The sequence below is a fragment of the Glutamicibacter sp. NPDC127525 genome (genome assembly GCF_042672105.1).
Lineage (GTDB): Bacteria > Actinomycetota > Actinomycetes > Actinomycetales > Micrococcaceae > Glutamicibacter.
In genome coordinates this window covers 1-115,343 of sequence record NZ_JBHXVN010000010.1, presented here as the reverse complement: position 1 = coordinate 115,343, position 115,343 = coordinate 1, and the positions used below count along the sequence as shown (strand labels likewise).

Sequence of the window (115,343 nt, the reverse complement as noted above, 5' to 3'; positions counted from 1 at the left end):
CAGTGCTGCTCAAGAAAATATCCTTGGGTACTAGGCGTCGACCTCGCAGTCGAAAGAACTGAAAAACTCGGCTCCCATAGTGCCAATCCTACGTTGGATAGCTGTGAACTTGCCAGTGCAATAAGTGCCCAAGCGAGGCCCTAGAAATGGGCCGTTAGTTGACCCTGTGCAACTTCCCATCGGGCGTCCAGTCGCACATTCTCCAGCAAGCGCCGATCATGGGTGACCAGCAGCAGTGCTCCGGTGTACGCTTCCAGGGCTTCTTCGAGCTGTTCGATGGCCGGTACGTCCAGGTGGTTGGTCGGCTCATCGAGCACCAGCAGGTTCACCCCGCGGGCCTGGAGCAGCGCCATGGATGCGCGGGTTCGCTCGCCGGGGGAGAGCGAATCCACCAGGGCCGAGGACTGGTCGGCCTTCAAGCCGAACTTGGCAAGCAGGGTGCGCACCTCCGCGGCGGAGTACTCGGGCACTTCCAATTCGAAGGCTTCGCCCAGTGGCAGGTCGCCGGGCAGCTGGGTGCGCGCCTGGTCGATTTCTCCGATATTCACCGAACTGCCCAGGGATGCCGAGCCGCTGTGCGGGGCCAGCTTGCCCAGCAGCAGGTTCAGCAAGGTCGACTTGCCTGCTCCGTTCGGGCCGGTGATGCCAATCCGGTCCCCGGCGTTGACCTGCACCGAAACCGGTCCGAAAGCGTAGTTCCCGTGGGATACCGAGGCCTCCTTGAGCGTGCACATCACCGAGAACCCGCGCTCAGCCGCGGCGATGGAGAACTGCAGGACCCATTCCTTGCGCGGTTCGGCCACTTCGTCGAGCCGGGCGATGCGCGATTCCATCTGGCGCACCTTGGCGGCCTGCTTTTCCGAGGACTCGGAGTTGGCCCGGCGGCGGATCTTGTCGTTGTCCGGCGCCTTGCGCATGGCGTTGCGCACGCCTTGCGAGGACCATTCGCGCTGGGTGCGGGCGCGGGAGACCAGATCCGCTTTCTGGTTCTCGAACTGCTCGTAGGCCTCACGGGCATGGGTGCGGTTGATGGCCCGTTCGGCAAGGTACGAGTCGTAGCCGCCTTCATAGGTGGCTACCTGGTTCTGGGCCAGGTCCAATTCGATGATGCCGGTGGTGCAGCGGGAGAGGAACTCGCGGTCATGCGATACCAGGATCACCGGCGCGCGCAGGGAATTGATGAAATGCTCCAAATGCTCCAGGCCCTCGAGATCGAGATCATTGGTCGGTTCATCGAGCAGCACCACATCGAAGCGGGAGAGCAGCAGGGCTGCCAGAGCCACGCGGGCTACCTGGCCGCCGGACAGGGCAGTCATCTCGGTTTCTACCGGGAGGGTGAAACCGAGCTTGGCCAGCACCTCGGGGATGCGGTCTTCCAGATCCATGGCGCCACAGGCCATCCAGTGGTCGAATGCAACGGTGTAGGCGTCGTCCGCACCGGGCTTGCCGCTGCCAAGTTCTTCGGCGGTGGATTCCATGGCGGTGGTGGCGGCGGCGCAACCGGTGCGGCGGGCCAAATACGCGGTGATGGTTTCACCTGGAATGCGCTCGTGTTCCTGGGGCATCCAGCCGATGAACGCAGAATCCGGGGCGGTGCTCACCGTTCCGGCCTGCGGGGCCGCGGCCCCGGCAAGCAGCGAGAGCAATGTGGACTTGCCAGCGCCGTTGGCACCCACTACGCCGTAGACATCACCGGGTGCGGCGGTGAAGTTCAGATTCGAGAAGAGGGTTCGGTGGGCGTGGCCGCCAGTCAGGTCCTTGGCCACGAGCGTTGCAGTCATGGCTCCAATTCTAGTTCCAGTCGGACGCGGAATATTTCCGGTGTGCCCTAGGCAATACCGGGCGAGAGTATTAGTCTATTAGCATGCATGCAGATAATAAGATTTATGCTCCGAATCCTTCCTCGGATTTCGTGGAGCTGGCCGCGGAAGTCTTCGGCTTGCTGTCCGATGCCACCCGGATCCGGATTGTGCTGCATCTGCGCCGTGCCGGTGAGCTCTCGGTCAACGCGCTCGCAGAGCTGGTCGAGAAGAGCCCTTCGGGGGTATCCCAGCACCTGGCCCGTTTGCGCATGGCGCGCATGGTGACCACGCGCCAGGACGGAACCAAGGTCCTGTACAGCCTCACCGATGAGCACCCGGCGCGTCTGGTCAGCGAAGCGATCAAGCAGGCGGAGCATTCGGTATCCAACGGACAGCTGCCGCTGCACCACGAAGCCCCGCAAGGCTAGCGGCAAAAGATACGGGAGTCGGCAAAGATGCTCGCAGTACTCAGGGACCAGGCGTACGCCAAGCTTTTCAGCGCCCAGATGATTGCGCTGCTGGGCACGGGCCTGCTTACCGTTGCCCTGGGCCTGCTGGCTTTCGATATTGCCGGCAGCAACGCGGGATTAGTGCTTGGGCTGGCTTTGACTGTGAAGATGGTCGCCTATGTGGCCGTTGCTCCTGTGGCCAATGCCCTGGTTTCCCATATTCCGCGCAAACCCGTGCTCATCGGATCCAACATCATTCGTGGACTAGTGGCGCTCTGCCTCCCATTCGCCAGCGAAGCGTGGCAGATCTATGTGCTGATTTTCGTACTGCAATCAGCATCGGCGACCTTCACCCCCGCGTTCCAAGCGGTCATTCCCTCGATCCTGCCCGATGAGCGGGATTACACCCGGGCCTTGTCGCTGTCGCGGCTGGCCTATGACATGGAGTCGTTGGCCAGCCCGATGCTGGCGGCCGCGCTGCTGACCGTCACCAGCTACCACAACCTCTTCGCCGGGACCGTGCTCGGCTTTGCCGCGTCTGCTCTGCTTGTTGCCGCGACGCGCTTCCCGGCGATCCCGCCGCCCCAGAAGTCGCTCTTCTTCCATCGCCTCTCCGGGGGAACCCGGGCATTCTGGGCAGCACGGGAACTGCGCGGCCTGATGGCGCTGAATCTGGTGGTCGCCGCGATCTCCGCCATGGTCATCGTCAACACAGTGGTGCTGGTGAAGGGGGATCTGGGCCGTTCGCAGGTGGATGTGGCGCTACCGCTCGGAGCATACGGTGCAGGTTCGATGGCGGTGGCACTGGGCATGCCGGGGTTGCTGGAGCGATTCGAAGACCGCAGCGTGATGCTCGCCGGCGCCGTGATGATGCCGCTGCTGCTGTTTGTCGGTGCCGTTGTGATCGGCTGGGGCGAGGGTTCTGGCCAATGGGCCGGGCTCCTTGGCCTGTGGCTGGCCCTGGGTACGGCGACCGCAACTATCCTCACGCCCTCGTCGCGGCTGCTGCGCCGCAACAGCACCGAGCGAAACCGCCCCGGTGTTTTTGCCGCGCAATTTTCCTTGTCCCATGCATGCTTCTTGCTGACCTATCCGGTGGCCGGCGCCCTGGGCGCTTCGATCGGCCTGTGGGGTGCGGCTCTGGTCCTGGTCGGCATCGGAGTGGTCGGTACGGTGCTGGCATTTGCCTCGTGGCGCCCGGAAACGGTTTCGGCGCACCAGGGGTGAGATCACCGGGGCAGCAGGACCGGCAGGCGCAATTGGAGCCGGGAGCGGGGAATGACGCTGGATTCCTCCTTGCCGGCCCTTGCCCGTGCGGGGCTGGATGTGTTCGGTCGTGAAGCTGACCGGTGCTATCGGCTAACCCGGAACTTGGACGCAATGTCCCGGGCTGCGGTCCTGGGACCTCACCGTGCGGAGCGCAGCATTTCCAGGACCTGGTCCTGGCCCACTTGCCCGAAGTCCTTGTAGAAGGCTCCGACGGCAGTGAAATTTTCCGGGGTGAGCAGTTGGCAGATGCCATTGACCCGGGGTGCCAATTCGGCAGCCGTTTCAGGCGAAGCCACCGGAACTGCCAGCGTGATGGAGGCGGGCGCCAGACCCTGGATAAGATCCAGCGCGGCCTTCATCGTGGCGCCCGTGGCCATTCCGTCATCGCAGAGCAGCAGGTCGCGCCCGGCCAGATCGGGGCAGTAGTCCTTGAAGGTGCTGGCCAGGGCCAGCAGGTCGGCACCGGTGCCGCGTTCTACTGATTCGAGTTCGTCCTTGCCGAAATACTGCAGAGCCCGGCGGTAGATCGCCTCGTTGATGTGGCGAGCGCTGCCAGTCCCGTACCGGGCCATGGCGCCGAATGCCAGTTCGGGATTGCGGGGCACTCCTAGCTTGCGCACTGCCACCGCGCCCAGGGTGGCCCCGAGGGCCTTGGCCACTTCATGGGCAATGGGCACTCCGCCGCGCAGCAAACCCAGCACGGTGTATTCGCCGGCGGGCAGCAGGGTGGACAGCTTCATGCCCAGCGCGGCGCCGGCATGGCTGCGGTTTTCGAACACTGTTCTTCTGCCTGTTGCCATAGTCCAAGTCTTGCCCAATGGCGCTCGATTGCAAGGGGGCTGCGGGAAATATCCAGCATTCCGAGTTCTACGCGGTGATCAGGTCCCGCCGCCGGAAGCCGGTGGCGCCCAGGGCAATGAGGGCCACGGCCAGCAGGCTAAGGCCGCCCACCGCGGTCCAGTCAATTTCAGCGGCCGGATACTGGCCGATATGCAAGAATACCGAGGAGTCCAGAACCGGCTGGTCCAGCTGCAGCATTTCGCCGAAGAACCCGAGCGCCGAGCAGTAGGCGAACACGGCCCAAGCCAGGGGTGCCAGCCGTGGCAGGAACCCGTAGAGCGCGGTAGCCAGCCCCGCCAGCACCCAGACGGACGGAGTTTGCACCAAGTGGCCGAGGGTTGCCCGGGACAGCAGGGTCCAGTCGCCGGTGGACAGCCCGGCCCCGATGCCGTTGCCGACCCCGCCGAGCAGCATCAGCCACAGCGAGCCCAGGACCGTGACCAGCACCCAGGAAGCGAGCCACCCGGCGCGCGAGACGGACGCGGCCAGGATCGGCTCGGCGCGCACCGCCTGCTCCTCGCCACGCAGGGAAAGGACCGAAAGGATCGCGAACACAGAGACCAGGATCGCCAGGTACAGGCTCATGAAGCCCAGATAGCCTTCGACCATGCCTTGGGCGCCGCCGAAGACCGCCAGCAGCTCTTCGGGCATGCCTGCGGCATTTTCGGCCATCGGCTGCACGAAGGCGCCAAAGACGATGCCCGAGAGCAGCAGCGCGAAGGACCACCAGGCCAGCGCCGAGCGCTGCAGCCTGAAGGCTAGTGCCAGCGGGCTGCACAGCCAGCCCGGGGCGCGTTCGCCGCCGGTCCGGTCCGGCAGGATCCCGGCGGCCAGATCGCGCCGGGACTGCAGCGCGAACCCGGCCAGCGAAAACAGCACGGCGGCGGCCAGCGAAAGCAGCAGCGGCCACCACCGGTCCAGCACCAGCGGTGCGGTGTGCTGGGACCAGCCAAAGGGCGAAAGCCAGGACAGCCAGGAAAGATTCCCGCCTTGCGCAGCGGACATGTCGCCCAGGCCACGGGCCATGAAACTGGCAGCGAGCACAGCCCCGGCCAGCCCGGAAGCCGCCCGGGAATAAGCCGAGAGCTGCACCGCCAGCGCTGCCACCGCGCAGAAGACCAGGCCCGCGGCGGCGACGCCGCAGGAGAACAGGAAGGCGGAAGGTGCCGGTGCCTGGGCCGGGGAGGCCATGAATACCAGGGCCATGAGCACGGCCAGCGCCAGGTTCATCAGGGTCGCCAGCGCCAGGGCGGCGGCCAGCTGCGCGTGCCGGCCCACGGCATTGGCGCGGATCAGCTCGGCGCGCCCGCTCTGCTCTTCGGCGCGCGTGTGCCGGGAGATGGTGGTGATGCCCATCAGCCCTGCGCCGATCATGAGGAACACCCCGTACATCCCCACCAGGAACCGGCCCAGGGTGATCGCCTCGAAGCCGTAGCCCGGCCCGCCGATCAGCGCCATCACCGGATTCGCGGCGAAGACGGCGAAGGTGGCCAGCGACTGCTCGTCGAGCACCAGTCCCAGCGCATTGGCGAAATAGGCCAGCATCAGCGACAGGCCCAGAACCCATGCCGGGAAGCGGATGCGGTCCCGGCGCAGCATGAAGCGCAGCAGTTGGCCGGTTCCGGCCAGCGAACCGCTGCGGGTATTGGCCGTGGTTTGCCGATGTGCCGGGCTCATGATGCGCTCCGGTGCATTTCATCGCCGTAGTGGCGCAGCAGCAATTGCTCCAGGGTTGGCGGGGTAGCGGTCAGCGATTGCACGCCGTGGGCGGCCAACTCGCGCATCACCGCATCGAGCTGCGGGGCATCGACGCTGAAGCGCAGCTGCCCGCCTTCCTCGCGCAGGTCGTGGATTCCCTCCCGGCTGGACAGCGAAGCGGGCGGCAAGCTGGTCTGCACGCTGATGGCGGTGCGCTTCAGGTGGCGCAGCTGTCCCAGCGTGCCGGATTCGACGATCTTCCCCTTGCGGATGATCGAGATGCGGTCCGCCAGCACCTCGACCTGGGCCAGGATATGGCTGGAGAGCAGCACCGTGCGCCCGGCATCCTTGGCCTCGCCAATGAGCTGCTGGAATACCGCTTCCATCAGCGGGTCAAGCCCGGCGGTGGGCTCATCGAGCAGCAGCAGCTCGGCATTCGAGGCCAGCGCAGAGATCAGTGCGACCTTTTGCCGGTTGCCCTTGGAATAGGTGCGGCCCTTCTTGCGCGGGTCCAGGTCGAAACGCTCGATCAGCTCGTTGCGGCGTTTCTTGTCGGCCCCGCCGCGCAGCCGCGCGAACAGGTCGATGGCTTCGCCTCCGGTCAGGTTGGGCCACAGTTCCACATCGCCGGGCACATACGCGATGCGCCGGTGCAGGGGCACCGCGTCCTTCCACGGGTCTCCGCCCAGCAGGCGCACGGTGCCCGCATCGTGGCGCAGGATGCCCAGCAGGATGCGGATGGTGGTGGACTTGCCGGCCCCGTTGGGACCGAGGAAGCCGTGGACTTCGCCCGGGGCGACGTCCAGATCCAGGCCATCCAGGGCCATTGCCGAGCCGAAGTTCTTGGACAGCCCGGCAATGCTGATCGCCGGGGCTGAACCGGTGGGACGAGGAGTAGTTTGCATGCTCAGCCTTCCTTCTTCTCGGGGACGGATTCGATGAATCCGTGCTGGTAGAGCTCGAAGAGGTAGGGCGTGAGCCGTGCCATCGAGCCGGCCAGGTCCGCGGTGCCCAAGGCATGGCGGATGCGCGGTTCAAGTAGCATCGGTGCCAGGGCCAGCATGGCGATGGCGGTGGACTGGGCGCGGCGGTCCTCGGCCTGGCGCAACGTGTAGCCGGCGAAGCCCTTCTCGATGATCTGCTCGATGGATTCCACGTAGTGGTCGAAGAAGCGCTGGCCCTGCTCGGAGGGGTCCAGCAGCGACTTGAGCAGGTAGTCGGCATAGATCCGCATCGGCCCCTCGCCGAGCATTTCGGCAACTACCAGCGGATTGCTGGTGGCGTTCGCCCGCTTCGTTTCGGTCAGCGTGGTGAACACATGCTCATCGCAGGCCGCGCGTAATTCGTGCTTCGAGCCGAAATGGTGGATCACCAGGCCTGCGGAAACCCCGGCACGTGCCGCGATGGCCCGCACGGTGCTCTTGGCGAAGCCGTGGGCGGCGAACTGCGCGATGGCCGCTTCGCGGATGCGCTGCGCAGTTAGCGGGGCGGTATGCGGGGCACGCTTGGTTGAACTCATGTTCAATATTGAACGCTTGTTCAGCCGGAGGGTCAAGAGGTGCAGGAAATTTCCGGAAAACGTTCGGCGGGGAGCTGGGGGGATCTTGGCCAGGAGCTATCTCCGGGCGGCCGCGGGAGCATGAATCCCCGGGACCCGGGGCGCCGCTAGAGACCCAGGAGGGACCGGGTGCGCTGGTATTTCTCGGCCAGCCGCTGCCGGGTAGCCTGATCCAGCTGGCTTGTGCGTTCCGGGTCGGTGTTATCGGCCAGGTCCGCTTCCTTGACCAGCAAGGCCAGCGCATTGCCGCGTACCCCGGCGCAATATTCTTCCAGGCTCTGCCCGGGCCGCTTGCTCAGCAGTTCCACCGCCACGATGACCGTGTCGGGAAGGCCAGCGGCACGCAGGTCCGCCGCGGAGACGTCGCAATCCTCGATCACATCATGCAACCAGGCGGCCGCGATGGCTTCTGGCGAACCGCCGAGGTCGCGCGCGTGCCCGGCCACTCGTGCCGGATGCCCGATATACGCGGCGCCGAGCTTGTCGACCTGTCCTTCGTGGGCGCAGGCCGCGATGTCCTTGGCCGCATCGATCATCGATTTGTGCTCGCGCATATTCCGCCTCACTGGGTAGTTCCTGTCGAGTCCCACCCTACGCGTGGCGGTCGGCATTTGGGCAGGAAGCCCGATCCTTGAACTTCCTCGTGCCTGCAGGGTGCAGCCGGTCGCCCTCCCGCGGCCGGCCCGGCGAGGGCAGCCAAGCCAAGGGCCGGTCCAGCAGCCGTTGCCGGACCGGCCCGGTGTCCCGGCGCGGATCTAGCTGGAGGCTTGTCCCAAGTTCTGGAACTTTCTCTGCCGGCGCTCCAACCGATCTGCCTCGGGAATGGCAAGGGCCAGGGAGATTTCTGCCGCAATAGCCGTTCCGAGTTCCTGGCAGAACTCGCGCGGCCGGGTGGCGGCGTCGTCGACCTCGTCCACCACATGGTCCACCAGGCCAAAGGCGCACAGCGACGCAACGCCGATCTTCTGCTGGCGGGCCATGTCCGGGGCATGGCTGGTACTGCGGTGCATGATGGCGCTGGCGCCCTCGGGCGGCAACGGCGAGAGCCAGGAATTGCGGGCTGCGATGGTCCGGTCCGCCGGCAGCAGCGCCAGTGCGGCGCCGCCGGTACCCTGTCCGAGGAGCACCGACACCGAGGGGGACCGCAAGCCGATCAATTCGCTGAGCGAACGGGCAATCTCTCCGGCCAACCCGCCTTCCTCTGCCTGCACCGAGAGCTCGGCGCCGGTGGTGTCGATGATGGTGACCAGCGGCAGGCCGAGTTCCTGGGCCAGTTGCATCCCGCGGCGGGCCTCGCGCAGCGAGGCGGGCCCGAGGCTGGCCGTGTCCGGGTGCCGCGGCCGCTGCTGGCCGAGCACCACGCAGCGCTGTCCTGCGAACCGCGTCAACGCCAGCATCAGCCCGGGGTCTTTCTCTCCCTGTCCGGTTCCGTTCAAGGGCAGCGCGTCGTCAGCTGAGGCCAGCAGCATCCGGGTGTCCGGTCGGCGCGGGTTCCGGCTGGCTTGCACAGAGTGCCAGGCGTCCTCGTCCGCACTGCACGAGATGCTGCCCACCGGTGCCGGGAAGGCGCGGGAATCTTGTACGGGCTGCAGGATCTGCAGTGCCCGGTCCACTAGCTGCGGAAGGTCCTGCGGCGGGACAACCGCGTCGATCAAGCCCTTGCGGAACAGGTTCTCCGAGACCTGGACGCCCTCCGGGAAGTCCTGTCCGTAGAGTGCCTGGTAGACCCGTGGACCCAGGAAACCCAGCAGCGCCCCTGGCTCGGCAACGGTGATGTGCCCCAAAGAGCCCCAGGAGGCCATGACACCGCCGGTGGTGGGATGGCGCAGGTAGACCAGATAGGGAAGTCCTGCCGCCTTGTGCCGGCGGACCGCATCGGTGATGGCGACCATCCCCAGGAAGGCCAAGGTGCCTTCCTGCATGCGGGTGCCCCCGGAAGCGGGCCCCGCCAGCAGCGGCAGTCCGGCCGCCGTTGCGCGCTCGATGGCCGCGACAATGCGCTTCACGGCAGCCTGCCCGATGGAACCGGCCAGGAAGTTGAATTCCGAGACGATCACCGCCACTTCGCGGCCCTGGATCAGCCCCTTGCCCGTGAGCACCGATTCATCGGTGCCGCTTTTTGCGCGGGCGGCATCGAGGTCGGCCGCATAGGATTCGCTGAGCTCGGGCTGCTGCGGCTGGCTGTCCCAGGACTCGAAGGAGTCTTCATCCAAGACGATGGACAGTAGCGCCGACGCGTCAATCCGTTGGGTTCTGGTGCTCATGACTGGTCTTCCTTCCGCTCTTCGAGCCAGCGGTCCACGTCCGCTGCATCAGCATTGAGCAGGGGCGGAGCGGTATGCGCCTTGCGGGTGGTCTCCTTGCTGGTGGCGGCATCGAAGAAACGCAGGGGAGGGCCGGGCAGGCTGACCCTGCCCAGCACTTCGTGCTCCACCTCCACGACGAGCCCTTGGGAGTGGACCTGGTCCCAGTCATAGACCTCCTCGATGGAGCGCACCTTTCCCGATGGAATGCCGGCTGCGTCAAGGGAGTTGAGCAGCTGCGCCGCATCGTATGCGCTAAAAGCCCGTTCGATCAGCTCATTGAGCGCCGCGCGGTTCTCCACGCGCTGGGAGTTGCTGGCAAAGCGGGGATCCCCGGCGGGCAAACCGAACCGGGAGGCGAAGGCCTGCCAGAGCTTTTCGCTGCCGATGCTGATCTGCACTTTCCCATCGGCACAGGAATACAGGCCGTAGGGTGCAATGGAGGGATGGTGGTTGCCGATGGCTTGGGGATTCTCCCCGGCCACGGTCTGCCGGGTGCCCTGGAAGGCATGGACCCCGATGATCGAGGCCAGCAGGGAGGTGCGGACCACTTGGCCGCGACCGGTCCTTTCGCGTTCCAGCAGCGCTGCCAGCGCCCCGTACGCTCCATACATCCCCGAGAGCAGATCCGCGATGGGCACCCCGACCTTCTGCGGATCCTCCGGGCCGGAGCCGGTAATGGACATCAGCCCGGCCTCGCCCTGCAGGATCTGGTCGTAGCCGCTGCGGTGGGATTCGGGGCCGTCGTGCCCGAAGCCGGTAATGGACAGGATCACCAGCTGCGGATTCAATTCATGGAGCACCTCGACGCTGAAGCCGAGCCGGTCCAGCACGCCGGTGCGGAAGTTCTCCATGAGCACATCAGAGTTCCTGACCAGGTCGGCCAGCTTGGCTTGGTGCGCGGAATCCTTCAGGTTCAGCGCAACAGACTGCTTGTTGCGATTGCATGACAGGAAGTAGGTGGCCTGCCGGTTGTCTTCCGGCCCGACGAAGGGTGGGCCCCAGCCGCGGGTGTCGTCCCCGGTGCCCATCGCTTCGATCTTGATGACCTTGGCACCCAGGTCGCCCATCATCATTCCGGCATGAGGCCCGGCCAGTGCACGGGTCAGGTCAAGGACCACGTAGCCGCTCAGGGGGCCGGTGCCGGTGGCCAGGGTTTCTTCGGGTTGGACTGTAATCGAGCTCAAGAGATACCTCCTAGGAGTGGAAAGATTGGCGGTTCCGCTGGTGCCTACAGCCAGCCGGGCAAGACCAGCAGCGCCCAGGCCAGGACAGGGCCGGCCAGGACGATGATGCCGCCGTAGCCCAGGACCTGCTTGTAGAAGCGGTCCTTGTCGGTGCCTTCCGGGGCGTTGGCAAGGACCAGGGCGCCGTTGGTGGAGAAGGGCGAGACATCCACGATGGTCGAGGCGATGGCCAGCGCGCAGATCAATCCGGTAGCGCTGATCGAGCCCGAGCCCAGGAACGGGATCGCCAGCGGGATGAGCGCGGCCAGGATGGCAGTGGATGATGCGAAAGCCGAGACAACGGCGCCGATGTAGCAGATGAGCAAGCCGGCAAGCAGCGGTGCTCCCAGGGTCGCCACGGCGTTCGAAGCGTATTCGATGGTGCCGGCTTCCTCCAGGACTCCGACGAAAGTGAGCATGCCGCAGATGAGCAGGACCGTGGACCAGCTGATCTTGTTGACCGCCCCCTTCTGGGCAGCGGGGTTGACCAAGGCCAGGACGACCGCGATGGTGACCGAAACGAAGCCGACGTCGACCTTGAAGCCCAAGGCGATCACGGCCAGGGCGACCAGGCCGAGGATGGTCATTGCCTGGCCGAAGCGCTGGCCCGGGGCATGCGGCGCGGCGCCGTCGCCGGCAGGATCGCGGGGACCGTAGGTTCCCGAGCCGCTGCCCTTGAAATCGACATCGGCTGCCTGCGAGCCCACGGAGACCGACAGGCGGGCCTCGGCAACGCGTTCGGCGATGGCGCTGGCGCGCTGGCCCGCCAGTTTGCGCCCGCCCAGGACCAGGAACAGCACGATGGCGATCACCAGGTTGAAGGCGAAGCTGGTGAGGAACAGGGCGGTGGGACTGAAGGCGAACCCGGCTTCCTGGATCAGCCCATTGACGATCACGCCGTAGACGGCGATCGGGGAGAAGCCGCCGGCTTGCGCGCCGTGCACGATCAGCATGCCCATCATGAGCGGGTTGATCTCGTATTTCTGCGCGAAGCGCAGGCCGATCGGGGCGATGATCGCCACCGCTGCCGGGCCCAGGGCGCCGATGGCGGTAATGGCTGCGGTGATGGCGAACATGACCCAGGGGATCAGCGAGATCCGGTTGTCGACAAGTTTCACCGCCCGGTCAACCAGGATGTCGATGGTGCCATTGTTCTGGGCTATGGCGAAGAGGTAGGTGACCCCGACCAGGGTCAAGAACAGTCCTCCGGGGAAGCTGGCGAGAATGTCCTTGGCATCCATGCCGAGGAATATCGTGCCGAGCAGGAAGGCTCCAACGAAGGCCAGGGCTCCCATGTTGATCGGGAACATCGTGGCAATTATGAACATCACCGCCAAGACGATGATGGAGACGAGTGCGACAGACATGGGTAATCCTTTTCGGGAGGCTTTGCACTGAATGGTTTTGATGTGACGGGTGTCACTGGCTCACTGGCCTAGCCTCCTAGACTCTCGGTGTCTTGTCAAGGTAATTTTCGGTGTAAGTTTGAGGAAGAACACATTTTCAGGTGGGGAGTGGTTGTGGCTGAAGCCAAGAAGGCCAGGGCGTTCGCGAAGGTGCAGCGTCCTCGGCTCTATGAGCAGTTGATGCAGCAGATCCTGGCTTTCGTCGAAGCAGAGCAGTTGGGGCCCGGCGACCATCTGCCGGCCGAGCGCGAGCTGGCAGAACAGCTCGGCGTCTCGCGAGCGACCCTGGCCCAGGCCCTGGTGGCGCTGGAAGTACTCGGGGTCATCGACGTGCAGCATGGAACCGGCGCGGTGCTCGTGCACCGTCCGAGCGTCGCCACGGTGCTGCGCGAACTGCGCGAGCACAAGAACCGGTTGCCGGATATCGTCGAGGCGCGCAGTACCTTGGAGGTCAAGCTGGCCGCGCTGGCTGCCGAACGCCGCACCGAGGCTGACCTGCGCAAAATCGATCACGCGCTGGAGGTGATGGCCGCGGAAATTGGCGAGGGCGGCCGTGGCGAGCGCGGTGATGAGCTTTTCCACGAGGCAATTACCGCTGCAGCCAAATCAGCGGTTTTGCAAAAACTCATGACGTTTATCGCCGAGATGGTGCTCGAAACCCGCATCGAATCGTTGGGGCAGCCAGGACGCCCGGAGCGTTCGCTGGAGTCGCACCTGAAAATCGCCGATGCGATTCGCCGCGGCGATGCCACGGGTGCCGCCGCCGCGATGGGCGAGCATATAGAAATGGTCTCCGACGTGGCCCTGCTCAGGGACGGCAGGTAGCCGCAAAGCCGTTCAGCCAATTGCTGCCGGGCGAGGCTGGCCCTTTTCCGCCGGAGCCGTTTTCTTCGATGTCCGGGCGGCTCGAGGTGCTGCCGGCCGCTAGCTTTTGCTATTCTCCCGCGCGCAGTGCGCGGAAGGCCTCCGTGGCCGGAGGTTGGCCTGTTGCGGAAAGTTCGCAGTTATCAAAAGGCGATGGGCGATGGGCTGGAAAAGCGCGGCCACTGCCGATCTATGGACCACGCTGCCGGGCTCGGGGAAGCCGAGGCTGTTGATCTCGTCGCCGCATAAGGCCTTGAGCGCGCAACGTGGAGCACGCTGCGCTGGAATTCAACGGATCTTGGCACTCCAGTCCAGCCGCCAGTCCTGCCGCTACGCGATGCGTTACTTGCTGGTTTGCTTGTCCCGCCTCAGCGCCACCGCTCACTTCCGGCTGCAGCCCCCAGTTCTGCAACGAATAGCATTGAACACCTGTTCTCATCTTGTGACAGTAATGTGTGATTGACGATAGTGTGTGGCGCACGGTAATGTGAGCGGCATGGAAGAGTTCGACACCCAACTGCAAGAGCTGCGACGCGGCACCGTTGTGCTCGCTTGCCTGCAGCTGCTGCGCAGTGCAGGATACGGCTACAGCCTGCTGGAGCAGCTCGACGACCACGGTTTCTCCACCGATGCCAACACCTTGTATCCGCTGCTGCGGCGTCTGGAGAAGCAGGGTTACCTCACCAGCGAGTGGAACACCGAGGAGGCCAGGCCACGCAAGTTCTACCGAACCTCGCCTGACGGTATCCGTCTTGCCGACACGTTGACCACGGAATGGCGATCACTGGCAACGGCGATCGCCTCGCTCACCGAAGAGGAGCACTGACATGACTGCCACATTGACCGAACGCTACATCTCGGCCACGATCCGCAGCCTCGAGCCCGGCATGCGGAACGACATCCGCGCCGAGCTCGAAGCCTCCATTGCCGACGCCATCGAGGCGCGCGTAGCCCAAGGCGAAGCCGCGCAGGAGGCAGAACGCCGCGTCCTGGCCGAACTCGGCGACCCCGGCATCCTCGCCGCCGGCTACGCAGACCGGCCGCTGCACCTGCTCGGGCCGAAGTACTACCTGGCTTGGTGGCGCCTGCTGAAACTGCTGCTGTGGATCGTGCCGCTCTGCGTGGCAGGGGCAATGGCGCTGGGTTTGCTGGTCTCTGGACAGGACGTGGGCGAAAGCATCGTCCAGTCGCTTTCCGTCGGGCTGCAGGTCATCGTGCACGTGGGCTTCTGGACCACGCTCGTGTTCGTCGTGCTCGAGCGCACTGGCGCGGACACTGGCGTGAAGTGGGATGTTGACCAGCTGCCGGAAATTCCCGAGGATGGCGCGGGCCGCAGCGAGTTGACCGCGTCGCTGGTATTCCTGGGCATCGCCGCCGGCGCGGTGGTGTGGGACCTGGTCCGAGGATTCTTCCCCACAGGCGGTGAACCGATCCCGATCCTCAACCCGGGGCTGTGGCCGTGGTGGATCGGCGTCCTGTTCGCACTGATCATCCTCGAGGCCGTCTTCGCCGTCGCGCTGTTCCGCCTGCGTCGTTGGACAACTGCCATGGCGGTGCTGAACACCGTGCTCGCCTTGGCCTTCGCGGCCTGGGCGCTGATCCTGCTGTTGCGCGGCGAGCTCGTCAACCCGGAATTCCTCTCGTTCGTTGCGGTTGCCGGAGGCGACGGGTTCGCCGCCGGAAACGCACAGGCCGCTGGCAATGGCGGCATCTTCCGCATTCTCGCCGTGCTGCTCGGGTGCGGAATCGCGGCCGGCATTGGCTGGGATATCGTTGACGGCTGGCGCAAGGCCGTGCGGGAACGGGGCACAGTCCGGGGGTGAACGCGCTGAATGGCAGGTGGGAGTCCGTGCCACCGTGTCCAGCGCTGAGCTGCCTGCCGGCAATGATACGAGCTCGCGGGTCACTGCCCCCGGCTTGTGTTCCGGCACGGAAGCCCCTCCATCAATTGGGCCGACAGTTGCTCGAAAGGCACCTAGGAAAGCACGTCATCACGATCAGGAAGAGCGCCGTCAACCACGACTGCTCCGAACGCTTCCGGCGCTCGCTCGGCTCCGCCTGCGCAAATACTCGCCGTTCGAATCCCGGGTGCACCCGACGAGCGAAGCCTCCGGCAATCAGCGATCCCTCGGAGGGGCCATCACGGTACATGCGACTGCCTCCGTGCCGCACCGCCACCCATTAGCAAGGGCCGCTGTTCGGCCAGTAGAATCCCATGCCGGCCCCTGCGGCGAGGCCGTCTTCTTCCCGGATCAGTATTCCTGCATCAGGGCCGTGATCTGCTGGATCAGCGCACTGACCAAGGCTGGTTGCCGGCGTCGCGGCATGGTGAGGATCTGTGCGCTGCGTTCGGCCAGAGCCGGATGGTCAATCGGGATGAACCTCAGCCCTTGGCTCAGCCCATCGCGACGAGCGAAGCGGCTGAGCAAGGTCACCCCCGCGCCGGAACGCGCGAACTCCATGGCCGGATTGATGTGATCGGTAGTTAGCGCGATCTTCGGCGTGAGTCCGGCCATGGAGGTGGCGATGTCAAAAAGCTCGCGCTGGGTGATGCCCTTGGCCGGCATGGACATCGGGTACTCGCAGAGCTCGGCCAGCGACAGCTGCGTCCGCTCAGCCAGGGGGTGGTCGGCGCAAACCACGGCATAAGCCGGAGCTGGGCAGGAATGCTCGACGGTTACATGGCGCTGCGGGCCCAGGGCAAAGATCGTCGCGAGATCCGCAGTGCCTTCGATAACCTGCCTGGTGGCCTCGGCCGAGGGCAAGACGCTCAGGTGAACCGTCACCTCGGGATGTTCCTTGCAGAACGCGGAGACGGCGCGAGGAGTCACCGAGGCAGCAAGTCCTTCCGAGCTGGCCACCTCGATGACTCGTGAAGCCCCCGAGGAGAGCTCGCTCAGATCCTGAGCCAGTTGCTCGCCTTCGGAGAGCATGCGGCGGGTATGGGCCAGCAGCAGCACCCCGGCATCGGTCAATTCCATGCCGCGGGCATGGCGGCGGAAAATTGCCGCGCCGACGTGGCGTTCGAGCTGGCTGATCTGCCGGCTGATCGCCGACGCGGAAACATGTTGCGATTCGGCGGCATCGGAAATAGATCCCGTGCTAGCCACCTCATGGAAGTAGCGCAGCGCCGTTGGCAATGTTTGCATTCTCTTGTTCCCGTTCGATTAGCATTTTGCATTTAACTCAAACCTGATGCACGAAACGGCACTGGTTCCCGTCGCGCCCATCTCCTAATGTGATCTACAGTACAACACGCCGAGCGGGGAGAAATCATGCCGAATAGAGAATATTTGCTAGTAGCTGCGGACAAGTATGTCGACTCGGGGGAGCTGTTCGAGGACTTGTCCGAGCTGGTTGCCTGCCCGACGGTCAGCACCGACCCCAGCCAGAGGGTTGCAACGAACTCATATCTGGATAAGAACTTACGATCGAGGCTCGAAGGCATGGGCTTTACTGTGCGGCTTGATCTGGACTGGCGGGGATCGGGCAATTCTTTCCTGCGCGCGGTTCGCACAGAACATCGGGATTACACTACGGTGCTGTGCTACGGGCATGCCGATGTGGTTGACGGCCAAGCGGGGCAATGGGAGCAGGGGCGCGATCCTTTCGTGCTGGATGCCCAAGGCGAGCGCTGGTACGGACGCGGCGCGGCGGATAACAAGGGCCAGCACCTGGTGAACCTCAAGGCCTTCGAGATGCTGCTGGCCCAGCGCGGGGAATTGGGATTCAACGCGGTCTTCCTGTTCGAAGCCGGCGAGGAAATCGGGTCCCCGCAGCTGGATGAATACGCCGCGGCGCACCGCGAAGAACTCGCCGCAGATCTCTTCATCGCCTCCGACGGCCCCAGATTGTCAGCCCAGGAACCCACGATATTCCTTGGCGCACGGGGTGGGGCGACCTTCGAACTCAGCATTCCGCTGCGCGCGGGCGGCTATCATTCAGGGAATTGGGGCGGCCTGCTGCGCAACCCCGCAACCACGCTGGCTGGCGCGATCGGTGCACTGGTCGATGGGCATGGGCGTATCCAAGTACCAGGGCTGCTTCCCGACGAACTGCCCGACTCGGTGCGCCAAGCGCTCCAATCGGTGCAGGTGGGCGGAGGAGCGCAGGACCCGCAATTGGCCGACGGCTGGGGCGACACCAGGCTGAGCGCGGCAGAACGGCTCTACGCCTGGAATACCCTGGAGGTGATCGCCCTGCAATCGGCCGACGTCGCCCGGCCGGTCAATGCCATCCCGGGTGAGGCCCGGGCGGTCCTGCAACTGCGCTTCGTCGTTGGAACGGATCTGGCGGGGCTGGAAGCGGCGATCCGGCGGGCACTGGACGAGGCCGGCTACCCGATGGTGCAGCTGGCCATGGGACAGTGCTTCCCGGCCAGCAGGACCAACCCCGACAACCCTTGGGTGCGCTGGGCCAGCGAGTCCATCCAGCGGAGCACCGGCGTGCCCGCGGTGGTCTTGCCCAATATCGGCGGTTCGCTGCCCAATGCGGTCTTCGAATCGACGCTTGGCCTGCCGACCTTGTGGGTCCCGCATTCCTATCCGGGGTGCCAGCAGCACGGGCCCAACGAGCACGCCCTGGAGCCGGTGCTGCGCCAAGGACTGAAAATGATGTGCGGGCTCTTCCATGACCTGGCAACGAACACGACCTTGCCGCGCACGGTAGCGGCTAGCAGCGAGAAGATCTAGGACTCCAGCATGGAAAATCAGCAATTACCAGTTAAAGACCAGACAGCGCCGGCCCGACGCCAGTCCACCGCTCGCGGTATCGCCGCAGCCACCATTGGCAATGCGCTGGAGTGGTACGACATGGCCATCTATGCGCTGTTGGCAATCTATATCGGCCACAACTTCTTCCCCTCGGAAAATCCGGCAGTAGAGGTCATCCAGGCTTTTGCGGTCTTCGGTATCTCCTACCTGATCCGCCCTCTAGGTGGACTTGTACTCGGATCCTATGCGGACCGCAAGGGCTTGAAAAAGGGGTTGATCCTCACTATCAGGCTGATGGTAGTGGGTACGGCGATCATTGCACTGCTGCCGGGCTACGACACCATCGGCATCTTCGCTCCGCTGGGGCTCATCCTGGGGCGGCTCATCCAGGGCTTCTCCGCCGGTGGCGAGTTCGGTGCCGCCACCTCGTACCTCTTGGCGCAGGACAAGGGGCGCAAGGGATTCCTGGGCAGCTTCCAGTTCGCAAGCCAAGGCTTGGGCGCGATGATGGCTGCCATCACGGTGGTCGCTTTGACCAGTATCTTCACGACGGAGCAGATGAACGACTGGGCCTGGCGCATACCGTTCTTCATCGGTCTGCTGGTGGGCCCTGCCGGCTGGTGGATCCGTCGCCACGTCGATGAAGCGCCGCTGCCCGAAGCGGCCCCGGGGGATCGGCACAGCGCCAAGAACGCGGTGCATGCCCCGGTGCGCGAGCTGTTCCGCTCGAACAAGGCCTCGGTGTTCATCGCCGGCGGAGCGCTGGCTATTTCGACAGCGCTGAACTTCGTGCTGCAGTACATGCCGACTTTCGGCATCAGCCAATTGGGCATGAGCCCTACCGTTTCCTTTTCCTCGCTGATTATCTCCGGGGCGATCTTGACCTTCGCCACGCCAGTGGTGGGCCACCTTTCGGACCGCTTCGGACGATTGCGCATCATGATTCCCGCCGCCCTGGCGATCATGCTGCTGACCATCCCGCTGTTCCTCTGGTTGATTGCGGGCAAGACCTTCCTGGTCCTCGCGGTCGTAATGGTCATCCTGGGATTGCTCAAGGCATTGTACTTCGGTGCGCTGCCGTCGGTGATGGCTGATGTCTTCAGCGATTCCTCGCGGGCCACGGGCCTGTCCTTCAGCTACAACACCTCTGTGGCGATTTTCGGCGGATTCACCCCGATGATTTGCGCCTTCCTGATCGAGGCCACTGGCCAGCCGATTGCCCCGGGCTACTACCTGGCGGTGCTGGCCATCGTGAGCATCGCGGCGCTGGGCTCCGCCTTCCGTTTCCGGGCGGTGCGCTGACCCCGCCACTGGTGAAGCAGCGCAGGAAGCACAAGGCCGGCAACCGCAGCGGTTGCCGGCCTTTGCGCGCTCGCGACGATCACGAACGATCCGGCTCTCGGGGCACCGGTGCGGCGGATGGATCCTGATGGCGCGAAACCAGATCGGTGGCCAGCGCGCGAATCATGTCACGTGCCGCTGGGGGACCAGTTACGTGGATATGGTCGGCAAATTGGAGCAGTTGGCGCACGTCTTGGATTTGCCGGAACACAATAGTGATCGGGTACCACCCTCCTTCGGCTGCGTCCACGTCCCGGAGACGCTCGCCCAAGATTCGCCGGGCCAAATCCAGTCGAGTTGCACGCAGGCGGGCCGTGATCATCACGTCCCCGGGTGCCTCTGTGCGTTCCTTGAGCGAGAGCCACACCGTGCGCAGGGTGGCGTCGACCTGCAAGTTTGCCGGCGCCTGCAGGATTTCGAATGAGTAGAGCCGCTCCAACGAGAACAGCCGCTGCTCACCTTGCTGTTCGGCGACGAGATACCAGCGACCGGACTTGGCCACGAGTCCATAGGGATCCACGAGCAGGAACGCTGGGTGCGCCTCGGTACTGCGCCGATACTTGATGCGCAGCTGGCGCCGAAGCCGCAACGCGGTTGCCAGATCCGCGATATCGACCAGCAGGCTCCGGCCCGACAGCCAGGCAGAACTATCCACCATGACAATATCGGCCAACGTAGCCCGGGGATGGGCCGCTGGAGCTGCGTCCTGCTTCAGCGCGACCTTGCGCGCCGCCGTAGCATGTGCGTCCCGCAAGCCCAGAAGTTCCAAATGCCGTTCATCGAGCCCCGCCACGGACAAGGCTTCCAGCTCCGGCGGCTCCAGATGGGCCAGATTCAATCGGGAGCCCGGCAGCAAGGCGATTCCTCCGTGGCGCCCGCGCTCGGCGTAGACAGGGACGCCAGCCATGGACAGCGCTTCGACATCGCGCAGGATGGTCCGTCGCGAGACCTCCAGCGTCTGGGACAGTTCCGAGGAGCTGATGCGCTGACGAGTCTGCAACAGCAAGAGCAGGTGCAACAGCCTGGAAGCTTTCATGACCTCCAAGTATCCCAGAAAAGAAGACATGTTCTGTCGTGATTTTCTGGTGGACTGCTAATGTCCACTAATTCATTGATCCCAGGAGTCCCCGATGCCCCGCCCGAACCTTTTCCTCGTTTATGTCAAAGATGCCCGGAAAGCTGCCGAATTCTATGGCGATTTGTTCGATATGGATCCTGTCTTCGTCTCGCCGCGCTATGTGGCATTCGCCCTCAGCGAGCAGGTGAGCTTCGCTGTGTGGTCCGGCAAGAATGAAGATGCGGTCCCGGAAACCCCGCGCACCAGCGAGGTGGGTTTGATGGTCCCCGGCTCCGGCGGTGACGTTGACGAAACTTGCCGCCAATGGTCCGCCAAGGGAGTGCGCATCGTGCAAGAACCTTACGACGAAGTCTTTGGCAGGACCTTTGTTGCTGCGGATCCAGATGGCAACCTGATCAGGGTCTCGCCGATGGACTAGGAATTAGCGTGGCCAATAAAAGCAGAATCCCGGGGCATCGGCGAAGAAATTCGCTGATGTCCCGGGATTCTTGTGTTGCAGCTCAGGGAAGCTGCCAAGCTCTGGGTCTAGAAGAGCTTGCCTGGCTTAGAGCTGGTTGCCCAGCTTGAAGCCCTTGGAAGCCTGGCCATGGTACGAGCCGTCTTCGTCACCGGCACGGGTGAAGGAGAAGCCGTCGGCGCCAATGGTGACTTCCAGCTCGGAGTCATCGGTGCGCTCGATGACTTCCTGCACGTTGCCATCCAGGTCCAGGACCTTGGAAGCTTCGGTGTACCACGATGGAACAACCGGGTTGCCCCACCAGTCGCGGCGCTGGTTGTCGTGCACGTTCCAGGTGATGGTCGGGTTGTCCGGATCGCCGGTGTAGTAATCCTGGGTGTAGATCTCGATGCGGTGGTCATCTGGATCCAGGATGTACAGGTAGAACGCGTTGGAGACGCCGTGGCGGCCGGGGCCGCGCTCGATGCGGTCCGAGATGCGCAGTGCGCCCATCTTGTCGCAGATCTGGATGATGTTGTGCTTCTCGTGGGTGGAGAAGGCCACGTGGTGCAGGCGCGGGCCGTTGCCGCCGGTCAAAGCGGTGTCGTGCACGGTGCCCTTGCGGTGCATCCAGGCTGCGTAGGTGGTGCCTTCGTCGTCCTGGATGTCCTCGGTGACGCGGAAGCCCAGGTCCTCGAGGTAGGCGCGGCCGCGCGGCACATCCGGGGTGACCTGGTTGAAGTGGTCCAGGCGGACCAGTTCGCCGGCCGAGTACAGGTCATAGCGCATGTGCAGGCGCTCAACGTGGGTGGTCTCGAAGAAGAACTCGTACGGGAAGCCCAGTGGATCCTCGACGCGCAGTGCATCGCCGATGCCCTTGACGAAGCCTTCCTTGCGGCGCTCGGTGCGGCAGCCCAGTTCCTTGTAGTAGGCCTCGGCCTTGTCGACCTCTTCGGCACTGCGCACACGGAAAGCCATGGCCTTCAGTGCTGCCACCGGGCCCTTGGTCAGCACCAGGTTGTGGTGGATGAATTCCTCGAAGGAACGCAGGTAGATCTGGTTCTCGTCTTCGTAGGATACGTGCAGGCCCAGTACGTCCACGTAGAACTTGCGCGAGCGCTCCAGGTCGGTGACGACCAGTTCAGCGTAGGCGCAGCGCAGGATATCCGGTGCTGGAACCGAAGGGGTTGGGATCGGGTTTGCGATCTCTTTGCTCATGATTTGCTCCTTTGCAAGCAAGAAAAACTAGGGGCGGGAAGCGCGTGCTTCCTAGACGCCGAACTTAGGGGAGTGCGCTTCGTTCAGGGTGATCTGGATGGACTGCTGGGTGGTGTAGAAGTCCACCGAGCGGTAGCCGCCTTCGCGGCCCAGCCCCGAAGCCTTCACGCCGCCGAATGGGGTGCGCAGGTCGCGGACGTTGTTGGAGTTCAGCCACACCATGCCCGAATCGATCTGGTGCGCGAAGTTGTGCGCGCGCTTCAGGTTGGAAGTCCACACGTAGGCTGCCAGGCCGTACTTGGTGTTGTTGGCCAGTTCCAGTGCTTCCTCGTCGGTGTCGAACGGGGTGATGGCAACAACCGGGCCGAAGATCTCGTCCTGGAAGATCTGCGCATCCGGGGCAACGTCGGCGAAGACGGTCGGAGCAACGTAGTTGCCCTCTTCGAAGCCTTCGGCACGGCCGCCGCCGGCCAGCAAGCGGCCTTCGGTCTTGCCGATCTCGATGTAGCCCATGACCTTCTCGAAGTGGTTAGGGTGCACCAGTGCACCGACTTCGGTCTTCGGGTCGCTCGGCAGGCCAACGCGGATGTTCTTGGCGCGTTCTGCGAACTTGGCTACGAAATCATCGTAGATATCGCGCTGGACCAGCACGCGGGAACCGGCGGTGCAACGCTCGCCGTTCAGCGAGAACACGCCGAAGACGGTGGCGTCCAGGGCAGCTTCCAGATCAGCGTCGGCGAAGACCACTGCAGGGGACTTTCCGCCGAGTTCCAGGGACAGGCCCTTGAAGAATGGCGCGGCCGCGGTGGAGATGGTGGCGCCGGTGGAAGAGTCGCCGGTGAAGGACACCAGTGGCACATCCGGGTGCTTGACCAGGTAGTCGCCGGCGACGCCGCCGGAACCGAAGATCAGGTTGAAGACGCCCTCTGGCAGGCCGGCTTCGCGGAAGATTTCTGGCCACAGGCCAGCGGAGAGCGGGGTGTAGCTGGCAGGCTTGAGGACCACCGAGTTGCCGGTGGCGATGGCCGGAGCCAGCTTCCAGGATTCCTGCATGAACGGAACGTTCCACGGGGTGATCAGCGCGGCGACGCCAATGGGCTTGCGGTTCACGTAGTTCATCTGGCGTCCCGGGACGCGGAAGGAGTTATCCACCTGCGCGACGATCAGGTCGGCGAAGAAGCGGAAGTTCTCCGCGGCGCGGCGGGCCTGGCCCTTGGCCTGGGTGATCGGCAGGCCGGAGTCGTAGGACTCGAGCAGCGAGAGCTCTTCGTCGCGGGACTCGACGATGTCAGCGATCTTGTGCAGCACGCGGGAACGCTCGCGTGGCAGCATCTTGGCCCAAGGGCCTTCCTTGAAGGCCTTGTTGGCGGCGGCAACTGCCAGGTCCACGTCTTCAGGCTGTGCCGAAGCCACGGTGGCGTAGTTGGTGTTGCTTACCGGTTCCTGCACGTCGAAGGTTGCTCCGCCGATGGAGTCAACGAATTCGCCGTTGATGTAGTGCTGCAGGTGGGTCGGAAGGTTTTCCGGTACGAAGTGCTTGCTCATGGCAGTTCCTTTCGTGCTGTTCCGGTGTTTTCACCGGATGGGTTGTGGCAAATCTATGAAAGTTCTCGGTGCTGCTGGCTAGATGGCGCTAGGTGCCATGCCGGCCGCTTTCAAATAGGCGTTGAGCGTATTCGAGCGGTGGTCCCGGCAGGCGGCTTCGATCTGCGCCGGGGTGGCATGGTTGCCGATCAGATCCAGCAGCGCCTCATGTTCCTGAACCGAAGCGCGAGCCCGGTTGGGAATGTGGGTGAAGCTGCTGGCCCGCATGGCCGCCAGCCGGCGCCATCCGCGCTGGACCAGGTCCAGGATGTGCGGATTGGGGCACTGGCCGTAGAGCAGCTGGTGGAATTCGGTATTCATCCGGGTGAAGGCCACCGGATCGAAATCCGCCAAGCACTGGCGCATGTTCTCGTTCAGCGCCCGCGCCTTGGCAAGCCAGGCGGCATCCATGGCATCCGCAGCCAGCGCGGTAGCGGCCGGCTCGATGACCATCAGGGTCTGCATGGTGTGCAGGTACAGGGTGGAATCCACGTGGGCCACCGTCGCCCCGACGTTGCGGGTGAAGTGCACCAGGCCCTCGGCCTCCAGCCGGCGGATCGCCTCGCGCACCGGAACCACGGAGCAGCCCAGCTCGTCGGCAATGGTGCCCAGCACCAGCCGGTAGCCGGGGGAGTATGCCCCGTTGACGATGCGCTCGGAAACCAGCTGGTAGGCGGCTTCGGACTTGGAGGCGGTCATTACAGCGACCATGAGTCCAGATCCGGGCTGCCTGCGTCCTTCCAGGCGTTGTACTTGCTCTTCCACGCATCATTCATCGGGAACAGGCCCTCGATGCCGTGGCCGCGCTGGACCATGGCGAAGATGAATTCGTCATTGGATTCGGTCACCGCGGCTTCAGCGGCCACCTCGGCCACCATTGCTGGCGGGATGACCACGATGCCATCGGAGTCGGCCACGATCACATCTCCTGGCTGCACCGATACGCCGCCGCAGGCCACGGTGATGTCCTTGTCCCAGGCCACGTGCTTGCGGCCGAGAACCGCTGGGTGGGCGCCGTTGTAGAAGACCGGGATCTGCAGGTTGGACACGGCGTCCAGGTCCCGTACGCCGCCATCGGAGATGATGCCGGCGGCGCCGAGCTGCTGGGAGCGCAGGGCCAGGATGTCGCCCAGGGTGGCCGAGCCGGTCTCGCCGCGGGCTTCCATGACCAGGATCTCGCCGTCATTGAGCGAGTCGATGGACTGCTTCTGCATGTTGTAGCCGCCGCCGTGGGCCTTGAACAGGTCCTCGCGGTTGGGGATGTAGCGCAGGGTGCGGGCGGTGCCGATCACGCGCTGCATGCCCTTGGTGGCACCGGGGACTTCGATGTTCACGTTGTTCAGGCCGCGCTTGCGCAAGGTGGCGGACAAGGTGGCGGTAGCCACCGAAGCCAGCTGCTCGCGGACCTTGTCGGTCAGCACGTCCTTGCCGGTGATGATCGGGGCCATGCCGGCGGTCTCGCGATCGCCGTAGGCATCTTCCTTGTCCTTGTCGGTGACCTTTGGCTGGTTGCCGAAAGCGGCGAAGGCCGCAGTGCCCTCGACGGCGGTGGTCTCCAGCTTGCCGGTCGTGGCGCCGGAGACCAGATCGGTGACCTCGACCTCGACAACGTCGCCGGGGAAGAAGACGGTGGAGCCGGCCGGGGTGCCGGTGAGGATCATGTCACCTGGCTGCAGGGTCATCTGCTGGGACAGGTCGGCGATGATGGTTGCGAAGGAGAAGAGCAGCTCGGAGGTGTCGGCGTCCTGGGCGAGCTTGCCGTTGACCCAGGTCTGCACGCGCAGCTTGGCAGGATCCAAGGTGGCAGCATCCAGGGCGTTGGGACCCACCGGGGTGTAGCCGTCGCCGGACTTGGAGCGGATGTTCGAGCCCTTGTCCGCGTACTTCATGTCGTGCACGCCGAGGTCGTTCGATGCGGTGACCTGCCCGACGTAGCCCCAGGCTTCGTCTACCGAGACGCGGCGAGCGGTCTTGCCGATGATCAGTGCGATCTCGCCCTCGAAGGCGAGCAGCTCGGTGCCAGCTGGGCGTTCCACGGTGGAACCGCTGGCGGCCAGCGAGCTGGTGGCCTTCATGAAGTAGCTGGGGAACTTCGGGGTGCGTCCGCGCTGCGCCGCACGCGAGGAGTAGCTAAGGTGTACGGCCAGGATCTTGCCTGCCTGCGCGAAGGTCTCTTCGGTTACTGGGACAATATTGCTCACCGTTGATCGGCCTGCTTTCATCGAACATCATCTCGTACATCAAATCGTATACGATCAGTGTGCGCCGAATCTCAAACGGTGTCAAGCGGGCTTTGGAAATCTTTGGAAATGATTATCGTGAAGGCCTGGGAATCCGCAAGATCACGCGGAATTCTCCGGGAGCGGGAATGTTTCGAAATGGACAATTGCGGGGCGCCGGAACGGATGTACTGCAGCACACAATCGATAGCTGGAATCCTGGCTAGCCAGTCGATCTGATGCCGGATTCCCTGCACGGCCATCGTTGCCCTGTAGTCGGCAAAGGATGCCCGACCGGCGCTATCCTCTTGCCAGCTGGGCGGCAGGGGCAAGCTCGCTCGCGAACCGAAGCCGAGCTACGGCAGGCGCTCTTTTGCCGATCGTGGAAATAGGCCATTTCACTGAGGGTGAGGGCAAGTGGAGTCATGGATTGTTCACGAGAAATATTCCGTTGCTTCCTCCTGCATGCCGGGTAATTGTAGATAGCCTGTATTTATGGGGAGTGTATTTAATATCCGAAACTCGCTGAGATGAGAGCGCAAGGAAAAAGATGTCTTCAGGTCAAAACACAGGCGTGATCGATTCGACGCTGCCGTCGCACCCCACCGAGGTCCACGCAAATAGCTGGATGTGGGGATCCGTGGCGTTGGTCGCCAGAGTTCCGGCATCCTCGATCACGGAACCTGATGGAAACTTGTGGTGGGTCCCGTCGAATGCCGCGGATATCACGTGGAAGATGTTCTGCAAAGATCTGCAAAGCGAAACCTCTGAGTTTCTCCAAAACGACGCGGGAAATCTGCATAAAGCATCAAAAAGCTGGTTCGACAAGACTTCGGTCGGACCTCATTTCCTGGCCATGACTGCCGACGCGAAGCAAGCACTATCGGGTGCTCCAACGTTTGCTTTCGACAACCAGAAGGTAATCAGCAAGCTGACCGGCGCCGGTATCCGGATCGCTGGAATTTCACGTTCTCGTAGTGAGGCGGAAACAGGAGCCGGCAACGCTGAATACGTCGCCTTGCACGTGAAGCTTTCGAAAGAGGCATTGCAAACCCCCGGTTGGGTGACCTCTGCGCTGCACCGGCCGACTCGTGCTGGGCTACTGCCGGGCACAAACATCGATGGCAAGGACTTGCGAGCGGGTGTAAACAACGCCTTGCGTTCAGCAGGCTTGGCAGTAGAACTGAATAATGGTGGCGCTCTGCAATCAAAAGACAAGCAGGATCCATGGGGGAACATCTATACGATCTCCACTTTTATTCCGCAAGACAAGATTCCTCAGTGCCAAAAACACTGGCACGGACCGAGCGCGATGGACAACCCTGCAGTGCGCTGGGCGCATGCACTGAGCATTGCTCAAACCGCCACGCCTAAGCCAACTTTGAGCGACTGGTCCGACCTCGGAGTTAGCAAAGCCCAAGTCTCCCTTGGCCCGTCAATTGGTTGGTGCAGTGATCGGGGGATGGGGATTGTTGCCCAGTCCCGTCCGGATGGCGATCCTGAACACTGGATCGCAGAGACTGGGCATACGGTGGCCTTAGCGCATTCAGTCTTCGTCGATTTGGCGGTCTTGACGATGCAGCAAGATGAATTCTTGACCCAGCGCGCGGGACACCTGGCCAATCTAGCGGCAACCGGAAACCTTGAGGATTCCGCTGCTTCGCTTAAGCGATACAAGGACATTCAAAAAAGGTTTATCGAGTTCCACGGCAAGCGCTGGTTGCAGGAGATACCCGGACGTGAATCTGCAACTCGGGTGCTGCAAGCCATGCAGAACGTGCGCATGCTGGAAGAAAGAATCAAGCATTCACTGATCGAGCAGAAATCCATCATGGATTATCTGGAAGCCAACCAGCGCGCCGAAGAAGAGCAGGTGAATCGCGAACGAGCCGAACAACTGCGCGAAGAGGCGGTTAAGCGTGAAAAGTTCAGTCACCGAGTGAATATTTTTGCGTTTATATTCCTGCCGGCCACACTGATTTTCACCGTTACCGGAGGTCTGGGGATCCAGTTATCCACACTTTGGGGAACTATTTGGATCGGCATCGCTGCTGTCACTACTATCGGGCTGATTGCTTGGATGAAGACGGAGGGTAGAAAGAGGAAGAAGGATAGAAAACGCGCGTCCGGAGGCGCATCGCGCAGCGACGAATCCCTCCCTGCCGTGAACAAGGGATAAACAGATCAGCTCAACACAGTTCGCGGCCACTGAGCTGGAGAAGAACCTCTTGGTTTGCGACCTCGGCGACGGAGGCTTTCTCAACGGTCCTCGGCTACCGCAGTTAATCAGCCGACTCACCAGGGGTACGCAGAAGGCGCTGGAACGGAAGTCATGATTCCGTTCCAGCGCCTTAGCGGCATCTGCATATTAGACGCGAATAGCATCCACAATCTTGACTCGGGCTGCCACCAGCGCGGGAAGCACACCGGTCAGTGCGCCTACGGCGATGGAAACTCCCATGCCAAGTAGGGCCGCACCGATAGGGAATGCCGGCATTTGATCCAGCTCGGTAGCCATCACCATATTCAGCAGATTCTCGTTGGAGACCAAGGCAACGGAGATGAGCACGCCAATGCCACCTGCTACGGCCGTGGCCACGACGCTTTCCATCATCACCGAGAAGAATACGCGTCCGGTTGTTGCACCGAAGCTGCGTCGGATACCCACTTCGCGGATACGCTGCTTCATGGTCACCATGGCAACATTGAGCAGACTCAGGGAACCAAGCAGCAAGATGATGATTGCGATCCCGGCAACCACCATGGTCAACATCTTCAAGCTCTCATCAGCACCCCACATCAGATAATCTTCGCGGTGCGCATCAACTGTGAGACCAGGAAGTTCTGCCTGCATTTGCTGGCCGAAGTGCATGGCCAGCTCTTCGGATCCCTCGATGGGCACCCACAGCTTGTAGCTGACCTCATTGAGCGGAGCTTGCATGCCGAACCAGTGCTCATAGGTGGCCGGCAGCATCCACAGCTTGCCGCCCATGCCGTAGCTAGATGCTTTGGTGGTTCCGATGACAGTAACTGAGACGGTGTTCCCATTGCTCATCAAATCCACGGTTAAAGGCAGTCGCTGGCCTTCCAGTCCCAATTCTTTGATGAAGGTGTGGTCAACCACCGCCGCTGGGGCAAGATTCTGTGCATCTTCGGCTTCCAGCCAGCGGCCGTCAGTAACAACTAACCGGTGCATTGGAGCGTAGTCGGGATCAACCACCATGATCTCGGCATCAAGGCTCAGCCCTTGGGCTGAAGCTTTCTGGTCGTAGCTGCGTCCCATCATGGTGGTGTACTCGACCTTGAACCGGTCACTGGTCTTTTGAAAGGCCCCATCGATTTGGTCGTTGCCCGCAGGACCAGCATCCGAGTTCGGGTCGTAGGCGTAGACAACAATCATTGCTGGCCGACCCTCGCTTTCAAGGCTTTCGGTCATCATCTGACGCGCCATGCCAGCTCCGGCCAATGCCGTAGTCAACGAGGCCACCGCAATGGTGACACCAACCAAGGAGAGCAAGACGCGCAACTTGTGAATACGCAGTTCCTGCCATGCCTCCAGCAGCGCAGCAACAAAACCGGTTCCTAAGCGAGTTAAGGATTTCATCTTGCCGCCACCTCACTGAGCGGATGCAGCCGCCCGCCATCCAACTGCAGCTGTTCTCGGGCCAAGGCCGCAACATTGCTGTCGTGCGTGATGGTGATCAGGGCAGCGCCGGAATCAACCGTGGCGGAATCCAAGAGATCCATCACCGCACGTCCGGTAGTGACATCCAAGGCACCGGTGGGCTCATCGGCCAGTACGACTCGTGGCCGGCGGACCAGCGCGCGAGCGATGGCCACACGTTGCTGCTCACCACCGGAGAGGGTCTGGGGCATTGAATCCAAGCGTTTGCCCAGTCCCACGCGCTCCAAGGACTCGGTTGCTAGCTTGCGCCGATTCCAGAAGTCGCGTCCACCGGCGTACATCAGTGGAGCCATGACATTTTCCAGGGCAGTGCGTCCTGGCAGGAGGTTGAACTGCTGGAAAACGAAACCGAGGTCGCGCCCGCGTGCATGGGCCGCCTGTTTGGAGCTCAGCCGGGTCGCATCCTTGCCTCGCCACAGCAGGCTACCGTTGGTGGGCCGATCAAGCAGGCCAAGGATATTCAGCAGCGTGGACTTGCCCGTACCCGAACGGCCGACAATGGCTATGTGATCGCCTTCGGACACCGTGAGATCAATCCCGTTGAGGATATGCAGCTCGCTGTCATCGGGCAGCAGGACGCTGCGCGTGACATTCTCGAGCTTCAGCAATGGCTCACCACTCATCTGAGTAGGACTCCATATCCATCATTTCTTCAGGTGCCGGGGTGGATCCTGGGACGAAGCGGAGAATTTCCGTCTCATCCTTCAGTCCTGAAATCACCTCGATGACCTTTCCGTCGGTCACGCCAAGCTCTACCTCGGTGCGGATTTCCTTGCCGTTTTCATCCAGCCGCCACACCGCACCCTGGCCAACCAGGCCGCGAACAGCCGATACCGGTACGGTCAATACGTCCTCGGCGGTGCCTGCATCAATTTCCATGTTCATGCTCAGGCCGTCGAAAACCACGATGTCTGCAGGTACGGCACAAGAAATCTCGCTGCCCGAAGAGCTCTCCGTGGATTCTCCGGATGCCATTGGATCCATCTGCGATTCCATGTCCTGGTCTGCGGAGCCGGCGCTGGTTTTCTTCGAAGCGCTGTCACCGACAGACAGGTCCTTGCAGGTGAATGGCTCCGGTCCGCCGTCAATGGTGATCGTTGCTTCGAGGCTTTCATCGAGCAACCGGTAGCGGTCCAGCGGATCGATCGAACCGGCGGCCAAGAATTCTTGGGGCTGGATCGCGCCGAGTCCTGTGCCCTTGGTGACGTCATCGCCAACCTCGATCTGGAAAGCGCCGACCTTGCCTGTGGCCGTTGCGTAGACGTCGTGGTACTTCACCACTGGCGCAGCTTCCTGCGGTTGCTGCTCGTCTTGTGAACCTTCACTATCCGAGTCGTTGGCCTCAACGCTCTCTGGCTGGGATTCGGCGCGGACCTGGAAGATTCGATCGCCGAGGGAGACATTGTCGCCTGGCTTGACGAAAGCCCAATTGACAACGCCGTCCACGGGCGCATTCAGCTCTTTCGATTCGGTGAGCTTAATAGTTCCGGGAATGGACAGCTTGTTCTCTACCGTGGCTTTCTCAGCAAAGATGGTCTCTGCCGGGATCTCTCCGGTGGGGAACAGGTCATCATCGGCGCTGGCAGTGCCGCCGGCAAACGCGAGTTTCACGAGGCTGACGGCGATCAAGGCGCCGATAACTAGCCATGCAGCGGGAAGGAATATGCGACGGAACGCGCGTCGTTGGCTCATAGGGTTGCTCTTTTCACCATTCAATGATTACCAAAGTGTTCAGCAACTACCAAGCTCAAACGGAGAAAACACGCAACCTTTATCAGATTGAGATTTATTTTTACTTTGCAGGTCAGACCGGGTACTCAAATTAGTAGTTGAAGGTCGTAGTGAATCTTCTCGACGTCCCGGGGTGAAGCGGGGCAGTCTCCGGGGCTCGATGCCGCGGAGCTCTTCGGTGGATGTGGAGCTCCCGAGGCGCAGTGCCATTGCTTCTGTACTGGCCCCGGGGTCGGCAGGATTGTTCCAGGCCGGTTTCTGCCAAGCCTTTCGGGTGCCGCGGGCGAGCGGGGGTGCCAAAGCCGCTGTCGCAGAGCATCGACCTTCATTGCTGTCCGCTAGGGCCTGAATCGTGAATTTGGCAGGTGACAAGCACGTTTAATCCATGGGCAAAGAAGTGCACCGATCGCTTCATTTTCAGCCAAATTTATTTCCTTCCATTTGCTGGCACAAAGCCGAATGCCGGCGTAGGATGTCGGCATATCGTTGTCTTGAATTGGGGGATTTAAAGACGAATTGAAACACTCGCATTCATTTCGCATCTTTAGATGCATTGGGGAACTTATCCTGAGCAGTTGAGCCACATGGGGTGGCTGAATCATGGGCCAGGCTTTCATTATCTGAGGTCAAAGCCTTACTATAGCTCGCTCTTTTTCGGGTGGATCGCTCCTGCACGCCGCGCGATCCACTCAGGACATTCTTGTATGGGGGAGAAATGTCTAGGCATCAAAGGCGTGGCACTCTTGTGCCAAATTTGCGCCGTAAAACAGCTTTAAACAGATTATTAAAAGGATGCTTGGCGATAATTTCGTCGATTTCCTTGTGCTTTGTCATGACCATTCCGGGCATGGCAGTTGCTGCCGAAACTTCTGTTGGGGAAGAAGTCGAGGCCAAACAGCAGGGGACTGAACCGGAGAACTCTGAATCGGTCCTGGCCACCGGCTCGGCGGAGGAAACCAAGGCCGAAGCCGACGAATCGTCCACGGCTGACACGGGGGAAGAACAGCCAGCTGCTGAAGCAGTAGACAGCGCCAAGACCTCGGCGCCAGAGGAAGAAGCAGCGGCCGAACCTGAGTCCGCCCCTGCACCGGCACCGGCAACTCAGAAGCCAGAAAAGCCAAAAGCTGTGGAAACCACGCAGCCGGCACCCGAAGCGCAACCTGTGGAATCAGCTGCGCCCAAGACAGAGAATAAGCCAGTGGACAAGGCTTCACCGGAACTTGCGCAGCCGAAGGCCGAAGTTTCGGAATCGGAAGATTCTACCGGGTCCTCGACAGCGGCCCGCGAGCCGATCACGGCCGCTGCCCTTGAGTCAGGTGCTCCGCGGATTTGCGAGTACAACGAAGGAGACGGCTCGGTCGACACCTTCATGCAGAAGTCCGATGAGATGCCCGCCTTCGCCAACGGCAATGTCCACGACGGGCTCTATGAGGGCGGTGTGGTTCACCAGCGCTTGGAAATGACATTGCCCGCAGGCGAAAACGAGCTGGTCATCAAATACCAGGTCAAGCAGGCCGGCAAATGGGCCTATGACTATTTGCTCAACGAGACAGTGGACGGCGCGAACATCACCGGCTGGACTGTCGATGAAGGCGCCGGGAACGACCGCGTCGACACCGTCTTCATCACATTGATGGTCGACGGAGAAGAAGGCGACGAGTCAAGCGTCACCCTCTACTTCGATGCGCATATCGCCTCGGAGCTGGATCACGGCCCGGGCACCGGTGCTTCCTCAATCAACGGTTCGCCGTACCACGTCCTGATCTCGTCGTTGAACTGCAAGTCCATTGGACAACGCGACAACCAGATCCAGGCCGGTGCGGTCCAAGCCGGTTCCGTAACCGTCATCAAGGACGCGGTTCCTGCCGACGGCACGGATTTCGACTTCACCCTCGCCGAGGACCGCTTCGGCGACTCGACGGCATTCAACCTCGATGACAGCGCCGATTCCGATACCGGTGCGAGCCTGCCAGATCGCGTTACCTACACCGTGGCGCCATCTACGGTAACCATTACTGAAGTAGACCTGCCAGCTGGCTGGAATCTTTCCTCGATCGCCTGCACCGGCGCCGCCGCCATCCGCAGCGGTTCGGCCATCACCTTCGAGCTGGGCGACAACGATGAAGTCACCTGTACCTTCACCAATACGAAGACCACCTACGACGAGCTCACGGTCCACAAGGATGTGCAGGCATCCTATGACCGCGACTACGACTGGGATCTGGACAAGTCGCTGGCCCAGGGCCAGCAAGCCACAGTGAAGGCCACGGCCACCGGAGTGGACGTCGACTACAACGTGGTCGCCACCGCCAGCGAGGCCCAGGACAGCAACTTCCAGCTCTCCGGCACCATTACCGTGATGAACCCGAATGACACGGCGATGTCCGGGATCACCCTGGCCGACCAGCTTGATGGAGCCAATTGCGTCATCTCCGCTGGCGGTTCGCCGATCGCCAATCCGGTGACCATCCAGCCCGGCGAGAATTCCTTCACCTATGAATGTGACCTGCCCGAGGGAACCAGTGCCTCCAGCGCCGGCACCAACACGGTCAGCGCAACCTGGGACCCGGAGGCCTACTATGGCACCGATGGACAAGCCAGCGCCTCGGCCGGCTACGATTTCGCGTCCGTCTCGCCAACGGTGACCGACGAGGAAGTCACCGTCACCGATAGTGAAATCGACCTTTCGGGCATCGCCGGCGGTAACACCGTTACAGCCGGGGAAAGCCCGAAGTCCTTCGCGTACACCATCGAGTGGGACGGCGTGCTCGGAGAATGCACCGACTACCAGAACATCGCCAGCCTCGCCGCAGACGACGGCGAAACGCCGACCGACAATGCCACCGTGGAAATCTGCATCGGCCAGGATCTGGCCATCGAGAAACTGGTCGTGTCCAGTTTCAACCGCAGCTACGACTGGAGCATCGCCAAGGACGCAGTAGGCGAGCAGCCATTCACCGCGGATCCGGAAACCGGCGAATTCACCGCGCAATACTCCGTCACTGTCACTCCCGAAAGCTATTCGGACAGCGACTGGGCCATGAGCGGAACCATCACGGTATCCAACCCCAATGACTGGCAAGCCATTGACGTGACCGTCACCGACCAGGTCGATGTGGGCGGGGACGCAACCTGCCAGGTGGTCGGCATTGCCGGCGAACCGGACACGATGGACGCCGATCCGGCCGCACCGGGCTTCCAGGCAACACTGGATGCCTCCCAAACGCTGACCTTCAGCTACAGCTGCACCTTCGGATCGCAGCCGAACTACGAGGGCAGCAACACCGCCGAAGTGACGTGGTCCTCCAGCGCGGCCTCCACCGCTTCGGGCAGCGCCACCGAAGTTGTACCGGTGGATGCAGGCGACTGGACGCAGACACCACTGAACCAGACGGTGACCGTGACCGACCCGCTGCATGAGTTCGATCCGGCCTGGACCATCAATTACTCCGATGGCCCGCAGACTCGGACCTATGAATACACCTGGACCGTGGACGAGGCCGGCACGTGCCAGAGCTTCATGAACACCGCCACGATCACCGGCAGCAACCAGCTGGTCAAGAGCGATGACGCCCAAGTCGAAGCGTGCCGCCAGGCAGGGCTGACCGTCACCAAGGACGTGACGGCCTCCTATGACCGCACCTACTTGTGGAGCATCGACAAGCAGCTGGCCGAGGGCCAGCGGCCAAATGCCGTCGTCGAAGAAGACGGAACCGCTACCGTTCACTACACGGTGCTGGTGGACAACACCGGCTACGAGGATTCCGGGCAGCAGCTTTCCGGATCCATTACCGTGGCCAATCCCAACGAATTCGAAGACCTCGAAGTGACGATCAGCGACGAGAATACCCTCTCGGCCGCCTGCACCATCGTGGCCGAGGACTCGAATCCGGGGATGGAAGGCATGCAGCAGGTGGTGCCGCGCATCGGCTCGATCACCGTGGACTACAACTGCGATGCATCGGCCGTGGCGGAGGGCGATTACACCGGCAACACCAACACGGCGGTGGTCACCTGGGGTGATGGGATGGAGGCTGAGAGCCAGCCGGTACCCATCGACTTCACCCTGGATGAGAGCACCGATGAATCAGTTGGCGTCTGGGATGACCAGGCTGATCCTTCCGGGGACCCGGTACTGCTGGGCACGGTCCATTACGCCGACGCCCCGCAGAGCTTCAGCTACGAGATCACCTACGAAGTGCCGCGCGATGAATGCCTGGTCTTCACGAATACCGCGTGGGTGGATCTGGCCGGCGAGGACATCGAGGACTCGCAGGACGTGGGCATCTGCGACCAGAAGAATCTGGTTATCACCAAGGACGTGGACGCCAGCTACGCACGCGACTACGACTGGTCGCTTCACAAGCAGGTGGACCGCAGCGAATTCACGGTCGCCGGCAACGGCACGGTCACCGCGCACTACACGGTAGTGGCCACCGCCGGCGAAGCGCAGGACAGCGCGAAGCAGGTGTCCGGAACCATCACCATCAGCAACCCGAACACGCAAGTCGGGGACCTGGCGGCCACGGTCACCGATGTGCTCTCCATCCCGTCGGCCAGCTGCACCATCGAGGGCACCGATGCGGATGAAACCGCCGGCGGTTTCCAGCTCGTGCTCGGTGACGGGGAAAGCACCACCCTGGGCTACAACTGCCAGGTCCCGGCGGACACCGACATCACCGCCCAGTACACGAACACCGCAACCGTGGCCTGGGGCCAGGAACGCCAGGCTGAAACGGACGTCGATTTCGGGTTCGAGCAGGCCCTGCTGACCGACGGCGAAGTCGCCATCACCGATGACCAGACCGTTGAAGGCCAGGAAGTGGTGCTGGGCACCGCCATGGCCGGTGAATCGCCGAAGGCCTTCGAATACGACCTGGAACTGCAGGGCGTGGCCGGAACCTGCACCGAGTACACCAACACCGCGGTGCTCGATGAGGCCACCGGCGAGGGCGAGGAGAACACGGCTTCGGCCAGCACCACGGTGTGCGCCGGAGCAGATCTGGATATCGCCAAGAACGTCGTGACCTCCTTCGACCGCTCCTACCTGTGGTCGCTGGACAAGGAGCTGCTCTCCGGGCAACCGCTGGCAGCCAACCCGAGTACCGGCGAGGCCACGGCGAACTACCGGATCACCGTGACCCCCGAAGGCCACGAGGACGGCAATTGGGCGATGAGCGGAGAAATCACGCTGGCCAACCCGAACGACTGGCAGGACGCGCCGGTCACGGTGCAGGACTTCGCCGATGTCGGCGGGGACGTGGCCTGCACGATCACCGGGGTGCAGGGCGAAGCGGTGGCGGACATGTCCGCCGAGCAAGCCGGCTTCCAGACGGTGATCCCCGCAGGGGCCCAATGGGTGATGGCCTACTCGTGCACCTTCGCATCCCAGCCGGACTACGAAGGCAGCAACACCGCCACCGTGGACTGGGACGCCCAGGCGCTGAGCACGGCCAATAGCCAGGACTCGGACACCGTGGGGATCTCGGAACAGGATTGGAACCAGACGCCGCTGAACGACACGGTCACCATCACGGACAGCGCCCACGAGTTCGATCCGGCGTGGACAGTGGATGTGGCCGATGGGCCGCAAAGCCGGGACTACTCGGTGACGTGGACCGTGGATCAGGCAGGCACCTGCCAGGTATTCGAGAACGTCGCCACACTCACCGGCGATAACGGCTTCACCGCGACGGACAATGCGCTCGCCGAAGCCTGCCGCGAGGCGGCCTTGGAGATCAGCAAGACCGTCGAAGCCGCGTACGACCGCACCTACCAATGGCAGATCGACAAGTCCTTGGCCGAAGGCCAGGACCAGGAGATCACCACCAACGGGGCGGCCAGCGAACCGGTGGACTACGTGGTCAAGGTAGAGAACACCGGGTACGAGGATTCGGGATGGGTGCTGGAAGGCCAGATCACCATCACCAACCCGAACCAGTACACGGGCATCGACGCCACGATCCAGGACGTTGTCGATCTGGACGCGGTCACCTGCACCACCTCTGAATCGCTGGTGGGCATCCCGGCCAACGGAACAATCACCGTCGGCTACAGCTGCGATGTATCCGCGGGAGTCGATCCCGGCTCCTACAGCGGCGGCACCAACACCGCCACGGTCAGCTGGGGCGATGACCGGGCATCGAGCACGCAGGTGCCAATCGAATTCGCCATTGATTCCCGCATCGATCGGCAGGTCGAGATCTGGGATGACCAGTCGAATCCACAGAAGCCGGTGCTGATGCGCACCGTGGACATTGATGATTCGCCGGTGCTCATCGAGTACCAGCTGGAACATGATGCTCCCGCCGGTGAATGCATGAGCTACACGAACACCGCCTGGGTCGATATCCAGGCAGGGGAGGATCCGAGGGATGAGGCGACCGTGCAGCTCTGCGGCTTGCTCGACCTGATGATTGCCAAGGATGCCGAAGCCAGCTTCGATCGGACCTACCTTTGGGATCTTGAGAAGAAGGTAGACCGCACCGAAGCCGTCGTCGCCGAGGACGGCACCGCCGACTTCTCCTACACCGTTTCGGCCATCCCGGACGGATCGGAGGATTCCGGCCATGAAGTGAACGGCATGATCATCCTGGTGAATCCGAACCACTTCGAATCGGCCTCGACGGTAGCCACCATCACCGATGAGATCAGCATCGAAGGGGTCACGTGCACCATCGACGCCGAGGACGCCGATCCGCAAACCGGGGGCCTGCAAGTCGCGGTCCCGGTGGGCAGCGACGGAACCGGAGCCACAGTGCAGCTGCCCTACAGCTGCTCGGGTACCCCCGGCCAGCTGCACGGCAGCAACACGGTTACCGCAACCTGGGGCGAGGGTTCGGTGGCCACGTCAACCGCACCGGTGGACTACCTGCTGGATGCTGAAACCGATCAGCAGGTCACCGTCATCGATGACAAGACCAACCCCGAGTCGCCGGTAGTGCTGGGCGAAGCGATCTGGAATGCCGAAGGCACCCCGGTCGACTTCGACTACACCCTGCGCCACCAGGCCCAGGCCGGCACCTGCACCGAGTTCACCAACACCGCGGTGATCCAGCAGACCGGGGCCGATGATTCGACCACCGTCACCCTCTGCGGACAGAAGGCCCTGGGCCTGCAGAAGACCGCGCAGGGACTGGTGGACCTGGATTACGAATGGGAGGTAGAAAAGCGGATCGACCAGAGCAAGCTCACCGCGAACGGGGATGGAACCTTCACCGCGCACTACTGGGTTCAGGCTCGCAACACCGCAGCCGTTGAGCAGAACTTGCGGCTGGCCGGTGAAGTGATGGTGCAGAACCCGAATGATTTCGGTTCCATCACCGCCACCTTGGAAGACCGGATCGATACCGCTGGCACCAGCTGCCGGATCGATCTGGAAGATGCCGATGAAGCGGCCGCTGGATTGCAGGTCGTGCTCGATGCCGGGGAGAACTTGGGGGCCCGGTATGAATGCGACCTCGCTAGCTGGCTCACCACCGATGCCTTCGAAGGAGCAGTCAATACGGTGATTGCCACCTTCGATGACCGCGAAGTGCGTGCCGAGGCACCGATCGGCTTCACGATCGACGCAGTCACGGACGAATCGGTGAGAGTCACCGACGACATGATGGATCCTGGCGCCGAACCGAAGGTGCTCGGAGAAGTCCACGTCCCGCAAGCTCCCATGCAGTTCGAATACGAACAGGTGCTGGAACCCGAAGCGGGAACCTGCACGGTATACACCAATACCGCGGCAGTCCATGAGAGTACCGACGGCAACGGCAAGGACGAATCCTCGGTGGACCTGCAACTGTGCATCGAGCAGGGCCTGATGATCGCCAAGAGCGCCGACGCCCAGTACGTCAGGGACTACGACTGGTCGACCCGCAAGGACGCGAAGGAAACGAAGTTCGAGGTTGACCCGGACGGGCAGGCCACGGCCAAGTACACGGTCCAGGCGATGCTGGAGGATTACGAAGACCAGGACTTCACCGTCACCGGTGAGATCACCGTGGCCAATCCGAATGACTTCAAGGACACGCAAGTGCTCCTGGAAGACAAGCTATCCATCGACGGGGCCACCTGCTCCATCGAAGGATTGGCGGAGGGGAAGCTGGAGCTTGCGGCCGGGGAAACCCGCACCGTGAAGTACAGCTGCACCTTCGAAACACCTGTTGCCGAGGCCGACTACACCGGCCACGAGAACACGGTGAACGCCAGCTGGACCGACGTGGAAGGGACAACCCGCACGGTCAGTGCCAAGGCTCCGCTGGAATTCGAGGCGGCAACGGCCACCGATGAAATGGTGACGGTCTTCGATGACTACACCAATCCCGGCCAGCCGCGGGAACTGGGCACGGTCAAGGCCGAAGAGCAGAGCAAGAAGTTCACGTACGAACTGGTCTTGGACGGCGTAGCCGGCACGTGCCAGACGATGACGAATACGGCCTCGATACCGGAGAAGTCCGGCGAGGATGGGAACAATTCGGATTCGGCGGACGTGGAAGTTTGCTCCGAGGCTCCGCAGGCAGCGCCACCGGCACCACCGGTTCCTCCGGCTCCGCCAGCGCCGCCAGCGCCGGCAGCACCACCTGCCCCGCCAGCACCGCTTGCGGCAACCGGCCTTGACCAGGGCTCGTTGTGGCTGGCAGGGGCTGCAGGGATGGTGATTATCGCCGGAGCATTGATCCTGCTTCGGTACCGTCGCCGGAACCCATAGTCCGCGCGCCAGCTGGATGCCGGCCTTGCCTTTTGAGGCAGGGCCGGCATTCGGCGTGCGGGGAACAATCCCTGCTGCTTCGGGGCTAGTGCCTTGGAAACAGAACAGGCCCGGTCCGCTTATTCGCATAAGTGGTCCGGGCCTGTTGCCATGGTCAAGCCTTCTGGCTAGATTTGGGCCGCGCTTTGGGCTGCGGCTTCACGCTCATCGGCTTCGCGCATGGCCCGCTCTACGCGATCCACGTCGCGGACCGCACCCTTGTCAGCGGACAACGCCATGGCGGCGTAGGCCCGCAACGCAGGGGAGACCACGCGCTCGCGGCTCTTCGGGCGGTAGCCGGTGGTAGCGATCAAGCGCTCGCGGCGTTGTGCCAAGACCTCGTCAGAGACGTTCAGGGTCAGCTCGCGGGTCGGGATATCGATGGAGATGGTATCGCCATCTTCCACCAGGGCGATCATGCCACCGGAAGCGGCCTCGGGGGAGACGTGCCCGATGGACAGGCCCGAGGTGCCACCAGAGAAGCGGCCATCGGTGATCAGTGCGCAGGCCTTGCCCAGGCCGCGGCCCTTGAGGAACGAGGTGGGGTAGAGCATTTCCTGCATGCCCGGCCCGCCCTTGGGACCTTCGTAGCGGATGACCACTACGTCGCCTTCCTTCACCTGCTTGTTCAGGATCTTCTCCACGGCTTCATCCTGCGATTCGCAGACCACTGCCGGGCCGGAGAAGGTCCAGATCGAAGGGTCAACGCCAGCGGTCTTGACCACTGCACCGTCCACGGCGATATTGCCGCGCAGTACGGCCAGGCCGCCGTCCTTGGAGTAGGCATTCTCAACCGAGTGGATGCAGCCTTCTGCATCATCGGTGTCCAGCGCCGCCCACCGCTCGGACTGCGAGAAGGCGGTGGAGGAGCGCACGCCGCCCGGGGCCGCGTGCCACAGGTCGAAGGATTCCTCCTTGGCCTTGCCGCTGCGGATATCCCAGTCATCGAGCCATTCGCCCAGGGTTGCCGAGTGAACCGTGTGCACGGTTTCATCCAGCAGGCCGCCGCGGCGCAGCTCGCCGAGGATTGCGGGGATGCCACCGGCACGGTGGACATCTTCCATGTAGTAGATGGTGCCGTTGCCGGCAGCGTTGGGTGCAACCTTGGCCAGGCACGGGACACGGCGGGACACTTCATCGATCTCATCGAGGCCGAATTCCACGCCGGCCTCGCGGGCGGCGGCCAGCAGGTGCAAGATGGTGTTGGTGGAACCGCCCATGGCGATATCCAGTGCCATGGCGTTGCCGAAGGCCTTCTTGGTGGCGATGCTGCGTGGCAGGACCGTCTCGTCGTCTTCGCCGTAGTAGCGGTTGGCGATATCGACTACCAGCTTGCCGGCGTTTTCATACAGGTCCTTGCGGGCCGTGTGGGTAGCCAAGGTGGAGCCGTTGCCCGGCAGGGACAAGCCCATGGCCTCGGTCAGGCAGTTCATCGAGTTGGCGGTGAACATGCCCGAGCAGGAGCCGCAGGTCGGGCAGGCCGACTCTTCGATGCGCAGCAGGTCTGCATCCGATACGTTCTCGTTCACGGCCTCGGAGATGGCATCCACCAGGTCCAAGGTGCGCACGGTGCCATCTACCAGGGTGGCGCGGCCGGCTTCCATCGGACCACCAGAGACGAAGACCGTAGGGATGTTCAGGCGCAATGCGGCCATCAGCATGCCCGGGGTGATCTTGTCGCAGTTCGAGATGCAGATCAGCGCGTCGGCACAGTGGGCATTGACCATGTATTCCACGGAGTCGGCAATGAGGTCGCGCGATGGCAGCGAGTAGAGCATGCCTCCGTGGCCCATGGCGATGCCGTCGTCCACGGCAATGGTGTTGAATTCGCGGGGGATGCCACCGGCGGCAGTGATGGCGTCGGAGACAATGCGGCCTACCGGCTGCAGATGGGTGTGCCCTGGAACGAATTCAGTGAAGCTGTTGGAGACAGCGATAATCGGCTTGCGCCCGAGGTCAGCGCCGTTCACGCCGGCTGCGCGGAACAGTGCGCGAGCGCCGGCCATATTGCGGCCATGGGTGACAGTGTGTGAACGAAGTGTGGTCATACCTAAAATCTCACCATATATTTGCCCTCAAACCCAGACGGTGACGATACTAGTAGTACTACTACCATGCAATGAGGTTTACCCCGTGACTCCAAGTCAAAGACGTCGCGAAGAACTCGCCGCGTTCCTCAAGGACCGCCGGGCCCGGGCTGACAGGGCTTCCCATGGATTGCCGGAGATCGGACGCAGCCGCGTGCGCGGCCTGCGCCGCGAAGAGGTCGCCACCTTGGCCGGCGTTTCCGTTACCTGGTACACCTGGCTTGAGCAGGCCCGCGACATCAATCCCTCGCGCCAGGTTCTGCAGTCCTTGGCACGGCTGTTCCGGCTCACCCCGGTGGAATCCTCGTACCTGTTTTCTCTGGCAGGGCACGGTGAGCTTGACCCGATTGGCACCGGCGGCATGACTCCAGCCCTGCAGCGTTTGCTCGATGCGTTGCAGTTCCCGGCCTTCCTGCTCTCCGCCGACTGGACCATCCTGGGCTGGAATGAGGCCTATGAACAGCTGTATCCGCGGGTGGCTTCATTGGACAGCGAAGATCGGAACCTGTTGTGGCTCGTATTCACCGATGCGCAATTGCGTGAGATGCTCCCGGATTGGGAAGTGCAAAGCCGCGGTTTCGTGGGAAGCTTCCGTGCCGAAACGCGTGGATGGCTCAGCCCGTCGGGGGAGAGCGGCATCGTTGCGCGGGTCTCGGCGGCCTCCCCGGAATTTGCCGCGATCTGGAATGAACGCGACGTTGCAGGTTTCCGCACCGGTGAACGGGTGTTCCGGCATCCTAAATTGGGGCTGACCTGCTACGAGCAGCACAACCTGACTCCTACCGAAGCCACGGACTTGACCTTGTTGATGTACACGCCGCTCTAGCACAGGTGTGCTCGCCGAAGTAGCGGCAGGGAATGGGAAGAGATTCGAGATCGCTAGGCCTGCACGCATCGAATCATTTAACCGATAAGGGCCACAGTGCTGATCGGAACGTGCAGCGAACAAGAGCACGTCCATGTTCGGTTCCAGTTCGGAAATGCAATAGTCGGCGCTGAGCTGGCTAAGGCTCGTCTGGAAACCCGGACGAGCCTTAGGGCGGATAGTTGTATAGGCTCAAGGCAGCGGAGGCCTGCATTAAAGGAGTGGCCGGAGCTAAAAGCTCACGAACTCAAGCGCTCTCTCTTTGAACTCGCGACTGGTTACAGCGTTGGCGTGATTGCGACCTGACAGCCACAGCACTTCATTGCGTGTTCCTGCGTCCTTCAGGAGGCGACGCAAATGCGGCATGGTGGTCGCGAGATCATCCTGGTCTCCGGCGACGAGCAAGGTTGGAACTGACGGCACCTTGGCTGCCGGATCGTAAGGCTCGGATTTGATTGCTTCTATGAGCTCAAAAAGCGCCGATAGATCATTGGACGGTTCAGCCTCGGCAATCCGCATGATGGCGGCGGTGTAGTCGTCATGGATCTTTTCGCCCGTCTCGACGTAGGCACGGGCCTGGCCCAATTCGAAGGCGGCCAGCGGATCACCGGCTCCTGGACCCCCGATGACCAGATGATTCACCAAATCCGGATTGAAAGCGGCGAACTCCCACGCCAGCCGGGAACCCAAAGAGTAGCCGATGACGTCTACGGGACCATCATCCAGATCCATCACGATGGCAGCCAGGGCCTGGCGAATCTGGCTTGGCGCCCAGCTGCCGTCATTGCGGCGAGGATCTTCTCCATGGCCGGGCAAATCAACCAGAAGGACATCGCGTCCTGCATCAGTGAAATATTTCAGCCAACGCGAGCGGTCCCAATTCAGTTCGCCGGATGAGGCGAAGCCGTGGATGAAAAGCACGGATGGGCTTTTCACCTCAGTGTTTGCGCGAACCACTCGAAGATTCAGATCCAATGTCATGCCATTGATCATAGGCCATTCACCCTCGAAATGTGATCTGGGCTAGCGCCTGAAGAGCGTTAATGTCAGAATGACTCTAACGAATCCGAATGTGCTGAAAACGAGGCAAATAAGAAATGTCATCCGTACCGGGTTGGGCGAACGTCGACGAACGCCGCAACCTCCCGCCCGCTCTAGCGGTTTCCACTGTGATCCTGGGAATCCGTGAAGGCAAGGATGGCGGACACGACAAACTCTGCTTGCCAGTGGTACGCCGCATTCGCCAACCCCACACCGGAATGTGGGCGCTGCCAGGCGGACCAGTTGATCCGCGCGAATCCCTCGGCCAAGCGGCCGGGCGCAACCTTGCCGAAACCACGGGCCTGCGCCCCACCTATCTGGAACAGCTCTACACCTTCGGCGATATCGACCGCTCGCCAACCCACCGCCTAGTCACCATCGCCTACTTTGCGCTGCTGAACGCAGATCAAGTGGGCGCCACCGTCCAAGACGACAACGTGGCCTGGTTCGATATCGATGATCCGCAGATTGCCCAGATGGCTTTCGACCACCGGAAGATCTTGGACTACGCCATGTGGAGGCTGCGCAACAAAACCGAATACGGGCAGATAGCCCATCGGCTGCTCGGCGAACGCTTTACTCTGGCGGCCCTGCGCGGAGTCTATGAAGCCATCCTCGGACGCCGTCTGGACCCTGCGAACTTCCGCCGAACGCTCAAGAGCACGGCATCCATTGAGGAGACCGACGAATACCTAGCTGGCGGACAGCACCGGCCACCACGGCTATACCGCTACGTAGGCCACGGACCGGACCCGTTGGAAGTCGACCCGCTGCACGACTAGCAAGCACCATCCATACTTTTCACCGTCATCCTGCAAGAAACGGACGAACCCATGAGCACCCAAATCACTGACAACGCCAACGCCTCGGTAGCCCAGAACATCGCTCGGCTCAATCTGCTGGCTCCGGCTTCCACCTGTTCCACCGACCTGGCCTCCAACCCGTGGGACACCCCCGCAGGCTACGGGCCAGGTGCCTCCCAAGCAGATTCGGTTCCAGCGGGTTACCCGGTGCAGGGTTCGATCCCGGAGGAATACCTGGAGGCCAGCGACGCTGAGCTTGATACCCGCATCTTGGCGGCCAAGGAAACCCTGGGGGACAGGGCAGTGATCCTCGGGCACTTCTACCAGCGCGATGAAGTCGTGAAGTACGCAGATTTCGTAGGTGACTCCTTCCAGCTGGCCAACGCCGCATTGACCCGCGACAAGGCCGAAGCCATCGTGTTCTGCGGGGTGCACTTCATGGCCGAAACGGCAGATATTCTCAGCCGTGAGGACCAGTCGGTGATCCTTCCGAATCTTGCTGCAGGCTGCTCCATGGCGGACATGGCAGACGGTCCGAGCGTGCAACAGTGCTGGGAAGAGCTCACAGCCCTGTATGCGGAGGAAGCCGATGACGGGCGGATGCCGGTCATTCCGGTGACTTACATGAACTGCTCTGCAGAGCTCAAGGCCTTTGTCGGGCGCAACGGAGGACTGGTCTGCACGTCCTCCAACGCTGCAACTGTTCTTCAGTGGGCTTTCGAGCGTGGACGCCGTGTCCTGTTCTTCCCGGACCAGCACCTTGGACGCAACACCGCTAAGGCGATGGGCATTTCCCTGGAACAGATGCCGATGTGGACCCCGCGCAAGGAATTAGGCGGGAACGAAGCCACCACCCTGCTCGATGCCAAGGTCATTTTGTGGCACGGCTTCTGCTCCGTGCACAAGCGCTTCAACCCCGCGCAGATCGCCAAGGCGCGTGAGGATTTCCCCGGCGTGCGCGTGATTGTGCATCCGGAATGCCCCATGGAAGTTGTGGACGCGGCAGATGAAGCAGGCTCTACCGACTACATCCAAAAGGCTATTGCCGCTGCTACCGAGCCAACTGCTTTTGCCATCGGCACCGAAATCAATATGGTCAACCGCTTGGCTGCCCAGTACCCGCAGCACAACATCTTCTGCCTGGACCCGGTGATCTGCCCGTGCTCCACGATGTACCGAATCCACCCGGGCTACCTTGCCTGGGTGCTCGAACAGCTGGTTGCCGGACGAGTGGTCAACCAGATTTCCGTGCCGAAGGAACAGCAGGGGGATGCAAAGATCGCCCTGGAGCGCATGCTAGCTGCCAAGCCATGAGCCAGAGGCAACTAGAACCGAAGAAGCTGGTGATCGTCGGCTCCGGTGTGGCCGGCCTGTGCGCTGCCTTGCAAGCTGTAGAGCTGGGTATCCAGCCGGTATTGCTGACCAAAGGCAAACTGGGGGACTCGAACTCCGAGCTCGCGCAGGGCGGGCTATCAGCTGTTACCGGAGCATCCATGGCCCACGGCGACTCCGTGTCCAAACACGTTGCCGATACGCTCAAAGCTGGCGCGGGCCACTGCGGCGTGGGACCGGCGGAACACCTGTGTACCTCAGGCGACGAGCTAGTGCAGGCTTTGGAATCCTATGCAGTGGTCTTTGACCGCGACGCAGACGGTTCCTACCAGCTTGGCCTTGAAGCCGCGCACAGCGCGCACCGGATTCTGCATATCAACGGGGATGCCACCGGCGCTTCACTGGTGCAAACCCTGGTTGGTGCCGTGCGCCAGCTGGAGACTGCCAAGAAACTCAGTATTATCGAGGATGCGCTTGCCACCGAACTGCAGCTGCAGGACGGAAAAGTCTCAGGGGTGCACTACTTGCGCCACGATGCACAGCAGCTGCTCTCGTCCAGCGCCGTGCTGCTGGCTACCGGCGGACTGGGCCAGTTGTACTCAGCGACCACCAATCCCCGAGGAGCAACCGCCGACGGCCTGGGACTGGCCGCCCGGGCCGGTGCCGTCATCGCGGATGGCGAATTCGTCCAGTTCCACCCGACACTGGTTGACCCGGCCCGATATCCCGAAGCCGGGATGGTTTCGGAAGCCGTCCGTGGCGAGGGCGCCATCCTGGTCAATGACGCGGGGCAGCGGTTCATGCCTGGAATTCACCCGGATGCTGAGCTGGCACCTCGTGATGTCGTGGCCCGAGGCATCCATGAGCAGATCCAAGCCGGGCACCAGGTGTACCTTGATGCGCGGGCCGTGGAAGAAACACGCGGCGCAGGATTCCTCGCTCGCCGTTTCCCGTCCATCACCGCCAAGCTCGCGAGTTGCACCGCGGGCGGCTCCGGCCTGGACATGGCTCATGACCTGATTCCGGTGGTAGCGGCCCAGCACTACTTCATGGGCGGGATCTACACCGACACGTCAGGACGAACCTCTGTCCCCGGTCTTTATGCGGCCGGCGAATGCGCCAACACGACAGTTCACGGCGCCAACCGACTAGCCAGCAATTCGTTGCTGGAGGCCATGGTTTTTGCGCGGAACGCGGTTGCCGCCATGGCCGGTGAAGCTTCCGACACCGGGTGCGATATCAGCAGGCTGGTGGTCCAGGAGATCAGCGCGCCAACTCCACAAGCACCCCTGGAGCTTGACCAGTTGCAAACGGCAGCCAGCAGCAAACTTGGTGTCTACCGTACCGGCGTGCAGCTCGAAGAAATGGTTCATCTGCTAGCGACGAGCGCGCCTGTAGCTGCCACGGCGCGCGAGCAATCGGAACTGCGCAACCTGTGGATCACCGCACGGATCATCGCCGCAGGTTCCACGGCACGCACCAAAAGCCTGGGTGCGCACCATCGCTTGGATTCAACCGAATTCACCAGCAGCCAGTCAGATGAGGGCGTGCGCTACGGCTGGACTCTGCACCCAAGCGAGCTGGATAATGAAAACCTTTTGAGCAAGGAATTGAACGCGTGAACACTTCGACCCATCCGGTACCCACCGCGGCCATGGACCGCATCATCGAGCTGGCGCTCGCCGAGGACAATCCGCGCGGCGACATCACCGCGCTGACCATCGTTCCCGAAGGTGCGACAGCGACTGCTGTGGTGCAGGCCCGCCAGCCAGGCGTACTCTCCGGAGGTGCGGTATTCACCCGGACAATGCAGCTAGTGGATCTGCAGCTGGAGGTGGAACAGCTGATTGCCGACGGAGACACGTTTGCCGCCGGTGGCAGCTTGCTCAAGGTCACCGGGCCGGCGGCGAGCTTGCTGACCGCTGAACGCGTGGGGCTCAATCTCCTGCAGCGCATGAGTGCCATCGCCACGGCGACCGCTGAGCTCGTCGGCCTGGTTGCGCATACCAAAGCCCGCATTGTCGATACCCGGAAAACTACGCCAGGCCTACGCGTCCTTGAACGCTACGCAGTGCGCTGCGGTGGAGGAGTCAACCACCGGGACAACCTGTCGGATGCTTTCATGGCCAAGGACAACCACCTGGCTTTGCTGGATAACGGGGAGCAGCTTACGGCGGCCCTGAAATCCGTACGTGCGCGGCTGGGGCACACGACATCGATGGAAGTTGAAGTGGATTCGATTGCGCAGATTCCAGCTGTGCTCGCCGCCGGCGTGGATATCATCATGCTGGATAACTTTGATCCGGCGGACATTCCCGCAGCCATTGAACTGATCAACGGGCAAGCGGTGGTCGAAGCCAGCGGAAATATCAACGCCGCAACAGTCGTGGCTGTCGCTGAAGCTGGTGTTGATGTCATTTCCTCGGGGGCCATCACGCATTCGGTGAAAGCGATTGACCTTGGACTGGATATGGTTATTGCATGATCTACATGGATGCCGCATCCACTGCGCCGCCTCGCCAAGACGTTCTCGACATGCTCAATCCGTTGCTGACCAAAGATTTTGGAAATCCGGCATCTTTGCATGAAGCAGGGCAGCAGGCCAAGCGGGCTAACGACTGGGCAAGAACCCAGGTGGCTAGCCAGCTGGGCGTGGCAGCTGAGGAAGTCTATTTCACTTCCGGCGGCACCGAGGGGGCCAATGCTGCCGTGATCGGGGCGGCTTTGGCCAACCCCCGCGGACGCGTGGTGGTCTCCAGTTCCATTGAGCATCCAGCGGTACTGGAAGCCTGCAAGTACCTTGTTGAATTCCACGGATTCGAACACCGCATCATCCCGGTATCGGCCACGGGGCTGGTCGATCTGGATGCGGCCGGCGATCTGATCGATGCAGCTGTTGCCGTGGTTTCGGTGATGGCAGTGAACAATGAAGTGGGCACCATTCAACCGGTTGTGCAGGTTGCCCAGCTGGCCCGCAACGCTGGGGCGATCATGCATACGGACGCCGTGCAGGCCGCCGGCTGGATCGATCTCAAGCCGTTGTGCGCCGCTGTGGACGCATTGAGCATTTCCGGGCACAAGCTCGGCAGCCTCAAGGGCAGCGGAGCACTGTACCTGTCCGCTAAGCATCGCTTTGTGCCGTTGCTGCACGGGGGCGGGCAGCAGGGCGGAATGCGTTCGGGAACCGAGAACCCGGCCGCTGCCGTCGGCATAGCTGTGGCATTGCAGGCAGCGACCGCACAGCGCGAAGCAGGACTGGGCGCAAGCTTTGGCCCGTACTTGGTTGAACGGATCCTCAAGGAGCTCAATGCCAAGCATCCGGGCAGCGTCCAGCTGACAGGTGATCGGGACCATCGCGTTGGAGGCATAGTCTCTTTCGTCTTCCCGAAGACCGCAGGCGAAACTGTGCTGATTGAATTGGCCCGCAGGGGAGTCCTATGCTCTTCAGGTTCTGCTTGCGCAGCAGGCTCGACCGATCCTTCGGCGGTACTAACTGCGATGGGCTATGAAGAAGAACTGGCTCATACTGCTGTCCGTCTTTCGTTCACGCGCACCGCAAAAGAAAATGAGATCAGCCAGGTGGCCTCGGCCGTAGTTTCCTGCGTCTCCGGGCTCTTGAAGTAGCCAATTCGATAATCTCTGCAGGCTCGATTAATTCTGCGAGCCGCAGCAAATATGCCGCGAGTACTCTTCGCATATGGTCGTGCACTAGTGCTTCGGGAACGGAATATTCCCCAAAAGCTGTGAAGGCAAGTTCCAACTAATGGGGAATATCCGAGTTCGCCTGATTAGCAGTCGTCTGTCTCCGGCTGATCGCCGGTGGTAGCTGCGGGTAGTGCCCGGTGGCGTTCGGCGCGCTTCAATCCTGCCATTCGTCCGCTAGCGGCACCGGCCAGTGAAGAGCCGAGATTCTTCGCTTTGGATACGCCAGCTGATGCCCCGGACAGGCTGCCTTTCACCAAGTTGCTATCGCGCACGGAACCCGCCACTTTTTGTGCCTTGCCGAGGGCGGACGCACCTGCTGAGGTCAGTGTCGTGGAAAGGCCGTGTTCAGCCTCGGCCGCGTCCAAATCATGCAGCGCAGCCAAGTACTCTGCCGCGTCAACCAGCGGTGGCGGGAGTTCGCGCAGATGCTGCTTGAGCCTACTGGACTGCACCTTGAGCGTGACAAAAGTCAGCCCACCGGAGACCACCCCGCCAACGACGGGAACAATCTTGCTGACACTCTTGGCGAAGCTTTGCTTGGTGACATTGACGCCAATCAACCTCAGCGTTTGTTTCATCGGACCGTACCATGCTGTTTTGGTTAGAGCCTGTTTCGCGAGATTCTTCTGGATAGCCGGTCCAGCTACCTGGGAAGCAAACCGGCCGACCGTGGTAGACGCACCGCTGACTCCCATCATCACGCCGAGGAAACCGGCGAGTTTTCCCAGTGTTTCATCGTCGATGTGTTCCACGTCGTCCAGGAAGGATTGCCAGCCGTAGGTGTAGGCGATCTTCTGCATGACCCTGAATGCATGGATGTAGAACTGGGTGATGTCCGCCGGGATCGTACCGAACATGAAAAGCCCGCCAGGCAATCCACTGGCAAATGACAAGGCAGTGGACTTGCGAGTTTCGAAATCAATGGAATTGGAAGCAATATCGTCAAGGATCTCTGGCCCGATCCCCGCTGCGGCTGGGTTGGTCGAGACTGCGCGTTCTATCTGCTCGCGGCTCAAGCCCCTCTTGTGGAGCTCTGCAGTGAGAAAGTGCTCGCGGTCGATTTTCACACCCCTGAGCCGGATAACTTTCTTGAGGAAAACGGTAGCGAATTGCTCGGCATCCAGATTTTGATCCTTGAGCATGCTGGCAAGGGTCTCGTCAGCTTCTGGACCAGACTGCGTAGCACTTGGATCAGCAATGCCTAGCTCGGCCTCCTGCTGGCTGGCAAGATCCGGCTTCTCATTCGTATTCTCCTGCAATCTGTTTCCCCCAAATGTATGTGCTGGAAACCAGCGGTGCGAAGTGTAGGCGAGTCGCTCACAGCTTATCCAATACGCGCCAGAAAGCAGGATCCTAGAGGAACCATGAAGCGGCGAAACCACCTGCGAATTAGTGATCAGTGAACCTGCCGTTGTTCGACACAACAGATGGAGGCCCGCACTTAGAAGTGTGGTTGCTGCACCGCAGCCCAAGAAAACGGTAAAAGAGAAATAGACGATTCATTCGAAAATGAATCGTCTATCTCTCAATCTGCGGATGCGCTGGTGTGGTCCAACCAGCTAGCGCAAGTACGTGCCGGAGACCCAGCCGTTCTTCCCGGCATACTTCACCGGGTACCAGCCGGACTTCTTCGAGCCGCGGATGGTCACCGTCTTTCCTTTGGGAATAGTGAGGATGACACGCTTGCCTGTTCCCGCGCCACTGCGCATGTTCAGGTTCGCGATGGTCTTCTTGGACGAGGACTTTGAGCTCTTGGGCTTGGTGGTCTTCGGTGCAGTCCCGGACGAGGAGAAATTGCTCAGGTAGGTGCCGGAGACCCAGCCATTCTTCCCTGCGTACTTCACCGGGTACCAGCCGGACTTCTTTGCGCCGCGAATGGCGACCTTCTTGCCATTCGGAATAGTCAGCACGACGCGATGGCTGGTGCCTGCCCCGGCACGCATATTCAAGTTCGCAGTGGTCTTGGCAGACTTGGCATTGCTGGTGCTCTTCTCAGGCGAGCTCTTCTTCGAATCCTTCTTCGGTGCTGCCGGCATCGAGTTGTTCTTCAGATACTTGCCCGATACCCAACCGGTTTTCGAGCTGTAGCGAACCTGGTACCAACCGGACTTCTTGGATCCGGTCAGTTGGACGCTCTTGCCTTTCGGGATGGTCAGCAATAGTCGGTTCCCGGCGCCTGCCCCGGTGCGCATATTCAGATTCGCGGTGGTCCGCGCTGTGCCCTTGGTCTGCTTGGGAGTGCTCTTGGCTTTCTTGCCTGAAACCCCATAGTAGGCTTCGAGGCTCTTGGCGCCAGAGTTCTTCACGCTCTTGGCCAAGGAGGTACCCAGGTAGCGGAAGTGCCACGGCTCGTAGGAGTAGCCCGTAACGGATTCCTGGCCCTTCTGGTAGCGCATGATGAAGCCGTACTTGTGTGCGTTCTTGCCGACCCACTTGCCCACGGGAGTGTTGGCGAAGCAGGCCTGCAAACCGCAAGCGCCGTTGGCATTTCCCACGTCAATGGCCAGGCCAGTTTGGTGCTCGCTGGTGCCCGGTACAGCGGAGATGCGTGAAGCGTAGCTCTTGCCATAGATGCGGGTGTAGTAGTTGAACAGCTCAGCCTGGCGGTTGTATGAACGATAACCGCTGACAGCCCGGATCTTGACACCGTCCTTCGCAGCTGCCTTGGCCATCTTGGTGTAGGCCTTGGCCGCCGAGGACTTCAGCCGGACGTTGGTGCCCTTGACCGCTACCGTCTTCGGTGCGTACTTAACGGGACTGAGCGGGTACTTCTTGTTGACGAAGACGTCATCCTTGCTCGGATTGCGCTGGATTTTCTTGGCGGCAATCTGCAGTCCGCTATTAACTGCCAGTGCCTGAGCCTGTACCGCTGAAGTTGCTGGGGCAGGGGCTGCGGCTAGTGCCGGGGTTGCCGGAAGCACTGTTGCAAGCAGTGCGGCCGACAGGACGGCAGCCATTGAAGTCTTGAACGCCCGAGGCAGTTTCATGGAACTCTCCGATAGAGGTGACAAGCGATGCGACCATCATTCCATCATCTATCCATGACTCGTTCAAGACGTTACTGCAAACGTTAGAGAAGGAATGGTCTCGTTGGGCCCATCTTTTGAATCAACTAGCGGGGCAATTCCGCCCTTGGCGCCAGGTGCCGGCAACCAGTGGCTGCTGGCGGTGCGGATATGGATAAACGGCCTCCCACTTGAGGCACCGCAAGTTTTCCCGGGGCCATGGCCGCAGGGTCTTCGCAACTGGGTTTTCCAGTCGGCCAGGCGTGCCGCAAGGAGCGCGGCCTGGGAAAATGCTCGCTGAACTTTGCTTGCAAGAAGTCGCAATCCTCACGCCAGCCGCCAGGAAAATGCCCCGTTCCTGGAGTCAAGTTGGTGGAAGAACACGAAGGGCCAATTTTTCTAGCTCGGCGAGATTTGGTAGGTTTGCGTGCATGCGTATCCGTCCAGAAGTCTTCGATGACCGAGCTGCGGTGTATGCAATAACCCATGCTGCGTTCTCCGGCATCGATCCGATGGTTGAGCCTGAGGAAGTCGGACTGCTGCAGCGTCTATTCGACTGCGACCAGTACGATAACCGTTTCTCAATCGTTGCCCTGGATGACACAACGGTCATTGGGCACGTCATCGCTACATGGGGAGAAGTGAACGGGGAACCCTTGCTGGGACTTGGCCCGCTAGCTGTCGCCCCGGAATACCAGCACCGAGGTGTCGGGTCGATCCTGATGCAAGAAATTCATGACAGGGCCGAGCAAGAAAGCATCAGCGGTATCGTTCTGCTGGGCGCCCCTGGCTACTACCGCCGCTTCGGCTACGAAGCGGCGCAAGGTCGCGGGATCCTGCCTACGCGCACCTCATGGGGCGAGCACTTCATGGTGCGGGTCTTCGACGATAACCGCCTGCCGCGCGGCAACTACCGCTATGCCAAGCCGTTTGGTGTCTAAACGCTAATTTTCGCTGGGAATTTTCCCATATCTATTGTCACTAGTGCTCTTCGGGCGTAAACCTGTCTTATGGAACCACATGAAGAGCTTCGCGAACTGTCCTTCACCGTGTCGGGAATCATTTCCAAATCGATCAGGCAAGTATACGAAGCTGTGGCTGATCCAGAACAGCTTTCCCATTACTTCACTACCGGCGGAGCATCCGGGCACATGGAAAACGGTGCCACCGTGACCTGGGACTTCCATGATTTCCCCGGCCCGTTCCCGGTCAAGATCGTGGAAGTGGAAGAGCCAAAGCGTATTGTCCTGCAATGGGGCGGCCAGCAATCCACTGCTGCCGATGGCATGAATACCGTGACGTTCGAATTCGCTTCACTGGAAGACAGCACCCGAACCAAGGTGACCATCAGCGAGGCCAGCTGGGTGGCGACCTCCGAAGGAGCCAAGGCTGCCTTTGGGAATTGCGAGGGCTGGACCGGGATGCTGGCCGCGATGAAGGCGTGGCTGGAATACGGGATCAACCTCCGCGAGGGGTTCTACAAATAGCCGGGATCGGCAGCTAGCGGCGGCGCTGGTAGTAGACGTGCGTGGCAAGCGTCGTTTCGCGCCGCGACACGCGGTCCATATGCGTTTCTATATCTTCAACGCTGATCGGTTCGCCATGCCCGAGGCGGATGGGCGCGATATGCAGCCGCAGCTCGTCAATGAGGCCGGCTCGCAAGAACTGCACAATGGTGTTTGCTCCACCGGCGATGGCCACTGGATTCTCTCCCGCCGCTTCCTGGGCTTCGGCGAGGGCTTCCTCGATCCCATCGGGGACGAATTGGAAGCTGGTCCCGCCCTCCAGGCAGAGCATCGGCTTCGGATGGTGGCTGAGCACGAAGACCGGGGCATGGTACGGAGGGGTCTCTCCCCACCACCCGATCCAGTCGGCGTCTTCCTCACCGGCTGGAGGGCCGAACATCTTGCTCCCCATGATGAAAGCCGAGGCTTCGGTAATAGCGGAAATTTCCGCCTGGTTCTCGTCGAGGCGCTCAAACTGCCAGCGGTGCAGGGCTTCGGCTCCCTCGCCCAGCGGATTATCCATGCTCTGATTGGGTCCAGCGCAGAATCCGTCCAGGGAGACGGTGACATCGCAAACTACCGAGCCCATGGCAAATGCCTCGATTCAACCTACATGCCGGCGGGAGAGTGGCTACTCCTACAATGAACCTGCCCGGAGGCAGAATCAAGCCCAGGTTCGGGACAATGCACCCAGACGCCTAGCTCTCCACGTCTTTTGGCGCACCGGCAACATTCCACAGCGACAAGTGGTATTTCCGGATCAGCGCTGCTTCCAGGAGGAGGGCCGCCTTGCGGTGGATGCAGGTGACCCACCGGCCTTCAAGATTCAAGCGGTCAATGGCCAGGCGTGCCACTTGCTGGATTGAGCGGGATTCACCGCGGTCCGCCTCGATTGCCAGGTCCCGCAGCCACTGGGGATCCGCTAGTCCTTCGTCAAAAGCGTACTTGCCCATGCCGGAGGTCGCGCCCTGGCCGCTGGAATAGATCTTCAGTCTTCCGCGAAGTCCCTTGCCGCTGCGTTCACCAGCCTGGCCCACGTAGATTGGCTCATGGTCCGAGGCGCCCGCGCGGCGGAACATGTAGACGCCCGGGGCCACTGGCGCCGAGTCGGCGGTGGCTTCAAAGGAGTCCCACGGCGACCAGTCCAGGGATTCAATGACCTGGTCGTCAATGGGCGTGAGGGAAATTTCCAGCCCCGGCGCGCCGGCGAACTGAAGTTGGGTCTGCAAAGCGGCGGAGACATGCCAGTTGCCACCTGGCTGAGGCGGCTTCTGGATGGCGCCCTTGGGACGATGCTGGCGCAGATAGCTGCGCAACTCCTTGGTTTCTACGCCAAGGGTGCTGGCAGCTTCTTCCAAGCTGAATAGCTTTTCGTCCTTCAAGAGTGTTCTGCCTTCTGTGCGCCGTGATTGAACAGTTGATGCTGAATCAATTTAATCCCATGGAATGCCCGGGAGCCCGGAAGGAGCTGCCTATGGCATGTCCTTCCGGGCTGGGGCAAAAGCTACTGCACCGCTTCACGCAGTTTGGTGCTCAAGCGTTCCAACTCATGGAATTCTTCTTCGGTCAGTGCGGTGCCCAGCAAATTGTGCAGATGCTTGACGTGCTCCCTTCCGATTTCCTGCTGGAGCTTGCGGCCTGCCTCGGTCAGCGAGAGCTGCATGGCACGGTGGTCATCCGGGTCGGCCTCGCGAACTACCAGCCCCTGGTCTTCCAATCGGGTGACCATGCGGCTGAGGCTGGGCTGCGAAATCAGCAACTGCTTGTTCAGGTCTACCATCCGGCTTTTGCCGCCGGGGCAGGTGCGCAAGTTGAACAGCACGTCGTACTCGCGCATGGACAGCTTGCCGAACTCCGGCATTGCGGTGATCTGGCGCATGACCGCCACCTGTGCCCGGAAAAGAGCCTCCCAGGCATCGGTGGCGACCTTCAATGAGGCTGCTGGATTACTGGTCCCGGTCACTTGCTACAGGCTCCTTGGTGTTTGCTTGCTCAGCTTCCAGTTTAGCGTCGCGAGCAGCAACCAATCCCGCATGGGTAGGAGCCGGGGTAAGGTCCTTCGGTGCCCGGGAATCCATTTCCTTGCGCAGTTCAGGCAGCACGTACTCGCCGAACAGGTCCAGCTGGTTCAGCACGGTCTTCAGCGGCAGGCCGGCATGGTCGATGAGGAACAGCTGTCGCTGGTAGCTGCCGAAGTACTCCTGGAAGGACAGCGTCTTCTCCAGCACCTGCTGCGGGGAGCCAACGGTCAGCGGGGTCTGGGAGGTGAAGTCTTCCAACGACGGGCCATGGCCGTAGACCGGGGCGTTATCGAAGTACGGGCGGAATTCCTTGACTGCCTGCTGGGAATCCTTGGCCATGTAGAACTGGCCGCCCAGGCCAACCACGGCCTGGTCGGCGCGTCCGTGCCCATAGTGCTCGTAGCGCTCGCGGTACAGGTTGATCAGCTGCTGGTAGTGCTCCTTTGGCCAGAAGATGTTGTTGGCGAAGAAGCCGTCACCGTAGTAGGCGGCGATTTCTGCTACCTGCGGGGTGCGGATTGATCCGTGCCAGACGAATGGTGCCACGTCATCGAGCGGGCGCGGGGTCGAGGTGAAGTTCTGCAGCGGGGTGCGGAACTTGCCTTCCCAGTTCACCACGTCCTCATCCCACAGGCGGCGCAGCAGGTGGTAGTTCTCCACGGTCAGGTTGACCGAGTCCTGCATGTTCTTGCCGAACCATGGGTAGACCGGCCCTGTGTTGCCGCGGCCCAGAACCAGGTCCACTCGGCCATCTGCCAGGTGCTGGAGCATGGCGAAGTCCTCGGCGATCTTCACCGGGTCATTGGTGGTGATCAGCGTGGTCGTGGTGGAAAGGATGATGCGCTCGGTCTGGGCGGCAATGTAGGCCAGTGTGGTGGTAGGGGAGGAGGAGAAGAACGGGCGGTTGTGGTGCTCGCCGATGGCATAGACGTCCATGCCGATTTCTTCGACCTTCTTGGCGATCGCCACCGATGCGTCGATGCGCTCTTTTTCGGTAGGGATGCGGCCGGTAGTCGGGTCGCGGGTGATGTCGCTGACTGAGAATACTCCGAATTGCATGTCCACTCCTGTTTTCCTGGTGCAAGCGTTATGTCCTGCCACCAATTTATATGCGTATGCATGTAATAACAAGTTGATGCGTCAAATATTCCCGGGCTCCTCGGAGATCTTTCTTCCTGGGGTGCACCGTCCGGCGGGTGCCCGTCACACTGCCGGCAACGTGCAATGAGTCAATGGGCAATGAGTCAACGAGTCAATGAGCAATGAGTCAACGGCGGGTGGGGATGAAACCTGCACCCCAGAACAAGTTGCCTTGCTCGTGGGCCGGTTCCAAAGAGGGCTGCCCTGGCACGCACCGGCAATTGCGCCTGTGCTTGCGCAACTGGCGCAAAGCCCGTCGCAGCTGGCGCGCAGTCAGCGCGGATCCGGTATCCGTACCGGACTGCTGCTCCTGGATGCGAGCGAACAGGATGGTGCATGGCGGAATCTGGGTTGCGGTCATGAGTTGGCCTTTCGTAGAAGTTCATACGACAGCCAACAGGCTCCAGCTAACTTGAGGTCAAGCGGCCGGACCTGAATAATTCCTCATATGACATCCTCCAGCCACTCCGCAGTTCCAACAAGGAAAAGCCAATTAGGCATCGGGGATCTCGCTCGGCGCGCGGGAGTATCAGTGGCCGCGATCAGGTACTACGAGTCGCGGAACCTGATTTTCTCCACGCGGACCAACGGGAACATGCGCGTGTTCCCCAAGCACACGCTGCGCAGGCTGGCGATTATCGCTGCTGGCCAGCGCGTGGGCCTGACCCTGGCTGAAATCGCCGGCACGTTGGGCGAGCTGCCCGAAGACCGGGCGCCGCGGCAGAGTGAATGGGAACAGCTCAGCACGCATTGGAAGCAGATCATCGATCGCCGCATGCTCCAGCTCGAATCGCTGCGGGATTCGCTGGATGGATGCATCGGCTGCGGATGCCTGTCGATCAAGAATTGCTCGCTGGTCAACCCCGGAGACGAGGCCGCCGCGGAAGGCGAAGGCTCTCGCTGGATCCGCAAACTCGATGCGAACTCCAGCCACGGGGTTACCGGCACCGTGGAGTGACGATTCCGCCCTGATAGGCGATCAGGGCGGCCTCCACGCGGTTGCGCGCACCGAGCTTGAGCAGGATCGCGGTCATATGCCCCTTGACTGTCGCCTCGGTGAGCACCAGCCGGGCGGCGATCTCCGCGTTGGACAGGCTCTGGCCCACCAGCGCCAAGACCTCGCGTTCTCGCACGGTCAAGCCGTGGACCAGGGACCGGGCCCGGGCCTGCGCGGCGGTGTCGATCCCGCGCACCTTGTCGATCACCCTCCGGGCAATGCGCGGGGAGAGCGCCGCGGCGCCTTCGGCCACCGCATGGATGGCGCCGAGCAGTTCCTCGGGTCCCGAGCTCTTGAGCATGAATCCGCAGGCTCCGCCGGACATGGCCCGGTCGATGTATTCCTCCTCGCCGAAGGTGGTCAGGACCAGCACCTTGGTTTCCGGAACCTGGCCCAGGATTGCTTCCATGGCTCCCAGTCCGTCGAGCTGCGGCATGCGGATATCCATCAGGATCACCGAGGGGTCCAGGCGCGCGGCCAGTTCGATGGCGCGCACCCCGTTCTCCGCTTCCCCGGCAATGACGATGCCCGGGTCGCTGGACAGGATCGCGCGCAGCCCGGCGCGGATCAGCGCATCGTCATCCACCAGCAGGACGCTGACGGGGGTGTCCATGCTCATCTGCAGTTCCTTTGGCTAGCCGGCGGGGTAGAGGTGGTCGGTGGAAACCAGTACGTTTTCGGTGAAGCACAGGCGGAACATCTCGCTGCCCAGATCCAGCAGCCCGGTCCGGGCCGCATAGTAGCGGCACTGCGCATCCCCTGGCGGTGCCGGCTCGTCGATCACGGGCAGCGGCTCATCCAGGCCCGGGGCGTGGACCAGCGAAGCAACCTGCCGTGCGTCCATGCCCACCGAGAGCTTCTGGAAGTCCGAGGGGTGCAGGGCGGTGGCCTGGTAGGTGGCATGCTGCAACAGCAGCAGGGCCGCGGCAATCACCGTGACGGCGAGGACCGGCATCAGCACCAGCATCGAGGTGCTCGCGCGCTTCACCGGCGGCTGCACCCCGGCAGGCGCCGGGTGCGGGGATGCCTGGGCAATGGAAGCGCGCAGTTCGAAACGCTCCTTGGTGCGGTGCAGCGCCAGCGAGCCTCCGGCAGCTTCGAGGGTGCCGCGCAGCGAAGCTATCCCGGTGGCCCCAACCCGGCTGGGAGGCAGGGGGCCATGCAGCGGATTGGAAATGCTCAGCACCGCCTGCTCCGAGCGCGTATCGAGATCGAGGTCCACCTCGGCGTGCGGCGCGTACTTCGCCGCATTGGTCAACGCCTCCTGGGCCACCTGGCGCAGCACCGCGGCCCACCGGATGGATCCGGGAGCCTGGGGCGAGGGGCCCTTCCGGGAGAAATTGATCGTCATGCCCTTGGCCCGGGCCTGTTCGACCAGCTGCTCCAGCGATGAACCTGCCGGGCCCAGCGGCGCTTGTTCGCCGTCCTCGTGCAGCACCCCGATGATCTGGTGCAGATGCTCAATGGACTCATCGGCCTGCTCGCGGATCCGCTTTGCCTGTTCGTAGGCCGGCGTGCCCTTTTCCAAGGACACCTGCAGCCCGCCGGTGGACAGCGCCAGCAGCGCCAGATCGTGGCCCAGCTGGTCATGCATGGCTTCGGCAATGCGCGCCCTTTCCCGCAGCTCGGCTTGCACCACCACATGCCGGCGCTCCTGGCTGCGGAACAGCACCGCATTGCGCCGCGCCCGGCCCGCCCACCAGGGCAGCAGTGCAAAGAGCACCAGGCCGGTAAGGATATTCAGTGCGAAGGCCAGCAGGCTCAGGTGCGAGGACCATGCCAGCGTCACCCCGGAGGCCAGCGTCCCTGCCCCGAGGGCCAGCAATCCATGGGCCAGCGCGGACACATGCCGTCCGGCCAGGTAGCTGCAGGCCGCGGCCAGGGGAGCGAGCACAACCCAGGCCCCGTTCGTGGAGATGGGAACCAGATAGGCGCACAGGGCCAGCAGCAGCAACAGGACCGGCTGCTTCCACGAGGTAGTCATGATCAACATGCTACGCAGAATCGGCGCAGCCAGACACCGACCAAGGTAGGGGTTCGGGGCCGCGCGTTGGCCGACTTCCAGCCGGTGCGCGGCAGCCCGGGCGAATCCTAGGGTTGAGCGCAGAACCAAAGGAGCACACCATGATCGCACTTGAAGCGCTGAGCAAGGACTTCGGCGCCACCCGCGCCGTCAATGCGCTGACCGCCACCATAGAACCCGGGCAGGTGACCGGATTCCTCGGACCCAACGGGGCCGGCAAATCGACCACCATGCGGATGATCCTCGGACTGGACGCGCCAAGCAGCGGGCGGGCACTGGTCAATTCGGTTCCCTACGCGCAGCTGCGCTACCCGCTGCAGGTTCTCGGAGCGCACATCTGCGGCACGGCGGGGCACCCGGGGCACACCCCGCGCACCTTCCTCGCATCCCTGGCGCAAAGCAACCGGATCCCGGCAACCCGGGTGGATGAGGCACTGGCCGACGTCGGGCTGCAGTCCGTGGGCACCCAGCGGATCGGCGGATTCTCGCTGGGCATGCGCCAGCGCCTGGGCATTGCCGCGGCGCTGCTGGGCGACCCCGAGATCCTGGTCCTGGACGAGCCGATGAACGGGCTGGACGCCGAAGGGATCGTCTGGATCAGGCAGCTGCTGCGCGCCCGGGCGGATCGCGGCGGGACCGTCTTCGTCTCCAGCCACCTGATGAGCGAGGTGCAGCAGGTCGCGGACCAGCTGATCCTGATCGGCCGTGGAGAGCTGATCGCCCAAGCCCCCACCAGGGAGCTGATCAGGCAATTCACCCAGCAGGTCATTACGGTGCGCTCGCCGCAGCTCGCGGCGCTCGCCGGGCTCCTGCAGCGACCGGGCATCGAGCTGAATGCTGCCGAGGACCGGCTGGAGGTCATCGGCCTGCCGCTGGAAAATGTCGGTGCGCTGGCCTTCGCCCATGGCATCGAGCTGCATGAACTGAGCGTTGCCCACGGATCGCTGGAAAACGCCTACAACCAATTGACGCATGGCATGGTGGAGTACTCCGCCGAATCAGCTAGGGGAGCGGGAAGCAAATGAGCACGCTGCAGATCAAAGGGTCCGCATCCGGATACCTGGGCGCAGAGCTGCTGGCGGCGGCGCGCGCCGAGGCCGCTAAATTCTTCGGGCTGCGGTCGCTGCTCTGGCTTTATGCCTTGGGAATCACGCTGTCCATCGCCCTGGGGTGGCTGCTGGGTGCCAGTGCGAAAGCCAGCGGGGACAATGGCTTCGACACGGCGATGCCCGCCCCGCTGATGGTTTTCGCAACCCTGCAATTCGGCCAGCTGTTTTTCGCTGCCGCCGCGGCCCTGCACATCACCAGCGAGTACTCCAGCGGCACCATCACCACCTCCTTGCAAGCGGTACCGCGCCGCGGGCTGCTGCTGGCAGCGAAGTCGCTGCTGCTCTCCGGGCTCGGTTTCGCTGCCGGAGTGGCCATGATCGGCGTGGGCACCATTCCGGCAGCGCTCAGCGCGGGGCCGTACGGGGCATTCGCCGTCTCCGACCTGGTTTCGGCCTGCCTGGGCGCCGGAACCTACCTGGCGCTGCTGAGCTTGATGGTGCTCGGGCTCGGGCTGCTGTGCCGGAACTCGGCCGGGGCAATCGTCTCGGCGATCATGCTGGTGACCGGGCTGCCGCAGATCCTGCAGCTGATTCCCTTCTCATGGGTGCAGACGGTGGCCGACTACCTGCCCAGCAATGCGGCGACGTTCATGGCCACCGGCGCCACCGAACCCTACGGGCCGACGGTGGCGCTGCTGGTGCTGGCAGGCTGGGCCGTGGCCCTGCCCGGAGCCGGATATGTTTCGCTGAAGCGGCGCGACGCCTAGCCGCAGGCAGCGCACAGCGGGGTATCGGGCGTGATGCCCGATACCCCGCTGTGCGCACGTGGCTGGCGTTGCTAGGCCTTGGACCGAAGCTGGGCCCGGTCTCGCCATGCGGCGGTGCTCCACAGTGCAAGCGCTACCAGCGCTGGTTGGAAGAAGAGCCGGGCAAGCCGTTTCCCGTCGGTGTCCAGGCCGAACGCGTCGCGTCCCTCCTGCCACTGGGCGAGATTGCCGGGGAACACCGCCACGAAGAAGAGCGCGGCGATCCAGCCCACGGCGACCCGCTTCTTGAGCAGCGCCAGCAAGGAAAGTCCCAGGCCGATTTCGGCGACACCGGAAAGGATGACCGTCAGGTCCGGATCCAGCGGGACGAAGTCAGGGACCTGCGCGCGGAATTCCTCGCGGGCAAAGCTCAGGTGGCTGACCCCGGCGAAGACCAGGAATGCCCCGAGCGCAATCCTTGCGCCGTGCCGGGCGATTCCCAGGGGTTTCGCCGCGGGAGACCTAGTCATCGCTGACGCTGACCAGGACATCGATGTTGCCGCGGGTGGCATTGGAGTAGGGGCAGACCTGGTGGGCCGCGTCGGCCAGTTCCTGGGCCAGCGCGGGTTCCATGCCGGGAATGATGACTTCCAGCTCAACCGAGAGCTTGAACCCGTTCTCTCCCTCGCGGTTCAGGTGGACTCGGCCTCCGACGCTGGAGTCCTCGATCTTGACCTTGCGGCCACGCGCCACCATATTCAATGCCGAGTGGAAGCAGGCGGCGTAGCCAGCGGCGAACAGCTGTTCCGGGTTGGTGCCGGCTCCCGAGCCGCCCAGTTCTGCCGGGGAGGCCAGGGCCAGATCGAGCTTGCCGTCCGGGGTCTGGACGCGGCCTTCGCGGCCTTGGCCGGTGGACAGGGATTCAGCGGTGTACAGGGTTTCCATGAAACTGCCTTTCGATGAGGGTGAAATCTGGTAGCTATTTTCCGGAGGGTTGGTCCGGAGCGGGGATTTGCTGCATGGAGGCGGTGATGCGGTGCAGGGATGCCAGCAGCGCTTTGGCGCTTTCCATATCCGGCAACCCGGTGCCGCAGGCAATCTGCGCCGGGATATGCGCCAGTTCCTTGCGCAGGGCCACGCCAGCGGGGGTCAGGCTGACGTTGACGACGCGGCTGTCTTGGTCATCGCGCTGGCGTTCGATGAAGTCCTTTTGTTCCAGCCGGCGCAGCAGCGGGGACAGGGTCCCGGAGTCCAGCTGGAGCATCTCGCCGATTTCGCGCACTGGCTTATCGCCTTCGGACCACAGCGCAACGAGCACCAGGTACTGGGTGTAAGTCAGCTGCCAAGGGGCGAGCAGCTCGGTATATGCGCGGGTGGTGGCCCGGCTGGCCGAGTAGAGGGAGAAGCACACCATGTCGTCAACTATTGCCATGGAATAATGATTGCACGCAATTCAATTGTGCGCAACTTAAATATTTGGTGCTGCCAAACGTTGGAACGATTCTAGCCTTAGACTCGGTTCGCAGTAGTGGAGGCGATGCTAGGCAGTTTCTGGTGCAATCTGGATTGCCCCAATTCCGGTTGCGATTACTGAACTGCTGTGATGAAACACGTTTCGGCCAGTTGGGTGTCGCAATCAGGTAGGACCTGAATCTTGGGTATTTGGGCTTCGGCGTTATCGTATAGCTGGCGTTATTAATGCCTATTACGCTTGGATCCAACCGCTCTGTTTTCCATCGTCCCGGACGATTGGTTCGGTCGCAGATACGGTGGTCCGATTGTCGTCGAGTATCGATTAATTCCTTTTCAGGGGATGCGGTGCTGAACCAGTGGATAATTCCGACTACGATAACCTTCACCACTTCACGCACCAACAAGTCCGCTCGGGATTTCAGATTGATTCCGTTTTTATTTGGCCGAAATGTAGTGCTATGGACGGCGGAACACGTCAAATGAAAAAGCGGGAGTTTGTGAATTGGCGGGCGATACGCGTTGCCCCACATATACCGGTGGACGACTCTTTGCTTTCAGTTACTAGAGCTGCACTCATCAGCCGAATTTTTCGAGCGTTCCGCAATTGCTCGTCCATAAATCATTTTACTCGTGGAGGCATGAACTGTTCGAACAGGGATATGTTGCGCATGACTTCGGCGATTTATGCAAAGTTCGAGGTCCACGGAAACGACGCCGTTGGCCCTTAGTAAGCACCTTAGTTCTATGCTTAGACCTCACTCTTCGACATAGCGTCAGGGGCTGACTTAGGACTGAGGAAATATGAGCGACTGTACTGCCGAAAGTGCTCCCAGTGATTCTGAAACTATAGTCCAACCGAGAACGTGGATTTTAGTCTCGTAATTTCGGCTCCATTGAAAGGTCAAGAAGATAACGCCGACCAACACCGATCCTGCAATCAGTTGCGATGTGAGGTTTCCGAAAAATAGTGTGCAAAGCAAACAGATTCCAGCAATTAATACGAATCCGATGCTCCAGACAACGCGAATGAACTTAATTTTCTGGACTCTGGCTGATTCCTCGCCTTCGATTCTCTTGGACTGCTCCAATCTCAATTCTGCTTGCATCTGGCTGTTTTTACGTTCCAATTCCATTAAATCTTTCTGCGCTTTAAGTTCTGCATCCTTTGCCTTTGAAGCGTGAATATAGGCACTTGCTATCTGTTGCTCCTTGCGTGAGCGGTCGATGTTTGTCAAAGAATTTAGTCGGCGTGCCCGGGCCGCCATTACTTCTGAAGTCAACTGATGAGGGGAGGAATTCTCGGCGATCTTGTCAAGCATCTCAGGTAGCTCGTATAGCTTCTGAGCGTGGTAAACATCTAAATTTGATCCACCCTGTCCGGGGGACAATTGAGCCGCAAGTTGCATGGCGGAATCTTTGGGGAATCGAGCGGGAAGTTCCCAGATCGCCTCGTCTACGAATTGACCCGCTGCTAAACTCGCGAATTCGGAAAGCTCACCAGGTGCTGCACTTATCGAAAGCACAGTCGTCCATTGAGGCAGCGTCAACGTGATGGCTACACGATCCAGAGAAACTGCTGAGTATGCGTGATTCATTGCTCGGTCCGAGGTGATGATCCATGCACCCGGCCAGTTGGCTGATTTCTCTCGAGTCCTTCGTCGCCATGCCATTGTCATAGAATCCGCATCACGCGTTATGACTTTTACAGATCGTTTGCGAGTTGAATGCTGTAAGTGATTGTTGAGGGCTTTAAAACACGCATCGAACCGCGACTGAGAAATACTATTTCCATGCTCTCGAACATTCACGCCGAGACTATCGAGTCGTTGAGGGAGTCGGATGGCGGCTTCTAGGACCTGTTGAAGCTCAGTGTATGTACCATCTTGAAGCGCTGAAATAATTATCCCGTGGAACTGGTCATCAACGAGAGCCGCGTAGAAGTCAATCCGCGCATTTTTCTCGTGCGCTTCTCTATAAAGGCGCCGAAGATTGGGAATCTCGCGCTCGACCAGTTCAGTAAGTTCTTCAATCGAGTGCTGCGCCACTACAACATTCCAACCGTCTTGGACTGCGCGACGGATCGTTGCCTCGGCATCTCGTTGTTCTTGGGTGGAGCCTATTAGCGCGATCAATACTGGAGTGTCCAGAATAGCTCGTTGATTCTGCGGCTTACCTAGGCGTTGGGTAAGTTGATTTCCCGATTGACCAGCTAAATAAGTATGAAGTAAGACTCCGGTGGCGATATGTGTAACAAGTTCGCGTCCAAAAGCATCTAGTGGGTCTAAAGCGCTGGTCGCTAAGGACTGAAGGAACTCAGTAATGTTTTCATTCGGGCTGATCTTAGCAAGTGACTCTAATACAGAGGTTGGGTCTAGGGTGCCTGCATTAGTTCGGCCATCAATAAGTGACGTTACGGAACCAAGATGTTTTTGAAGCGACTCTTCGATTGCTGGAACTAGCGCGGAAACTAACGCGTCCAACCAAATTTGCGATTGTTGTGCATCTGGCTCGAATGCCAGACCGTCGCGTGAACGGATGCGAATTTCGGTCGTGGTACGCTCGCGAAGTTCTCGAACCCAAGCAGAATGTTGCTGTATATCTGTAAGTCCGGTGCCCGTTAGTTGCCAAGTCTCTGCATTTTCGTCTAAATAAACTAGACCCAAATCACGGCATACTTTCAGAGCTGAATCCAGCTGCTTGTACGAAGGTTTCGAATCCGGCCAGATTCTTTCGACTGCGTCACGAATTTCTTCTACAGACGCAGGACCCTGGACCAGAAACTGACAGGCAGCAGCTCCAAATAGATCCGCTTCTGTGGCAGATGATTTGTTCTTCAGTACATTCTGGATTGCACTTAGGAACTCATTTTTGTCTTCATACAATTCAGTTTGTTCCAACATTCCCCCAAGTTCTCGTTGAAACTACAAGCCTATATTGACTGAGCGACAGATACCTCATGGATCCGTCACGTCTCTTACTAAAAATGAGTTTTTAGGAGATAGTTTGCTCATTTTTGCGGGTCCTCCAATCCATGTTTTGTTTCTACGATTGAATCTTTGTATGTCAGAAGTCGCTAAGCTGGGAGCCATGAGCATCGGCAACTACCTGGCGAAGGCCGGAGGGCGCACCTGCCCCCGCCTGGCGATAGTCCGCTCGCTGCTGCTGATCAGCGCGGTGCTTTTCGGCTTGTTCTCGATGCATGTGATGCATCATGGAGCCTCGGCGCAATCCCCGGCCACGGCCACGGTCCCGGCCCCGGTCGCGCAGGCGCATCCGGCTCACACCCAGCCCGCGCACCATGCTCCGCCAGCCGATGCGGGCGGCGAGGAACAGGGCTGTACCGACTGCCCGATGGGCCATGAGATGGCCGCCGCCGGTTGCGTCTTGGCGCTGCTGGCCATGCTGCTGTTCCTGCGGCCGCCGCAGACCGTAGCCGTTCTCCGGACAGTGTTCCCGCGGACCCTGTGCGCAGCAGCGGATCTGCGGGGGATCGCGCCGGATAAACCTGATCTGGTTGCGTTGGGGATCTGCCGAACGTGAGAATTTGGCCGGTCGATGCACTGGCCTCCAGCTAGTTCCGGCGCCGCCGCAGGCGGGCGCCGCTCACGTTCCAGATCCACTAGGAGAATCACCATGAACAAGCAGACCCTCATTTCCAGCGCCCTCGTACTGGGTGCAACGCTCGCCCTCGCCGGATGCGCAGGGGAACCAGCAAGCACCGAGGCGCCCAGCGCCTCGGCCTCCGGTTCGCATTCCGGGCATTCCATGGACCAGTCCGCGTCGGCCAACGACGCCGATATGGCCTTCGCCGCGGGCATGAAGGTGCACCACGAACAGGCGATCGAGATGTCCCGCATCCTGCTGGGCAAATCCGGGATTCCCGCCGAGGTGGCATCCCTGGCCGAAAGGATCCAGGCTGCGCAAGCCCCGGAGATCGAACGCATGGACCGCTGGCTTTCCGAGTGGAATATGCCCGGCGGGATGGATCACGGGAGCATGGACCACGGCGACGGGATGGTCCCGGAGGAGGGCATCAAGGCGCTGGAAGACGCGACCGGCTCCGACGCTGCCCGGCTCTTTCTCGAGCAGATGATCATGCACCACGAAGGCGCCGTAGAGATGTCCAAGACCGAGATCAGCGAGGGAAGCTACCCGGCGGCCATCGACCTGGCCCAGCAGATCGTTGATTCCCAGACCAGGGAAATCACTGAGATGAAGCAGCTGCTTGAGACGCTGTAGCCCGGAATTGGAGACAGGAAGATTGGGAGTGGCCATGTCCGAGAAACTTTCCGGCGGCAAGAGCTACCGTGCCCGCATTGCGGCCAGGGGCGCCGGTTCGCTGCTCGCGCTGGCCGTGCTGGCCGGATGCAGCACCGCCGCGGCACCCGTCGCGCAGCCCGAGCCTACAGTAGTTGCAGCCGAGGACACCGGTCAGTTCCTCGCCGAACTGGGACTGGAAGGACTCGACGCCAAGGCGGCCATCGACCGGCTCGATCGCTTGCCGCAGGAGCAGCGGCCGGAGAACTTCACCGCCATGGTGCAGCCAACGCAGCTGGTGCTGGCCGATGCGTCGGGACGCACCGCGAACCTGCCGCTGCCGGAAGGCCAGTACTATCTTTCGGCCGCGCCCTATGTGGACCAGACGCACAGCTGCCATTTCCATAGCCTCACCACCTGCCTTGGGCAGCTGCAAGGCAGGCAGATGGAGGTCAAGGCCGTGAACGCCGAGACCGGCGAGGTGCTGGTGGACCAGGGCATGGAAACCTTCGACAACGGATTCATCGGCCTCTGGGTTCCGCGGGGAATCACGCTGGACCTTGAATTCACCTACCAGGGGAAGAGCGCCAAGACCACGGTGTCTACCGCCGGGCAGTCCAGCGCAACCTGCCTGACGGAGCTGCGGCTGGTCTAGGGCCAGCGGTCGCGGACAGCGCGCAAACGGACTCGGGCCTGCAACCACGAAGGTGGTTGCAGGCCCGAGTCATGGCGTCGCCAAAGCCTAGTCGTTGGGCTTTGGCGGTGCCTGCTTCATCAGCTCTTCGAAGGCCCGGCGTTCCTTGCGCGAGACCGGGATCTGGCCGGTCAACGGGTTGACGACCTGGCCAGCGGCTTCGGCAGGCGCGGGGGCAGCCGCAGTGCTCTTCCCGGCATCCGCGGTCCTCGGAGTTTCCCCGGCCGCGGCTTCTGGCGCAGCGCCCGGAACGATCTTGGCGCTGGCGCTGTCCATCGCCCGGGACAGGTCCTGGGCAGCGGTATGCTGCTGCGCCGAATGCTTGCGCGCGCCGCGGGCCTTGGCGTTCTTCTCCTTGCGGGACTCGACCAAGCGGTAGAGCACCGGCACCAGGATCAAGGTGAGCACGGTGGACGAGACCAGGCCGCCGATCACCACCACTGCCAGCGGCTGGGAGATGAATCCGGACTGGCCGGTCAGGCCCAGGCCCATCGGCACCAGCGCGAAGATGGTAGCCAGGGCGGTCATCAGGATCGGGCGCAGGCGCTGGCGGGCGCCGTGCATGATGGCATCCTCCAGGGACATGGCCGGACGCTCGGCGCTGTCCTGGCGGTACTGGTTGATCAAGTCGATCAGCACAATCGCGTTGGTCACCACGATGCCCACCAGCATCAGCATGCCGATCAGCGAAGGCAAGCCCAGCGGAATCCCCGAGATCAGCAGCAGGCCGATAGCGCCGGTCGCCGCGAAGGGAATCGAGACCAGCAGGATCAGCGGCTGGATCAGCGACTTGAAGGTGGCCACCATGATCACGTAGACAATCGCGATGGCCGCCAGCAGCGCCAGATACAGCTGGTTGAAGGACTCGGCCTGCTCGGTTGCCGCGCCGCCGATCTCCGCGGTGGCGCCCTCGGGCAGCTGCACCGAGTCCAGGCTCGCGGCGACGTCCTTGGACACCTCTCCGAGCATGTTCTCCACGGGAGCAAGGGTGACCGTAGCGATACGCTCGCCGTTGGAGGTGGTGACCTGCTGGACCACCTTGGCACGCTCAACGGTGGCCAGATCCTGCAGTTCCCTGATGCCGGCGGCGGTAGGGATCTGCAGCTCGCGCAGCTTCTCCAGGCTGTCCAGGTCCATCCCCTCGCCGATCTGCACCGTCATGTCGGTGTAGTCCAGGCGCAAGGTGCCTGCAGGAACAGGGGAAACCTGCGAAGCGACCATGCCAGCGAGCTGGGTCTCGGTCAATCCCGCCTCGGCAGCCTTCTGCGCATCGATATCGATGGACACCTGCTCGCGTTCGGCAGAGAGGTTATCGGAGATTTCGGTGACGTTCGCGGTACCTTCCAGTGCTTCGCGCATCGTGGAGGTCGCCTCGCGCAGGATCCCCTCGTCCGGGGCCTTGATCTCGATGGTGACATCGCTGGACATCATGGCCGAGGAGTTCGAGCCGAAGCTCAGGTCCAGGTCCTCGGCCAGGTCCAGGCCTTCTACTTGCTCGCGAACCGTGTTCGTCAGCGCTTCCTGGTCGGCATCGGCATTGGTGATCACGGTGAAGCTTGCGGTATCCGAGCCGGAGGAGAACATGGCTGCCATGCCGCTGGCGGTGCCCACGGTCAGCTGGACATCTTCGATTCCCTCGATATCAGCGAGCCCGGTCTCGATCTTTGCCGCTTGCTTTTCGGTGGTTTCCATGGAGGTGCCCGAAGGCATCTTGGCGGTGATGGAAATGGAGTTCTCGCCGGTGGAACCCAGCAGGTTGGTGTTCAGCAGCGGGGTCATGGCCACGGTGCCGGCAAGGACCAGCACCGAGGCCAGCAAGGTGATGACCGGGTGCTTCTGGGTCCCCTCCAGCACCGGAATGTAGGCACGCTGCAACCACGACTTGTCTTCGGCCACATGCACGGTATGGGTTTCGCCGCTGCCCGGGCGGTGCGGCAGGAACCAGTACGCCAGTACCGGAACAATGGTCAGCGATACCAGCAGCGACGCCAGCAGTGCGATGGTCATGGTCAGCGCGAACGGGCTGAACAGTTCGCCGGCCATGCCGCCCACCAGGGCGATCGGCAAGAAGACCGCCACGGTGGTCAGGGTCGCCGCGGTAATGGCGCCGGCCACTTCCTTGACCGCCAGCAGGATCGACTGCGCCTTGGATTCGCCATGGGACAGGTGGCGCTTGATGTTCTCGATCACCACAATCGAGTCATCCACCACGCGGCCAATGGAAATGGTCAAGGCGCCCAAGGTGAGCATGTTCAGCGTGTATCCGAAGGCATTCATCCCGATGAAGGTGGCCATCAGGGACAGCGGAATGGAGATCGCGGTGACCAGGGTGGAGCGTACCGAGAACAGGAACACCAAGATGATGATCACCGCGAAGCCCAGGCCCAGGGCGCCTTCCAGCGCCAGGTGCTTGATCGAGTCCTCGATGAAGGGCGCCTGGTCGAAGATCGTGGTCATGGTGGCCTTGTGGCCCAGCTCGGACTGCAGCTCGGCAAGCATTGCGGTGACCGCGTGCGAAATGGCTACCGTATCGCCATCGGGAGTCTTGGTGACCTGGATGGACAGGGTCTCCTCGCCGTTGGTGCGGGTAATGCTGGTGGCCTCATCGGCCTTGACCGAGACCTCGGCGACGTCCTTGAGCAGCACCGGACCGCCATCGGTGACCAGCGGAATCTCCTTGATGGCCTCCAAGCTGTCCGGGGTGGAGCCGGCAATGACCGGCAGTTCCAGGCCATCGACGTCCATGTTGCCGATGGGCATGGGGGAGCCGGCGTTCTCGATGCCGTCCTTCAGATCCGTGACGGCCAGGCCGGCATCGCGCATCTGGTCGTCTTTCGGGATCACCGCAATGTGCTGGGAGGCGCCACCGGAGACCGAGGCCTCGCGGACCCCCTCGATCTTCTGCAGCTTGGGAAGGGTCAGGCGCTCCACGTCGTCGTTGAGCGCTTCCAGCGACTGGTCCGAGGAGACGGCCAGGGCCAGGACCGGGAAGTCCGCGATGGAGCCGGCGAAGGCGGTGGGCTCGACATCCTCGGGAAGCTGGGCCTTGGAATTGGCAATGGCCCGTTCCACCTGGGTCCGGGCACGGTCCATGTCCGTGCCGTATTCGAAGGTCAGCGAGATGCGGGTGAAGCCGGTCTGCGAGGTAGCGGTGGAGGATTCCAGGCCTTCAACTGCCTGCAAAGCGGTTTCCAGCGGCTCGGCCACCTGCTCGTCGATCACCTCGGGGCTGGCGCCCATTTGGGTTGCCATGACCGAGATCTGGGGGAATTCCAGGGCGGGGATCAGCTCCTGCTTGAGCGATCCCATGGAAATCACGCCGAAGACGGCGGCGAAAACCGTGATGAGCGCAATGAGCGCCCGGTTTTTCAATGACAAGATGGCCAAGCGCTGCATGCGGGTGTGGTCCTAGCTGTGTCGCAGTGGGAAGGGCTGATCTCAACTTTAGTTGGTTGCCATTGCTCAACAGTCACCGGGAGATGTAAAGCACGCAAAATCATCCCAATGGATTACCCGAAGCTGCCTGGGGCAGGCCCGCCCGCACGTGCCAATGCTGCCGATGCCGCGGCGCGCGCAGTGGTGCTGGAGCGCCTGCCCGATTCTTAAGGGAAGGCGGCGGCTGGTGGCCGCATGGAATACTGGGGACATGAGTCTGCAGATGCCGATTGCGGTGCAAGCCACCGCACAGCAAGGGATCCGGCGGCTGATCAGGATCCGCTACCGCTATTTCAGCTATGCCCTGCGCTACGCCGACGGGCGGGAAGTCTCCGGCCTGGGCTGGGCCGAGGCCGATAAATTGCTGCAAGGGCACCGGTATCCCGCTGACGCCTCGTGCACGCGCCACGGCGCCGAACGCCATTGCCCCGACCTTGGCGCTGGTGCTTGGGTGGACTACCCCTACGGCGAGCCGCTGGACCGGCCATAGCCCGACCAGTGCCCGGATACGCGAGAACCGCCCACCAATGCTGGTGGGCGGTTCTCGTTGTGCTTGGTGCCTACAGTCCCAGGGACTTGTCGGTGGCTGCCTTGACCTCAGCGTAGAGTGCTGGGTTCTCGTTCAGCTTCTGGCCGTAGGAAGGAATCATGTCCTTGAGCTTCGACTCCCAGCCTGCGAACTGCTTGGGGAAGCAGCGCGACAGCAGCCCGACCATGATCGGGGTAGCGGTCGAAGCGCCTGGCGAAGCGCCGAGCAGGCCGGAGATCGAGCCGTCCGAGGAGGTGATGACCTCGGTGCCGAACTGCAGCACGCCGCCCTTTTTGGCATCCTTCTTGATGACCTGAACGCGCTGGCCAGCGGTGATCAGCTCCCACTTGGAACCATCTGCATCCGGGAAGTACTCGGCCAGCGCCTCGTCCTTCTTGGAGCGGGACTTGAGAACTTCCTTGATCAGGTAAGTGGTCAGATCCAGGTTGTCCTTGCCTACAGCCAGCATCGGGATGATGTTGTGCGGGCGCAGGGACAAGGGGAGATCCAGCTGGCCGGTGGACTTCAGGAAGTTCATCGAGAAGCCGGCGTAGGGGCCGAACATCAGCGAGCGCTTGCCGTCGACAAAGCGGGTATCCAGGTGCGGTACCGACATTGGAGGAGCGCCCACCGAAGCCTGGCCGTAGACCTTGGCGTGGTGCTGGTTGATGACGGTCTCATCGGTGCAGCGCAGGAACTGACCGGAGACCGGGAAGCCGCCGAAGCCCTTGATCTCGTCGATGCCAGCCTTCTGCAGCAGTGGCAGTGCGCCACCGCCGGCACCGACGAACACGAACTTGGCCTTGACGTTCTTGACTGCGCCCGAAGCGTTGTCCTTGACGCTCAATTCCCAGCCGGCACCCGAACGCTTGATGCCCTTGACCTTGTGGCCGTAGTTCACCGAGGCGCCAGCGGCGCCCAGCGAGTCGGTCAGGTCGCGGGTCAGGCGGCCGAAGTCGACATCGGTACCGGAGACAACGCGGGATGCGGCAACCTTCTGCGAGGCATCGCGGCCCTTGGCCACCAGCGGGGTCCACTGGTTGATGGTGTCCAGGTCGTTGGTGATTTCCAGTTCCTCGAACAACGCATTGGGCTTCAGTGCCTCGTAGCGGGTCTGCAGGTACTTGGAGTGGTCCTCGCCGATGACGAAGGACATATGCGGCAGGGCGCTGATGAAGCTGTTGTCGGCAACGCGGTTGTTCTCGACGGCCCACGAGTAGAACTGGCGGGAAACCTGGAACTGCTCGTTGATGCCAATGGCCTTGGCCGGATCGACCGATCCGTCAGCCTTGGCAGCGGTGTAGTTCAGTTCGCACAGTGCCGAGTGGCCGGTACCTGCGTTGTTCCAAGGGGAGGAGGATTCCTGCCCGGCCTTGTCCAGGTTCTCGAAAAGACCAATGGACCAGGTTGGTTCCAGCTGGTTGATCATGGTGCCAAGGGTGGCACTCATGATGCCGGCACCGATTAGTACTACGTCAAAAGATTCGGTTGACGTTTCAGAAGGCACGAGGATCTCCATCGACAGTGATACTTTGCTCTCTCCCAGAGTAGACCTATATCCCCGGGGGTTAGAAATCGTTAACTGGGTTAACGGTCACTAACTTGAGATAGACGGCGAGTTTGCCATCTGCACATCCGCGTAGCACTCATTGAGCATCGGCGATGGCGGATAGAAGGTGACATTGCCGTTAAACGCCAGCGCAGAGATCGGAAAGACCAGTGGGAGCGCGGGCAGATCCGCGTTCAGGGTCTTGAGGATATCGGCATAGGCGGCGGTCCGTTCCTCTCCGGAAGGGATGGAACGGGCCAGCATGATCTGTGAGTCAAGTAACGTCGAGGTGTATCCGAACTCATTCTCCTTGGCCGCCAAAATGCCGGAAAGGAAGTCGTCTGCCGAACGGTAGCCGCCGGAGAATCCCAGCAGGTGCAATCCCGCGAAGTCCTTGGACTGCACGGTCTGCACGTAGCCGTCGGTCCATGCAATCGGGCGCGGCTTGATGCGGATGCCCACTGCGGCGAGGTCCTCGGCGATCTGCGCGAACGTGCGTTCAGGCAGCGGCAGGTAGTTGCGCGAAACCTGCAGCGGGTAGGCGAACTCGATCTGTTCGCCCTTGTAGCCCAACTCGGCCAGCAAGGTCTTGGCCTTCGATGCATCGTGGTTCGGCGTATCTTCCGGTGCCGGAATGCTCAAGGCGGACGGCAAGAGGGTCGAAGCGTGCTTGGATCCTTGCAGGAACAGCTTCTCGGCCAGCGAGCTGCGGTTGACCGCGTGCGCAATGGCCATGCGGAATTCCGGCTTGGCCAGCCACTTATTGCGCTGGTTCATGCCGAGGTAGAGCACGGAGAAGGGATCGCGCTGGACAACCACCTTGGCATTGCGCACCAGGGTGCGCATGATGTCCACCGAGACCATGTCGAAGCCGTCGATTTCATCGGCCAGCAGCGCGCCTTCGCGGTTGTAGGGCGAAGGCACAGCAGAGATCAGCGCAACCTCGGGATGCGCGGTGTTATTGGATAGCCGCGGTTGATTCCAATAGTCCTTGAAGATCTCCAGGCGCACCACATTGTCCTCATGGGAAACGAAAGTGTATGGCCCGGTACCTACCGGGTGGGTGGAGAGCGACTCGGCCGGGTTCTGCCCAGGGCCGCCGGTCAACGCACTGGGCGCGGCAATGGCCATGCCCGGCAGGGTCAGCGCTTCGATCAGCCCTGGCAGCCGGCGGCGCAGGTTCAAGGCGACCAGGTACTTGCCGGTTGCCTTGACGGATTCGAAATAGCTGGCGGAACCGGCTGCGGACTTGCCTTCGAAGAGCTTGGTGTCGAATTTCTTGGTCAGCTCTTCAAGCTGCTTGGTGCGCAGCTGCTGGGTGGCCAGTTCCTCTTCGCTGGCGTCGGCAGCGCTCTTGAACTCTTCTTCGAGTTCCTTGGCAGTTGGAAGCTTGGGGATGTCGCTGTCGAAGTGGAAAACATTGGCAAAGCCCTGGCTGGATGAAGCGCGCAGCTGCGGGGACAAGTTTTCCCAGCGTTTGAAGTTGGCGACCACTGCTTCTGCGGTCAATTCGGTGCCGTCGTGGAAGAGCACGCCTTCGCGCAGGGTGAAGGTGTAGCGCAAGCCATCAGGGCTTTCGGTCCAGGATTCGGCCAGGCCGGCTACGGCGCCACCGGTATCGGGATCGATATCGACCAGCGTCTCGTACACCTGGCGGGTGATCCGGAAGGATTCGTTATCCGCCACGATGGCCGGATCCAGCTTGACCGGGGGAGCGGCTGCTGCCAGGCGCAGGGTCCGGGGAATGCGCGGTGCGCTGGCCGAGGCTGTGGGCGAAGCGGAGGCCGCGGGCCCTGGGTTTCCGGTGCAGGCGGTCAGTGCCAGTGCGGTAGTCGCCAATGTACCGGTCAGCAATGCGCGTCGTGATACGAGTTTCAATGGCAATTCGGGCACTGGGATGACTCATCTTCCTATGGCAGGCGGTACTGCTTCGCGCAGGGAACAAGCAAGTAAATGTGCGCAAAGGTATTTATCAAAGATAGCGCACCACGGCCACGGCTCCGGGAGCCAAAACTCCCGGAGCCGTCAACTGTCGCTAAATTGTTAGCTGCGGTGCACGAGGTTCTCGCCGTCGTTGCCCGCTGCCCAGGCCTGCACCTGCTTCTTGAGCAACTTCACCATGCGCGGGAAGAACGCCTTGGTGTTGCCGCCGTTGTGGGGAATGACCAAGGCATTAGGGTGCTGCCACAATGGGTGATCGGCCGGCAGGGGTTCTGGGTCGAATACATCCGATGCCATGTTCAAGCGGCCCGAAGCGACTTCTGCCACGATTGCGTCGGTATCCACCACCGGGCCGCGAGCGACGTTGACCACGGTTGCACCGTCAGGAAGCTTGGCCAGCAGATCAGCGTCGACCAGATGATGGGTGGAATCGTTGAGCGGCACGATCAGGATCAGCACTTCGATCTGCGCCGCGCGTGCTGCGAGATCAGAAGTTGCGAAGATTTCGCCATGCTCATCGGTGCGGGCCGTGGAGCCGAAGCGCAGGAGATTGACCTCGAAGGGCTCCAGGCGCTTGCGGATCTCTTCGCCGATGCCGCCCACGCCAACCAATGCCACCGTCCGATCAGCCAAGCCGGGCCACTGCTGGGGATTCCAGCGGCCTTGCTGCTGGTCTCGGACCGCGTGCGGGTAGCCGCGCAGGGATGCGATGGCCAGGCCGATGGCCATCTCGGCGGTAGCCGCCGCGTGGACGCCGGCCGCGGTATTGATATTTGCGCGATCGCCAATCAGGTCAACCATTCCGTCGAAGCCGGTGGTCTGGGTCTGGACGATCTTGACGTTCGGTGCCTTGCGGATGTTCTTCAGCGTCTGGGGATTCGACATATAGGGAAGGATGGCAATGTCGATTTCTTCCAGCGCAGTTCCGGGGGTGCTCTCCAGGTCCCAGAGCACAGCTTTGAGGTTTTCCGGGATCGGACCGACCGCATCAATCAGATCTTGTGTCGGGAATGAAATCGTTAGTTGGGTGCTCATGGAAACACTGTACAAACCCCATCCGCGCTTTGGTAGTAACCCCTAGTCATGTCCTGTAATGAAGGTCACCGCAGAATGCTGGCCCCCGAATTTGCGCTGAGGGAAATTGCTGGTAAAGTTTTATCTCGTTGCGAAAGCGCGAAGCCCGAAAAGCTTCTAGAACATCGCAGCGGGCGCCTCTAGCTCAATTGGCAGAGCAAATGACTCTTAATCATTAGGTTCCGGGTTCAAGTCCCGGGGGGCGCACGAACAATTTGTTCGGTTCACCAGACAACTTGTTTGCATAAATTAATACGCGCTTTTAGCTCAATTGGTAGAGCAAATGACTCTTAATCATTAGGTTCCGGGTTCGAGTCCCGGAGGGCGCACAAAACAAAGGTCAGGCTTCGGTCTGGCCTTTTTGTTTGTCCCGGTGGTTCTTCTTCAAGTTCAGGACGGCGCTCGGCGAGGACAAGGAGCCATGGTCTCCAGGCAACTACGGTGTTCGCATCCGAAGCTCGGGCGTTGATCGCACTCTTCAAGATATGAACGTCAAGTGAGTTCAGCACGTCGATAGCGTTCGAGCAGGCTCATCATGATCCCTCGCATGAACGCAGCCCCGATAGATGGCTTCGACTCATCAGCTGGCTCGATGATTGGCTTAACTTCGACCTCGATAGCCTCAGGGGTTACCGACTAGGGCGAGGGAATCCAGCGTAACCAGAGCTGTTACTGTCTTTTTGACCTAGTCCTGCGAGGTTTTTGCCGCCACGGTTTCGACCACCACATTGTTGTCGGTCTTCACGGTGACGTTTGTGAGTTCAGGGGATTCGTGGCCAACCGTGGTCAAGACCAGATTCGCATAGGCCTCCAGGTCTTCTGAAGACCAGCCATCCTGTACGGTAATCACAAGCTTGCCTTCGGATGGGGAGCTCCAGCGGATCGTGTCACCTTGCGCGCTACCAGGGAAAGCGTCGAAACTATGAGCACCATTTCCATTTAGGTACTGGGTTATTTTTTCATCTGCCCATTCCTGGCTGACTTCGCTCATCGTCTTTGGCGTACTTTGGGCGTTGGCTGTCGACCCTGGGGTAGGGCTCGGCGTGTTCTGCGCCTGAACAATAGGCGTTCCGGCATTTGCTTCAGCAGTAAGCTTCGCGTCGTTCTTCAGCAACCTGGGGCTAGTCGCTGAAACCACGAGTACGGCCACAAGTGCGACAAGTACAACTAGTACAGAAACGTTCCCGAGAATTCGTTTGGCCGAGCGCGACATGAGTCCTCCAAGTGATGGTTGATATGAGCCTAGCCTCAACTGACGGCTTTATGAACCTAGAAGCTTTCGCCGGCCATGATCACTAGGGCGGGCACTGTTGACAGTCTGCAATCGACTGCATGCTTCGCTGGTGTTTGCCCTTCGATGCCTAGATAGGTTGCCATGCCGTCGCGATAGTAAGTGGACAATCATTCCATTGCTTTCACCACCCGGATGGTGAAAGCCGAACCCATGCCAAGAGTGCCTGCATTTCAGTGCTCAACGACTACTGAAGAACAAGATGTTATGTGTGTTTTAGATTACTTTCAAGCCGGACAATTGGTGATATTATGAAGTTGACTTGGAATTTTATGTTCTCAGGTCGGGTACTGGCCGATTTTTGCTTTTGCATCATTTCTGCCTATGATTGTCTACGTCGCAAAGACGAGTTCTGAAAAAGAACTAGTCAGAGCGAGGAAGCGCTTTTAGCTCAATTGGTAGAGCAAATGACTCTTAATCATTAGGTTCCGGGTTCGAGTCCCGGAGGGCGCACAGTAGATCCGATCTGATTCGTCAGGTCGGATTTTTTGTATACCGCAAAGAAAAGAGGATCAGCTCATGAGTACTTCCGAAAAGACTAACCGTCTGTCCATCGGTGACCAGGCCCCTGATTTCACCTTGCAGGACGCTGCTGGCAAGTCTGTTGCCTTGGCTGATTACCGCGGCAAGAAGACCATCGTGTACTTCTACCCAGCCGCATCCACCCCGGGCTGCACGAAGCAGGCCTGCGATTTCCGCGATTCACTCGAATCTTTGCAGTCCCTGGGTTACGCAGTTCTGGGCATTTCCCCGGACAAGACCGCCAAGCTGGAAAAGTTTGTCGCCAAGGAAGAATTGAACTTCCCGCTGCTCTCCGACGAGGACCACGCGGTAGCTGAAGCCTACGGCGCCTGGGGAGAAAAGAAGAACTACGGCAAGGTCTACGAGGGCCTGATTCGCTCCACTATCGTGCTCGATGAAGAGGGCAAAATCGCGCTGGCGCAGTACAACGTTCGCGCCACCGGCCATGTGGCCAAGCTGCGTCGTGACTTGGGCATTGATCCCAAGTAGACCCCTCCTCTGGCTGATTTCATATCAGGCAGAACTTCCGCTACACTAAATGAGGTCGCCTTCGAGGAAACAGTGTTTCCGGTGTAGCGCTAGCGAGTATGGCGGAATTGGTAGACGCGCTGGATTTAGGTTCCAGTGTCTTCGGACGTGAGAGTTCAAGTCTCTCTACTCGCACCAACTGAACCCTGCGGTCTGATTCCATCGGCCGCAGGGTTTTTGCATGCATCCGCAGCGGTTGACCAAGCGTATGATCCAAATAAGGCAAGCGGCCGCGATCCGAGGAGGAGGGGCACCATGGCAGCCAAGGAACTGCCCACCATGTATGGGCTTTCTGAATCCGATCCTGGTCAGGTCCTGATCAAGCGGGCAGGCATCGCCCCAGCCAATCTGGAGCAAATCGACCGCATCATGGCTGAAATGGGCCGGATGCGCCAAATCGAACGCCGCATCATGCGCAGCTCCCAGCAGTTCATGAAGCTGAACGAAACCGACATGCGGGCGATCCGCAAGATGATCTCCGCCAAGCATGCGGGCCAATCCGTCACCCCGGGTGCGCTGAGCCAGTATCTGGGAATTTCCAGCGCATCGGTCACCAAGATGATTGACCGCTTGGAAGCCCACGGCCATGTGCGGCGCACCAGGCATCCAACCGACCGGCGTTCGCAATGCGTCGAGGTCACCGAGGAAACCCACCTGGCAGCACGCGAGCAAGTGGGGCGGCACCATGCCAAGAGATTCGAAGTAGCCAACGCGATGAGCCCCGAGGAGCGGGAGGTAGTGATCCGGTTCCTTGCCGGGACCTCCGATGCCTTGGAAAGCAGCCTCGATTCAGCGGCTGACGGCGAAGCGGACTAGTTCCCGGGACGTGCCGGATACTCAGCCAGCTACCTGCTTTTCCGCAGCGCGCACGATGTTCTTGATGGTGGCCGGGAAGATGGCCCCATGGAATGGGTATACCGCCCACCAGTAGCAGCGTCCGGCCAAGCCCCGCGGGAAGAATACCGCTCGCTGGATCAGTTCGCTGCGCCCGTCAGCTCGCTTGCCGATCCGGTAATCCAGCCATGCCTGGCCCGGGGCGCGCATCTCCGCGCGCAAGCGCAGCAAGCTGTTTTCCTCCAGGGCTTCCACGCGCCACCAATCCACCACATCTCCCAGTGCCAGCGTGCTGTGCGAGCGCCGTCCGCGCCGCGACCCCACGCCGCCTGCCAGCTTGTCCATCAGGCCGCGCAGCTTCCACAGGGCGGGGAAGGCGAAATACGGTGATTCCCCGCCGAGCCGATGCAGCACGCTGAAGAGCTGCGCCTCGGTTGCCGTGGTGCTGATGCGGCGGATATCGGTATAGGCCTTGCGCCCGGACCACTGAGGATCAGAGGGCAGCGGTTCGGCGGGTGCCGAAATCGGCTGGGCGGTAGCCCAACTGGTTTGCACCGCGTCGGCATCCATCTTCTCCAGTGCCAGCTGCACCGCTCGCGGATAGTCGCACAAGCCCTGCGCCGGCGGGGCAATCAGCTTGTCGATGTCCCGCGAGCCCATGACGCAATCATGCTGCAGCGACTGCACCAGCGCGGAAGCCAGGGTGTGCGGCAGCGGCGTCACCAGATTGACCCAGTGCGAAGCCAGCCGAGGGGTCAGCAGCGGCAACGGCCAGACTTTCGGTTCGCGCAGGCCGGCCACCTGGGCGTAGATCTTCATCAGCTGCGCGTAGCTGTAGGTGCCGGGGCCGCCGATGTCATAGGTTCCCTGCGCGGGCTGCGCCAGCTCGGCGCAGGCCGCCAGGTAGTGCAAGGTGTCGCGGATGGCGATGGGCTGGACCTGGTTCAGTACCCAGCGCGGGGCCGGCATCACCGGCAGCACATCGCTCAGGTGCCTGACCATTTCGAAACTGGCCGAGCCGGAGCCGATCACCAGGCCCGCCTGGAGCACCAGGGTGCTGGCGGCCGCTGACAGGATCTGCCCCACGGCCACGCGCGAAGCCAGATGCTCGCTGAGTTCACCTGCAGGATGCAACCCGGAAAGGTAGACCAGCTGGCTGACCTCCTGTTCACGTACGGCCTGCGCCATGACCTGCGCGCACGCTTTTTCCTGAGCCGCGAAATCCCGGGTCCCGGACATCGAATGCACCAGGTAGTAGAGCAGGTCCGCGTCCTTGCAGAGCTTGGCCACTGCGTGCTCATCTTGCAGGTCGCCCTCGACGATCTCGACTTGGCCGCGCCATGGGGTATCGCGCAGGCGCTGCGCGTCACGGGTGAAAACCCTGACCTGGTGCCCGTTGCGCAAGAGCAGGGGCACCAGCCGTCCGCCGATATATCCGGTTGCTCCGGTCACTGCTATCAGGCTCATGGAGTTCGAACACCGCGCTTGCGCCAGGCGATCACCATGGATCCGAGCAGGAGCAGCGCGGCGCAGCCCAGCGCGGCGTACCCGGCCAGTTCAGACTGATTGGTTCCGGACAGCCGGCTCACGCCGATCCAGCCCAGGCCCCAGGCGATGGCCAAGGCGGTGAAGGTCCTGCCCGAGTAGGCGGTGGTGCCCAGCCCGATGGCCGCTGCGACCACCAGCAGTGCCACTGCCGCTCCTGGTGCCCAGGAGGCGTCCTGGCCAAAGCCCAGGGAGAGCAGCCATGCGGAGGTGTTGGCGATGCTGGCTACGCAGACCCAGCCCAGGTAGATGCCGAAGGTCAGCCACATGATCCAGTATTCGGTGCGCGAGGCCGGGGTGCCTGCCACCATGATGGTCAGCATCCAGGCCAAGCACGCGACGAGGATGAAGATCACCGCCACGCTGGCGCCCAGCCAGCCCAGCTGGACCACGGTAATCCATGCGGCGTTCAGCAATGCCGAAAGCAGCGCGGGAATCCGCAGCTTGGCGGCCCAGGCCGAGCGGCGTCCGGCCGGAGTGAGCTGGAAAATTCCGTAGACGGCCAGCCCGGCGTAGATCACGCTCCAGATGGAGAAGGCCGGACCCGCGGGGGCCAGCAGCGTCGAGTCAGCGCCCAGATAGCCGCCGGCTGCCTGCTGGACCGGAGTTCCGCCCAGGGCCCCGCTTCCGATAAATGAAACGGCAATGGCCAGGACCAGGGCAATCGCCGTGAACACCGGCAGTGCCCAGGATGTTGCTGACGCGGGGGCTCGATAGGGAAAATTCGGGGATTCCGTGGAACTGCTCATCGTGTGCTCCTGATGTCGGTTGAAAAATTTACCCGCTTCGAGTCGACAAAACGAGATAGTTAAACCATGATGTATCTAGAAAAGCTAAATATCAACTAGGCGAGAGAAGTTATCATGGATTGTTCACGTCCGCTGTTTGCCTCGGAAGTGTTCCGGTTGCTGCTCAAGCTCCAGCGGTCCTATGCACTGAGCGAAGCGCGCCTGCGCCACAGCCTTGACCTGAACGATACAGATTTGCGTGCGGTGAACCTGCTGCGTTCCATGCAAACGCCCAGCTCCGGGGAACTGGGCCGCGAACTGGGAGTGTCATCGGCAGGAATCACCTCGGTGCTGGACCGGCTCGAAGCCCGCGGGATGGTTGAAAGAAGGCACCATGCCGCGGATCGGCGGCGCACCCTGGTGGCCCCGGGGAGCAATTTCCCGGTATCCACCGGGCCAGGGCAGGTGCTGCTGCGCAAGCTGCACACGTTCTACGCGCAGCTGGACGAACCGTCCCGCAGGAATCTGGGCGCGCTGCTCGAAGATGCCCGGCGAGAGCTGGAGACGCGGGACACCGCGACCAGCGAAGAGAACCAAGCAAACCCCACCACATCCTTTCAGTAGGGAACCATGAGAATGCACACCACCACACACCAGGCCCCGCCGGCCGCAGCGGCTGGCGCGCCAGCCTCAGGCGGGCTCATCGATGCACCCACCCGGCGCGCCATCAGCGATCGGCTGGAATTGCTGGCCACGCAGGCCCAGCGCCGCAGCGCCGCCTACTCCGCGCAGACCGCGCTGCTCTGGTCCCGGATCTCCGAACGGCTGGCTACCGGCAAGCTGATGCGCCCGGGGCTGGTGATGCTCGGCTACCGGGCCTTCGGCGGCCGCAATGAGGCCCGCGCCATCGACCTGGGCTGCGCCTTCGAGCTGCTGCACGCCGCCTTGCTGATCCACGACGACGTGGTGGACCGCGACTTCGTGCGCCGCGGGGAAAAGACCATCTCGGCGCTCTACCGCGACCACGCCATCGCCAGCGGCCGGAACCGGGCCGATGCCGAGCATGCGGGCAATTCCGTGGGCATCATCGCCGGGGACCTGCTGATCAGCGAAGCGATCAAGCTCGCGGCCAGGGCCGCGGCCGGAAGCGACAGCGAAGCCGGGGTCCAGCAGGCCTTCTTCCAAGCCATCGAGCAGGCAGGGGCCGGAGAGCTCGAGGACCTGCTCTACTCGCTGGGCCCGGCTCCAGCCACCACCAGCCAGGTGCTGCGCATGGAGCAGATGAAAACCGCGGCCTACTCCTTCCAGCTGCCGCTGCAGGCAGGGGCGCTGCTGGCCGGGGCGCACCCCGGCCAGGCCGAAGCCATCGGCGCGGTGGGCTGCCAGCTCGGGGTGGCCTACCAGATCATCGATGATGTGCTGGGCACCTTCGGGGACCCGGCACGCACCGGCAAGCCGGTGGAATCGGACTTGCGAGAATTCAAGAGCACCATCTTGCTGGCCCTGGCCAGCGAGCAACCCGAATTCGCCAAGCTGCTGGGCGGATTCCGCGAAGGAACAGTGGATGCCGGCCGGATCCGCCAGGAACTGGCCGCGCAGGGGGCCGAGCGCTTCGCCCGGCAGCTGGCTGAGCAACTATGCTCGCGGGCCACCGGCTCCGCGGCCTTCCTGGACCTGCCCGAAGAAGCCCGGACGCTGCTGCGCGAATGCACCAGCCTGATCCTAGATCGAAGCAGCTGAACGCCATGAAACCCGACAATTCCCCTCACAGCACCGCAGGCACCGCCGCCTTGGAGCACTATTCGCGCACCGCCCAGCGCAGCGCCAGGGTGGTGCTGGGCGAATACTCCACCTCGTTCTCGCTGGCCTGCAGGCTGCTGGATGCCGCCAGCGCCCGGCACATCGCCAATATCTACGCGCTGGTGCGCCTGGCCGATGAAATCGTGGATGGGGTGGCCTGCCAGGCCGGCCTGGACAACCAGGCCATCGCCGCGTGCCTGGACGAGCTGGAAGCGGAAACCCTGCGCGCCATGGAACGCGGGTACAGCACCAACATGGTGGTCCACGCTTTCACCATTTCCGCCCGGGCCACCGGCATCCACGCCGAGCTCACCGCCCCGTTCTTCGCCTCCATGCGCGCGGACCTGGGCACCGGGCAGCATGATGCGCGCAGCTTGCAGGACTACATCTACGGCTCGGCCGAAGTCATCGGGCTGATGTGCCTGCAGGTCTTCCAGGCGATGCCCGCCGCGCCGGACTTGACGCCTCCCGAGGCGCAGCGCGCCAAGCACGCCGCCCGCAGCCTGGGCGCGGCCTTCCAAAAGGTCAACTTCCTGCGCGACCTGGCAGAAGACAGCGAAGATTTGGGACGCAGCTACTTTCCCGGCCTGGACCCGGCAGGATTCGATGAGCCAAGCAAGGCGAAGCTGGTTGCGCAGATCGAGCAGGACCTGGCCCAGGCCCGTGCCGGCCTGCCCTACCTGGCCCCCTCCGCTGCCCGAGCGGTGCGCCTGGCCCATGACCTGTTCCGCGAACTGAACTCCCAGCTGGACAAGGCCCCGGCCTCCCAGCTGCTGCGCACCCGCATCTCGGTCTCCGCCCCGCGCAAGGCGCTGATCGCCGCCCGCGTGCTGCTGGGCACCCGGGGCACCACCGGCCGCAAGCCAAGAATGGAAGTAGCAAGCAGATGAACCACGCACAAAGAGAAGTCGTAGTCATCGGGGGCGGATTCTCCGGCCTGGCCAGCGCCGGGTTGCTCGCCGCCCGAGGCTGCAAGGTCACCTTGATCGAGCAGCAGCCGCATCCGGGCGGTCGCTCCGGACGACTGGAGCGCGACGGGTTCCGCTTCGACACCGGCCCCTCCTGGTACCTGATGCCCGAGGTCTTCGAGCACTGGTTCAAGCTCATGGGCACCAGCGCCAGCGAACAGCTGGAGTTGCGCGAACTGGCCACCGGCTACCGCACCTTCTTCCAGGGCCGCGAAGAACCGGTGGATGTCGGTACCGGCGCCGCGGCCAGCGGACTCTTCGAAGCCCTGGAACCGGGCAGCGGCCCAGCGTTGGAGCGGTACCTGCGCACCGCGAAGGAGGGTTATGAATTGGCCTTGGAGCATTTCCTCTATGACGATTTCAACTCGCTCACCTCCCTGCTGCACCCAAGGATCCTACGCCGGACCCCGCAACTGGCCCAGCTGCTGGCCTCCAGCTTGGAAAGCCATGTGGCCCGGCGCTTTTCCAGCAACGAGATCCGCCAGCTGCTCGGATACCCGGCGGTGTTCCTGGGCTCCAGCCCGAGCCGCACCCCTGCGCTCTACCAGCTGATGAGCCACCTGGACCTCACCGACGGGGTGAAATACCCGATGGGAGGCTTCGCTGCGGTGGCCGACGCCATGGCCGAACTGGCCCGGAAACACGGCGCGGCCATCCATCTCTCAGCGACCGCAACGGCCATTGAAGCCAGCGCAGGGAAAAATCCCCGGGTCAGCGCGGTGCGCTGGATCGACGCGCACGGCAGGCAGCAGCGCACCCCGGCGACCCAGGTGGTCGCAGCCGCCGATGTGCGCCACCTGGAAGGCCATTTGCTGCCCGAAGAGCTGCAGACCCATACCGCCAAGAGCTTTCAGCGCAAGGACCCCGGCCCCAGCGCGGTGCTGCTCTGCCTGGGCATCAGCGGCAAGCTGCCGCAGCTGGAGCACCACAACTTGCTGTTCACCACCGACTGGAAAGAGAATTTCTCGCGGATTCGCCAAGGGCGGATGCTGGAGGCGGAAACCAGCATATATGTCTGCAAGCCCAGTGCCACCGACCCCTCGGTGGCCCCGGAGGGCTGCGAGAACCTGTTCATCCTGGTTCCAGCTCCGGCCATGCCCGAATGGGGGATTGGCGCAGCCGATGGGGCAGGAGATGCCGCGGTGGAAGCGGTGGCCGACGCGGCCATCGACCAGCTGGCCGCATGGGCTGGCATCAAGGATCTTCGCGAGCGGATCGTGGTGCGCCAGAGCATCGGCCCGGGGGACTTCGTCCAGCAGTACGGCGCCTTCAAAGGCGGCGCGCTGGGCCTGGCACATACCCTGGGGCAAAGCGCCATGCTGCGTCCGGGCAACCGCAGCGCCAAGGTGGGCGGGCTGCACTATGCCGGCAGCACCGTGCGCCCTGGAATCGGCGTGCCGATGTGCCTGATCAGCGGGGAACTGGCTGCCAAAGCGGTGCTCGGGATCAAGGCCGCGGGGCCCATGGGCGAAAACTTCGCGGCCACGGTGCGGCAGGAGGCCGGAGCATGATCTACCTGGGCATCTTGCTGGCACTGCTGGCCTGCATGGGGCTGCTGGACGCGAAGGGAAAGCTCTTCATCTTCCGCCACCCGGTGCGCGGGATCCTGGCCCTGGGGCTGGGCACCGGATTCTTCGTGCTCTGGGATGTGCTGGCCATCAGGCAGGGCATCTTCCTGCATAAGGAATCGGAGCTCATGACCGGAATCATGGTGGGCGAGCAGTTCCCCTTGGAAGAAGTCTTCTTCCTGGTCTTCTTGTGCTATTGCGCCATGATTGCCTTCACCGGGCTGCCGGTGCTGGCCGGCATGCTGCGCAACCGGAACCGCAAAGCATCCAAGCGCACGTTAGGGGAGAACGATGTTCCTTGAATTGAGTCTCTGCTTCCTACTTGCGGCCATGGCCGTCTTTGCCGCCGGGCTGGCCGCCAGCAAGCAGCGCCTGCGCTCGGTGGCCAAGCCGCTGGGCGCCGCCATGGCCCTGATGCTCGTGCTCACCGCGATCTTCGACAACCTGATGATCTACGCCGGGTTGTTTGGCTACGGCAGCGGGACGCTGTCCGGGCTGCATCTGGGCCTGGCCCCGATTGAAGACTTCTTCTACGCCGCCTGCGCGGTCTTCCTGCTCCCCGGGCTGTGGTGGCTGCTCGGTGGCCGCAGCCACAGAAAGGACGCTTCATGATCCGCGGAATCGTATTGAGCTCACGCCCCATCTCCTGGGTGAATACCGCCTACCCGTTTGCCGCCGCCTATCTGCTGGCCGGCGGCGGGATCGATTGGCGCTTGGTCCTGGGCACGGTGTTCTTCCTCTTCCCCTACAACCTGCTGATGTACGGCGTGAACGATGTCTTCGACTACGAGTCGGACCTGCGCAATCCGCGCAAGGGAGGAATCGAGGGGGCGCTGCTGTCCAGGCAGAGCCATAAGGCGCTGCTCGTCGCCTGCGTCCTGTGCGCCGCGCCGTTCCTCGCGGTGCTCGCGGCGGCCGGGGATGGCGCAGCCAACCTCGTTCTGGCCGTGTCGATCCTTGCGGTGCTGGCCTACTCCGCACCGCGGCTGCGCTTCAAGGAAAGGCCCGGGCTGGACTCGCTGACCAGCGCGGTGCACTTCGTCTCCCCGGCGGTCTACGGGTGGGTGCTGGCTGGCGCCAGCGTGCAGGCCGAGCAGTGGCTGGTCTTCGGCGCGTTCCTGCTCTGGGGGATGGCCAGCCACGCCCTGGGCGCCATCCAGGATATTGTTCCCGACCGCCAAGGCGGGCTGTCCTCGATCGCCACCGCCTTGTCGGCCCGCACGACCATCTACTTGGTCTTGGCCGCCTACCTGCTGGCCGGAGCGCTCGTGGCGGTGGGCCTGTCGGGCCTTGGCCGCTGGGCAGCGGTGCTGGCCCTGGCCTATGTGCTCAACGTCCTGCCCCATCTTGGAATCAGCGATGCAAGCTCGGGTACGGTTAATCGAGGATGGAAGAGATTCTTGTGGATCAACTACCTGTGCGGTTTCCTGCTGACCATGCTCCTGATCTTTTCGGCACTTTTCACCTACTAAACCCGGATGGGGATTCAAGGATTTCAATGGACGTCATTTTGCTTTCGGATCAAGGCCAGCCTATTGGCACGCACCCGAAAGAATTGGTTCACACCACGGATACCGTGCTGCACCAGGCATTCTCCTGCCATGTGCAGAATCAAGCCGGCCAGGTGCTGGTGACGCGTCGCGCCCTGTCCAAGGTGACCTGGCCAGGGGTCTGGACGAACTCCTTCTGCGGGCATCCCCAGCCTGGCGAGAGCTTCGAAGAAGCCATTACGCGCCATGCGGCCCATGAGCTCGGCTTCAAGGTCAGCCGCATCGAATCGGCGCTGCCGGACTTCCGCTATCGCGCCGTGGATGCCTCGGGCATTGTGGAAAACGAAATTTGCCCGGTCTTCACCGCGATAATCGACAGCGAGATCTCCGCTAACCCGGACGAAGTCATGGACTACTGCTGGGTGGATCCGGCACAACTCGGTGAAGCCCTGCGCGCCACCCCGTGGGCCTTCAGCCCGTGGCTGGTGATGCAGGCTGCAGGGATGTCCCTGTACCAGGTCGAGCAAGGCTGATTCCGGGCCCGCCGCCGGCGTGGAATCCGTGCAGGGTGATTCCTGTGGAATTGTCCGGGTCATTGGCTATGCTCGATTGCATGGTGCTTCAAGTAATTTCTTCCGGTATCCAGCGGCACGGCGCGGCCATCCATGCGTTGCGCAAGGCCAGTGTGGTCGCCGGCGGCTTGGTGCTGGCTTCGTCCCTGGCCAGCTGTGCCCCGCTCCAGTTCGAAGCATCCGCGCAAACTCCTGGCGTGAGCCCGCAGATCGCGGCCTTGCCGAAGTATGCCGACAACCTCCAGGAAGTCGAAGGGCGCCAGGAATGGGCGGATCAGAAGATCTTCCAGTACCTCAATGGCCAGGGCGCCGCCGGCTTCCATTCATTCGCCGAGGATTCCATCCAGTACGCCACCGTGGGGTGGCTCTCTCCAGTCCAGGGCGTGCTCGCCATTGTCGTGGAGGGCAGCGATTGGATCGCGGAGGGCAGTGCTGCCGGCTATGCCGAGCGGGTCATGACCTCCGTAGGCTACGAATCAATCGAGTTGGACCGGGTTGAGATCCTCACCGTCGAAGGGCAGCTGCTCGCCTCCGACTACCGCGGGAATCATCCCGGGGCTTTGTAAGCGAAAAGGCCATCTCGCCGCGTAGCTTCCAATGGAGCTAGCTGGCGGGATGGCCTTTGCTATCGGGAATTCTCTTGCCGGCTATACGAAGTTCTCGGTGCCTTCGATGGTGTTCATGAAGTGGTCCATGAAATCAGCGAAGTCCTCTGCATCGGATTTCTGGTCAATGGTGGCACCAATGCTGATGGCATCATCGACATGCAAGTCGATGCTCGGCGCTTCGGGAATGCTGAAGCGGAACACCCGGCCCGAAGAGATCGCGATTTCGTAGCCGCCATCGCTGAGCTCGGCGAGCTGGTTCACATTCGTATTGTTGATGTTGATCGCATCCTCGGATGCTTCCAAGCTGCTGGCATTCACTGGCGCAATAATCAGTTCCGCTGGTTGGCGCCGATATCCAATGACCTTGAGCCCTCCGGAGCCGGCGATGCCGGTGCCCGCCACGAGATTGTAGCTGGCGAAGTTGGGGATCTGCGAGTCGAAGGCCTCATGGAGGCGGGCCTTTACCTGCTGGGTTGGATTTTCGTCTGGGCGCTTGTCCATAACTAATACTCTACCGATAACTTTGGACAATTTGACCAGTCGCAACATTTATCGAAATGTGTCATCGGCACGTCATGGGTTATCTGATTGGTCATATTGACTTCTAGAATGGGATTAATGAGCCAGGATGCTAATTGAGTCGTCAAGCCATGCGCCCGTGTGGCCATCGACGGAACTCATGCCTTTCCCGGCTCAACGCTGCAAGCGAAACCAACTGCATGGCAGGGGACTTCCTTGGAGCAAGGGGTGCGTAGCGCGAGCGATGCGCATTCCCGGCAGCTGGTGCTTGTCTCCAGCTAATCCCGTTTCGACAGGCGCTTTTGGTGCCTATGAAGCGAAAAAGCCAAGGCTTGTTCGCGGTGTCGCGTCCAAGGCTTGGACATCCATCTCATATAATGAGATAAACAGGGTGTCTAGTTGCTCTTTGCCGTGAGGTGGAGAAAACTAGAGGCATGCAAACAAACACCGATGTACTACTAGTTATCAGGCGCGGAGCCTGAGACACTGTCCAACACCACGGACAGTACGTCGGTAACGCGCAAGCCCCCTTTCGTCAGTAGTGACGGCCGCGGGGCGTTTTTTATGCGCAAACGAAGAGATAGATATGGAAAGGATCCCGATGAGCAACTCAACACCCGCCAATCCGGCGTCGGTTGCGAAGTCAATCAATCGAACCAAGGATGCCGCCGCCGCTGTCTCTTCCGTCGTGGAGGCTTCGAACCCGGTACAGGGTCCGAATAATATCGTTGCTCCCACACAGATGACGGGCTCACAAGCCATCGTCCGCTCGCTGGAAGAACTGGGCGTCAAAGACGTCTTCGGATTACCAGGTGGGGCCATCCTTCCCACCTATGATCCACTGATGGATTCGACCAAGATTAACCACATCTTGGTCCGCCACGAACAGGGTGCCGGCCATGCCGCACAGGGTTACGCCATGGTGAGCGGGGAAGTGGGCGTATGCATCGCTACTTCCGGACCAGGCGCAACCAACCTCGTCACCGCACTGGCCGATGCCAATATGGACTCGGTACCAATGGTGGCAATCACCGGTCAGGTCAATAGCGCTTTCATTGGCTCTGACGCATTCCAGGAAGCAGACATTGTCGGCATCACGATGCCGATTACCAAGCACGCTTTCCTGGTCACCAACGCGGAAGACATTCCGCGCACGCTGGCCAGCGCTTTCTACCTGGCGCAGACCGGCCGTCCCGGTCCGGTGCTGGTGGATATCACCAAGGATGCCCAGCAGAGCGACATGACCTTCTCATGGCCGCCAAAGGTCGACCTGCCTGGCTACCGCGTGGTCACCCGCGGACACAACAAGCAGCTGCGCGAAGCCGCCAAGCTCATCGCTTCGGCAACCCGCCCGGTGCTGTACGTCGGCGGTGGCGTGATCAAGGCCAACGCCCATGAGCAGCTCAAGGAATTCGCGGAATTCATCAACGCGCCGGTGGTCACCACGCTGACCGCACGCGGTGCCTTCCCGGACTCGCATGAACAGCACGTGGGCATGCCCGGCATGCACGGTGCCGTCTCTGCGGTCACCGCACTGCAGCAGTCGGATTTGCTCATTACCCTCGGGGCTCGCTTCGATGACCGCGTCACCGGCGTGCTCTCCACCTTCGCGCCGAACGCGAAGGTGATCCACGCCGATATCGATCCTGCGGAAATCTCCAAGAACCGCGTGGCCGATGTGCCGATCGTCGGCTCGCTGGATGAAATCATCCCGCAGCTGCACGAGGCCTGCGCCTCGCGCTTCGAGAACGAAGCCCAGCAGGATCTGGCCGGCTGGTGGGGACTGCTCAACCGCCTGCGCGAAACCTACCCGATCGGCTACACCGAAACCCACGATGGCCTCTCGGCTCCGCAGAACGTCATTGGGCGCATCGGCGAGCTGACCGGTCCGGAAGGCGTCTACGTGGCAGGCGTGGGCCAGCACCAGATGTGGGCAGCGCAGTTCGTCAAGTACGAGCGCCCGCGCTCGTGGCTGAACTCCGCCGGCCTGGGCACCATGGGCTACTCGGTTCCTGCCGCCATGGGCGCCAAGGTGGCGCAGCCGGACCGCGTGGTCTGGGCCATTGATGGCGACGGCTGCTTCCAGATGACCAACCAGGAACTGGCTACCTGCGTGATCAACCGGATCCCCATCAAGGTTGCCATCATCAACAACTCTTCGCTGGGCATGGTCCGCCAGTGGCAGACGCTGTTCTACGATGGCCGCTACTCCAACACCGATTTGAACACCGGCCACGGAACCGCCCGGATTCCGGACTTTGTGAAGCTGGCCGACGCCTACGGTTGCGTGGGCCTGCGCTGCGAACGCGACGAGGATATCGACGCGACCATCCAGAAGGCATTGGAAATCAATGACCGTCCGGTAGTCATCGACTTCGTGGTCTCGGCCGACTCCATGGTGTGGCCAATGGTCCCATCGGGAGTCAGCAACGACCAGATCCAGATTGCCCGCGGCATGACCCCTGAATGGGAAGAGGAGGACTAGGACATGGCAAAGCATACGCTTTCGGTACTGGTTGAAGACGTTCCCGGCGTGCTCACCCGCGTCGCCAGCCTCTTCGCCCGCCGTGCCTTCAACATTCACTCGCTGGCCGTAGGTCCCACGGAAATTGCCGGCATCAGCCGCATGACCGTGGTGGTGGACGCCGAAGGGGATTCCCTGGAGCAGGTCACCAAGCAGCTGAACAAGCTGGTCAACGTCATCAAGATCGTGGAACTGCTGCCGGAAACCTCGGTGCAGCGTGACCACATCATGATCAAGGTGCGCGCCGATGCGGCGACGCGACTGCAGGTCACCCAGGCCGCGGAGCTGTTCCGCGCATCGGTGATCGACGTATCCACGGACTCGCTGGTCGTTGAGGCCACCGGCAATGCGGCGAAGATCGAAGCACTGCTGGCAGTACTTGAGCCATTCGGCATCCGCGAGATCGTCCAGGCCGGAACGCTGGCCGTGGGACGCGGAACCAAGTCGATGAGCGACCGTGCCCTGAAGACGCTGTCCGCCTAAGCGCACAACGACTTCAAGAGACACGAACTACAAATTTAGGTATTTGGCACCTAGCTTAGAAGAAAGCAACAGTGCCTAAGCACAAGACTTCTTTACCAGAAGCACAAATAAGGAGAATTACAGTGGCTGATCTGTACTACGAAGATGACGCAGACCTCTCGATCATCCAGGGCAAGAAGGTAGCTGTCATTGGCTACGGCTCCCAGGGCCACGCCCATGCACTGAGCCTGCGCGACTCGGGCGTCGAGGTTATCGTCGGCCTGGCTGAGGGCTCCAAGTCCCGTGCCAAGGCCGAGGCCGAAGGCCTGAAGGTAGCTACCGTTGCCGAGGCAGCGGCCTGGGCAGATGTCATCATGATCCTGACCCCGGACCAGGTCCAGGCCCAGGTCTACACCGAGTCGATCGCCGAGCACCTCGAAGAGGGCAACGCGCTGTTCTTCGGCCACGGCTTCAACATCCGCTTCGGCTTCATCCAGCCACCAGCCAACGTCGACGTTGCGCTGGTTGCTCCGAAGGCGCCAGGGCACACCGTACGCCGCGAATTCGAAGCAGGCCGCGGCATCCCTGACCTGATCGCCGTGGAGCAGAACTTCACCGGCGGCGCCAAGGAACTGGCACTGTCCTACGCTGCAGGCATCGGCGGCACCCGTGCCGGCGTTATCGAGACCACCTTCACCGAAGAGACCGAAACCGACCTGTTCGGCGAGCAGGCTGTGCTCTGCGGCGGTACCTCCCAGCTGGTCCAGTACGGCTTCGAGGTCCTGACCGAAGCTGGCTACAAGCCGGAAATCGCCTACTTCGAGGTGCTGCACGAGCTGAAGCTGATCGTCGACCTGATGTGGGAAGGCGGCATCGCCAAGCAGCGCTGGTCGATCTCCGACACCGCTGAGTACGGCGACTACGTCTCCGGCCCACGCGTGATCACCCCAGAGGTGAAGGAAAACATGAAGGCTGTGCTGGCCGATATCCAGTCCGGTGCTTTCGCCAACCGCTTCATGGAAGACCAGAAGGCTGGCGCTCCGGAGTTCAAGGAACTGCGCGCCAAGGGCGAAGCCCACCCAATCGAGACCACCGGCCGCGAACTGCGCTCGCTGTTCTCCTGGATCTCGGATGCATCCTCGGATGACTACGTAGATGGTTCGGTAGCCCGCTAAGCATGCGGCTGACTGCATAAGCTGAAAACCGCTGGCTCTGAACGATAGGAATATCGTTTAGAGGCAGCGGTTTTCGTTAAAATGCATCCTGCGTCCATTCTGCGATGAGCGCATGGAAAACGGAGCGGCACTCCTGCTGTGCGCTGAAGTGCCGCGGCCTGAAGGAACTTTAGTATTCAATCTTTTAGTGTAAGAATTGTTCCGGGCGAGAGCAGAACGAACAATGCCGCCGCCGCTGTTCAATAGCTGATAGTTCAAGGAGCAAAAGTGGCTAGCGAAGATATTGAGATCGTTTCTGATGGAAATGGCGTGGCAGTCCTTGGCGAACGCAGCGCCGTTGACAAATTCGTGGAATCCGTCGGCTTGATTTCCAAGGAACTGCCCTTGGAACGCGTAAGCAAAGCAGCTGGCCTCAGTGCAACCGCGATGCAAGCCGGTAGCGGGATTGCGGAGAAGTCCGGACGCTGGATCAAGCTCTCGGAAGACTCAGCACGGATCTTCAATGCCAAGAACCTGATGGCTGGATCGGAGAACGGCCTGGCGCGTGCAGTCGTCATGAAAGATGGCAAGATCAGCAATTTGCTTGAAATCGTCACCAGCCCAACGGCGATGCTTTCAAACCCGGCTGTTCTGGCAGGCGTGGGTGGGATCATAGCCCAGTACGCGATGCAGCAGAGCATTGATGAGATCACCGATTACTTGAAGGTGATCGACGAAAAAATTGACGATATCCTCCGTGCGCAGAATGACGCGGTCCTTGCGGATCTTGATGGTGTTGGAATGCTCATCGATGATGCCATGGTCGTGCGCGACCAAGTGGGGCATATCGGTGAGACGACATGGTCAAAGGTTCATTCGAATGCCAAGACCATCGCAACGACCCAGTCCTATGCGCTGCGGGCCTTGGCAGGATTAGCTGAAAAGCTGGAAAACAAAACGAAGATGGGTTAACTGGCGAAGATCACCCGCGAGATCGAATCAAAGGCCACCCAGTGGTTGGCAGTACTGGCACGCTGCTTCCAGCTCGAAGACGGCATGTCTGTTCTGGAACTGGACCGTGTGCTCAACGGTTCTCCTCACGAACTGGAGAGTCATCGAATCGCGCTGCAGATCGCGCGCGAACGCAGAATCGCACACATTACGAAGGTGACCGAGCAGCTTCTTGAGCGAATCGCTGTCGTCGCCGGACTGGCGAATTCAAAGGTGCTGCTGCATCCGAAGTCATCGAGCGAAGTCGTGAAGGCGACGAACGCCGTCTCGAATGATCTAGTGGAGTTCCAAAGCCGATTGGGAATCGAGAGCGCCTACGGGGCACTGGAGTCAAAGAAGTGGCTCAAGGCTGTCTCCGAGGTTCGGGACAAGGTGACTGACGCAGGCGCTGATGGCTTGAGCGCAATCAAGCAATTTGGGGACGAGACGAAGAACCGTGCCTTGGACAAAGCCGAGGACGTAGCAACTTCATTTGCCGAGAATATCAAGAAGAGCCGCAATGGGGAGTCCGGGAAAGATTCTCCAGAAGCCATTGAGAAGTAGGAGCTTGCGGAACTAGTTTCTTCCCTCGCACTTGGCTCCATGGCATTTCAAATAAATCGACCTCGGTTGCTTCCCATTTGGGAAGCAACCGAGGTCGATTTTTCAGTCTGCTGGGTCGGATACCAGCCAGGCAGGTTTAGAGCTTCGAAGCCCGGTAGCCGGCCTTGCGCGCATCGGCTGCAGTCTTGAAGCATTCTTCTGGCTTCGTGATGTTGTAGAAGCGCTGTCCCTTGACGTGGTACTTCCACTCCTTCTGGCTGCCGGTGCGGTTGCCCTTCACCGGGTAGCCTGCAGGGCAGTTCTTCGCCTTCCCGCTCATCTTCACGGAACGCTTGGCGGCCGCCTTCTTCACCAGCAAGGTCTGCGTCTTCTGCACGGTCGAGGTCTTGCCCTTGAGCTGGTACTTGACCGTGGTCGTGACCTTGTAGGTGCCCTCTGCAAGCTTGACGGACTTCTTCTTGCTGGCGACAGTCTTCTTGCCCTTGACCACCTTCAGCAACGCCGACTTGATCTTCACGTTCATTGCCTTGGAATAGCTAGGCTTGATAGTTGCCTTGGCTGAACCCTTGACCGTTTTCGTGCCGATTTTCTTGATGGTTACCGCAGGAGCCTTTTTCTTCGCAGCAACGATGCTGGCAGATGAAATGCTGGTGGGCAACGGAGCGGCCGAGGCCGCAGAGACACCGGAGAATACAAGTGCTCCCGAAGCGATGACAGCGAGCGAACGCTGAACTAATTTATTCAAGTTCTCCCCATGGAAAGTCGAGCGAGCATGGGCACTGATCGGTCCCATGTGCTGATTCTAATCTGGACTGGGAATAGAAACTATGGCTGGACCCGATTGTGATCGATTGCGGCTAATGCCGTCAAAGCGTTACTCGATCAGTCGAGTGTTTTCCCAATGATTGGTTGAAGCCTTTGCTAGGCTCGGGCAAAACCATGCAAAGGAGCGCGCCCGTGCCACAGGAAAGCAACTACGACGATTTCGCCCAGGACTACGCTGACGAGAACGAATTCAGCATGCTGAACGCCTACTATGAGCGGCCGGCCACCTTGGAACTGGCAGGAGAGGTTGCCGGCCGGAACATCCTGGATATCGGCTGCGGCGCCGGTCCGCTGTCCGAACAGCTCATGAGCCGTGGCGCGAGCGTCTCGGGCTTCGACACCAGCCGGGCCATGGTGGATCTGGCACGCCAGCGGCTGGGCGGGGACGCGGACCTGAAAGTGGCGACATTGGGGGAGAAGCTCCCGTATGCCGACAACAGCTTTGACGATGCCATTGCTTCCTTGGTGTTCCACTACTTGCCGGACTGGGGCTACGCCTTGGAGGAAGTCCGCCGGGTGCTCAAGCCCGGCGGCCGGCTCATCATGTCGGTGAACCACCCGATTCTCTATCCGTTCAACCACCGTGGCAAGGACTACTTCCAGCTCACCCAGTACACCGACGAAGTGACTTTCAACGGGAAGCCTGCCGAACTGACCTATTGGCATCGGCCTTTGCACGAAACCATGACGGCGCTGATTTCCGCAGGGTTCGCGGTGGAGCGTGTCTGGGAGCCGCCGTATGCCAAGGATGCACCCGAAGGCGTGATTCCAGAAGAGCTGCGCGAACGCGACGCGTTCTTGAGCTTCCTGTTCTTCTCGCTGCGCTCGACGCGCTAGCAGGCGAGGCGCAAACCTGCCCCTGCGGACTATAACTAGACGCCGATGTTCTTGCCAGAACGGGGGCGACCTGCAAGAAACACCCAGGTCCCCAGGAGCAGCAGTGCTGATCCGAGCCAGACGCTCCACCAAGGGAAGCCCGGGATCTCAGGAGTGGAGCCGAGGGCTTCCAGATCTGCGCTCGGGGTAGGGTGCACGCGTTCGCCGGTGACCAGCATGCGATGCGTGTTGATGCCTAGGGGAGTGCAGGTGACCAGGGTGGCCAGGTCCTTGCCATATTGCGGGGTCAGCGCCTTGGTTTCATCCGGCTCGACCGTCTGCGTTTCAACGACCCGGTACGTCAGCACCTCATTGAAGACTTCAATGCTGAAGGTTTCGCCGATTTTCACCTGGGGCAGATCGTTGAACAGGTTGGCCTCAGGCAGCCCGCGGTGAGCAGTCAGCACCGCATGCATCGACTGCCCGCCCACAGGCAGTGCGGTGCCTTGCAGGTGCCCGACGCCCTTGAGCAAGGTCTGGTCGTCGGTACCGTGGTAGATCGGCAGGTCGATGTCCACCGACGGAACACGCAGCCGGCCGATGAGCCCCTCGCTGTTGACGTTGAGCAGGGAATCGTACTCGGTATCTTCCCGCACCGATCCGTTGCTGGTAGGGATATTGCTGCCCGGGGCCAATAAGCCGCCGCCAACCAGTTCCTCGTTGTACTCCCGGGCCCGCTGCAGCTCCTGGGAAATCGTGGAGCTGCCCTCGTGGGACACGTCGCTGGAGATTTCCTTGATGATCTTGGATTGGTTGTATTGCGAGAACCAGCTCGCCGCTGGCGGGTACAGCAGCATGAGCGTACCGGCCAGGAAGACGACGGCGATCACCAGCGTGGACACCGGGACGCGCCAGCGGTTCCTGTGCTGCGGGGGAGGGGAAAGCGTGGAACTGGGAGTTGAGCTCATGATTTCTGCCTACGAAGTCTTGGGAATCAGGAAGTTCAGAAAGAAAATGGTGGGAGTCCCAAGCAATGCTTAGTTCTCCCACCATCTACTGGCTACCCTGGTGCTGCATCAAGCAGTACGCGGGTTAGCCCTGGGTGCGCGAGCGGCGGCGCTTCACCAGTACCGCACCACCGGCGGCGGCCATCAGGCCAAGACCTGCAATGGTGAACAGCACGGTGCCCGAGGCACCGGTGAGCGGCAGATCAGGACCGGTCGGCTTGTGGTTGGTAATGGTCTCGATCAGGATCTGGCCGTTGGTGACAACCAGTTCACCGGACCACGGATCAGCTGGAAGCACGTATCCGGCTGGCGCCTTGGTTTCCTTGACCCAGTAGCTCGATTCCATGTCGTCCTCGATGCCCAGGTGCAGTTCCCACTTGACGACCCCGTCTACCGTGGTTCCGGTATCCAAAGGCGAACTGGTGGGTTCGCCCTCGGCATCGGGTGCAGTTCCATAGAGCTCGAAGACCGCGCCGTCCAGCAGGGCGCCGTTCTCGCCTTCAGCCTTCTTTTCCAGCTGCAGGGTGCCCAGGTTGGTGTTGGTGGTGCCATCAGCTTCCGTGCCATTGATGTTCACGGTCGCGGTGTTCTCGATGACTCCGCCTTCAGGGATGGAGTTGACCTTGGTCTTCAAGACGGCCGTCACGGTAGTCGCACCAGCCGTATCGAGCTTGGCGAGGCCCGCCGCGGTGAAGGTGATCACCGCATTGTCGGCCGAGATGGTGTAGTCGTCACCAAGATCCAGTTCCCCGGCGCCAATCGATACCGATTCCCAGGAGATGAAATCGAGGTTCCCCGAGAGGTTATCGGTCAGCGTGTAGGACTTGTAGGGAAGATCCGACGCAGGAACATCGGTGACCAGCGTCCAGGTGACCTCATCGCCCAGGAACATGGCGGTGTCATCCACGGTCTTGGTCTGCTCGATGGTGTTCAGCGTGTTCTTCGGGTACACGTGCACGTTGTAGTTCCACGTGTTGTCGGCATTCGGGTAAGGAATGCTCACGTAGAACGGTGCGGCCGCGGCATTGATCAGGTTGTCGCCCGAATCGGTTTCGGTGACCAGATACAGCCCCAAATCCAAACCGGGGAAGGTAGCGATGCCGTCGACGGTTACCTGTTCGACTCCGGTTCCCAGGCTGTAGCCTGCTGGCAATGCTTGACCGGCAGTTTCAGATGGCAATGCTTCTGCCAGCTCCCAACCTTCGGCCACGCTCAAGTCGATTGGATCGCCGTCGAACAGCACCTGCTGCAAGGTGAATTCAACGCCATCCAGGCCCAAGCCCGCGCCGGGATCCGGAGTCAGCAGGGAGCCGTTGTTGAGGCCTTCAACAGGGTCCGCCGAAGACTTGTGGACCGAGATGCTGCCGGGGGTCCCCGGCGTAATATCCGAAATTTCGTCAGCGGATGCGGCGGCTACCCCAAATAGCCCCATCCCAGCAAGGGCCATGGCACTTGCTCCGGCAATCAGCTTGCCGAGTCTGCGTTGCGTGAACACGATTACTCCTTTTGTGCGAGTGATTTTTACGCCTACCCAAGTTCAGCGTGGTTGGTGAATTGGTTGAATCTAGCCGAGGTTGCGGCTATGACGGATACGGAAGGCCTGTGCACCCCAGATGCCCAGCCCCAGTACCAGGATTGCGCCGCCAATCAGATAAATCTGATCTCGGCCGATGCCGCCGGTCAGCGGAAGCACGGGACCGTCCTGCTGCTCATTGGTAATGGCAGCAAGCTCGATCTCCAGTGCGTCGCCGGTGACGTCGAACTCATGGATCTGCTCGTCCTTGACGTAGCCCGGAGGAGCCGTGGTTTCCTGAAGCTCATAGCTGCCCCACTTCAGGTCTGCCAAGGCGAATTTGCCCTTGGCTGGATCCATATCCGGTCCGGTGCAGCCTTCGGCCATGCAATCGGTAACCACTATGGTTTCCGACTCATCGCCCAGCGGACCGGTCAGGGTCCATTCGGCACCTGCAAGCAGGACGCCATCAACGGTGGTCTTGGTCCAGCTGGCCGATCCGGGAAGGGCCGTGTTCACGATGGTGCAGGTGGCTTCCTGGCCTAGCTCCAATGTGATCGTTGCTCCCTCGCCGCTTCCGGTGCCGACGCAGCTCCAGGTGCCTGGTTCGTAGCCTGCGGCGGTGCCTTCCTCGGCCAATTGGTAGGTTCCCACGCCTACCGAAGCTTCGGTGATGTCCGTTTCTCCGGACTTTCCTTCGATGCTTCCCGCGGTGCCCGAAGCGCTCAGCGTCCAGTCATCGGTGGTCGAGGTTCCGTTGAAGTCCTCGTTGTCCACCACCTTGACCAGCGTCAAAAGCTGTTCGCACTCCACGGTGTTCACGATTGCCACCACATTGGGCGAGGGAGTCCCGGCCATGGTGTGCGTGGCGGATAGCCCTTCGACGCCGTCAATGGTCGAGCTGGTCACCTGGCACAGCTCGGCGAGCGTGCCGGTGAGGGTTTCCTCGATGGCCACCTCGTCCCCGATCAGATGCCCGGAGCTGGTTGCCCCGAATTCAGCTGCTTGGCCATCAATGCTCAGCTCCGCGTCTCCTGCCGGCTGCTCGCCGTGAGCGTACTCGGTGCCGTTGACCACCCAGGTCTTGGTGACCGTCAGGTCAATTTCCTGGGTGTTGGTGAGCACGCAAGTGGCTTTGCTGCCGGCAGTGATGGTGATGGTGTTGCCATCGCCAACCACCGCGCCCTCGCAAGCCAGGTCCGTCAGCTGGTAGTTTTCCGGCCCGGTTTCGGAGATGGCGTATTGGCCGGCAGCTACCGGCACATTGGTGACGCCTTCGCTGCCGGTCACTCCGGACAGATCCGTTGAGCTGCCATCAGCTGACAGTGTCCATTCCGTGGCCGCCGCCTCGCCGATGACTTCCTTTTCCAGGGTCAGGGTGGTGCAGGTGACGGTGTTGGTCACCGTGTAGGAGTTCAGTCCTGGTTGCAATACATGGTCACCCAGATCCCCCGAGGGGGTATTGGTGCACCCTGCGGGCAGCTGGGCCACCGACTCGCCGATGGTGATTTCATCATTGGCCTCGTAGTCGGTGCCATTGCTGTACTTGGCGTAGCCGGTACCGAACTGCGGCGAGGTTTGGCCGGTCAGTTCCAGCGCGGCGGCGATACCATCGGGCTGCTGGCCGTTTTCGTATTCCTCGCCGTCGATGACCCAGTTCTTCTCGACCTGCACGCTGGAGCAGGTGCTCGGCACGGCAAGGGAAATCGGGGCGATCCAGTCACCCAAGTTGGATGTTTCCGGAATCGAGGAGGAGGAACGCAGATTCAGCGTGCCGTAATTGCCGGTACAGGTAGCTTCTCCAAACAGGGCAGTCAGGTCCACGCCGATTTCCGCGAAGCCGCGTACCGGGATGGTGCTGGTTCCATCGAAGCCGGTAATGGGCTGGGTATTCGTCGCACCGACGAAACCGCTCAGGGTTTGCTGCTGCACCCACGTTTCCGTGCTCGCGTTCCACATGTAGGCACCGGTGAGGATGAGATTATTATTGCCATCCTGCTCGATGCTCAGGCGAAGGTCGCCGTCGCTGCGAATCGGAGTGGGAATCACCGCGGGGTCGTTCTTCTCGGCGTTGAGCTCAACGATGTAGCGGATGGTGCCGGTGCTTGTCCCTCGCTCGAATCCCAAGAAGGCGAAGACATGGCCATCGCTGGTTGTCGAATAGGCGTAGTTGCGGCCAATATCTGCCTGGCCGGAAGCTTGGCCCGTACCGTTGACTTGGTTCGCACCCCACGGCCAGCTCCTTTCGCTGGCACCACGGGTGAACTGTGTACTGTCGTCGAAACCATCGTCGCCCGATGGTTGCGTCAAGACGGTCGTCCAATCATCCAGGGCCGCGTCGTTGGCGCACAGGTTGCCATCAAGCTCAAATCCCCCAAGAATCTGAGTTGATGCCTGGGCGGCACTGCAGACGTCCCCTAATGCCATCGGTGCGAGCAATTTGTTGTCAGCCTCGCTGGGCGAGGCCGTCGGTGTCGGCGTCGGTGACGGCGATTCCGATGGCTTCTTGGCAGTTTCCGTAGGCGACGGCTCGGCAGTTGCCGTGGCTTGCGCCGTTGCTGTCGCGCTTTTCGACGCTGGAGCGCTAGAAGGTGCCTCGGAGGCTTTTTCCTCTTCGCTTGCCGATGCCTCGGCTCGTGGCGTTTGAGCAACCGGCGCCTCGGATTCAGGTTCCGGCGCGGCCTTCGGCGTCTGCGTTACCGTCGGCTGGGTTTCAACCGGCGGCTTGGACGCTTTCGCTTTTGGCGCTGGGGTTTCGGAAGAAGCCGCAGCAGCGGAAGGCTCAGTCGAAGAGGGTGCCTGGCTCGTGGGCGTCGCGGAAACAAGCGTGGCCGCCGAATCGGTTTCAGCAGCCGACGGGGCGGGTTTTGCTTCCGCTGAAGATTCGCTCACCGAAGTAGCGGAAGCTGGCACAAAAGTTCCGGCGAATGCCAGAGAGAAGACAATTCCGGCGCTAATTGCAACGCTGGAAAAGGCGCTTTGCGAAGTGCAATGTTTTTTTGCTCCCCAGAGCAAGGACTTTTTACCTGTACGACCGTTTTTGCGGTGCGCAGACTCATCCCCAACATGATAGTCAAACACAAAAACCCCAATTTTTGTGGACTTTGGAGGGAAACTCCTGCTCCAAGGTGTGCGTCAATGACAAGCACACAAAGCCATCCGACCACCAAGTTCGAACGGTTTTCCCCCAGATACAGTGCGGACTCCCCAAAGTCCTTGCATGTATTGGCATCAGCCTACAACTCAATTGCCGAAACTGCTACTAAAAATATCAGCGACTTTAAATTTGCTATTAAACAGCCAGTTACATGACGGATTTAGGGCTTGTGCTGCACCGAGGAATATGCTTTTATGCCAGTTTTTCAACACCGAAATCAAAAGTCATCAAGCTTGTGTTGGGTAGCCAGGGGGACCACTGTGGGAGGCAATCATCAATTCCCATGAATCCAGTTCTGGTCGAAGGGAAACCGCGAAACCGCGAAACAGGCGGACAGGGACGACTCGGTCTGCAACAGCCAGTGCTCGCGGAGCACAAGTGTCTTGATGCGCTTCTGTCATCGAACTGCGCGATCGGCGAATCGCCTGCTGGCGCGTTCCGCGGAAGCGTCGATTTTCAAACGAAGATACCGGGCGAGGAATGAGCGCTTCGAATCCGGGCATCCGGGGGAGGCCCGGCTATGGAGCAGAATTCACATTCTAGCTAATTAGTGAAAGTTTTCACAAAGTGACGTTCAGGCTGCGTAACATGCGTGAATTCAACGGTTTTCAAACTATTCCAGCGTTAGGGTGGAACATGTTGGCGGTTATCAACCATCGCCAATCTGCCAGCATCAGCCCAAGAAATCGCAAAGGTGCCACACCCGTGTCTGACAACAAGCCAATCGTACTTCTGGCCGAACAACTCTCCCCAGCAACCGTTGCTGCTCTCGGCCCCGACTTTGAAATTCGTCAGACCGACGGAGCTGACCGCTCCCAGCTGCTCGAAGCCATTGCCGAGGTAGATGCAATCCTCGTTCGCTCCGCAACCCAGGTGGATGCCGAAGCTATCGCCGCAGCAAAGAACCTGAAGGTTATCGCCCGTGCCGGCGTAGGCCTGGATAACGTAGACATCAAGGCAGCCACCCAGGCTGGCGTCATGGTAGTCAACGCTCCAACCTCTAACATCATCTCCGCGGCTGAATTGACCGTGGGCCACATCGTGTCCCTGGCACGCCGCATTCCAGCTGCCAACGCATCGCTGAAGAACGGCGAATGGAAGCGCAGCGCCTACACCGGCGTTGAACTCTTCGAGAAGAAGGCCGGCATTATCGGACTGGGCCGTATCGGTGCGCTGGTTGCTGCCCGCCTGCAGGGCTTTGGCATGGAGATCGTTGCCTACGACCCATACGTCACCCCTGCCCGTGCCGCACAGCTGGGTGTCACCCTGCTGACCTTGGACGAGTTGCTGGCTGAGGCCGACTTCATCACCATCCACATGCCAAAGACTCCGGAAACCCTGGGCATGCTGGGCAAGGATGCCTTCACCAAGATGAAGAAGTCCGCATACGTGGTCAACGTGGCCCGTGGCGGTCTGGTGGATCAAGACGCGCTTTACGAAGCATTGAAGAATGAAGAGATCGCAGGCGCCGGCATTGACGTGTTCGTCAAGGAGCCAAGCACCGATCTTCCATTCTTCGAATTCGAGAACGTCACCGTCACCCCGCACCTGGGCGCTTCAACTGATGAAGCACAGGAAAAGGCTGGCGTCTCGGTTGCCAAGTCGGTTCGCCTGGCACTGGCCGGCGAATTGGTCCCGGATGCTGTGAACGTTGCCGGCGGCATCATCGATGAGAACGTGCGCCCTGGTATCCCGCTGATTGAGAAGCTGGGCCGTATCTTCAATGCGTTGACTTCCGGCTCGCTGACCAGCATTGACGTTGAAGTTGCCGGAGAGATCGCCGCACTGGATGTCAAGGCTCTGGAGCTCTCGGCACTCAAGGGCGTCTTCATGGACGTAGTTTCGGATCAGGTCTCCTACGTGAACGCGCCGGTCTTGGCTGAGCAGCGTGGTGTTGCTACTCGTCTGATCACCACCCCTGATTCGCCTGAGTACCGCAACCAGTTGACCATCAAGGGGTCCACCAATGAGGGCACCCAGCTTGCTGTAGCGGGCACCTTGACCGGGCCTAAGCAGATCGAGAAGCTCGTAGGCATCAACGGCCACGAAATTGAAATCCCTATTTCGGATCACATGATCGTGGTCCGCTACGCGGATCGTCCAGGCGTCGTTGGTTCGCTGGGCAACGTGCTGGGGGAGCAGGGCGTCAACATTGCCGGTATGCAGGTATCGCGCGATGAGAAGAAGGCTGAAGCGTTGGCTGTGATCAATGTTGATTCGGCACTGCCGCAGGGCGTCTTGGATGTCGTTGGCGCTGCCATCGGTGCGAGCGTTGCGCGAGAGATCAACTTGGCTGACTAAATGCGTGTAGCTCCTAACAGTTCAGTTGTGCACCGAACTAGTCCAATAAGGTCGCACTAGCTGAACAATCGTCCCGCATGAGGCAGCAAGGGTATGGCATCGATATCGATCGGTGCCGTACCCTTCATCCATTCTTGACGCCGCTTAGTGCTCTTCTACTGGTATAAACGCTTTGTTCTGTTCCTGGTGCTGGCTAGCATTTATAAATCGTTCGCCACGGAATGTGTCTGACTCTAACTGGCTATAGAATTTCAGAATAGCCGAGTTTTGGTAGCAATTGCTCTAGTGCGAGATGGACTTCACCGCATCCTGATCCTTCAATAAGTATTTCCACGACGGATGCTGATAGCGAATCTTAGATCGGTATGCACCAGCAACTTCATAATAAAGTACGGCTCGCCTTAGTCCCTGAACAGGCGTTGACTCGTGAAAGCTAATGGTCGGCGAGGGGCCAGCGTGAACTGATGATCTTGTGCTCGGACAGATTCACGATAAGGGAGAGAATGAGCATGCTCTGATCAACCCGGGCCTCTGTCACGTTGCTGAGATGAACTGTATCCGGTGCTGCCACGTCGAATCGCCGGCCCGACGGGTTCCAGTGATCCTCCCATGTTTCGCATCGGCACAAGTTCCAGTGTCGTTTCGAATTCTCTTCTAATCGAGTACCGAGTGCACGAATGAGGCCGAGAGCTATTTTTCCGCCTCCCAGCCTGGACATCTAGCAGAACCGGCCGGAATCCATGGAGTTGCTTGCTGCATGCAAATGAGGCGATGATAGTAACTTTCAGCTCTGCGCCAGGCTCGGGCCGGACCAGACATTCGAACCGGTCAGAGAATGTCGATCATGCAAGATTGGCCAGTAGCAGCAGGCCGCTGAAGTAGTGCACTGGCTTGAGGGAGGCGATCTCTTGGGATTCAGGCGATGCTCTTGAGCACCACAGTTCGCAAATATTCAGGAAAACAACCTCAGTCGGGCACCCGTGCTGCACTACATGATTGATAACGACTCCCGACATGCACAGTGTCGAACAGACGAAGTCTGTCAATGGGCCCACGACCCTCCTGTCAACACTAATTGAATACTGACCCTTGAACGACTTTTGAAAATTGCTCGTTGGTGTATCGGGGCAAAATCCTCGAATTTAAGATCAAACACAGAGAAACAGTATGTCGGCCCCCGAACTATTTGACTCGGTTCTCGAATCAAGAAAAACACGTCTGCAATGACTTCGCTCATGAAGCTAATCGAAAGAAGTGAATCGTGAACCTAAGGGATTTGGTTCGGTCGTCGTAGTCAGTTGGGTGGCTGCATGCTCGCATTCTGGAAATCTGCGTTCGGAGGCCGTCTATGTGTCGCTGGCTGGTGTAAACCCCAGCCCAACGGCTTTATAGGCCATAGGGTGTCATTCGACGAAAAGCAGTTGTTTAGCAGATGTATTTGGTAGCACCTGTGCGCGTACCGGATGTGTCATCTCGTTACTTCGTAGACCCAGGGTCTCACTGCTTCGTGGACAATCGATTTGGCGACTTTGTACACAGCTACTGGCGGGGTGGATTTGGACGCCGTCAGTAGCTACGAACTAAAGGTAATCGAATGCCTCAGGCTTGTCGGCTTTCCTCGCTTCGTACTGCGGTCGATAGTCGGCGGATTTCCGCCTCTATTGCTTGGTCGGAATCGCAAAGTGAATTCCTCTGATCGAAAACGAAGCCACAAAACGCCCATGAACACGCAAAGCAACTGGAGATAACGGGAAACCTAGGACCACCTTCGCGGTATGGGGATTCAACGAAATAATTTCGTCGTCTGTGATGGTTATCAGTACCTGGGTCTGGCATAGGTCTGCAGTAGTGAAAGCCGCTTTCCACGACAGTGGGCTTGGCTATTATCCTTACTGACCCGAATCAGTAGTGGATGGATTTCCAGTTCCATCTCCGATTGCTGCTCGTCCCTGATCTTCGTCAGGCTGTCACCAGTTTTCGAAACGACTAGGTCAGCGCGGTCCACCGAGGAGCAGCCGATTCGATGCTTCATCAAGTACTCGGCCGCTTCGCTTTCAAAACACCATCGTTACTGGTTCGGTGGCCGGCGTGTGCTCCCTCAACTCCCAGACCATTTGTGCGGGATGGTTTGATTGAACGACTGGTGCGGGATGCTCATGTTGTAGTGCTCACGGTAACGTTGAAGCAGTTTCTGCACGTCCGCGAGATTCCGTGGTCTGTTGGCTATAAGGAACTGCTGCAGGGTCCGGTGCGAACGCTCGTTCTTACCCTGGGCAGTTGGACGGCAGGGTAGCCCGGTGATCGGTAGGCCTCTTTGTAGAGCAAAATAAACTTCAACGGTGCCAACGGTGCCGCCACGCAGCTGAATTAGTGTCTTGGAATTATCGCTGAGGACTTCCTTGGGCGGCCCGGACTACATAACTGGCACTGGAGAGTACTTGCTGCGCGTCGCCACTGTTCTCTTGGCGCGAGTACGCACTGGTTGCCACGTCGAATTGCGTCGCGTCGTCGATGAGGTGGTAGACCGTTACTACCTGGTCGTAACCGGTTCTGTATTCGAACGCATCCAGTTGCCACAGCGGCTATGGCAGTTGAACGTACGCAGGGAACGCAGGAGGATCTGTGGCGCTTGCGTGTGGACTGCGTTCAACTTGCCCAACAACACTGTCCAGCAACCGGGCAATAGCCGCAACGGCAGGGATTCGGCCGCCGGGAACTTCAAGGATGGTCGCTGCGAAATGGATGGTTATCGGTCGATAGTCCCAACCATCTTCTTTATGCTCTCTGCGGATCCGGACCAGATCGTTGATCACTTAGGGAACGTAGGGTCTGGAAGGTTGCTTCGGGGCTCGCGAACGCGGTTGGAGTTCGCCAGGTGATTCTTGGGAGGCCCGTTCAGGTAGGCGGTAGTAGATGCTTCGCGAAATATTCGGTGACATGCAGAATTCGCTGACGATCAAGGTTTCAGGCTGTGTCGGATCATAGCTGGTGATCATGGCTCCGAGTCGTGGAGAGAGCGCAGTACGCAAGCGATTGAGCGTGCTTGAAAGTCACGACTCGAACCTCCACGAAGGTATGCGACAGGGTGTCCACGATCTTATGAGTCCGTTTGTCCACAAAGTCATGAGATCGATTGTCCATGAACCAGCGAGATACTGTATCGACGAAGTTACGAGACTGCACAACGCACAGATGCTTCCAATTACCTCTGCTAAACAGCAGTGGAAACCTGTAACTGAACAGGGCGCCGCATGCCGCTGCGCTGATCCTGATGGCGTATGTCGACGGGTCCTGTCCTACATTGAGACATACGTGGCGGAAAAGAAGAGGAAAAGGGAAGCCGCAGGAGGATAAAACAGACCCTAGAACGTCGGCTCTACAGAGTTCTGGAATCTGCGGAAGCGTATTCGTTTAGGACTTGCCTGATAACAAGATTCACTTCAAAGGTCTTCATCACTTTTCCAATCCAAATTACTGGAATCCGTTCTATGTCTAATGGGCGCGTTTTGGGTCGTTGCAGAATAAAGCCCCTTCAGTCAGTTGATAGAATAGGGTCGTGAAGTGGTTCACACGGTGAGTAACTGAATTTTTGGTTCTGTTGTTATTGTATTGAAACTGAATGAAATTAGAATATTTTCCATCACTAATCGAAGGTCACGGAGAGCCCTGGAGGTCATCTAGTGTCGGATACTTGGGAGTTGTGCTTTGCGTATTGGTTTAGTCGGATTCTTCGGATGGGGAAATTTTGGAGATGAATTGTTCTTCAATATTTGGCGCGAAACATTGTCTCAGTACGAGCTAGTACGTATGAATGACTTAATCGAGAAGCCCTATTTTACGAAGTCGGCTGTTGCTAAAGCATCATCAGTCGATGCCGTCATAATTGGTGGAGGTGACTTGATCAGAATCGAAGCAATTTCACCCCTTTATTGGAATGGTGCATGGACTGCCAAGCCGATTGTGGTGTCTGGTATTGGGGTCGCTGAAGAGTCAAAAACAAATCGCCCAGATGTTATACCACGCCTTCAAAAGTTCTTTAGTTCAAATAACATTCTGTCATTGAGCGCGCGAGATGAACGAAGTGCCGAGTGGATAAGTCAAAATATCAGGCCTAAAGTTCCAGTCCGAATAGTTCCCGATTTAGTGTTTGCGGACACTGCTCCCTCCAACGGAATCGACGGAAGAGTTAATGCCGTGCCAAGGGTCGCATTCGTCCTTAATAAAACACAAATTACGGAATCTGATTTAGAGATCTGGGGTAGTCTTCTTGCTGCGCATTCCGAGGGGAGAATTGTTGCATCAATATTGGTGCTAGCAACTGGCGATCAGCGTGAACGAGAGATTGATAATCTTAAACGACATGGTTTAGGGGAATACGCTGAGTCGTTTGACGACACCGCGCAAATGCTTGATCACCTACGCAAAATGGATCTGGTGATGAGCGCGAAGTTCCATGCGCTTGTGGTCGCTTCCAAATATGGGATTCCATACGTTTCGCTGCGAGATACGTCCAAGTCACTTGCGTTGATGCGATATTCTCCTTCAGGAGCAATTCCTCCCGAATTAATAGATCTGTTAGAACCACTAGTTGGCAGGACCAGCCTGTCAAGTTCTGTGCAAAGCCTTACAAGAAAGCATGTTCGAGATTTAGCGAATGCCGAAATTTCGCATGTAACTGGGCTGATGAATGCAATCCGTCAGTTAAATTTCCCATAAATCGGCTTCTATGAAGGAAGTGCTCGTGTCTAATTATCTTATAGCTGTCGGCGTCAAATCCAAGATTGACAAGATTCGTTCGTCATTAATGTCCAACGAATCTATTAACAGAAAATATAGTTCGGAAATGGCTGAACAAGATCTCAGTAACGGTTACAAAATTCTTATTGTAAGCCGTGGAGCTGAGAGTGAAACTGATTTCAATAATAAGGTGTTTTTCCGTGGGTATGCCATATTTAATGAAACAGAGAGGAAGGTTATTTTCAGTGGTAATTCAAGTAGTTCATCAGTTGTTGACAAAAGATCGTTGAGCTTCAAATCGGTCGAAGGCTGCTACGTAAGTTGCGCCTGGAACCAAGAATCAAACAAAGTTGAGATCTCGAACGACCTCTTTAGTCTCTGCCCTTTGTTTAGGACAGTTGCTAGTGACGTCGCACTATTTTCGGATTCGATTTACGTCTTGCGAGAAAGCAGACGAATCCTGTCAATGCCGATTACTGTTGATGTGACCTCCGTGACTGCTCGTACCTGGGCAAATGCCATGGCGGGACAAATGCTTAGTAGCAATACCATGATTGACCAGATTAAAATGGTACCGGTGGGCTCCACCATGCGAGTGGAGCTTGGTAAAAGATTGGTTGCTCATTTACAAAGTGGCAACCTACCCGAGATTTTTGGGGCTGACGCTGGTCCATCTTATGAACAGAGTCTTCGTGAATATACCGTTGAATACGTAAGTTTGTTGTCCAGTTTGGCATCGTTGGGTCCGGCGCGTGTAAATATGGCCGTGAGCGGCGGGCTAGATTCGCGTGTAAATATTGCATCGATGACCTTATCTGAGGAACTAAAGAGTCAGGCAAAAATCACGTGTCAGAATTCGGCCCCGCAGCATCAGAAAGACTTCGAAGTTGTCGCGGAACTAGCAGAAATCCACGAATTACCTCTCAACAGGCAAATTCCTAACGCAGCTACTCGAAAGATCGAACGCGTCGAGAATCCGCTAGGTCTTTGGTACTTATCTAGCTCGGGACTTTACGATTTTATGGTCCTTCCTGACCGTATCGTAACCGAGCATCCGACGTTCAATATTGGAGGTCATGGTGCTGAATTGGCAAAGGGGCAATACGGATGGCGTTCGATGTCTCAAATTCATCGGACAATCAAGAACAAGAACGTTGCTGATGCGTTTTATGCCGAAACGGAAGTAGCAATGTTGGAGATGGGCATCGACTTCGATGACCCTATAGCATCTGAGTGGCATTATCTGGGCCACCGTAATGCCCTACATAGCGGACGGTTTGTCACTACGTCTATGATCGGGGTCAGACCTTTTATGAATAGGAAACTCGTAGGCCTAGCTCGTTCGGAAAGTTGGAAAGGGACAGTACGATCCGGCAAGTCGCTCAGCGTAATTCATGACATTATTTCACTAATCAGTCCACAAATGGCTTCGCATCGTTATGACGATGACCGCAAGAACATTTCTTCTCCGGAAGTAGATGCCAGGCTATCAACACTTGGTGGGCGGATTCATCCAGATGAAATCTACAAATTTGAGATTGAAGGTAGTGCTGATGAAGTAGTCAACGGTTACTCCTTCGTCCTCGCTGAATTAGCAAGGAAACGAGGACATATGCTGCACAAGGACCGAGAAACATTATCCGAGCTAACTCGAACTGGATTTGAGATTGCTCAGACACATGGCTTGGGAGATGTTTGTCAGCCAATTTTGGAGGAAGCGAACTCCAAACTGGCGGATCTGTCGTTACCCCTTCAATTTGCAAGGAGCTCCATAGGGAAGCTTCTGAGCTATCATTTGCTAGACTGATCGAGTCTGAACTATATACGGCAGAGAGCTTCTGATATGACAAGTACGCAGAATTTTCCGGTTCCTGAGTCGCCTTATAGAGGGAATCCGAGACGGACGTACTGGAAGACCGGTATGCGCACTTCTTCAGTGGCGACGATTCCCGATTTGTACAAAAAGCGCTTCGAAATCAAAGCAACCGACCGCATTGCAACCGCAGGAAGCTGCTTCGCTCAGCACATCGCCAAGTACATGCGGTCAAATGGATATAATGTCGTTGACGTTGAGCCGGCCCCGGAGAATCTAACTAAATCTGGGGCTATGGAACATGGCTACGGAATTTATTCAGCCCGTTATGGAAATATCTATTACACTCGTCAACTGTCACAACTTGCGCGAGAGGCCATGGGTGACCGAGTACCCGCGGAAGTCGTCTGGGAGCGTGATGGGAAGTTTTATGATGCACTTCGTCCTACGATTTTCCCCGGAGGGCACGATAGCCCCGAATTGGTACTAAGACATCGTAAAGTCCACCTCAGACGTGTTCTTGAATTGTTGAAGCAAGCTAACGTTTTTGTCTTCACGATGGGGCTGACTGAAGGATGGGTGTCAAAGGTGGATGGCACTGTCTATCCAACTGCTCCCGGAACAGTCGCTGGTTCCTATGATTCTGAAAAGTACGAATTTAAGAATTTTGATTACACAGAGGTTGTGCGAGATTTTCTGGAGTTCCGTATTTTGGCTCGTCGAGTTAATCCTCGAATCAAGTTTATCCTTACTGTCTCTCCAGTTCCTCTAGCCGCCACTGCAACCAGTGACCATGTGCTCACGGCGACGACGTACTCTAAGGCGGTACTTAGAGCTGCCGCTGGTGAGATAATTAGACGGTGCCAGGACGTCGATTATTTCCCGTCCTACGAGGTTATCTCGTCAAGCTACGTCGAAAATTCCCCGTTTGATGAGACTGGACGCAATGTCCAACCTGAAGCGGTGGAAAAGGTTATGAATTACTTCTTCTCTGAACATATACCGGTCAAAAATTCTTCGTTGACGGCAAAACAAGAACGTATCGCAGACGAACAGGTATTTTGTGACGATTCGCTTTTGGAGATATTTGCGAAATGAAAATTTGTTTTATCGGTAATTCACATCTTGCCCCTCTTGCAGTTACTTCGCACGGGGTTAAGCCTGAGTCTTCAACTGAGGAACGTAAGTTCTATATTTCGAGAACCTATGGAAACCAGCCCTTAAAGATAGTCGGAACGAAAGATGTGGCTACGCTGGACATGGTCAAAATTGAGGCCACCAGTACTTCCGAATCTACCGTTTTTGCGGAGGATTGGGACCATTTTGTTGTTCTTGGATTCGGATTCTCTGTTGTGTCGATGATCGAGAGTTGGAAAGAATACCAACCTGACGATTTACCGTTTGATCTGGGTGGGCAATTACTAACTCCAGAGGTGTCCATTTCGTATACGAATCATCGTATTGCGCAATCGCAAGCCTCTCGATTAATTTCAATCCTTAGACGTGTAACCGACAAGCCCGTGACGTTGGTTCCTGCACCACTGCCTGCCGAATGGGCCGGAACTGAATCTGGTGAGCGACTAGAAGCGTTTCACGCGTTCAACGATAACCAGGCTGAACGATATTTGTTAGAGAATTATGAATCTCAAAAAAATCGATTTATAGCCAATGGGATCCGGGTAATTGAACAGCCCGAAGAAAGTAAGCGCGGATCTATGTGGACCAAAACCTCATTATGCTTAGGCCAGCCAGACGCACCTGATGAGCGGGGATTCTTCAAACGTCGCGACTTTTATCATATGAATAAGACTTTTGGAAAAATGATGCTTTCACGCATTATTAGTGAACTATACGAGCAGCAAGGAAAATAGACCGTGGCTAAAATTGGCTTAGTAGGATTCTTCGGATGGGGCAATTATGGAGATGAGCTCTTCCACCGCATTTGGGAAAATTCGATCGGTTCAGTGCATGAGACAAGGCTTCTGCACGACAAGTTGGAGTACCCGTATTTCTCACGCTCTGCAGTCGAAATAGCTAAAGAAGTCGATGCAATCGTTATCGGTGGCGGTGACTTGGTCATCCCGAACAAGATCTCTCCACTTTACTGGAACAAAGCATGGCTAAACCGGCCTATATACATTTCCGGTGTAGGAGTTCCAACTTGGATTAAGCACGAAGCTGAAGACGTCATGAGCCGTCTGCGTACTTTCTTCCAGCACAAGAACGTGAAGTACATTTCGGCGCGAGATGTCGAGAGTGCGGAGTGGATTCGGAAGAAACTTACTCCTAATGTTGAGGTCCGCCATCATGCTGATCTGGCATTTAGTGGTGTTTATCCTCCTGCTAAGAAGTTCGAGAAACCAACAATTGGCATTTCTCTTCGTACTCACCGCGCGGGCTCCGATCCGACAGTCTTGCTAAACGCGTGTAGGGAACTCCAAAAAGAGGGCTTTGACATCATGAACATCGTGATGGGCACGGGGCGCACCCGAGCGGCCGATCTGCAAGTCGCAAAGGATTTCCCTCTAGAGAATCAGATTATCTTCGATAGCGAGAATATCGATGAGATCAGCTCCGCAATCGGTGGACTGCATACACTCATCTCAAATAAATTCCATGGAACAGTTGTTGCAACTACTTACGGGGTTTCTTCCGTAGTACTCTCTTCGACTTCAAAGTCACGTAATCTCTATCGTCGATTGGGACGTACCCCTCTACTGTCCAGTGCGACCGACGAGAACCTTTTGCAAAAGGTCCGCTTGGCCGATATGCCCATCTCTGAAGATGCTCTGAAGACTTTACGTCTTGAAGCATACGAAGGAGTCCATGCTGTTGTTCGTGCCATTAACAAAGACTTCCCTTCCAAGTAGAGAAGAGTCAGAGCTAATGGCAGTGTATTATTCGCAATCCGTTTTATTGCGCGGAAGGCTTTCGTCCCGGCACAGAAATTTTGGAGTGCGTACTTGAATTCAGATCTGATGTCCCGATTCCACGGCGTGATCCCCGCCGGCGGCGTCGGCACCCGATTGTGGCCCCTCTCCAGGGCTTCCGCTCCGAAGTTTTTGCACGATCTGACC

95 protein-coding genes, 4 tRNA genes and 2 pseudogenes are annotated in these 115,343 nt (G+C 60.5%); 55 read left to right on the top strand and 46 right to left on the bottom strand.

Annotation, left to right across the window (positions count from 1 at the left end):
* Nucleotides 1-140: 140 nt before the first annotated feature.
* A complete protein-coding gene (locus tag ACFVHU_RS17890) occupies nt 141-1,781 on the bottom strand; it encodes an ABC-F family ATP-binding cassette domain-containing protein (protein WP_388025849.1) in 1,641 nt (546 codons plus the stop codon).
* Nucleotides 1,782-1,864: 83 nt separating this feature from the next.
* Between ACFVHU_RS17890 and ACFVHU_RS17885 the strand changes: the two genes are divergently transcribed.
* On the top strand, nt 1,865-2,230 hold the full coding sequence (locus ACFVHU_RS17885) for a metalloregulator ArsR/SmtB family transcription factor (RefSeq protein WP_332727766.1): 366 nt from the start codon (nt 1,865-1,867) through the stop codon (nt 2,228-2,230).
* Between the two features lie 27 nt (nt 2,231-2,257).
* The gene (locus tag ACFVHU_RS17880) at nt 2,258-3,478 is read left to right on the top strand and encodes an MFS transporter (RefSeq protein ID WP_388025846.1); all 1,221 of its coding nucleotides are present in this window, start codon (nt 2,258-2,260) and stop codon (nt 3,476-3,478) included.
* 179 nt (nt 3,479-3,657) lie between these two features.
* Here ACFVHU_RS17880 and ACFVHU_RS17875 read toward each other — a convergent pair whose 3' ends face one another.
* From ACFVHU_RS17875 to ACFVHU_RS17840, 8 genes are all read right to left on the bottom strand, one after another.
* Entirely contained in the window at nt 3,658-4,320 is a 663-nt protein-coding gene (locus tag ACFVHU_RS17875) for a phosphoribosyltransferase (protein WP_388025843.1), read from the bottom strand.
* A 67-nt stretch (nt 4,321-4,387) separates the two neighbouring features.
* Nucleotides 4,388-6,037 (bottom strand): ABC transporter permease, encoded by a 1,650-nt coding sequence (locus tag ACFVHU_RS17870; RefSeq protein WP_388025840.1) that lies wholly within the window; start codon nt 6,035-6,037, stop codon nt 4,388-4,390.
* The gene (locus ACFVHU_RS17865; protein ID WP_388025838.1) at nt 6,034-6,963 is read right to left on the bottom strand and encodes an ABC transporter ATP-binding protein; all 930 of its coding nucleotides are present in this window, start codon (nt 6,961-6,963) and stop codon (nt 6,034-6,036) included. Before ACFVHU_RS17865 ends, ACFVHU_RS17870 begins: the two co-directional genes overlap by 4 nt.
* Before the next feature lie 2 nt (nt 6,964-6,965).
* Nucleotides 6,966-7,577, bottom strand: coding sequence for a TetR/AcrR family transcriptional regulator (locus ACFVHU_RS17860; protein ID WP_388025835.1), 612 nt, complete (start codon nt 7,575-7,577; stop codon nt 6,966-6,968).
* A gap of 146 nt (nt 7,578-7,723) precedes the next feature.
* Nucleotides 7,724-8,170: an HD domain-containing protein gene (locus ACFVHU_RS17855; protein ID WP_388025832.1), complete on the bottom strand. Its 447-nt coding sequence runs from the start codon at nt 8,168-8,170 to the stop codon at nt 7,724-7,726.
* 201 nt (nt 8,171-8,371) lie between these two features.
* Nucleotides 8,372-9,880, bottom strand: a complete 1,509-nt coding sequence (locus tag ACFVHU_RS17850) for a carboxyl transferase domain-containing protein (protein WP_388025830.1) — start codon at nt 9,878-9,880, stop codon at nt 8,372-8,374.
* Nucleotides 9,877-11,106: a CaiB/BaiF CoA transferase family protein gene (locus ACFVHU_RS17845; RefSeq protein WP_388025827.1), complete on the bottom strand. Its 1,230-nt coding sequence runs from the start codon at nt 11,104-11,106 to the stop codon at nt 9,877-9,879. Before ACFVHU_RS17845 ends, ACFVHU_RS17850 begins: the two co-directional genes overlap by 4 nt.
* Nucleotides 11,107-11,150: 44 nt before the next feature.
* A complete protein-coding gene (locus ACFVHU_RS17840) occupies nt 11,151-12,512 on the bottom strand; it encodes an SLC13 family permease (RefSeq protein WP_388025825.1) in 1,362 nt (453 codons plus the stop codon).
* A gap of 153 nt (nt 12,513-12,665) precedes the next feature.
* Between ACFVHU_RS17840 and ACFVHU_RS17835 the strand changes: the two genes are divergently transcribed.
* The 3 genes from ACFVHU_RS17835 to ACFVHU_RS17825 all read left to right on the top strand — a co-directional run bounded on the left by ACFVHU_RS17835 (nt 12,666) and on the right by ACFVHU_RS17825 (nt 15,238).
* Nucleotides 12,666-13,376 carry a FadR/GntR family transcriptional regulator gene (locus ACFVHU_RS17835; RefSeq protein WP_388025822.1) on the top strand — a complete coding sequence of 237 codons (711 nt, stop codon included), beginning with the start codon at nt 12,666-12,668 and terminating at the stop codon, nt 13,374-13,376.
* A gap of 535 nt (nt 13,377-13,911) precedes the next feature.
* Nucleotides 13,912-14,241 carry a PadR family transcriptional regulator gene (locus tag ACFVHU_RS17830; RefSeq protein ID WP_105658025.1) on the top strand — a complete coding sequence of 110 codons (330 nt, stop codon included), beginning with the start codon at nt 13,912-13,914 and terminating at the stop codon, nt 14,239-14,241.
* A gap of 1 nt (nt 14,242) precedes the next feature.
* Nucleotides 14,243-15,238, top strand: a complete 996-nt coding sequence (locus tag ACFVHU_RS17825) for a permease prefix domain 1-containing protein (protein ID WP_388025815.1) — start codon at nt 14,243-14,245, stop codon at nt 15,236-15,238.
* Nucleotides 15,239-15,667: 429 nt separating this feature from the next.
* Here the strand turns inward: ACFVHU_RS17825 and ACFVHU_RS17820 are convergent, their stop codons facing one another.
* Nucleotides 15,668-16,564 carry a LysR family transcriptional regulator gene (locus ACFVHU_RS17820; protein WP_105658027.1) on the bottom strand — a complete coding sequence of 299 codons (897 nt, stop codon included), beginning with the start codon at nt 16,562-16,564 and terminating at the stop codon, nt 15,668-15,670.
* 126 nt (nt 16,565-16,690) lie between these two features.
* Here ACFVHU_RS17820 and ACFVHU_RS17815 point away from each other — a divergent pair, with 126 nt between their 5' ends.
* Together ACFVHU_RS17815 and ACFVHU_RS17810 are read left to right on the top strand one after the other, a co-directional pair.
* Nucleotides 16,691-18,106, top strand: a complete 1,416-nt coding sequence (locus ACFVHU_RS17815; protein WP_388025811.1) for a M20 family metallopeptidase — start codon at nt 16,691-16,693, stop codon at nt 18,104-18,106.
* 9 nt (nt 18,107-18,115) lie between these two features.
* A complete protein-coding gene (locus ACFVHU_RS17810; RefSeq protein ID WP_105658029.1) occupies nt 18,116-19,429 on the top strand; it encodes an MFS transporter in 1,314 nt (437 codons plus the stop codon).
* A gap of 79 nt (nt 19,430-19,508) precedes the next feature.
* Here ACFVHU_RS17810 and ACFVHU_RS17805 read toward each other — a convergent pair whose 3' ends face one another.
* The gene (locus tag ACFVHU_RS17805) at nt 19,509-20,504 is read right to left on the bottom strand and encodes a YafY family protein (RefSeq protein ID WP_105658030.1); all 996 of its coding nucleotides are present in this window, start codon (nt 20,502-20,504) and stop codon (nt 19,509-19,511) included.
* Nucleotides 20,505-20,598: 94 nt separating this feature from the next.
* Between ACFVHU_RS17805 and ACFVHU_RS17800 the strand changes: the two genes are divergently transcribed.
* Nucleotides 20,599-20,964, top strand: coding sequence for a VOC family protein (locus ACFVHU_RS17800; protein ID WP_105658031.1), 366 nt, complete (start codon nt 20,599-20,601; stop codon nt 20,962-20,964).
* A gap of 126 nt (nt 20,965-21,090) precedes the next feature.
* Here ACFVHU_RS17800 and hpaD read toward each other — a convergent pair whose 3' ends face one another.
* The 4 genes from hpaD to ACFVHU_RS17780 form a co-directional block, all read right to left on the bottom strand.
* A complete protein-coding gene (hpaD, locus tag ACFVHU_RS17795) occupies nt 21,091-22,188 on the bottom strand; it encodes a 3,4-dihydroxyphenylacetate 2,3-dioxygenase (RefSeq protein ID WP_105661547.1) in 1,098 nt (365 codons plus the stop codon).
* A 63-nt stretch (nt 22,189-22,251) separates the two neighbouring features.
* Entirely contained in the window at nt 22,252-23,745 is a 1,494-nt protein-coding gene (gene hpaE / locus ACFVHU_RS17790) for a 5-carboxymethyl-2-hydroxymuconate semialdehyde dehydrogenase (RefSeq protein ID WP_105658032.1), read from the bottom strand.
* A gap of 78 nt (nt 23,746-23,823) precedes the next feature.
* Complete coding sequence (locus ACFVHU_RS17785) at nt 23,824-24,483, bottom strand: GntR family transcriptional regulator (protein WP_332488680.1); 660 nt, start codon at nt 24,481-24,483, stop codon at nt 23,824-23,826.
* Entirely contained in the window at nt 24,483-26,006 is a 1,524-nt protein-coding gene (locus tag ACFVHU_RS17780) for a fumarylacetoacetate hydrolase family protein (protein ID WP_181148971.1), read from the bottom strand. Before ACFVHU_RS17780 ends, ACFVHU_RS17785 begins: the two co-directional genes overlap by 1 nt.
* Before the next feature lie 547 nt (nt 26,007-26,553).
* Between ACFVHU_RS17780 and ACFVHU_RS17775 the strand changes: the two genes are divergently transcribed.
* The gene (locus ACFVHU_RS17775; RefSeq protein ID WP_332728419.1) at nt 26,554-28,182 is read left to right on the top strand and encodes a hypothetical protein; all 1,629 of its coding nucleotides are present in this window, start codon (nt 26,554-26,556) and stop codon (nt 28,180-28,182) included.
* Nucleotides 28,183-28,371: 189 nt separating this feature from the next.
* Here ACFVHU_RS17775 and ACFVHU_RS17770 read toward each other — a convergent pair whose 3' ends face one another.
* Genes ACFVHU_RS17770 through ACFVHU_RS17760 form a run of 3 tightly spaced genes read right to left on the bottom strand, consistent with a single transcriptional unit; the run spans nt 28,372 to nt 31,380 of the window.
* The gene (locus tag ACFVHU_RS17770; RefSeq protein ID WP_388025806.1) at nt 28,372-29,607 is read right to left on the bottom strand and encodes an ABC transporter permease; all 1,236 of its coding nucleotides are present in this window, start codon (nt 29,605-29,607) and stop codon (nt 28,372-28,374) included.
* Nucleotides 29,604-30,311: an ABC transporter ATP-binding protein gene (locus tag ACFVHU_RS17765; RefSeq protein WP_388025803.1), complete on the bottom strand. Its 708-nt coding sequence runs from the start codon at nt 30,309-30,311 to the stop codon at nt 29,604-29,606. The genes ACFVHU_RS17770 and ACFVHU_RS17765 overlap by 4 nt, the downstream gene beginning before the upstream one ends.
* Complete coding sequence (locus tag ACFVHU_RS17760) at nt 30,301-31,380, bottom strand: efflux RND transporter periplasmic adaptor subunit (protein WP_332488687.1); 1,080 nt, start codon at nt 31,378-31,380, stop codon at nt 30,301-30,303. Before ACFVHU_RS17760 ends, ACFVHU_RS17765 begins: the two co-directional genes overlap by 11 nt.
* Before the next feature lie 835 nt (nt 31,381-32,215).
* On the opposite strand from ACFVHU_RS17760, the gene ACFVHU_RS17755 reads away from it, so the two are divergent.
* Nucleotides 32,216-40,120: an LPXTG cell wall anchor domain-containing protein gene (locus ACFVHU_RS17755; RefSeq protein WP_388025800.1), complete on the top strand. Its 7,905-nt coding sequence runs from the start codon at nt 32,216-32,218 to the stop codon at nt 40,118-40,120.
* 167 nt (nt 40,121-40,287) lie between these two features.
* Here the strand turns inward: ACFVHU_RS17755 and ilvD are convergent, their stop codons facing one another.
* The gene (ilvD, locus tag ACFVHU_RS17750) at nt 40,288-42,207 is read right to left on the bottom strand and encodes a dihydroxy-acid dehydratase (RefSeq protein ID WP_105661080.1); all 1,920 of its coding nucleotides are present in this window, start codon (nt 42,205-42,207) and stop codon (nt 40,288-40,290) included.
* 85 nt (nt 42,208-42,292) lie between these two features.
* Between ilvD and ACFVHU_RS17745 the strand changes: the two genes are divergently transcribed.
* Entirely contained in the window at nt 42,293-43,072 is a 780-nt protein-coding gene (locus tag ACFVHU_RS17745; protein ID WP_133834723.1) for a helix-turn-helix transcriptional regulator, read from the top strand.
* Between the two features lie 270 nt (nt 43,073-43,342).
* Here ACFVHU_RS17745 and ACFVHU_RS17740 read toward each other — a convergent pair whose 3' ends face one another.
* The gene (locus ACFVHU_RS17740) at nt 43,343-44,092 is read right to left on the bottom strand and encodes an alpha/beta fold hydrolase (RefSeq protein WP_166650848.1); all 750 of its coding nucleotides are present in this window, start codon (nt 44,090-44,092) and stop codon (nt 43,343-43,345) included.
* Nucleotides 44,093-44,208: 116 nt separating this feature from the next.
* Between ACFVHU_RS17740 and ACFVHU_RS17735 the strand changes: the two genes are divergently transcribed.
* The 5 genes from ACFVHU_RS17735 to ACFVHU_RS17715 are packed head-to-tail and all read left to right on the top strand — an operon-like array spanning nt 44,209 to nt 49,911.
* Nucleotides 44,209-44,934, top strand: coding sequence for an NUDIX domain-containing protein (locus ACFVHU_RS17735; RefSeq protein ID WP_133834721.1), 726 nt, complete (start codon nt 44,209-44,211; stop codon nt 44,932-44,934).
* Nucleotides 44,935-44,985: 51 nt separating this feature from the next.
* Nucleotides 44,986-46,269, top strand: coding sequence for a quinolinate synthase NadA (nadA, locus tag ACFVHU_RS17730; protein WP_133834720.1), 1,284 nt, complete (start codon nt 44,986-44,988; stop codon nt 46,267-46,269).
* The gene (locus ACFVHU_RS17725) at nt 46,266-47,909 is read left to right on the top strand and encodes an L-aspartate oxidase (protein ID WP_133834719.1); all 1,644 of its coding nucleotides are present in this window, start codon (nt 46,266-46,268) and stop codon (nt 47,907-47,909) included. The genes nadA and ACFVHU_RS17725 overlap by 4 nt, the downstream gene beginning before the upstream one ends.
* Nucleotides 47,906-48,772, top strand: a complete 867-nt coding sequence (gene nadC / locus ACFVHU_RS17720; RefSeq protein WP_208294287.1) for a carboxylating nicotinate-nucleotide diphosphorylase — start codon at nt 47,906-47,908, stop codon at nt 48,770-48,772. Before ACFVHU_RS17725 ends, nadC begins: the two co-directional genes overlap by 4 nt.
* The gene (locus ACFVHU_RS17715; protein WP_133834718.1) at nt 48,769-49,911 is read left to right on the top strand and encodes a cysteine desulfurase family protein; all 1,143 of its coding nucleotides are present in this window, start codon (nt 48,769-48,771) and stop codon (nt 49,909-49,911) included. Before nadC ends, ACFVHU_RS17715 begins: the two co-directional genes overlap by 4 nt.
* A 164-nt stretch (nt 49,912-50,075) precedes the next feature.
* Here ACFVHU_RS17715 and ACFVHU_RS17710 read toward each other — a convergent pair whose 3' ends face one another.
* Together ACFVHU_RS17710 and ACFVHU_RS17705 are read right to left on the bottom strand one after the other, a co-directional pair.
* The gene (locus tag ACFVHU_RS17710) at nt 50,076-51,251 is read right to left on the bottom strand and encodes a hypothetical protein (protein WP_133834717.1); all 1,176 of its coding nucleotides are present in this window, start codon (nt 51,249-51,251) and stop codon (nt 50,076-50,078) included.
* A gap of 300 nt (nt 51,252-51,551) precedes the next feature.
* Nucleotides 51,552-52,979, bottom strand: coding sequence for a D-alanyl-D-alanine carboxypeptidase family protein (locus tag ACFVHU_RS17705; RefSeq protein ID WP_133834716.1), 1,428 nt, complete (start codon nt 52,977-52,979; stop codon nt 51,552-51,554).
* Nucleotides 52,980-53,428: 449 nt separating this feature from the next.
* On the opposite strand from ACFVHU_RS17705, the gene ACFVHU_RS17700 reads away from it, so the two are divergent.
* Nucleotides 53,429-53,938 carry a GNAT family N-acetyltransferase gene (locus ACFVHU_RS17700; protein WP_166650847.1) on the top strand — a complete coding sequence of 170 codons (510 nt, stop codon included), beginning with the start codon at nt 53,429-53,431 and terminating at the stop codon, nt 53,936-53,938.
* A 69-nt stretch (nt 53,939-54,007) separates the two neighbouring features.
* On the top strand, nt 54,008-54,484 hold the full coding sequence (locus tag ACFVHU_RS17695) for an SRPBCC domain-containing protein (RefSeq protein ID WP_105658050.1): 477 nt from the start codon (nt 54,008-54,010) through the stop codon (nt 54,482-54,484).
* Nucleotides 54,485-54,497: 13 nt separating this feature from the next.
* Here ACFVHU_RS17695 and ACFVHU_RS17690 read toward each other — a convergent pair whose 3' ends face one another.
* From ACFVHU_RS17690 to ACFVHU_RS17670, 5 genes are all read right to left on the bottom strand, one after another.
* Complete coding sequence (locus tag ACFVHU_RS17690; RefSeq protein WP_133834714.1) at nt 54,498-55,091, bottom strand: dihydrofolate reductase family protein; 594 nt, start codon at nt 55,089-55,091, stop codon at nt 54,498-54,500.
* 109 nt (nt 55,092-55,200) lie between these two features.
* A complete protein-coding gene (locus ACFVHU_RS17685; RefSeq protein ID WP_105661090.1) occupies nt 55,201-55,884 on the bottom strand; it encodes a hypothetical protein in 684 nt (227 codons plus the stop codon).
* A gap of 122 nt (nt 55,885-56,006) precedes the next feature.
* Nucleotides 56,007-56,465 (bottom strand): MarR family winged helix-turn-helix transcriptional regulator, encoded by a 459-nt coding sequence (locus ACFVHU_RS17680; protein WP_105658053.1) that lies wholly within the window; start codon nt 56,463-56,465, stop codon nt 56,007-56,009.
* Nucleotides 56,449-57,582 carry an LLM class flavin-dependent oxidoreductase gene (locus ACFVHU_RS17675; protein WP_105661548.1) on the bottom strand — a complete coding sequence of 378 codons (1,134 nt, stop codon included), beginning with the start codon at nt 57,580-57,582 and terminating at the stop codon, nt 56,449-56,451. The genes ACFVHU_RS17680 and ACFVHU_RS17675 overlap by 17 nt, the downstream gene beginning before the upstream one ends.
* A gap of 208 nt (nt 57,583-57,790) precedes the next feature.
* Entirely contained in the window at nt 57,791-58,024 is a 234-nt protein-coding gene (locus ACFVHU_RS17670) for a hypothetical protein (protein ID WP_133834713.1), read from the bottom strand.
* Nucleotides 58,025-58,111: 87 nt separating this feature from the next.
* Between ACFVHU_RS17670 and soxR the strand changes: the two genes are divergently transcribed.
* The gene (gene soxR / locus ACFVHU_RS17665) at nt 58,112-58,621 is read left to right on the top strand and encodes a redox-sensitive transcriptional activator SoxR (RefSeq protein WP_133834712.1); all 510 of its coding nucleotides are present in this window, start codon (nt 58,112-58,114) and stop codon (nt 58,619-58,621) included.
* On the opposite strand, the gene ACFVHU_RS17660 is transcribed toward soxR, so the two are convergent.
* Both ACFVHU_RS17660 and ACFVHU_RS17655 read right to left on the bottom strand, forming a co-directional pair.
* Nucleotides 58,602-59,279 carry a response regulator transcription factor gene (locus ACFVHU_RS17660; protein WP_133834711.1) on the bottom strand — a complete coding sequence of 226 codons (678 nt, stop codon included), beginning with the start codon at nt 59,277-59,279 and terminating at the stop codon, nt 58,602-58,604. The genes soxR and ACFVHU_RS17660 overlap by 20 nt on opposite strands.
* Before the next feature lie 15 nt (nt 59,280-59,294).
* Nucleotides 59,295-60,644, bottom strand: a complete 1,350-nt coding sequence (locus ACFVHU_RS17655) for a sensor histidine kinase (protein ID WP_388025789.1) — start codon at nt 60,642-60,644, stop codon at nt 59,295-59,297.
* Between the two features lie 140 nt (nt 60,645-60,784).
* Here ACFVHU_RS17655 and ACFVHU_RS17650 point away from each other — a divergent pair, with 140 nt between their 5' ends.
* The gene (locus ACFVHU_RS17650; protein WP_388025786.1) at nt 60,785-61,708 is read left to right on the top strand and encodes an ATP-binding cassette domain-containing protein; all 924 of its coding nucleotides are present in this window, start codon (nt 60,785-60,787) and stop codon (nt 61,706-61,708) included.
* Nucleotides 61,705-62,499: an ABC transporter gene (locus ACFVHU_RS17645; RefSeq protein WP_133834709.1), complete on the top strand. Its 795-nt coding sequence runs from the start codon at nt 61,705-61,707 to the stop codon at nt 62,497-62,499. The genes ACFVHU_RS17650 and ACFVHU_RS17645 overlap by 4 nt, the downstream gene beginning before the upstream one ends.
* A gap of 71 nt (nt 62,500-62,570) precedes the next feature.
* On the opposite strand, the gene ACFVHU_RS17640 is transcribed toward ACFVHU_RS17645, so the two are convergent.
* The 4 genes from ACFVHU_RS17640 to ACFVHU_RS17625 form a co-directional block, all read right to left on the bottom strand.
* Nucleotides 62,571-63,008 (bottom strand): DoxX family membrane protein, encoded by a 438-nt coding sequence (locus ACFVHU_RS17640; RefSeq protein ID WP_286172290.1) that lies wholly within the window; start codon nt 63,006-63,008, stop codon nt 62,571-62,573.
* Nucleotides 63,001-63,423: an organic hydroperoxide resistance protein gene (locus tag ACFVHU_RS17635; RefSeq protein ID WP_105661097.1), complete on the bottom strand. Its 423-nt coding sequence runs from the start codon at nt 63,421-63,423 to the stop codon at nt 63,001-63,003. Before ACFVHU_RS17635 ends, ACFVHU_RS17640 begins: the two co-directional genes overlap by 8 nt.
* 34 nt (nt 63,424-63,457) lie before the next feature.
* Nucleotides 63,458-63,910, bottom strand: a complete 453-nt coding sequence (locus ACFVHU_RS17630; protein WP_286172289.1) for a MarR family winged helix-turn-helix transcriptional regulator — start codon at nt 63,908-63,910, stop codon at nt 63,458-63,460.
* Between the two features lie 826 nt (nt 63,911-64,736).
* Complete coding sequence (locus ACFVHU_RS17625) at nt 64,737-66,851, bottom strand: hypothetical protein (protein ID WP_133834707.1); 2,115 nt, start codon at nt 66,849-66,851, stop codon at nt 64,737-64,739.
* A 160-nt stretch (nt 66,852-67,011) separates the two neighbouring features.
* Here ACFVHU_RS17625 and ACFVHU_RS17620 point away from each other — a divergent pair, with 160 nt between their 5' ends.
* From ACFVHU_RS17620 to ACFVHU_RS17610, 3 genes are all read left to right on the top strand, one after another.
* Nucleotides 67,012-67,491: a DUF6153 family protein gene (locus ACFVHU_RS17620; protein WP_133834706.1), complete on the top strand. Its 480-nt coding sequence runs from the start codon at nt 67,012-67,014 to the stop codon at nt 67,489-67,491.
* A gap of 93 nt (nt 67,492-67,584) precedes the next feature.
* Nucleotides 67,585-68,190, top strand: a complete 606-nt coding sequence (locus tag ACFVHU_RS17615; RefSeq protein ID WP_133834705.1) for a DUF305 domain-containing protein — start codon at nt 67,585-67,587, stop codon at nt 68,188-68,190.
* A gap of 34 nt (nt 68,191-68,224) precedes the next feature.
* Complete coding sequence (locus tag ACFVHU_RS17610; RefSeq protein ID WP_133834704.1) at nt 68,225-68,863, top strand: CueP family metal-binding protein; 639 nt, start codon at nt 68,225-68,227, stop codon at nt 68,861-68,863.
* 87 nt (nt 68,864-68,950) lie between these two features.
* Here the strand turns inward: ACFVHU_RS17610 and ACFVHU_RS17605 are convergent, their stop codons facing one another.
* Nucleotides 68,951-72,298, bottom strand: a complete 3,348-nt coding sequence (locus tag ACFVHU_RS17605; RefSeq protein ID WP_388025780.1) for an efflux RND transporter permease subunit — start codon at nt 72,296-72,298, stop codon at nt 68,951-68,953.
* 250 nt (nt 72,299-72,548) lie between these two features.
* Here ACFVHU_RS17605 and ACFVHU_RS17600 point away from each other — a divergent pair, with 250 nt between their 5' ends.
* A complete protein-coding gene (locus ACFVHU_RS17600) occupies nt 72,549-72,827 on the top strand; it encodes a hypothetical protein (protein WP_105661102.1) in 279 nt (92 codons plus the stop codon).
* Nucleotides 72,828-72,897: 70 nt separating this feature from the next.
* Here ACFVHU_RS17600 and ACFVHU_RS17595 read toward each other — a convergent pair whose 3' ends face one another.
* From ACFVHU_RS17595 to ACFVHU_RS17585, 3 genes are all read right to left on the bottom strand, one after another.
* Nucleotides 72,898-74,391, bottom strand: coding sequence for a malate:quinone oxidoreductase (locus ACFVHU_RS17595; RefSeq protein WP_332499058.1), 1,494 nt, complete (start codon nt 74,389-74,391; stop codon nt 72,898-72,900).
* Between the two features lie 72 nt (nt 74,392-74,463).
* Nucleotides 74,464-76,293: an ABC transporter substrate-binding protein gene (locus tag ACFVHU_RS17590; RefSeq protein ID WP_388025777.1), complete on the bottom strand. Its 1,830-nt coding sequence runs from the start codon at nt 76,291-76,293 to the stop codon at nt 74,464-74,466.
* Between the two features lie 165 nt (nt 76,294-76,458).
* Nucleotides 76,459-77,391, bottom strand: a complete 933-nt coding sequence (locus ACFVHU_RS17585) for a 2-hydroxyacid dehydrogenase (RefSeq protein WP_133834700.1) — start codon at nt 77,389-77,391, stop codon at nt 76,459-76,461.
* 173 nt (nt 77,392-77,564) lie between these two features.
* Between ACFVHU_RS17585 and ACFVHU_RS17580 the strand changes: the two genes are divergently transcribed.
* Nucleotides 77,565-77,637: transfer RNA gene (locus tag ACFVHU_RS17580), tRNA-Lys, on the top strand.
* Between the two features lie 49 nt (nt 77,638-77,686).
* Nucleotides 77,687-77,759, top strand: a tRNA-Lys gene (locus tag ACFVHU_RS17575).
* A 356-nt stretch (nt 77,760-78,115) separates the two neighbouring features.
* Here the strand turns inward: ACFVHU_RS17575 and ACFVHU_RS17570 are convergent.
* The gene (locus ACFVHU_RS17570; protein ID WP_133834699.1) at nt 78,116-78,643 is read right to left on the bottom strand and encodes a hypothetical protein; all 528 of its coding nucleotides are present in this window, start codon (nt 78,641-78,643) and stop codon (nt 78,116-78,118) included.
* 458 nt (nt 78,644-79,101) lie between these two features.
* On the opposite strand from ACFVHU_RS17570, the gene ACFVHU_RS17565 reads away from it, so the two are divergent.
* The 4 genes from ACFVHU_RS17565 to ACFVHU_RS17550 all read left to right on the top strand — a co-directional run bounded on the left by ACFVHU_RS17565 (nt 79,102) and on the right by ACFVHU_RS17550 (nt 80,587).
* A tRNA-Lys gene (locus ACFVHU_RS17565) sits at nt 79,102-79,174 on the top strand.
* A 66-nt stretch (nt 79,175-79,240) separates the two neighbouring features.
* On the top strand, nt 79,241-79,732 hold the full coding sequence (gene bcp, locus ACFVHU_RS17560) for a thioredoxin-dependent thiol peroxidase (protein ID WP_133834698.1): 492 nt from the start codon (nt 79,241-79,243) through the stop codon (nt 79,730-79,732).
* Nucleotides 79,733-79,824: 92 nt separating this feature from the next.
* Nucleotides 79,825-79,909, top strand: a tRNA-Leu gene (locus tag ACFVHU_RS17555).
* A 117-nt stretch (nt 79,910-80,026) separates the two neighbouring features.
* Complete coding sequence (locus ACFVHU_RS17550; protein WP_388025772.1) at nt 80,027-80,587, top strand: MarR family winged helix-turn-helix transcriptional regulator; 561 nt, start codon at nt 80,027-80,029, stop codon at nt 80,585-80,587.
* A gap of 21 nt (nt 80,588-80,608) precedes the next feature.
* Here ACFVHU_RS17550 and ACFVHU_RS17545 read toward each other — a convergent pair whose 3' ends face one another.
* Together ACFVHU_RS17545 and ACFVHU_RS17540 are read right to left on the bottom strand one after the other, a co-directional pair.
* Nucleotides 80,609-82,072 carry an SDR family oxidoreductase gene (locus ACFVHU_RS17545; RefSeq protein ID WP_388025769.1) on the bottom strand — a complete coding sequence of 488 codons (1,464 nt, stop codon included), beginning with the start codon at nt 82,070-82,072 and terminating at the stop codon, nt 80,609-80,611.
* Entirely contained in the window at nt 82,069-82,899 is an 831-nt protein-coding gene (locus tag ACFVHU_RS17540; protein ID WP_388025766.1) for a tryptophan-rich sensory protein, read from the bottom strand. The genes ACFVHU_RS17545 and ACFVHU_RS17540 overlap by 4 nt, the downstream gene beginning before the upstream one ends.
* Before the next feature lie 114 nt (nt 82,900-83,013).
* On the opposite strand from ACFVHU_RS17540, the gene ACFVHU_RS17535 reads away from it, so the two are divergent.
* The 9 genes and pseudogenes from ACFVHU_RS17535 (at nt 83,014) to ACFVHU_RS17495 (ending at nt 89,842) form a co-directional block, all read left to right on the top strand.
* Nucleotides 83,014-83,502 carry a MarR family transcriptional regulator gene (locus ACFVHU_RS17535; protein WP_388025763.1) on the top strand — a complete coding sequence of 163 codons (489 nt, stop codon included), beginning with the start codon at nt 83,014-83,016 and terminating at the stop codon, nt 83,500-83,502.
* Between the two features lie 12 nt (nt 83,503-83,514).
* Nucleotides 83,515-84,618: a polyprenyl synthetase family protein gene (locus ACFVHU_RS17530; RefSeq protein WP_388025760.1), complete on the top strand. Its 1,104-nt coding sequence runs from the start codon at nt 83,515-83,517 to the stop codon at nt 84,616-84,618.
* Nucleotides 84,619-84,623: 5 nt separating this feature from the next.
* A complete protein-coding gene (locus ACFVHU_RS17525) occupies nt 84,624-85,568 on the top strand; it encodes a phytoene/squalene synthase family protein (RefSeq protein ID WP_388025757.1) in 945 nt (314 codons plus the stop codon).
* Nucleotides 85,520-87,157, top strand: a pseudogene (gene crtI, locus ACFVHU_RS17520) (phytoene desaturase family protein); the annotation flags it as partial. The gene ACFVHU_RS17525 and the pseudogene crtI, both read left to right, overlap by 49 nt.
* Nucleotides 87,154-87,516: a lycopene cyclase domain-containing protein gene (locus ACFVHU_RS17515; protein ID WP_388025754.1), complete on the top strand. Its 363-nt coding sequence runs from the start codon at nt 87,154-87,156 to the stop codon at nt 87,514-87,516. The pseudogene crtI and the gene ACFVHU_RS17515, both read left to right, overlap by 4 nt.
* 28 nt (nt 87,517-87,544) lie before the next feature.
* Nucleotides 87,545-87,826 carry a lycopene cyclase domain-containing protein gene (locus ACFVHU_RS17510; RefSeq protein WP_388025751.1) on the top strand — a complete coding sequence of 94 codons (282 nt, stop codon included), beginning with the start codon at nt 87,545-87,547 and terminating at the stop codon, nt 87,824-87,826.
* Entirely contained in the window at nt 87,823-88,686 is an 864-nt protein-coding gene (locus ACFVHU_RS17505) for a prenyltransferase (RefSeq protein WP_388025748.1), read from the top strand. The genes ACFVHU_RS17510 and ACFVHU_RS17505 overlap by 4 nt, the downstream gene beginning before the upstream one ends.
* A 26-nt stretch (nt 88,687-88,712) precedes the next feature.
* A complete protein-coding gene (gene idi, locus ACFVHU_RS17500) occupies nt 88,713-89,237 on the top strand; it encodes an isopentenyl-diphosphate Delta-isomerase (RefSeq protein ID WP_388025745.1) in 525 nt (174 codons plus the stop codon).
* 80 nt (nt 89,238-89,317) lie between these two features.
* A complete protein-coding gene (locus tag ACFVHU_RS17495; protein WP_388025742.1) occupies nt 89,318-89,842 on the top strand; it encodes a hypothetical protein in 525 nt (174 codons plus the stop codon).
* A gap of 81 nt (nt 89,843-89,923) precedes the next feature.
* Here the strand turns inward: ACFVHU_RS17495 and ACFVHU_RS17490 are convergent, their stop codons facing one another.
* Nucleotides 89,924-90,385 (bottom strand): hypothetical protein, encoded by a 462-nt coding sequence (locus ACFVHU_RS17490; RefSeq protein WP_105658083.1) that lies wholly within the window; start codon nt 90,383-90,385, stop codon nt 89,924-89,926.
* 619 nt (nt 90,386-91,004) lie between these two features.
* Between ACFVHU_RS17490 and ACFVHU_RS17485 the strand changes: the two genes are divergently transcribed.
* The 5 genes from ACFVHU_RS17485 (at nt 91,005) to ACFVHU_RS17465 (ending at nt 96,097) form a co-directional block, all read left to right on the top strand.
* Nucleotides 91,005-92,888, top strand: coding sequence for an acetolactate synthase large subunit (locus ACFVHU_RS17485; RefSeq protein WP_105658084.1), 1,884 nt, complete (start codon nt 91,005-91,007; stop codon nt 92,886-92,888).
* 3 nt (nt 92,889-92,891) lie between these two features.
* On the top strand, nt 92,892-93,410 hold the full coding sequence (gene ilvN / locus ACFVHU_RS17480) for an acetolactate synthase small subunit (RefSeq protein ID WP_105658085.1): 519 nt from the start codon (nt 92,892-92,894) through the stop codon (nt 93,408-93,410).
* Between the two features lie 122 nt (nt 93,411-93,532).
* A complete protein-coding gene (gene ilvC / locus ACFVHU_RS17475) occupies nt 93,533-94,564 on the top strand; it encodes a ketol-acid reductoisomerase (RefSeq protein ID WP_013348730.1) in 1,032 nt (343 codons plus the stop codon).
* Nucleotides 94,565-94,948: 384 nt separating this feature from the next.
* Nucleotides 94,949-95,515 carry a hypothetical protein gene (locus tag ACFVHU_RS17470; RefSeq protein WP_388025736.1) on the top strand — a complete coding sequence of 189 codons (567 nt, stop codon included), beginning with the start codon at nt 94,949-94,951 and terminating at the stop codon, nt 95,513-95,515.
* 45 nt (nt 95,516-95,560) lie between these two features.
* Nucleotides 95,561-96,097, top strand: a complete 537-nt coding sequence (locus tag ACFVHU_RS17465; RefSeq protein WP_388025733.1) for a hypothetical protein — start codon at nt 95,561-95,563, stop codon at nt 96,095-96,097.
* 136 nt (nt 96,098-96,233) lie between these two features.
* Here the strand turns inward: ACFVHU_RS17465 and ACFVHU_RS17460 are convergent, their stop codons facing one another.
* Complete coding sequence (locus tag ACFVHU_RS17460; RefSeq protein WP_388025730.1) at nt 96,234-96,890, bottom strand: hypothetical protein; 657 nt, start codon at nt 96,888-96,890, stop codon at nt 96,234-96,236.
* Nucleotides 96,891-97,054: 164 nt separating this feature from the next.
* Between ACFVHU_RS17460 and ACFVHU_RS17455 the strand changes: the two genes are divergently transcribed.
* Nucleotides 97,055-97,759: a class I SAM-dependent methyltransferase gene (locus ACFVHU_RS17455; RefSeq protein WP_388025727.1), complete on the top strand. Its 705-nt coding sequence runs from the start codon at nt 97,055-97,057 to the stop codon at nt 97,757-97,759.
* 35 nt (nt 97,760-97,794) lie between these two features.
* On the opposite strand, the gene ACFVHU_RS17450 is transcribed toward ACFVHU_RS17455, so the two are convergent.
* The 3 genes from ACFVHU_RS17450 to ACFVHU_RS17440 form a co-directional block, all read right to left on the bottom strand.
* On the bottom strand, nt 97,795-98,706 hold the full coding sequence (locus tag ACFVHU_RS17450; RefSeq protein ID WP_388025724.1) for a class C sortase: 912 nt from the start codon (nt 98,704-98,706) through the stop codon (nt 97,795-97,797).
* A 124-nt stretch (nt 98,707-98,830) separates the two neighbouring features.
* Complete coding sequence (locus ACFVHU_RS17445) at nt 98,831-100,240, bottom strand: SpaH/EbpB family LPXTG-anchored major pilin (RefSeq protein ID WP_388025722.1); 1,410 nt, start codon at nt 100,238-100,240, stop codon at nt 98,831-98,833.
* Between the two features lie 69 nt (nt 100,241-100,309).
* On the bottom strand, nt 100,310-102,685 hold the full coding sequence (locus ACFVHU_RS17440; protein WP_388025720.1) for a SpaA isopeptide-forming pilin-related protein: 2,376 nt from the start codon (nt 102,683-102,685) through the stop codon (nt 100,310-100,312).
* 16 nt (nt 102,686-102,701) lie between these two features.
* Between ACFVHU_RS17440 and ACFVHU_RS17435 the strand changes: the two genes are divergently transcribed.
* From ACFVHU_RS17435 to serA, 3 genes are all read left to right on the top strand, one after another.
* Nucleotides 102,702-102,905, top strand: coding sequence for a hypothetical protein (locus tag ACFVHU_RS17435; RefSeq protein ID WP_388025718.1), 204 nt, complete (start codon nt 102,702-102,704; stop codon nt 102,903-102,905).
* A 78-nt stretch (nt 102,906-102,983) separates the two neighbouring features.
* A complete protein-coding gene (locus tag ACFVHU_RS17430; protein ID WP_388025716.1) occupies nt 102,984-103,328 on the top strand; it encodes a hypothetical protein in 345 nt (114 codons plus the stop codon).
* 792 nt (nt 103,329-104,120) lie between these two features.
* A complete protein-coding gene (gene serA / locus ACFVHU_RS17425; RefSeq protein ID WP_388025713.1) occupies nt 104,121-105,716 on the top strand; it encodes a phosphoglycerate dehydrogenase in 1,596 nt (531 codons plus the stop codon).
* Between the two features lie 1,580 nt (nt 105,717-107,296).
* On the opposite strand, the pseudogene ACFVHU_RS17420 reads toward serA, so the two are convergent.
* Nucleotides 107,297-108,745, bottom strand: a pseudogene (locus ACFVHU_RS17420) (integrase core domain-containing protein).
* A gap of 676 nt (nt 108,746-109,421) precedes the next feature.
* Between ACFVHU_RS17420 and ACFVHU_RS17415 the strand changes: the two are divergent.
* The 6 genes from ACFVHU_RS17415 to ACFVHU_RS17390 all read left to right on the top strand — a co-directional run.
* Nucleotides 109,422-110,432, top strand: a complete 1,011-nt coding sequence (locus ACFVHU_RS17415; RefSeq protein ID WP_388025710.1) for a polysaccharide pyruvyl transferase family protein — start codon at nt 109,422-109,424, stop codon at nt 110,430-110,432.
* A 25-nt stretch (nt 110,433-110,457) separates the two neighbouring features.
* Entirely contained in the window at nt 110,458-112,260 is a 1,803-nt protein-coding gene (locus tag ACFVHU_RS17410; protein ID WP_388025708.1) for a hypothetical protein, read from the top strand.
* Between the two features lie 114 nt (nt 112,261-112,374).
* On the top strand, nt 112,375-113,364 hold the full coding sequence (locus ACFVHU_RS17405) for a GSCFA domain-containing protein (protein ID WP_388025705.1): 990 nt from the start codon (nt 112,375-112,377) through the stop codon (nt 113,362-113,364).
* On the top strand, nt 113,361-114,137 hold the full coding sequence (locus ACFVHU_RS17400) for a hypothetical protein (protein WP_388025702.1): 777 nt from the start codon (nt 113,361-113,363) through the stop codon (nt 114,135-114,137). Before ACFVHU_RS17405 ends, ACFVHU_RS17400 begins: the two co-directional genes overlap by 4 nt.
* A 3-nt stretch (nt 114,138-114,140) precedes the next feature.
* Nucleotides 114,141-115,136 carry a polysaccharide pyruvyl transferase family protein gene (locus ACFVHU_RS17395; RefSeq protein WP_388025699.1) on the top strand — a complete coding sequence of 332 codons (996 nt, stop codon included), beginning with the start codon at nt 114,141-114,143 and terminating at the stop codon, nt 115,134-115,136.
* A 108-nt stretch (nt 115,137-115,244) separates the two neighbouring features.
* Nucleotides 115,245-115,343, top strand: a 99-nt coding sequence (locus ACFVHU_RS17390) for a sugar phosphate nucleotidyltransferase (RefSeq protein ID WP_388025851.1), incomplete at its 3' end; no start/stop codon positions are given.

Bases quoted from the DNA above. Each gene is read 5' to 3' on its own strand.
- ACFVHU_RS17890 (WP_388025849.1), bottom strand. From the start codon at position 1,781: ATGACTGCAACGCTCGTGGCCAAGGACCTGACTGGCGGCCACGCCCAC.
- ACFVHU_RS17885 (WP_332727766.1), top strand. From the start codon at position 1,865: ATGCATGCAGATAATAAGATTTATGCTCCGAATCCTTCCTCGGATTTC.
- ACFVHU_RS17880 (WP_388025846.1), top strand. From the start codon at position 2,258: ATGCTCGCAGTACTCAGGGACCAGGCGTACGCCAAGCTTTTCAGCGCC.
- ACFVHU_RS17875 (WP_388025843.1), bottom strand. From the start codon at position 4,320: ATGGCAACAGGCAGAAGAACAGTGTTCGAAAACCGCAGCCATGCCGGC.
- ACFVHU_RS17870 (WP_388025840.1), bottom strand. From the start codon at position 6,037: ATGAGCCCGGCACATCGGCAAACCACGGCCAATACCCGCAGCGGTTCG.
- ACFVHU_RS17865 (WP_388025838.1), bottom strand. From the start codon at position 6,963: ATGCAAACTACTCCTCGTCCCACCGGTTCAGCCCCGGCGATCAGCATT.
- ACFVHU_RS17860 (WP_388025835.1), bottom strand. From the start codon at position 7,577: ATGAGTTCAACCAAGCGTGCCCCGCATACCGCCCCGCTAACTGCGCAG.
- ACFVHU_RS17855 (WP_388025832.1), bottom strand. From the start codon at position 8,170: ATGCGCGAGCACAAATCGATGATCGATGCGGCCAAGGACATCGCGGCC.
- ACFVHU_RS17850 (WP_388025830.1), bottom strand. From the start codon at position 9,880: ATGAGCACCAGAACCCAACGGATTGACGCGTCGGCGCTACTGTCCATC.
- ACFVHU_RS17840 (WP_388025825.1), bottom strand. From the start codon at position 12,512: ATGTCTGTCGCACTCGTCTCCATCATCGTCTTGGCGGTGATGTTCATA.
- ACFVHU_RS17830 (WP_105658025.1), top strand. From the start codon at position 13,912: ATGGAAGAGTTCGACACCCAACTGCAAGAGCTGCGACGCGGCACCGTT.
- ACFVHU_RS17825 (WP_388025815.1), top strand. From the start codon at position 14,243: ATGACTGCCACATTGACCGAACGCTACATCTCGGCCACGATCCGCAGC.
- ACFVHU_RS17820 (WP_105658027.1), bottom strand. From the start codon at position 16,564: ATGCAAACATTGCCAACGGCGCTGCGCTACTTCCATGAGGTGGCTAGC.
- ACFVHU_RS17815 (WP_388025811.1), top strand. From the start codon at position 16,691: ATGCCGAATAGAGAATATTTGCTAGTAGCTGCGGACAAGTATGTCGAC.
- ACFVHU_RS17810 (WP_105658029.1), top strand. From the start codon at position 18,116: ATGGAAAATCAGCAATTACCAGTTAAAGACCAGACAGCGCCGGCCCGA.
- ACFVHU_RS17805 (WP_105658030.1), bottom strand. From the start codon at position 20,504: ATGAAAGCTTCCAGGCTGTTGCACCTGCTCTTGCTGTTGCAGACTCGT.
- ACFVHU_RS17800 (WP_105658031.1), top strand. From the start codon at position 20,599: ATGCCCCGCCCGAACCTTTTCCTCGTTTATGTCAAAGATGCCCGGAAA.
- hpaE (WP_105658032.1), bottom strand. From the start codon at position 23,745: ATGAGCAAGCACTTCGTACCGGAAAACCTTCCGACCCACCTGCAGCAC.
- ACFVHU_RS17785 (WP_332488680.1), bottom strand. From the start codon at position 24,483: ATGACCGCCTCCAAGTCCGAAGCCGCCTACCAGCTGGTTTCCGAGCGC.
- ACFVHU_RS17780 (WP_181148971.1), bottom strand. From the start codon at position 26,006: ATGAAAGCAGGCCGATCAACGGTGAGCAATATTGTCCCAGTAACCGAA.
- ACFVHU_RS17775 (WP_332728419.1), top strand. From the start codon at position 26,554: ATGTCTTCAGGTCAAAACACAGGCGTGATCGATTCGACGCTGCCGTCG.
- ACFVHU_RS17770 (WP_388025806.1), bottom strand. From the start codon at position 29,607: ATGAAATCCTTAACTCGCTTAGGAACCGGTTTTGTTGCTGCGCTGCTG.
- ACFVHU_RS17765 (WP_388025803.1), bottom strand. From the start codon at position 30,311: ATGAGTGGTGAGCCATTGCTGAAGCTCGAGAATGTCACGCGCAGCGTC.
- ACFVHU_RS17760 (WP_332488687.1), bottom strand. From the start codon at position 31,380: ATGAGCCAACGACGCGCGTTCCGTCGCATATTCCTTCCCGCTGCATGG.
- ilvD (WP_105661080.1), bottom strand. From the start codon at position 42,207: ATGACCACACTTCGTTCACACACTGTCACCCATGGCCGCAATATGGCC.
- ACFVHU_RS17740 (WP_166650848.1), bottom strand. From the start codon at position 44,092: ATGACATTGGATCTGAATCTTCGAGTGGTTCGCGCAAACACTGAGGTG.
- ACFVHU_RS17735 (WP_133834721.1), top strand. From the start codon at position 44,209: ATGTCATCCGTACCGGGTTGGGCGAACGTCGACGAACGCCGCAACCTC.
- nadA (WP_133834720.1), top strand. From the start codon at position 44,986: ATGAGCACCCAAATCACTGACAACGCCAACGCCTCGGTAGCCCAGAAC.
- ACFVHU_RS17725 (WP_133834719.1), top strand. From the start codon at position 46,266: ATGAGCCAGAGGCAACTAGAACCGAAGAAGCTGGTGATCGTCGGCTCC.
- ACFVHU_RS17715 (WP_133834718.1), top strand. From the start codon at position 48,769: ATGATCTACATGGATGCCGCATCCACTGCGCCGCCTCGCCAAGACGTT.
- ACFVHU_RS17705 (WP_133834716.1), bottom strand. From the start codon at position 52,979: ATGAAACTGCCTCGGGCGTTCAAGACTTCAATGGCTGCCGTCCTGTCG.
- ACFVHU_RS17700 (WP_166650847.1), top strand. From the start codon at position 53,429: ATGCGTATCCGTCCAGAAGTCTTCGATGACCGAGCTGCGGTGTATGCA.
- ACFVHU_RS17695 (WP_105658050.1), top strand. From the start codon at position 54,008: ATGGAACCACATGAAGAGCTTCGCGAACTGTCCTTCACCGTGTCGGGA.
- ACFVHU_RS17690 (WP_133834714.1), bottom strand. From the start codon at position 55,091: ATGGGCTCGGTAGTTTGCGATGTCACCGTCTCCCTGGACGGATTCTGC.
- ACFVHU_RS17675 (WP_105661548.1), bottom strand. From the start codon at position 57,582: ATGCAATTCGGAGTATTCTCAGTCAGCGACATCACCCGCGACCCGACT.
- ACFVHU_RS17670 (WP_133834713.1), bottom strand. From the start codon at position 58,024: ATGACCGCAACCCAGATTCCGCCATGCACCATCCTGTTCGCTCGCATC.
- soxR (WP_133834712.1), top strand. From the start codon at position 58,112: ATGACATCCTCCAGCCACTCCGCAGTTCCAACAAGGAAAAGCCAATTA.
- ACFVHU_RS17660 (WP_133834711.1), bottom strand. From the start codon at position 59,279: ATGAGCATGGACACCCCCGTCAGCGTCCTGCTGGTGGATGACGATGCG.
- ACFVHU_RS17655 (WP_388025789.1), bottom strand. From the start codon at position 60,644: ATGACTACCTCGTGGAAGCAGCCGGTCCTGTTGCTGCTGCTGGCCCTG.
- ACFVHU_RS17650 (WP_388025786.1), top strand. From the start codon at position 60,785: ATGATCGCACTTGAAGCGCTGAGCAAGGACTTCGGCGCCACCCGCGCC.
- ACFVHU_RS17645 (WP_133834709.1), top strand. From the start codon at position 61,705: ATGAGCACGCTGCAGATCAAAGGGTCCGCATCCGGATACCTGGGCGCA.
- ACFVHU_RS17640 (WP_286172290.1), bottom strand. From the start codon at position 63,008: ATGACTAGGTCTCCCGCGGCGAAACCCCTGGGAATCGCCCGGCACGGC.
- ACFVHU_RS17635 (WP_105661097.1), bottom strand. From the start codon at position 63,423: ATGGAAACCCTGTACACCGCTGAATCCCTGTCCACCGGCCAAGGCCGC.
- ACFVHU_RS17630 (WP_286172289.1), bottom strand. From the start codon at position 63,910: ATGGCAATAGTTGACGACATGGTGTGCTTCTCCCTCTACTCGGCCAGC.
- ACFVHU_RS17625 (WP_133834707.1), bottom strand. From the start codon at position 66,851: ATGTTGGAACAAACTGAATTGTATGAAGACAAAAATGAGTTCCTAAGT.
- ACFVHU_RS17620 (WP_133834706.1), top strand. From the start codon at position 67,012: ATGTCAGAAGTCGCTAAGCTGGGAGCCATGAGCATCGGCAACTACCTG.
- ACFVHU_RS17615 (WP_133834705.1), top strand. From the start codon at position 67,585: ATGAACAAGCAGACCCTCATTTCCAGCGCCCTCGTACTGGGTGCAACG.
- ACFVHU_RS17610 (WP_133834704.1), top strand. From the start codon at position 68,225: ATGTCCGAGAAACTTTCCGGCGGCAAGAGCTACCGTGCCCGCATTGCG.
- ACFVHU_RS17605 (WP_388025780.1), bottom strand. From the start codon at position 72,298: ATGCAGCGCTTGGCCATCTTGTCATTGAAAAACCGGGCGCTCATTGCG.
- ACFVHU_RS17600 (WP_105661102.1), top strand. From the start codon at position 72,549: ATGAGTCTGCAGATGCCGATTGCGGTGCAAGCCACCGCACAGCAAGGG.
- ACFVHU_RS17585 (WP_133834700.1), bottom strand. From the start codon at position 77,391: ATGAGCACCCAACTAACGATTTCATTCCCGACACAAGATCTGATTGAT.
- ACFVHU_RS17570 (WP_133834699.1), bottom strand. From the start codon at position 78,643: ATGTCGCGCTCGGCCAAACGAATTCTCGGGAACGTTTCTGTACTAGTT.
- bcp (WP_133834698.1), top strand. From the start codon at position 79,241: ATGAGTACTTCCGAAAAGACTAACCGTCTGTCCATCGGTGACCAGGCC.
- ACFVHU_RS17550 (WP_388025772.1), top strand. From the start codon at position 80,027: ATGGCAGCCAAGGAACTGCCCACCATGTATGGGCTTTCTGAATCCGAT.
- ACFVHU_RS17545 (WP_388025769.1), bottom strand. From the start codon at position 82,072: ATGAGCCTGATAGCAGTGACCGGAGCAACCGGATATATCGGCGGACGG.
- ACFVHU_RS17540 (WP_388025766.1), bottom strand. From the start codon at position 82,899: ATGAGCAGTTCCACGGAATCCCCGAATTTTCCCTATCGAGCCCCCGCG.
- ACFVHU_RS17535 (WP_388025763.1), top strand. From the start codon at position 83,014: ATGGATTGTTCACGTCCGCTGTTTGCCTCGGAAGTGTTCCGGTTGCTG.
- ACFVHU_RS17530 (WP_388025760.1), top strand. From the start codon at position 83,515: ATGCACACCACCACACACCAGGCCCCGCCGGCCGCAGCGGCTGGCGCG.
- ACFVHU_RS17525 (WP_388025757.1), top strand. From the start codon at position 84,624: ATGAAACCCGACAATTCCCCTCACAGCACCGCAGGCACCGCCGCCTTG.
- ACFVHU_RS17515 (WP_388025754.1), top strand. From the start codon at position 87,154: ATGATCTACCTGGGCATCTTGCTGGCACTGCTGGCCTGCATGGGGCTG.
- ACFVHU_RS17510 (WP_388025751.1), top strand. From the start codon at position 87,545: ATGGCCGTCTTTGCCGCCGGGCTGGCCGCCAGCAAGCAGCGCCTGCGC.
- ACFVHU_RS17505 (WP_388025748.1), top strand. From the start codon at position 87,823: ATGATCCGCGGAATCGTATTGAGCTCACGCCCCATCTCCTGGGTGAAT.
- idi (WP_388025745.1), top strand. From the start codon at position 88,713: ATGGACGTCATTTTGCTTTCGGATCAAGGCCAGCCTATTGGCACGCAC.
- ACFVHU_RS17495 (WP_388025742.1), top strand. From the start codon at position 89,318: ATGGTGCTTCAAGTAATTTCTTCCGGTATCCAGCGGCACGGCGCGGCC.
- ACFVHU_RS17490 (WP_105658083.1), bottom strand. From the start codon at position 90,385: ATGGACAAGCGCCCAGACGAAAATCCAACCCAGCAGGTAAAGGCCCGC.
- ACFVHU_RS17485 (WP_105658084.1), top strand. From the start codon at position 91,005: ATGAGCAACTCAACACCCGCCAATCCGGCGTCGGTTGCGAAGTCAATC.
- ilvN (WP_105658085.1), top strand. From the start codon at position 92,892: ATGGCAAAGCATACGCTTTCGGTACTGGTTGAAGACGTTCCCGGCGTG.
- ACFVHU_RS17460 (WP_388025730.1), bottom strand. From the start codon at position 96,890: ATGGGACCGATCAGTGCCCATGCTCGCTCGACTTTCCATGGGGAGAAC.
- ACFVHU_RS17450 (WP_388025724.1), bottom strand. From the start codon at position 98,706: ATGAGCTCAACTCCCAGTTCCACGCTTTCCCCTCCCCCGCAGCACAGG.
- ACFVHU_RS17440 (WP_388025720.1), bottom strand. From the start codon at position 102,685: ATGGCATTAGGGGACGTCTGCAGTGCCGCCCAGGCATCAACTCAGATT.
- ACFVHU_RS17405 (WP_388025705.1), top strand. From the start codon at position 112,375: ATGCGCACTTCTTCAGTGGCGACGATTCCCGATTTGTACAAAAAGCGC.
- ACFVHU_RS17400 (WP_388025702.1), top strand. From the start codon at position 113,361: ATGAAAATTTGTTTTATCGGTAATTCACATCTTGCCCCTCTTGCAGTT.